107 protein-coding genes (1 of these 107 cut by a window edge) are annotated in these 113,020 nt (G+C 62.5%); 52 read left to right on the plus strand and 55 right to left on the minus strand.

Going from position 1 to position 113,020, the window contains the following annotated elements:
* Positions 1-72: 72 nt before the first annotated feature.
* Positions 73-849, minus strand: coding sequence for a transporter substrate-binding domain-containing protein (locus JFU57_RS15310; protein WP_201129914.1), 777 nt, complete (start codon positions 847-849; stop codon positions 73-75).
* A gap of 488 nt (positions 850-1,337) precedes the next feature.
* On the opposite strand from JFU57_RS15310, the gene JFU57_RS15315 reads away from it, so the two are divergent.
* The 5 genes from JFU57_RS15315 to JFU57_RS15335 all read left to right on the plus strand — a co-directional run bounded on the left by JFU57_RS15315 (position 1,338) and on the right by JFU57_RS15335 (position 6,085).
* Positions 1,338-2,717: a glutamine synthetase family protein gene (locus tag JFU57_RS15315; protein ID WP_421547798.1), complete on the plus strand. Its 1,380-nt coding sequence runs from the start codon at positions 1,338-1,340 to the stop codon at positions 2,715-2,717.
* 82 nt (positions 2,718-2,799) lie between these two features.
* The gene (locus tag JFU57_RS15320; protein ID WP_201129916.1) at positions 2,800-3,480 is read left to right on the plus strand and encodes a class I SAM-dependent methyltransferase; all 681 of its coding nucleotides are present in this window, start codon (positions 2,800-2,802) and stop codon (positions 3,478-3,480) included.
* A gap of 122 nt (positions 3,481-3,602) precedes the next feature.
* On the plus strand, positions 3,603-4,736 hold the full coding sequence (gene rnd / locus JFU57_RS15325) for a ribonuclease D (protein ID WP_078473214.1): 1,134 nt from the start codon (positions 3,603-3,605) through the stop codon (positions 4,734-4,736).
* Positions 4,733-5,026, plus strand: coding sequence for a YcgL domain-containing protein (locus JFU57_RS15330; RefSeq protein ID WP_078473215.1), 294 nt, complete (start codon positions 4,733-4,735; stop codon positions 5,024-5,026). The genes rnd and JFU57_RS15330 overlap by 4 nt, the downstream gene beginning before the upstream one ends.
* A gap of 126 nt (positions 5,027-5,152) precedes the next feature.
* Positions 5,153-6,085 (plus strand): D-2-hydroxyacid dehydrogenase, encoded by a 933-nt coding sequence (locus JFU57_RS15335; protein ID WP_201129917.1) that lies wholly within the window; start codon positions 5,153-5,155, stop codon positions 6,083-6,085.
* A 166-nt stretch (positions 6,086-6,251) separates the two neighbouring features.
* Here the strand turns inward: JFU57_RS15335 and JFU57_RS15340 are convergent, their stop codons facing one another.
* Entirely contained in the window at positions 6,252-6,845 is a 594-nt protein-coding gene (locus JFU57_RS15340; RefSeq protein WP_201129918.1) for a nitroreductase family protein, read from the minus strand.
* Between the two features lie 277 nt (positions 6,846-7,122).
* Here JFU57_RS15340 and JFU57_RS15345 point away from each other — a divergent pair, with 277 nt between their 5' ends.
* Together JFU57_RS15345 and JFU57_RS15350 are read left to right on the plus strand one after the other, a co-directional pair.
* Positions 7,123-7,572 (plus strand): YcgN family cysteine cluster protein, encoded by a 450-nt coding sequence (locus tag JFU57_RS15345; protein ID WP_020300507.1) that lies wholly within the window; start codon positions 7,123-7,125, stop codon positions 7,570-7,572.
* A gap of 54 nt (positions 7,573-7,626) precedes the next feature.
* The gene (locus JFU57_RS15350) at positions 7,627-8,865 is read left to right on the plus strand and encodes a hypothetical protein (protein ID WP_201129919.1); all 1,239 of its coding nucleotides are present in this window, start codon (positions 7,627-7,629) and stop codon (positions 8,863-8,865) included.
* 65 nt (positions 8,866-8,930) lie between these two features.
* Here JFU57_RS15350 and JFU57_RS15355 read toward each other — a convergent pair whose 3' ends face one another.
* The 4 genes from JFU57_RS15355 to JFU57_RS15370 form a co-directional block, all read right to left on the minus strand.
* Positions 8,931-9,308 carry a YgaP family membrane protein gene (locus JFU57_RS15355; protein WP_020300509.1) on the minus strand — a complete coding sequence of 126 codons (378 nt, stop codon included), beginning with the start codon at positions 9,306-9,308 and terminating at the stop codon, positions 8,931-8,933.
* An 81-nt stretch (positions 9,309-9,389) separates the two neighbouring features.
* Positions 9,390-9,857 (minus strand): RNA methyltransferase, encoded by a 468-nt coding sequence (locus JFU57_RS15360; RefSeq protein ID WP_007926908.1) that lies wholly within the window; start codon positions 9,855-9,857, stop codon positions 9,390-9,392.
* A gap of 133 nt (positions 9,858-9,990) precedes the next feature.
* Positions 9,991-10,353 (minus strand): YajD family HNH nuclease, encoded by a 363-nt coding sequence (locus tag JFU57_RS15365; protein ID WP_020300511.1) that lies wholly within the window; start codon positions 10,351-10,353, stop codon positions 9,991-9,993.
* Between the two features lie 51 nt (positions 10,354-10,404).
* Complete coding sequence (locus tag JFU57_RS15370) at positions 10,405-11,091, minus strand: spermidine synthase (protein WP_020300512.1); 687 nt, start codon at positions 11,089-11,091, stop codon at positions 10,405-10,407.
* Between the two features lie 76 nt (positions 11,092-11,167).
* Between JFU57_RS15370 and JFU57_RS15375 the strand changes: the two genes are divergently transcribed.
* A complete protein-coding gene (locus tag JFU57_RS15375) occupies positions 11,168-11,473 on the plus strand; it encodes a hypothetical protein (RefSeq protein ID WP_020300513.1) in 306 nt (101 codons plus the stop codon).
* Here the strand turns inward: JFU57_RS15375 and JFU57_RS15380 are convergent.
* Positions 11,470-11,943: a cyclic nucleotide-binding domain-containing protein gene (locus tag JFU57_RS15380; RefSeq protein WP_020300514.1), complete on the minus strand. Its 474-nt coding sequence runs from the start codon at positions 11,941-11,943 to the stop codon at positions 11,470-11,472. The two genes, JFU57_RS15375 and JFU57_RS15380, sit on opposite strands and share 4 nt — an antisense overlap.
* Positions 11,944-12,045: 102 nt before the next feature.
* A complete protein-coding gene (locus JFU57_RS15385; protein ID WP_078473218.1) occupies positions 12,046-14,100 on the minus strand; it encodes a S9 family peptidase in 2,055 nt (684 codons plus the stop codon).
* Between the two features lie 100 nt (positions 14,101-14,200).
* On the opposite strand from JFU57_RS15385, the gene JFU57_RS15390 reads away from it, so the two are divergent.
* From JFU57_RS15390 to JFU57_RS15400, 3 genes are read left to right on the plus strand one after another with little or no spacing between them, the layout of a single operon-like run.
* On the plus strand, positions 14,201-14,698 hold the full coding sequence (locus JFU57_RS15390; RefSeq protein ID WP_078473219.1) for an MFS transporter: 498 nt from the start codon (positions 14,201-14,203) through the stop codon (positions 14,696-14,698).
* A 32-nt stretch (positions 14,699-14,730) separates the two neighbouring features.
* Positions 14,731-15,507: a class II glutamine amidotransferase gene (locus tag JFU57_RS15395; protein ID WP_078473220.1), complete on the plus strand. Its 777-nt coding sequence runs from the start codon at positions 14,731-14,733 to the stop codon at positions 15,505-15,507.
* Between the two features lie 11 nt (positions 15,508-15,518).
* Entirely contained in the window at positions 15,519-16,061 is a 543-nt protein-coding gene (locus JFU57_RS15400) for a DUF2937 family protein (protein ID WP_078473221.1), read from the plus strand.
* 36 nt (positions 16,062-16,097) lie between these two features.
* On the opposite strand, the gene JFU57_RS15405 is transcribed toward JFU57_RS15400, so the two are convergent.
* A complete protein-coding gene (locus tag JFU57_RS15405; RefSeq protein WP_078473222.1) occupies positions 16,098-17,012 on the minus strand; it encodes a LysR family transcriptional regulator in 915 nt (304 codons plus the stop codon).
* A 286-nt stretch (positions 17,013-17,298) separates the two neighbouring features.
* On the opposite strand from JFU57_RS15405, the gene JFU57_RS15410 reads away from it, so the two are divergent.
* From JFU57_RS15410 to JFU57_RS15420, 3 genes are read left to right on the plus strand one after another with little or no spacing between them, the layout of a single operon-like run.
* Positions 17,299-18,051, plus strand: coding sequence for a 5-oxoprolinase subunit PxpA (locus JFU57_RS15410; RefSeq protein ID WP_201129920.1), 753 nt, complete (start codon positions 17,299-17,301; stop codon positions 18,049-18,051).
* Positions 18,048-18,752, plus strand: coding sequence for a 5-oxoprolinase subunit B family protein (locus JFU57_RS15415; protein ID WP_201129921.1), 705 nt, complete (start codon positions 18,048-18,050; stop codon positions 18,750-18,752). Before JFU57_RS15410 ends, JFU57_RS15415 begins: the two co-directional genes overlap by 4 nt.
* Positions 18,749-19,672, plus strand: a complete 924-nt coding sequence (locus JFU57_RS15420; RefSeq protein WP_078473225.1) for a 5-oxoprolinase subunit C family protein — start codon at positions 18,749-18,751, stop codon at positions 19,670-19,672. The genes JFU57_RS15415 and JFU57_RS15420 overlap by 4 nt, the downstream gene beginning before the upstream one ends.
* Before the next feature lie 156 nt (positions 19,673-19,828).
* On the opposite strand, the gene JFU57_RS15425 is transcribed toward JFU57_RS15420, so the two are convergent.
* From JFU57_RS15425 to JFU57_RS15435, 3 genes are all read right to left on the minus strand, one after another.
* Entirely contained in the window at positions 19,829-21,007 is a 1,179-nt protein-coding gene (locus JFU57_RS15425; protein WP_020300523.1) for a vWA domain-containing protein, read from the minus strand.
* 12 nt (positions 21,008-21,019) lie between these two features.
* The gene (locus JFU57_RS15430; protein WP_078473226.1) at positions 21,020-21,865 is read right to left on the minus strand and encodes an AAA family ATPase; all 846 of its coding nucleotides are present in this window, start codon (positions 21,863-21,865) and stop codon (positions 21,020-21,022) included.
* A 156-nt stretch (positions 21,866-22,021) separates the two neighbouring features.
* Positions 22,022-23,098: a DUF748 domain-containing protein gene (locus JFU57_RS15435; RefSeq protein WP_201129922.1), complete on the minus strand. Its 1,077-nt coding sequence runs from the start codon at positions 23,096-23,098 to the stop codon at positions 22,022-22,024.
* Positions 23,099-23,245: 147 nt separating this feature from the next.
* On the opposite strand from JFU57_RS15435, the gene JFU57_RS15440 reads away from it, so the two are divergent.
* A complete protein-coding gene (locus JFU57_RS15440) occupies positions 23,246-24,166 on the plus strand; it encodes a LysR family transcriptional regulator (protein ID WP_201129923.1) in 921 nt (306 codons plus the stop codon).
* Here JFU57_RS15440 and JFU57_RS15445 read toward each other — a convergent pair whose 3' ends face one another.
* Genes JFU57_RS15445 through JFU57_RS15455 form a run of 3 tightly spaced genes read right to left on the minus strand, consistent with a single transcriptional unit; the run spans position 24,167 to position 27,354 of the window.
* Positions 24,167-24,475, minus strand: a complete 309-nt coding sequence (locus tag JFU57_RS15445; protein ID WP_201129924.1) for a DUF485 domain-containing protein — start codon at positions 24,473-24,475, stop codon at positions 24,167-24,169.
* A 27-nt stretch (positions 24,476-24,502) separates the two neighbouring features.
* Positions 24,503-26,152, minus strand: a complete 1,650-nt coding sequence (locus JFU57_RS15450) for a sodium:solute symporter family transporter (protein ID WP_201129926.1) — start codon at positions 26,150-26,152, stop codon at positions 24,503-24,505.
* 44 nt (positions 26,153-26,196) lie between these two features.
* Entirely contained in the window at positions 26,197-27,354 is a 1,158-nt protein-coding gene (locus tag JFU57_RS15455) for a M20 aminoacylase family protein (protein ID WP_201129928.1), read from the minus strand.
* Positions 27,355-27,576: 222 nt separating this feature from the next.
* On the opposite strand from JFU57_RS15455, the gene cysK reads away from it, so the two are divergent.
* The 4 genes from cysK (at position 27,577) to JFU57_RS15475 (ending at position 31,496) form a co-directional block, all read left to right on the plus strand.
* A complete protein-coding gene (gene cysK, locus JFU57_RS15460; protein WP_020300530.1) occupies positions 27,577-28,551 on the plus strand; it encodes a cysteine synthase A in 975 nt (324 codons plus the stop codon).
* Positions 28,552-28,787: 236 nt separating this feature from the next.
* Positions 28,788-29,726 carry an aspartyl/asparaginyl beta-hydroxylase domain-containing protein gene (locus JFU57_RS15465; RefSeq protein WP_020300531.1) on the plus strand — a complete coding sequence of 313 codons (939 nt, stop codon included), beginning with the start codon at positions 28,788-28,790 and terminating at the stop codon, positions 29,724-29,726.
* A 346-nt stretch (positions 29,727-30,072) separates the two neighbouring features.
* Positions 30,073-30,936 carry a DMT family transporter gene (locus tag JFU57_RS15470; RefSeq protein WP_078473232.1) on the plus strand — a complete coding sequence of 288 codons (864 nt, stop codon included), beginning with the start codon at positions 30,073-30,075 and terminating at the stop codon, positions 30,934-30,936.
* A gap of 173 nt (positions 30,937-31,109) precedes the next feature.
* Positions 31,110-31,496 (plus strand): type 1 fimbrial protein, encoded by a 387-nt coding sequence (locus JFU57_RS15475; RefSeq protein ID WP_201129929.1) that lies wholly within the window; start codon positions 31,110-31,112, stop codon positions 31,494-31,496.
* A gap of 37 nt (positions 31,497-31,533) precedes the next feature.
* On the opposite strand, the gene JFU57_RS15480 is transcribed toward JFU57_RS15475, so the two are convergent.
* Entirely contained in the window at positions 31,534-32,478 is a 945-nt protein-coding gene (locus tag JFU57_RS15480) for a LysR family transcriptional regulator (RefSeq protein ID WP_078473234.1), read from the minus strand.
* 299 nt (positions 32,479-32,777) lie between these two features.
* Between JFU57_RS15480 and JFU57_RS15485 the strand changes: the two genes are divergently transcribed.
* Positions 32,778-34,103, plus strand: a complete 1,326-nt coding sequence (locus tag JFU57_RS15485; protein ID WP_201129930.1) for an MFS transporter — start codon at positions 32,778-32,780, stop codon at positions 34,101-34,103.
* A gap of 33 nt (positions 34,104-34,136) precedes the next feature.
* On the plus strand, positions 34,137-35,312 hold the full coding sequence (locus JFU57_RS15490) for an L-rhamnonate dehydratase (RefSeq protein ID WP_078473236.1): 1,176 nt from the start codon (positions 34,137-34,139) through the stop codon (positions 35,310-35,312).
* Positions 35,313-35,357: 45 nt separating this feature from the next.
* Here the strand turns inward: JFU57_RS15490 and JFU57_RS15495 are convergent, their stop codons facing one another.
* Together JFU57_RS15495 and JFU57_RS15500 are read right to left on the minus strand one after the other, a co-directional pair.
* The gene (locus JFU57_RS15495; RefSeq protein WP_078473237.1) at positions 35,358-36,251 is read right to left on the minus strand and encodes a DMT family transporter; all 894 of its coding nucleotides are present in this window, start codon (positions 36,249-36,251) and stop codon (positions 35,358-35,360) included.
* 72 nt (positions 36,252-36,323) lie between these two features.
* The gene (locus JFU57_RS15500; RefSeq protein ID WP_446739663.1) at positions 36,324-37,967 is read right to left on the minus strand and encodes a methyl-accepting chemotaxis protein; all 1,644 of its coding nucleotides are present in this window, start codon (positions 37,965-37,967) and stop codon (positions 36,324-36,326) included.
* Between the two features lie 395 nt (positions 37,968-38,362).
* Between JFU57_RS15500 and aceK the strand changes: the two genes are divergently transcribed.
* From aceK to JFU57_RS15520, 4 genes are all read left to right on the plus strand, one after another.
* Positions 38,363-40,081 carry a bifunctional isocitrate dehydrogenase kinase/phosphatase gene (gene aceK / locus JFU57_RS15505; protein ID WP_201129932.1) on the plus strand — a complete coding sequence of 573 codons (1,719 nt, stop codon included), beginning with the start codon at positions 38,363-38,365 and terminating at the stop codon, positions 40,079-40,081.
* Positions 40,082-40,167: 86 nt separating this feature from the next.
* On the plus strand, positions 40,168-44,064 hold the full coding sequence (hrpA, locus tag JFU57_RS15510) for an ATP-dependent RNA helicase HrpA (protein ID WP_078473240.1): 3,897 nt from the start codon (positions 40,168-40,170) through the stop codon (positions 44,062-44,064).
* 242 nt (positions 44,065-44,306) lie between these two features.
* Positions 44,307-45,428 carry a beta-ketoacyl-ACP synthase III gene (locus JFU57_RS15515; protein WP_201129933.1) on the plus strand — a complete coding sequence of 374 codons (1,122 nt, stop codon included), beginning with the start codon at positions 44,307-44,309 and terminating at the stop codon, positions 45,426-45,428.
* A gap of 423 nt (positions 45,429-45,851) precedes the next feature.
* Positions 45,852-47,195 carry an OprO/OprP family phosphate-selective porin gene (locus JFU57_RS15520; RefSeq protein ID WP_078473242.1) on the plus strand — a complete coding sequence of 448 codons (1,344 nt, stop codon included), beginning with the start codon at positions 45,852-45,854 and terminating at the stop codon, positions 47,193-47,195.
* Between the two features lie 86 nt (positions 47,196-47,281).
* Here JFU57_RS15520 and JFU57_RS15525 read toward each other — a convergent pair whose 3' ends face one another.
* Both JFU57_RS15525 and JFU57_RS15530 read right to left on the minus strand, forming a co-directional pair.
* Positions 47,282-47,704, minus strand: coding sequence for a DUF4440 domain-containing protein (locus JFU57_RS15525; RefSeq protein ID WP_201129935.1), 423 nt, complete (start codon positions 47,702-47,704; stop codon positions 47,282-47,284).
* Complete coding sequence (locus JFU57_RS15530; RefSeq protein ID WP_201129936.1) at positions 47,685-49,055, minus strand: MFS transporter; 1,371 nt, start codon at positions 49,053-49,055, stop codon at positions 47,685-47,687. Before JFU57_RS15530 ends, JFU57_RS15525 begins: the two co-directional genes overlap by 20 nt.
* A 102-nt stretch (positions 49,056-49,157) precedes the next feature.
* Between JFU57_RS15530 and JFU57_RS15535 the strand changes: the two genes are divergently transcribed.
* Both JFU57_RS15535 and JFU57_RS15540 read left to right on the plus strand, forming a co-directional pair.
* Positions 49,158-50,045 carry a LysR family transcriptional regulator gene (locus JFU57_RS15535; RefSeq protein ID WP_078473245.1) on the plus strand — a complete coding sequence of 296 codons (888 nt, stop codon included), beginning with the start codon at positions 49,158-49,160 and terminating at the stop codon, positions 50,043-50,045.
* An 85-nt stretch (positions 50,046-50,130) separates the two neighbouring features.
* A complete protein-coding gene (locus JFU57_RS15540; RefSeq protein ID WP_201129937.1) occupies positions 50,131-51,255 on the plus strand; it encodes a GNAT family N-acetyltransferase in 1,125 nt (374 codons plus the stop codon).
* 17 nt (positions 51,256-51,272) lie between these two features.
* Here the strand turns inward: JFU57_RS15540 and aqpZ are convergent, their stop codons facing one another.
* The 5 genes from aqpZ to JFU57_RS15565 all read right to left on the minus strand — a co-directional run bounded on the left by aqpZ (position 51,273) and on the right by JFU57_RS15565 (position 56,396).
* Positions 51,273-51,968: an aquaporin Z gene (gene aqpZ, locus JFU57_RS15545; protein WP_201129938.1), complete on the minus strand. Its 696-nt coding sequence runs from the start codon at positions 51,966-51,968 to the stop codon at positions 51,273-51,275.
* 183 nt (positions 51,969-52,151) lie between these two features.
* Positions 52,152-53,984, minus strand: coding sequence for an ABC transporter ATP-binding protein (locus JFU57_RS15550; protein WP_078473248.1), 1,833 nt, complete (start codon positions 53,982-53,984; stop codon positions 52,152-52,154).
* 88 nt (positions 53,985-54,072) lie between these two features.
* On the minus strand, positions 54,073-54,636 hold the full coding sequence (locus tag JFU57_RS15555) for a peptidylprolyl isomerase (RefSeq protein ID WP_201129939.1): 564 nt from the start codon (positions 54,634-54,636) through the stop codon (positions 54,073-54,075).
* A gap of 3 nt (positions 54,637-54,639) precedes the next feature.
* Positions 54,640-55,443, minus strand: a complete 804-nt coding sequence (locus JFU57_RS15560) for an alpha/beta fold hydrolase (protein ID WP_078473249.1) — start codon at positions 55,441-55,443, stop codon at positions 54,640-54,642.
* Between the two features lie 29 nt (positions 55,444-55,472).
* Positions 55,473-56,396 (minus strand): LysR family transcriptional regulator, encoded by a 924-nt coding sequence (locus tag JFU57_RS15565; protein ID WP_201129940.1) that lies wholly within the window; start codon positions 56,394-56,396, stop codon positions 55,473-55,475.
* A gap of 49 nt (positions 56,397-56,445) precedes the next feature.
* Here JFU57_RS15565 and JFU57_RS15570 point away from each other — a divergent pair, with 49 nt between their 5' ends.
* From JFU57_RS15570 to JFU57_RS15580, 3 genes are all read left to right on the plus strand, one after another.
* Positions 56,446-56,760 carry a 3-phosphoglycerate kinase gene (locus tag JFU57_RS15570; RefSeq protein WP_078473889.1) on the plus strand — a complete coding sequence of 105 codons (315 nt, stop codon included), beginning with the start codon at positions 56,446-56,448 and terminating at the stop codon, positions 56,758-56,760.
* Between the two features lie 159 nt (positions 56,761-56,919).
* A complete protein-coding gene (locus JFU57_RS15575; RefSeq protein ID WP_078473890.1) occupies positions 56,920-57,519 on the plus strand; it encodes an FMN-dependent NADH-azoreductase in 600 nt (199 codons plus the stop codon).
* A gap of 197 nt (positions 57,520-57,716) precedes the next feature.
* Positions 57,717-58,583 carry a carboxylate/amino acid/amine transporter gene (locus JFU57_RS15580; RefSeq protein WP_078473891.1) on the plus strand — a complete coding sequence of 289 codons (867 nt, stop codon included), beginning with the start codon at positions 57,717-57,719 and terminating at the stop codon, positions 58,581-58,583.
* A 146-nt stretch (positions 58,584-58,729) separates the two neighbouring features.
* Here JFU57_RS15580 and JFU57_RS15585 read toward each other — a convergent pair whose 3' ends face one another.
* Positions 58,730-60,028, minus strand: coding sequence for a mechanosensitive ion channel family protein (locus tag JFU57_RS15585; protein WP_078473892.1), 1,299 nt, complete (start codon positions 60,026-60,028; stop codon positions 58,730-58,732).
* 193 nt (positions 60,029-60,221) lie between these two features.
* Between JFU57_RS15585 and JFU57_RS15590 the strand changes: the two genes are divergently transcribed.
* Positions 60,222-61,568 (plus strand): DEAD/DEAH box helicase, encoded by a 1,347-nt coding sequence (locus JFU57_RS15590; protein ID WP_078473893.1) that lies wholly within the window; start codon positions 60,222-60,224, stop codon positions 61,566-61,568.
* Between the two features lie 60 nt (positions 61,569-61,628).
* On the opposite strand, the gene JFU57_RS15595 is transcribed toward JFU57_RS15590, so the two are convergent.
* Positions 61,629-61,904, minus strand: coding sequence for a hypothetical protein (locus JFU57_RS15595; RefSeq protein WP_201129941.1), 276 nt, complete (start codon positions 61,902-61,904; stop codon positions 61,629-61,631).
* A 183-nt stretch (positions 61,905-62,087) separates the two neighbouring features.
* Here JFU57_RS15595 and JFU57_RS15600 point away from each other — a divergent pair, with 183 nt between their 5' ends.
* From JFU57_RS15600 to JFU57_RS15635, 8 genes are all read left to right on the plus strand, one after another.
* Positions 62,088-62,516 carry a hypothetical protein gene (locus JFU57_RS15600; protein WP_201129942.1) on the plus strand — a complete coding sequence of 143 codons (429 nt, stop codon included), beginning with the start codon at positions 62,088-62,090 and terminating at the stop codon, positions 62,514-62,516.
* The gene (locus JFU57_RS15605; RefSeq protein WP_201129944.1) at positions 62,509-62,946 is read left to right on the plus strand and encodes a hypothetical protein; all 438 of its coding nucleotides are present in this window, start codon (positions 62,509-62,511) and stop codon (positions 62,944-62,946) included. The genes JFU57_RS15600 and JFU57_RS15605 overlap by 8 nt, the downstream gene beginning before the upstream one ends.
* Before the next feature lie 197 nt (positions 62,947-63,143).
* Positions 63,144-64,874 carry a ShlB/FhaC/HecB family hemolysin secretion/activation protein gene (locus JFU57_RS15610; RefSeq protein WP_201129946.1) on the plus strand — a complete coding sequence of 577 codons (1,731 nt, stop codon included), beginning with the start codon at positions 63,144-63,146 and terminating at the stop codon, positions 64,872-64,874.
* 27 nt (positions 64,875-64,901) lie between these two features.
* Entirely contained in the window at positions 64,902-73,460 is an 8,559-nt protein-coding gene (locus tag JFU57_RS15615; RefSeq protein ID WP_201129948.1) for a hemagglutinin repeat-containing protein, read from the plus strand.
* Positions 73,461-73,465: 5 nt separating this feature from the next.
* The gene (locus tag JFU57_RS15620; RefSeq protein WP_201129950.1) at positions 73,466-73,951 is read left to right on the plus strand and encodes a pentapeptide repeat-containing protein; all 486 of its coding nucleotides are present in this window, start codon (positions 73,466-73,468) and stop codon (positions 73,949-73,951) included.
* Positions 73,952-74,064: 113 nt separating this feature from the next.
* Positions 74,065-74,382, plus strand: coding sequence for a hypothetical protein (locus tag JFU57_RS15625; RefSeq protein WP_201129952.1), 318 nt, complete (start codon positions 74,065-74,067; stop codon positions 74,380-74,382).
* 56 nt (positions 74,383-74,438) lie between these two features.
* Complete coding sequence (locus JFU57_RS15630; RefSeq protein WP_201129954.1) at positions 74,439-74,612, plus strand: colicin D domain-containing protein; 174 nt, start codon at positions 74,439-74,441, stop codon at positions 74,610-74,612.
* 248 nt (positions 74,613-74,860) lie between these two features.
* The gene (locus JFU57_RS15635) at positions 74,861-75,463 is read left to right on the plus strand and encodes a hypothetical protein (protein WP_201129955.1); all 603 of its coding nucleotides are present in this window, start codon (positions 74,861-74,863) and stop codon (positions 75,461-75,463) included.
* 94 nt (positions 75,464-75,557) lie between these two features.
* Here the strand turns inward: JFU57_RS15635 and JFU57_RS15640 are convergent, their stop codons facing one another.
* Together JFU57_RS15640 and JFU57_RS15645 are read right to left on the minus strand one after the other, a co-directional pair.
* Complete coding sequence (locus tag JFU57_RS15640; protein ID WP_201129957.1) at positions 75,558-76,142, minus strand: DUF4291 domain-containing protein; 585 nt, start codon at positions 76,140-76,142, stop codon at positions 75,558-75,560.
* Between the two features lie 50 nt (positions 76,143-76,192).
* The gene (locus tag JFU57_RS15645) at positions 76,193-76,465 is read right to left on the minus strand and encodes a hypothetical protein (RefSeq protein ID WP_201129959.1); all 273 of its coding nucleotides are present in this window, start codon (positions 76,463-76,465) and stop codon (positions 76,193-76,195) included.
* Positions 76,466-77,151: 686 nt separating this feature from the next.
* Between JFU57_RS15645 and JFU57_RS15650 the strand changes: the two genes are divergently transcribed.
* From JFU57_RS15650 to JFU57_RS15660, 3 genes are read left to right on the plus strand one after another with little or no spacing between them, the layout of a single operon-like run.
* Positions 77,152-78,279 carry a merozoite surface protein 3b gene (locus tag JFU57_RS15650; RefSeq protein ID WP_201132126.1) on the plus strand — a complete coding sequence of 376 codons (1,128 nt, stop codon included), beginning with the start codon at positions 77,152-77,154 and terminating at the stop codon, positions 78,277-78,279.
* 1 nt (position 78,280) lies between these two features.
* A complete protein-coding gene (locus JFU57_RS15655; RefSeq protein ID WP_201129961.1) occupies positions 78,281-79,708 on the plus strand; it encodes a DUF6384 family protein in 1,428 nt (475 codons plus the stop codon).
* Positions 79,708-80,991 (plus strand): hypothetical protein, encoded by a 1,284-nt coding sequence (locus tag JFU57_RS15660; RefSeq protein WP_201129963.1) that lies wholly within the window; start codon positions 79,708-79,710, stop codon positions 80,989-80,991. The genes JFU57_RS15655 and JFU57_RS15660 overlap by 1 nt, the downstream gene beginning before the upstream one ends.
* Positions 80,992-81,290: 299 nt before the next feature.
* On the opposite strand, the gene JFU57_RS15665 is transcribed toward JFU57_RS15660, so the two are convergent.
* Complete coding sequence (locus JFU57_RS15665) at positions 81,291-82,238, minus strand: AraC family transcriptional regulator (protein WP_201129965.1); 948 nt, start codon at positions 82,236-82,238, stop codon at positions 81,291-81,293.
* 179 nt (positions 82,239-82,417) lie between these two features.
* On the opposite strand from JFU57_RS15665, the gene JFU57_RS15670 reads away from it, so the two are divergent.
* Positions 82,418-82,810, plus strand: a complete 393-nt coding sequence (locus tag JFU57_RS15670) for a transcriptional regulator (RefSeq protein ID WP_078473901.1) — start codon at positions 82,418-82,420, stop codon at positions 82,808-82,810.
* A gap of 37 nt (positions 82,811-82,847) precedes the next feature.
* Here JFU57_RS15670 and JFU57_RS15675 read toward each other — a convergent pair whose 3' ends face one another.
* From JFU57_RS15675 to JFU57_RS15685, 3 genes are all read right to left on the minus strand, one after another.
* On the minus strand, positions 82,848-83,717 hold the full coding sequence (locus tag JFU57_RS15675; protein WP_201129966.1) for a DUF6279 family lipoprotein: 870 nt from the start codon (positions 83,715-83,717) through the stop codon (positions 82,848-82,850).
* Positions 83,718-83,782: 65 nt separating this feature from the next.
* Complete coding sequence (locus JFU57_RS15680) at positions 83,783-84,502, minus strand: TorF family putative porin (RefSeq protein ID WP_078473903.1); 720 nt, start codon at positions 84,500-84,502, stop codon at positions 83,783-83,785.
* A gap of 195 nt (positions 84,503-84,697) precedes the next feature.
* The gene (locus JFU57_RS15685; protein WP_017337097.1) at positions 84,698-84,886 is read right to left on the minus strand and encodes a hypothetical protein; all 189 of its coding nucleotides are present in this window, start codon (positions 84,884-84,886) and stop codon (positions 84,698-84,700) included.
* A 348-nt stretch (positions 84,887-85,234) separates the two neighbouring features.
* Here JFU57_RS15685 and JFU57_RS15690 point away from each other — a divergent pair, with 348 nt between their 5' ends.
* From JFU57_RS15690 to JFU57_RS15700, 3 genes are all read left to right on the plus strand, one after another.
* Positions 85,235-86,071, plus strand: coding sequence for a CvfB family protein (locus JFU57_RS15690; RefSeq protein WP_201129967.1), 837 nt, complete (start codon positions 85,235-85,237; stop codon positions 86,069-86,071).
* 29 nt (positions 86,072-86,100) lie between these two features.
* Positions 86,101-86,514 carry a DUF2177 family protein gene (locus JFU57_RS15695; RefSeq protein ID WP_201129968.1) on the plus strand — a complete coding sequence of 138 codons (414 nt, stop codon included), beginning with the start codon at positions 86,101-86,103 and terminating at the stop codon, positions 86,512-86,514.
* 161 nt (positions 86,515-86,675) lie between these two features.
* Positions 86,676-87,599, plus strand: coding sequence for a DMT family transporter (locus JFU57_RS15700; RefSeq protein ID WP_078473905.1), 924 nt, complete (start codon positions 86,676-86,678; stop codon positions 87,597-87,599).
* Here JFU57_RS15700 and JFU57_RS15705 read toward each other — a convergent pair.
* Positions 87,553-88,764, minus strand: coding sequence for an MFS transporter (locus JFU57_RS15705; RefSeq protein ID WP_201129969.1), 1,212 nt, complete (start codon positions 88,762-88,764; stop codon positions 87,553-87,555). The two genes, JFU57_RS15700 and JFU57_RS15705, sit on opposite strands and share 47 nt — an antisense overlap.
* A gap of 103 nt (positions 88,765-88,867) precedes the next feature.
* Here JFU57_RS15705 and ptrR point away from each other — a divergent pair, with 103 nt between their 5' ends.
* Both ptrR and JFU57_RS33430 read left to right on the plus strand, forming a co-directional pair.
* On the plus strand, positions 88,868-89,773 hold the full coding sequence (gene ptrR / locus JFU57_RS15710; protein WP_201129970.1) for a putrescine utilization regulator PtrR: 906 nt from the start codon (positions 88,868-88,870) through the stop codon (positions 89,771-89,773).
* Between the two features lie 124 nt (positions 89,774-89,897).
* Positions 89,898-90,026, plus strand: a complete 129-nt coding sequence (locus JFU57_RS33430) for a PA1414 family protein (protein ID WP_274522656.1) — start codon at positions 89,898-89,900, stop codon at positions 90,024-90,026.
* Between the two features lie 108 nt (positions 90,027-90,134).
* Here the strand turns inward: JFU57_RS33430 and JFU57_RS15715 are convergent, their stop codons facing one another.
* From JFU57_RS15715 to speB, 5 genes are all read right to left on the minus strand, one after another.
* Positions 90,135-90,386 (minus strand): acyl carrier protein, encoded by a 252-nt coding sequence (locus JFU57_RS15715; RefSeq protein ID WP_201129971.1) that lies wholly within the window; start codon positions 90,384-90,386, stop codon positions 90,135-90,137.
* Between the two features lie 310 nt (positions 90,387-90,696).
* Positions 90,697-92,076 carry a sodium:solute symporter gene (locus JFU57_RS15720; RefSeq protein WP_201129972.1) on the minus strand — a complete coding sequence of 460 codons (1,380 nt, stop codon included), beginning with the start codon at positions 92,074-92,076 and terminating at the stop codon, positions 90,697-90,699.
* Between the two features lie 77 nt (positions 92,077-92,153).
* Positions 92,154-93,665 (minus strand): purine-cytosine permease family protein, encoded by a 1,512-nt coding sequence (locus JFU57_RS15725; RefSeq protein ID WP_201129974.1) that lies wholly within the window; start codon positions 93,663-93,665, stop codon positions 92,154-92,156.
* A 55-nt stretch (positions 93,666-93,720) separates the two neighbouring features.
* On the minus strand, positions 93,721-94,128 hold the full coding sequence (locus JFU57_RS15730; protein ID WP_078473911.1) for a YybH family protein: 408 nt from the start codon (positions 94,126-94,128) through the stop codon (positions 93,721-93,723).
* A gap of 9 nt (positions 94,129-94,137) precedes the next feature.
* The gene (gene speB / locus JFU57_RS15735; RefSeq protein ID WP_020297779.1) at positions 94,138-95,088 is read right to left on the minus strand and encodes an agmatinase; all 951 of its coding nucleotides are present in this window, start codon (positions 95,086-95,088) and stop codon (positions 94,138-94,140) included.
* A gap of 323 nt (positions 95,089-95,411) precedes the next feature.
* On the opposite strand from speB, the gene JFU57_RS15740 reads away from it, so the two are divergent.
* On the plus strand, positions 95,412-96,305 hold the full coding sequence (locus tag JFU57_RS15740) for a LysR family transcriptional regulator (RefSeq protein ID WP_078473912.1): 894 nt from the start codon (positions 95,412-95,414) through the stop codon (positions 96,303-96,305).
* Between the two features lie 10 nt (positions 96,306-96,315).
* Positions 96,316-96,912: a tRNA-uridine aminocarboxypropyltransferase gene (locus JFU57_RS15745; RefSeq protein WP_078473913.1), complete on the plus strand. Its 597-nt coding sequence runs from the start codon at positions 96,316-96,318 to the stop codon at positions 96,910-96,912.
* Between the two features lie 4 nt (positions 96,913-96,916).
* Here JFU57_RS15745 and JFU57_RS15750 read toward each other — a convergent pair whose 3' ends face one another.
* On the minus strand, positions 96,917-97,312 hold the full coding sequence (locus JFU57_RS15750; protein ID WP_201129976.1) for a YbaN family protein: 396 nt from the start codon (positions 97,310-97,312) through the stop codon (positions 96,917-96,919).
* Positions 97,313-97,464: 152 nt separating this feature from the next.
* Entirely contained in the window at positions 97,465-98,052 is a 588-nt protein-coding gene (locus JFU57_RS15755; protein ID WP_078473914.1) for a UPF0149 family protein, read from the minus strand.
* A gap of 275 nt (positions 98,053-98,327) precedes the next feature.
* Here JFU57_RS15755 and recQ point away from each other — a divergent pair, with 275 nt between their 5' ends.
* Entirely contained in the window at positions 98,328-100,454 is a 2,127-nt protein-coding gene (gene recQ / locus JFU57_RS15760) for a DNA helicase RecQ (RefSeq protein ID WP_020297784.1), read from the plus strand.
* 117 nt (positions 100,455-100,571) lie between these two features.
* Positions 100,572-101,006 carry a MarR family transcriptional regulator gene (locus JFU57_RS15765; RefSeq protein WP_201129978.1) on the plus strand — a complete coding sequence of 145 codons (435 nt, stop codon included), beginning with the start codon at positions 100,572-100,574 and terminating at the stop codon, positions 101,004-101,006.
* 105 nt (positions 101,007-101,111) lie between these two features.
* Here the strand turns inward: JFU57_RS15765 and gspM are convergent, their stop codons facing one another.
* From gspM to JFU57_RS15835, 14 genes are all read right to left on the minus strand, one after another.
* On the minus strand, positions 101,112-101,558 hold the full coding sequence (gene gspM, locus JFU57_RS15770) for a type II secretion system protein GspM (RefSeq protein ID WP_201129980.1): 447 nt from the start codon (positions 101,556-101,558) through the stop codon (positions 101,112-101,114).
* 2 nt (positions 101,559-101,560) lie between these two features.
* Entirely contained in the window at positions 101,561-102,640 is a 1,080-nt protein-coding gene (gspL, locus tag JFU57_RS15775) for a type II secretion system protein GspL (protein ID WP_201129981.1), read from the minus strand.
* A 6-nt stretch (positions 102,641-102,646) separates the two neighbouring features.
* The gene (gene gspK, locus JFU57_RS15780; RefSeq protein ID WP_342032568.1) at positions 102,647-103,525 is read right to left on the minus strand and encodes a type II secretion system minor pseudopilin GspK; all 879 of its coding nucleotides are present in this window, start codon (positions 103,523-103,525) and stop codon (positions 102,647-102,649) included.
* Entirely contained in the window at positions 103,518-104,117 is a 600-nt protein-coding gene (gene gspJ, locus JFU57_RS15785) for a type II secretion system minor pseudopilin GspJ (protein WP_201129982.1), read from the minus strand. The genes gspK and gspJ overlap by 8 nt, the downstream gene beginning before the upstream one ends.
* Positions 104,114-104,482, minus strand: a complete 369-nt coding sequence (gene gspI, locus JFU57_RS15790; protein WP_078473920.1) for a type II secretion system minor pseudopilin GspI — start codon at positions 104,480-104,482, stop codon at positions 104,114-104,116. Before gspI ends, gspJ begins: the two co-directional genes overlap by 4 nt.
* The gene (gspH, locus tag JFU57_RS15795; RefSeq protein ID WP_078473921.1) at positions 104,469-104,951 is read right to left on the minus strand and encodes a type II secretion system minor pseudopilin GspH; all 483 of its coding nucleotides are present in this window, start codon (positions 104,949-104,951) and stop codon (positions 104,469-104,471) included. Before gspH ends, gspI begins: the two co-directional genes overlap by 14 nt.
* A 1-nt stretch (position 104,952) precedes the next feature.
* Positions 104,953-105,387: a type II secretion system major pseudopilin GspG gene (gene gspG / locus JFU57_RS15800; protein WP_078473922.1), complete on the minus strand. Its 435-nt coding sequence runs from the start codon at positions 105,385-105,387 to the stop codon at positions 104,953-104,955.
* A 15-nt stretch (positions 105,388-105,402) separates the two neighbouring features.
* Positions 105,403-106,620 carry a type II secretion system inner membrane protein GspF gene (gene gspF / locus JFU57_RS15805; RefSeq protein WP_078473923.1) on the minus strand — a complete coding sequence of 406 codons (1,218 nt, stop codon included), beginning with the start codon at positions 106,618-106,620 and terminating at the stop codon, positions 105,403-105,405.
* Positions 106,621-106,622: 2 nt separating this feature from the next.
* On the minus strand, positions 106,623-108,095 hold the full coding sequence (gene gspE, locus JFU57_RS15810; RefSeq protein ID WP_201129983.1) for a type II secretion system ATPase GspE: 1,473 nt from the start codon (positions 108,093-108,095) through the stop codon (positions 106,623-106,625).
* The gene (gene gspD / locus JFU57_RS15815) at positions 108,092-109,999 is read right to left on the minus strand and encodes a type II secretion system secretin GspD (RefSeq protein ID WP_201129984.1); all 1,908 of its coding nucleotides are present in this window, start codon (positions 109,997-109,999) and stop codon (positions 108,092-108,094) included. Before gspD ends, gspE begins: the two co-directional genes overlap by 4 nt.
* Positions 109,996-110,514 (minus strand): type II secretion system protein N, encoded by a 519-nt coding sequence (locus tag JFU57_RS15820; RefSeq protein ID WP_201129985.1) that lies wholly within the window; start codon positions 110,512-110,514, stop codon positions 109,996-109,998. Before JFU57_RS15820 ends, gspD begins: the two co-directional genes overlap by 4 nt.
* Positions 110,511-111,026, minus strand: coding sequence for a cytochrome b (locus JFU57_RS15825; protein ID WP_201129986.1), 516 nt, complete (start codon positions 111,024-111,026; stop codon positions 110,511-110,513). Before JFU57_RS15825 ends, JFU57_RS15820 begins: the two co-directional genes overlap by 4 nt.
* Before the next feature lie 64 nt (positions 111,027-111,090).
* Positions 111,091-112,575, minus strand: a complete 1,485-nt coding sequence (gene gbpA, locus JFU57_RS15830; protein ID WP_201129987.1) for an N-acetylglucosamine-binding protein GbpA — start codon at positions 112,573-112,575, stop codon at positions 111,091-111,093.
* Positions 112,576-112,836: 261 nt separating this feature from the next.
* A protein-coding gene (locus JFU57_RS15835; RefSeq protein WP_207202200.1) for an ATP-binding protein crosses the window boundary here: on the minus strand, positions 112,837-113,020 show its 3' end. The gene runs 3,407 nt beyond the window's last position; 184 of the gene's 3,591 nt are visible here — the last part of the coding sequence; the start codon falls outside the window, past its right edge; the stop codon is at positions 112,837-112,839.

Here is a 113,020-nt window from a genome sequence, read left to right on the forward strand (position 1 = left end):
GAGCCCGCTGCACGAACCCAACGTCGAAATATGAACCCGGCAGGGGTTAAAGGTATGCGCTGTGTTTCCGGTTCAGGGCGCGGCCAACCATTGATTGACCACGCCGTCATAGAAACCGGTGGCCTTGCTCAGGTGCAGCCACTGGTCGACGTAGCTTTTCCAGGCCACATCGTCGCGGGGCAGGAGAAAGGCTTTCTCGCTGTATTGCAGGTAGCGCTCGGGGTTGACCGCACACAGGCCCGGCTTGAGCTTTTGCTGGAAGCGCGCCTCCGAGGCGTCGGTGATCATCACGTCGGCCTTGTTCGCCAGCAGTTGCTCGAAGATCGTCACGTTGTCCGGGAACAGGGTCAGCGCAGCCTTGGGCAAATGGGCGCGGGCGAAGATCTCGTTGGTGCCGCCCGGTGGCTCGATCAGGCGCACCGAAGGCTGGTTGATCTGTTCCACCGTCTGGTAGCGCGCGACGTCGGCGCAGCGTACCAGGGGGATCTTGCCGTCGACCCCGAGGGTGTCGCTGAAGAACGCCTTTTTCTGCCGCTCCAGGGACACCGAAATACCGCCGACCGCGATGTCGCACTTGTTGGCCAGGAAGTCCGGCATCAGGGTTTTCCAACTGGTTTTCACCCACTTCACCTCCACGCCCAGGCTTTTTCCCAGGGACTGGGCCATGGCGATGTCGATACCTTCGTAGCTGCCATCGTCGCGCAGGTAGGTGTAGGGCTTGTAGTCGCCGGTGGTGCAAACGTTCAGGTGGCCGCGTTCGATGACCTGGTCCAGGTGCGAGGCGCTGGGCTCGGCCAGGAGCGGGGTGCTGAAGGTGAGCAACGAGCAGAGTAAAAGACGTGCGTACATGCGGTCCGATCCTTGAGTGCTGCCGGGGAAGAAGAGGGCGCGGGCATTATTTGCATCAGCGCGCGGCGCGGGCAAGTCTCGATCCGCTCAGGGCCGGTGGCGGGTCCAATGTTTAGCCATTTTGCAACCAAGGTTCTTCAAGTGTGGATTTAACGGCTTATGGCGGCGTGTGAGTCTGCCCGGCATCTGTTGTCTGCGGTTTTTCCTATGGACGCTTGGCCCGCTGCGATCAAACCCGAGGTTGTGCCTGGTGCGCCTGCACCCTGCCGTCAGCCCCGTCCTCGCTGCACGCCCGCCACTGCGCCAAAACTCTGTGCTCTCCCTTCCGAACTGGCCTTCTGGGCGCTGTGGCATTGCCGCCATGCGCGCCCGCCGGATGCTCGTATTGCCTGTTGATCCCTCCCACGGATAGCCGTTTGCCCGCTGCGGCGAGCGCTGTCTGCACGACGCTGCCTGCGCGCGTCCGACACGCCAATACGAGAATGACCATGCCTGCCAACACTCCTTTTGCCCCCTTGCAAGAAGCCGAGGATTTTCTTCAGCAGCACCCGGATATCGAGATGTTCGAATTGTTCATCCTCGACAACAACGGCGTCCCGCGTGGCAAGTTGCTGCACCGCGACGAACTGTTGGCGGTGTACCAGAGCGGCCGGCCGCTGCCGAGCACCATCCTGGGCCTGACCATCAACGGCGACGACGTGGAAAACTCCGGCCTGGTCTGGGACGTGGGGGATATCGATTGCCGCGCCTACCCCCTGAGCGGCAGTTTGCAGCCCATGCCCTGGCGGCAGATTCCGACCGCCGCGGTGCAGGTCAGCATGCACCCGGAGCAAGGCTTGCCGGCCACCGTGGCCGACCCGCGGCAGTTGCTGGTCAAGGTCATCGATGGCCTCAAGGCCGACGGCTATTACCCGGTGATGGCGGCCGAACTGGAGTTCTACCTGCTGGATCAGCAACGTGACAGCAACGGCCGGCCGCAACCGGCACGGGATGCCGATGGCGGCCGGCCGCGAGCGACCCAGGTCTATGGCCTGCGCGAGCTGGAGCAGATCGAGCCGTTCCTCGCCGACCTCTACAGCGCCTGCAAGCTGCAGGGCATTCCGGCGCGCACGGCGATTTCCGAGTACGCGCCGGGGCAGGTGGAGATCACCCTCGAACACCGCGCCGATGCCTTGCAGGCGATGGACGAGGCAGTGCGCTACAAGCGCCTGGTCAAGGGCGTGGCCCACAAGCACGGGATGCGCGCGTGCTTCATGGCCAAACCGTTCGCCGACCTGGCCGGCACCGGGATGCACATGCACGTGAGCATTGCCGACCGGCACGGCAACAACCTGTTCGCCAGCGAGGCGGCTGATGGCACGCCGCTGCTGCGCCACGCGGTGGGCGGCATGCTCGACACCTTGCTCGACTCGCTGTTGCTGTTTTGCCCGAACGCCAACTCCTACCGGCGTTTCCAGAGCAACAGCTATGCGCCGCTGGCCGCCACCTGGGGCGTCGACAACCGCACCGTAAGCCTGCGGGTGCCGGGCGGGCCGGCGTTCTCCCGACACATCGAGCACCGTATCTGCGGCGCCGACGCCAACCCCTATCTGGCGGCCGCCGCCATCCTGGCGGGCATTCACCGCGGCATCCGCGAGCAGAGCGACCCCGGCGCGCCGGTCGAGGGCAACGGATATGCCCAGGCCACGCATTTGCTGCCCACCGACTGGCTGACCACTTTGCGCGCCCTCGAGGCTTCGGCCTGGGCCCGGGATGCCTTTGGCAGTGAGTTCCTCGGGGTCTACCTGGCAGTGAAACGCGAGGAGTATCGGCAGTTCATGGGCGAGGTCGGCGAGCAGGACTGGCGCTGGTATTTGAACGAGGCCTGAGGGCGGACGCGGCTTTCGACCTTTTTTTCACGAACGCCTGGTTAATCTGATACGACCCGCACCCACCAAGAGTTCGCGAGTCATGTCAGCGCAACCCCCATCGGCCATGGAACGTGAGTTCGCCCGGCGTTACGACCAGGAGCACGCGCGCGACTGCCTGCAACAGCATCCGCTGAAAACCGGGCGGCGCCTGGCGCTGTGGCGCAGCGAGCAGCTGGTGCGCCAGGCCCTGAAAATGGCCGGCGAACCGGGGTTGATCCTGGACGTGGCGTGCGGCGCGGGGCGTTTCTGGCCGGTGTTGGCCGAACATGGCAACCGGGTGATCCTGGCGGCGGACAACTCCCAGGACATGCTCGACCACGCCCAGACCCATCACCCGGCCAGCGTGCTCAAGCGGGTCAAGCCCTTCCAGAGTTCGGCGTTCAACATCGGCTTGTCGGCCAATGCGGTGGATTGCATCTGCTGCCTGCAGTTGTTCCAACACCTTGTCAGTGGCGAACACCGCCTGGCGCTGTTGCGCGAGTTGCACCGGGTCAGTCGCGATGCGGTGATCGTCGCGGCGCGGGTCGATAGCCGTTGCACCGCCCTGCAAAGGCTCCTCGAAAAGCCCCGCAGTCTGGTTCCGGACGGCGCGCCGCAGCTGGCCGGCAAGGTGCAGCTGGAGGCCGAGTTCCAGCAGGCCGGTTTTGAGGTGTTGAGCCACCATGACTTCATTCCCGGCTGCGCCGCGTCACGTATTTACGTGCTGCGCAAGCAGGGGTGAGCCGGTTATCTCAGACTATTCTTGGGCTCTGTAAGGCAATTTCGCACGTGCCTCGTCGAGTCAGTGCTCAGAAGTTGCCGGTGGCGATATATACTGCGCGCCATTCTTCAAGGGAGAGCCGTGTGGCCATCGATATTCACTGGATTCGCGACAACGATAGCCTCGGCCGCTTTTGCGCCGAGTGGCAGCAGCTGCCATTCGTCGCCCTCGACACCGAATTCATGCGGGTCGACACCTTCTACCCCATCGCCGGCCTGTTGCAGATTGGCGACGGCCAGCGCGCTTACCTGATCGACCCGTTGACCATCGACGACTGGCAGCCCCTCGCGGCGCTGCTGGAGAACACGGCCGTGGTCAAGGTGGTGCATGCCTGCAGCGAGGACCTCGAAGTCCTGCTGCGCCTGACTGGCAGCCTGCCGGCACCTTTGTTCGACACCCAACTGGCGGCGGCTTATCTAAACCTGGGCTTCTCCATGGGCTATTCGCGCCTGGTGCAGTCGGTCCTGGGGATTGAACTGCCCAAGGGCGAGACCCGTTCCGACTGGCTGCAACGCCCGCTGTCGGAAACTCAGATCAGCTACGCCGCGGAAGACGCGGTGCACCTGGCCGAAGTGTATGTACAACTGCAGCCCAAATTGTCGGCCGATAAATACAGCTGGGTGCTCGAAGACGGCGCCGAGCTGGTGGCCAATCTGCGCCGCGAAGTGGACCCGTACGAGGTGTACCGCGACGCCAAACTGGCCTGGAAACTGTCCCGGGCCCAACTCGCCGTGTTGCGCGAACTCTGCGCCTGGCGCGAGATCGAGGCCCGTGCCCGTGACCTGCCGCGCAACCGTATCGTACGCGAGCATTCGCTCTGGCCCCTGGCCAAGAGCCAGCCGGACAACCTCGGCGCCCTGGCGAAAATCGAAGACATGCACCCGCGTACCGTGCGTCAGGACGGTGAGTTCCTGCTGGACCTGATCAAGCGTGCCGGCAGTGTCGGGCCCGATCAATGGCCGCCGGCGGTGCCGGAGCCTTTGCCGATCGAAGCCTCGGCCCTGCTCAAGCAGATGCGCGCCCTAGGCCAGGCCGAAGGCGAACGCCTGGACATCGCGCCGGAACTGATGCTGCGCAAGAAAACCCTGGAAAGCCTGCTCAAGAGCGGCTACCCCAACGGTCCTTACCAATTGCCCGATTCGTTGCGTGGCTGGCGCCGCGAATTGATGGGCCAGGCCTTGCTCGACTGCCTGGCCGCCGCCGGAGAACAGCCTTGAAACGTATCTGCTCCATCTACCGCAGCCCGCGCAAGAACGAGATGTACCTGTATGTGCTCAAGAGCGATGCTCTGGAGCGCGTGCCGGAAAACCTGCTGCTGGCCTTTGGCAAGCCGTTTCACGCCTTCGACCTGGTGCTGAGCCCCGAGCGCAAGCTGTCGCGCGAGGATATCCACCAAGTGCTGGAGAACCTGGAGAAGCAGGGCTACCACCTGCAGATGCCGCCGGCCGAAGACGAATACATCGAGCATTTGCCCGAAGAGTTGCTGCGCCGTAATGACCCGATGTGATGGATGCCTGTAGATGCTCTGTCCAGGGCATCGAGAAATAATGGAATTGAATATCTGGCGGTGGCCGCGAGCGATGGAGCAAGACTCCGTCGGCGGTCACCCGCGCCTTTTTGATAGGTTTGAACCATGCGCGTTCTGATTGCCGAACACGATCACGCTATTTATGCCCGTTTGTTGAGCCAGGCCGTTCCCGAACTGCAAGTGCTGACCAGCGGTGACTCCGCCGAACTGGCGACCCTGGCCGCCGATTGCCCGATCTGGCTCGGCCAGCCGGACCTGCTGGCCACCCTGTTGCGCCAGGGCCATCAGCCGCAGTGGCTGCAATCGACCTGGGCCGGAATCACCCCGTTGCTCGCCGACGGCTTGCCGCGTCATTACCGCCTGACCCGGGCGGTGGGGATTTTTGGCCAGGTCATGGCCGAATACGTGCTCACTTACATGCTCGGTCACGAGCGTGAAGTGCTGGCGCGGCTGGTCAGCCAGGTTGAGCGCAAGTGGGATAACCGCATGGGCCAGAGCCTGGCCGGGCGCAAGGTGCTGATCGTCGGCACCGGCGATATCGGCCAGAGCGTGGCGCAGTTCCTGGTGCCGTTTGGCGTGGAGCTGTATGGCATCGCCAGTGAAGCCCGGGAGCAGGCGCCGTTCGTTGAAGTGGCGGCGCTCAAGGACCTGGGACGCCTGGTGGGTGAGGTCGATTACGTGATCAACCTGCTGCCCAATACCCCGGAAACCCACGATCTGTATGACGCAACGCTGTTCAAGCAGTTCAAGCCCAGCGGCCTGTTCATCAACGTCGGACGCGGCGTGGCGGTGGTCGATGCGGATCTGGTGGAGGCGCTCAAGGAGGGCCATCTGGCGGGGGCGGTGATTGATGTCTGCCGTCAGGAGCCCTTGCCGCAGCGCCATCCATTCTGGACGGCCTGGGGCCTGTTGCTGACGGGCCACAGCTCGGCGCCGACTTCACCGGAGATGATGGTGCGGTTGTTCGTCGATAATCTGCGGGCCTACCAGAGTGAACAGGCGCTGCGCGGTGAAGTGGACTTCAACCGCGGTTATTGACCCGTCCCGGCAGCGGCTACCGTAGCCGCTGCCGCTGCCGCAGGCTGCGCTGGCCCGTTCAAACAACACGCCATTGCCTGACACTCCACGGCATGCATGCCGGCCAGCGCAGCCTCGTGCCTCGGCAGCGGCTACATGACATGGCCAGAAGGATGTTGGCGTCGATTTACAGGGTGAACTCACCCTCGGCCGCCAGCTCGCGCAATGGGCGGCGCGGGCTTGGTTCTTCGCGGGCTTGCAGGTATTCGGCGAGGGCTGCCTTGTCGCCCAGCTTGCCCACGGCCACGGCGGCGTGCAGGTCATAGCCTTCGGGGATCTTCAGTTCCTTGCGGGTCAGTTCCTGGTCGAAACCGGCCATGCCGTGGGTGTGCCAGCCGCTGATGCTGGCTTGCAGCGCCAGGTGGCCCCAGGCCGAACCGGTGTCGAAGGTGTGCCACAGGGCCGGGGTTTCTTCGGTTGCGCCGGGCGCGGTGAAGGTGGTTTTCGAAATCACGATCACCAGGGCCGAGGCGTGTTGCGCCCAGCCACGGTTGAATTCATTGAGCAGGCCCAGGAAACGTTCCCAGTTCGGCGTGTCGCGACGGGCGTAGAGGAAGCGCCATGGCTGCGAGTTGTAGGCCGATGGCGCCCAGCGTGCGGCTTCGAAAAAGCTCAGCAGGGTTTCTTCGGGGATGGTTTCACCGGTGAAGGCGCGGGGCGACCAGCGATCGGTGAACTGAGGGTGGATGGCATATTCGGCGACGCGTGGGTTGGCGCTCATAAAACGACTCCTGACGGGCTGTGATAATCGAATGTGGGGTAAACCGGCTGGCGCAGTTGAGCTGGGCGATGAGGTTTTCCTGACCCTTTGCCATTCACCGGGTGCGACGCGTCGAGCGTTAATGGCACGCGGACATGGGCCGTTACGACCCGCAAAGCTACTGCGCGGCGTATCGCCTGACAAGTCTTGATCTACCGACAGTCGCCAGCGCTTGGCCCCAGGGCCCGCGGGCACTAGACTGGCGGCCTTTTCACTGCCTGATATTGATGCTTGAGCCATGGCCGCCAAAGTAGAACCCTTCTGGATACGCAAGACCCTCGACCAACTCGATCAGGAGGAGTGGGAGTCGTTGTGCGACGGCTGTGGCCTGTGCTGCCTGCAAAAGCTTGAGGACGAGGACGACAACAGCGTCTATTACACGCGTATCGCCTGCAAACTGCTGGACCTGAAAACCTGCCAGTGCACCGATTACCCCAACCGCCGCGACTCGGTGCCGGACTGCATCCAGCTCACCCCGGGCAAGGCCGACGAGTTCAAATGGTTGCCGCCGACCTGCGGTTATCGCCTGGTCAGCGAAGCCAAGGACCTGCCGCTGTGGCACCACCTGGTCTGCGGCGATCGCGATGCCGTGCACCATGAGCGTATTTCCCAGTCCGGGCGCATGCTCGCCGAAGGCAGCGTCGCCGAAGACGATTGGGAAGATCATCTGATTTTTCGCGCCGGCTGATGCCCGGCGTCCAGGCTGCGATCTGCGGCCTGCATGAGCCACGAAGGAGTGTGTATGGCTGTTGGGGCAAGGCTGTCGCTGGCCGCGCTGGCGTTGGTGTTGAGCGCGCCGGTATGGGCGGCGAAGAAAGTTGATCTGGATTACCACGTGCGTTTCCTGCCGCAGAGCGATCAGGCCGAAGTGCGCCTGACCCTGGCCGATGGGGCGGCGGTGCGCAGCCTGGATTTCGACCTGGGCCGCAGCGGTGATTACAGCGACTTCCAGGCCGACGGCCAATGGCAGGGCACGGCGCCCCAGGCCGGGGCCGAGCAACGCGGGGTCTGGCGCCCGGCCAGCGGCAAGGCCAGCCTGAGTTATCGGGTACGCATCAGCCACAGCCCGAAAAAGGGCAGTTTCGACAGCCGCATAACTGCCAAGTGGGCGCTGTTACGGGGTGAAAGCCTGGTGCCGGCGGCCAAGCTCGATCAGCAGGACGGCATCGAGCTGGTTTCGCGGCTGGAGTTTGAATTGCCCAGCGGCTGGAAAAGCGTCGAAACCGCCTGGCCACGCATCGGCAAGAACCGTTTTCGCATCGACAACCCCTCACGCCTGTTCGATCGCCCCAGCGGCTGGATGCTGGCTGGCAACCTTGGCAGCCGCCGCACACGCCTGGGGGAAACCGAGGTCACGGTCACCTCGCCCCTGAGCCAGGGCATGCGCCGCATGGATGTCCTGACCCTGCTGACCTTTGTCTGGCCCCAGGTGCAGGCGCTGTTTCCACGGCACCCGGACAAACTGCTGATTGTCGGCGCCGCCGACCCCATGTGGCGCGGCAGCCTGGCCGGGCGCGATTCGATCTACCTGCACAGCCATCTACCGCTGATCAGCGAAAGTGGCAACAGCCCGCTGTTGCGTGAGTTGGTGCAGGTGATTGCGCGGATCAACGACAGCGAGCGCAGCGACTGGATCAGCGAAGGCCTGGCCGAGTACTACTCGATCGAGCTGCTGCGCCGCGCCGGCGGCATCAGCGATGAGCGTTACCAGACGCTGGAGCGTGGATTGGTCAAGCGCAGCCACGCCGTCAGCAGTTTGCGAGGGGAACAGGTGAATGAGGCGACGGTGGCCAAGGCGGTGTTGCTGCTGCAGGAACTGGACCGCGAGATCCGCCTCAAGACCCGCAACAAGCGCTCCCTGGATGATGTGCTGGGCGCGTTGATGCGCCTGGAAAGCGTCAGCACCAAGGAGTTTGTGCAGATCAGTGAAAGCGTGCTGGGAGAGTCGTCGACGGTGCTGGATACCGACCTGTTGCACTGACCCCGCCAAGCCTGAGCCCGGCGCCCACGCAGCAAGCGTGGGGGGCCGGTGTCAGGTGTCAGGGCTTAAACCCCGGCTTTGGGGGACTTCAGCGATTCATTGCCGGTGACTGTCGCTGTACGGGTCGCCGCCTCGGCATTGGCCTTGAGGTTTTTCAGCTCTTCGCCTGCGCGTTCGATTTTCGCCCGCACGTTGTTCATGTCCTGACGGCTTTTCTCCAGCAGGCTTTTTGCCGAGCTGTGGCCGGTAATGCCACGAGCCAGGGCGACCCCGCCGATGGCCACCTGGATCAGGCCGAATACGCCGCCACGGCGCAGGCCCTTGCCCATCATCACCACGCCACCGGCCAGCGAGCCGATACGCTCCCAGCCCTGGACGTTCTGCTCAGGCAGGGTTTGAAACGGGGTGGAGTCGATGCGTTGAATTCGGTTGCTATCGCTCATGATCTGTCTCCAGAGGGGTAATGGATATAAAGCTGACTGCACAAGGGCGTCGCTTGTTCCATTCAATGTGCGGGCGGTGGCTCAGAATTTGGGGCCGGAGCGGGTGTTGTTGCCTTTGGCCAGACGGTCGTAAAGCACCACGTTGACGGTGGCGGCGAGGTTCATGCAACCGGTGGTCGGGATGTACACCACGTCCTCGCACCAGTCACGGATGTCCTTGTCCAGGGAGCCGTCCTCCGGGCCGAAAATGTACAGCGCGCGGTCCGGGTGGGTGTATTCGGGCAGTGAACGGGCGCCTTCCACCAACTCCACTGCCACCGGCACGCAGCCCAGGGGCAGGATCTTCTTCAGGTCGTCGATGCCGATCAGCGGGATGTCCTGATGCACTTTCTTGGTGTCAGTGACAAAGTCCCGGGCCCGTTCGTAGCGCTTGCCGGTGTAGAACACCGAGGCGACGCCATAGCAGCCGGCGGCGCGCATCACCGAACCGACGTTCTCCGGCGACTTGGGGTTATACAAACCAATGCAGCTGTACCTTTTGTTTGCCACGAGCGGGGAGCCTTCGAGAAAAAGCGCGATTATACGGGGATCGACGCGGGTCTGGGGGCGGGGGCAGCAAGCGCCCTCGTCATAAAAGAATCTGCAGGGCAGGCCGGGCATGGCGCCCGGCCGGACGGGCGGCTTACTCGTCTTTCTTCATCAACCCTGCCAGCGCAGCGAAGGGGTTGTGGGTGGCCTTGGCGATGGTCGGGGAACTCAGGGAACCGTCGCCGAAGTACTGCTGGTCGGTGTAGCGCGAGTGCTCGTTGTCGTGGCAGTACAGGCACAGCAGTTCCCAGTTGGAACCGTCCTGCGGGTTGTTGTCGTGGTTGTGGTCGCGGTGGTGCACGGTCAGTTCGCTCAGGCGCTTGCCGGCGAACTCGCGTGCGCAGCGCCCGCAGACGTGGGGGTACATCTTCAGGGCCTTGTCGCGGTAACCCATTTCCCGGTCGCGCTGGGCGTCGGCGAGGATGCGGTCCAGTTTGGAGGTGTTGGTCGAACTCATGGGTTCACCTTTAGTTAGGAAGACTAATGACGGTAATGGACGAAGTTTAGCTCAGCCCTTGAGCTTCTCGGCAATCCAGATGGTGTGCCGGGTGCCCTTGTTGCCATGGGCAAAGACTTGCACTTCCTCGGCCTTGAAGCCGGCCTTGCGCAGCTTGTCGGAAAACTGTTTGTCAGCACTGGCCGACCACACCGCCAGCACGCCCTTGGGCCGCAGGGCCTTGGCGCAGGCCGCGAGGCCGCCGGCGGAATAGAGCCAGCTGTTGGCTTTCTGAGTCAGGCCTTCGGGGCCGTTGTCGACGTCGAGCATGATGGCGTCGAAACCCTGGGGTTCGGCTTGCAGCACCTTGGCCACATCTTCCAGGCGGATCACGGTGCGGGGATCAAGCAGCGGGCGCCCGGATTTTTCCCCCAGGGGGCCGCGGTTCCATTCCACGACGCCCGGCACCAGCTCGGCCACCACCACTTCAGCGCTTTTGCCCAGATGCTTGAGGGCCGAGGCCAGGGTGAAGCCCATCCCCAGGCCGCCAATCAGTACCCGTGAGCCCGGGCGTCCGGCGACCTTGCGGCAGGGAATCTCCGCCAGGGCGTCTTCGGAGCCGTGCATGCGCGTGTTCATCAATTGGCCGCCGTCACCGCCCTGGATCTTGATCACGAAATCCTCGCCGTATTCGAACAGGCACAGGGCACCGCCGTTTTCAGGAATCGGGGTGGTGTCGAGCAGAACGAAACGTTTCATGAGGGTCTCATTAGAGGAAGGCAAATCGGCCCGGTTGGGAGTAGCCTGACGGCTGATAATTGCGATGGAGCCATTGATGAAGCGCACTATTCTAACGGTCATTGCCCGCGGCGCGCTCTTGCTAAGTGCGGCGCTGTCGATCAGCGGCCTGCAGGCCGAGGAGCTGCAAAGCGTCCCGGTAACCCCGACGCCGGCGATCGGCGCACCCGGCACGGCCACTCCGACCCCCTACCCGCAGGTCACCCCACCCAGCACGCCCAAGGCCGGGGCCCATGGCGGCGCGCCCTTGCTGCCGCCGATCGACATGCCCAAGCCGCCCAAGGACCAGACCCTGCCGGGCCTTGAACAGAGCGAGAACAAGAGCAAGACGCCAGGCGGCTAGAACTGTTGCGAGAGCAGTTGCCCGTCGGCCATGCGCAGGCGCCTGGACAGCGACACGGCGATGGCGCGAATGATCTTGGCGGCGATTTTCGGCGCATCGTTGAGCATCTTCTCCAAGGAGTCCTTGCCCAGGTTCAACAGCTGGCAATCGCTGGCGGCGACGCAACTGGCCGAGCGTCGCTCGCCGTCGAGCACCGCCATTTCACCGAACGCCCGGCCACTGCGCAGAGTGGCGATGGTCACGGGCTGGCCGTCGCTGGTGCGTTTTTGTACCGCCACCTGGCCGGAGTGGATGATGCACATGAAGCTGCCGGCATCGCCCTCGTGAAAGATTTCTTCACCCTGGGCGATGCTGCTGATGCTGAAGTAGCCGGCCGCCGCTACGAAGTCGGCGGGCAGGAGTTGATCGAACAGGCCGCAATCCATCAGCCAGTCGCGAATCTCGTTGTTCAGTAAGGTCGGTTCAGACATATCGTCACGGTCTTTTTCTTGTGTCTGTAGCGGGTCCGGGCGCGCTTGATCGCGCAAGGAGCCGGCGGTGCAATGTAAGACACAGCCGCCGGCGGGAGTTCCTCAGGCCAGGCCCAGAATCTTCAAAACAAATGCATATTCGAGTGCTACGTCACGCAATCCCTGGTAACGCCCGCTCATGCCGCCATGGCCGGCACCCAACTCGGTCTTGAGCAGCAGCAGGTTGTCGTCGGTTTTGCTGGCCCGCAGTTTGGCCACCCATTTCGCGGCTTCCCAGTACTGCACGCGGCTGTCGTTGTAGCCGGCGATCACCAGGGTCGCCGGGTAGGCCTGGGCCCGGACGTTTTCATAGGGCGCGTAGGCCTTGATCCGATCGAAGACCTCGGGCTCCTCGGGGTTGCCCCATTCGTCGTATTCGGTGACGGTCAGCGGCAGCTCGGGGTCGAGCATGGTGTTGAGGACATCGACGAACGGCACCTCGGCAATCGCCGCCTTGAACAGCTCGGGGCGTTGATTGAGCACCGCGCCGATCAGCAGGCCGCCGGCGCTGCCGCCGCTGATCACCAACTGCTCGGGGCTGGTCAGGCCTTGGGCGATCAGGTGTTCGGCGCAGGCGATAAAGTCGCTGAAGGTGTTCTGCTTGTGTTCCTGCTTGCCGGCGCGATACCAGGCCTCGCCCAGCTCGCCGCCGCCGCGCACGTGGGCGATGGCAAAGGCCACGCCGCGGTCGAGCAGGCTCAGGCGGGCGTGGGAGAACCAGGGGTCGAGGCTCTCGCCGTAGGCGCCGTAGCCATACAGGTACAGCGGCGTCGGCTGGCCCAGGGCTTCGCGCTTGATCACCAGGCTGATGGGCACCTGGGTGCCGTCCGCAGCGCTGGCCCACAGGCGCTGGCTGACATAGGCCTCGGGGTCGAACACGCCCAGTACCGGAGTCTCCTTGAGCACGCTCTGGGCACCGCTGGCCAGTATCAGCTGGCGCACCTGCGCCGGACGGTTCAGGGCTTCGTAGCGCAGGCGGATGCGATCGCTGACGAACTCCAGAGTGTTCTGCACATGCAGGCTGTAGGCCGCATCCGGCAGTTGCACGCGGTAGGCGGGCAGGCCGTCGGGGTGCACCTCGATGATCGGCAGGCCGCCTTCGCGCAGGCTCAGGGTCATGGCGCCAGCGTTCAGGCTCAGGCCATCGAGCATCACCGTGTCGCTGTGGGGGATGAGCAATTGCCAGTCGGCTTCTTCAGGTGCCTGGCCCTGGTCCGGGGCCTGGTACAGGGCGTAGTTGATGCCGTCGCGGTTGCTGCGGATAAACCAGGTCCACTGGCCGTCGAGCAGGCCGTGGTCGACATCGTATTCATGGTCTTCAACCCGTGGCGCCAGGCAGGCGAAGGCCTCTTGCGGCCGCGAGGCATCCAGGGCCCAGACTTCGCTGGTGGTCTTGCTGCCCAGGGACAGCAGCAACTGGCGCTCGGAGCTTGCGCGGTAGCAATGCAGGAAGAAGCGCCCGTCCGGCTCGTGGAACACCTCTTCGGCCGCAGTGCCGTCCAGGCGATAGCGGTACAGCTTGTGCGGGCGATGGGTGTCGTCCAGCTCGCCGAAAAACAGGGTCAGGCTGTCGTTGGCCCAGGTCATGCTGCCGTCGCAGTCTTCGAACGCCAGCTCGCTGAGCTTGCCGTTGGACAGCTCCTTGACGAACAGGGTGTAGACCTCTTCGCCGGTGGTATCGAGGCTGTAGGCCAGGCGCTGGTGGTCGGGGCTGATGCTGAAGGCGCCCAGGGAAAAGAACCCGCCGCCGGCCAGTTCGTTGGGGTCGAGCAGCAGCTGTTCGGCGCTTTCGTCGACGCTCAGGCTGTCGTCGGCCGGGCGCGGGCAGCGGTAGTGCCGTGCGTACTCGTCGCCGGCGGTGGTGCGTGTGTAATACAGGTAGGGGCCCCAAGGCGAGGGCAGGGACAAGTCGGTTTCGAGGATCCGGCCCTTGATCTCCTGGAACAGGGTCTCGCGCAGCGCGGCCTGGTCGGCCAATGCGCTTTCCTGGTAGCTGTTTTCAGCCTTGAGGTAGTCGAGCACCGCGTCGGTGTCGCGTTCCTGCAGCCAGGCGTACGGGTCAGAACCTTCGGCCTTGTGGGCGATCGGGGCGCTGGTGGCGTTGGCAGATAGGGGCATGAATGGCTCTCGGGGGATGACAAATGAGGGCTTGGCAGACGGCGTTGCAGCCTGACATGCGAAAAGCCGTTATCATAAGCGCCTCTTTGCCTGCCTTGCCATGGACACCATGACCGAGAACGACTATCTGATCGCCTGGGGCCTTTACGCCTTTGCCGCCTTGGGCTGCCTGCTGGTGTGCATGCGCATGACCCGCTGGATGTGGCGCTGGCTGCGCGAACCGCTGCGGGTGGTGGTGGCGGTGCTGCTGTTCTGCCCGACCATCATTGACCCAGTCAAGGAAAAGTACGCTCCGGCCGTGGCCATCACCGCCCTGGACCTGGCGTTCAAGGTGGGTAACAACGCCTGGCGCGCGGTTTCCGACCTGCTCATGTACGGCATGATCGCCTTTGGCCTGTACTTGGTCTTTGTGCTGATCCGCTGGCCGATCGAACGTGCATCCGCTGCACGCAAGGAACGCAACGAAGCCGCCAAGGCCGCTGCCCAGGCCGCCGAGCGTGATGATGATCAACCCTTTGGCGGCGCCGGCGACGATCGTTATGGTCGCCCTCCGGTTTCCGGCAGTCCCCAGCGGTCGCGCGTCGAACCGCGTTTGTAAGCCTGTACCGGCATTGAAGCGAGAGTCCGAGCATGTGTGAGTTATTGGGCATGAGCGCCAATGTCCCGACCGATATCGTGTTCAGCTTTACCGGGCTGATGCAGCGCGGCGGCCGTACCGGTCCGCACCGTGATGGTTGGGGCATCGCCTTCTACGAGGGGCGTGGCCTGCGCCTGTTCCAGGACCCGGCGGCCAGCAGCGAGTCGGAAGTGGCCAACCTGGTGCAACGCTATCCGATCAAGAGCGAAGTGGTGATCGGCCATATTCGCCAGGCCAACGTCGGCAAGGTCTGCCTGTCCAACACCCATCCGTTTGTCCGCGAGCTGTGGGGGCGCAACTGGTGTTTCGCCCATAACGGCCAGTTGGCCGACTTCCAGCCGGCGCCGAGTTTCTACCGCCCGGTGGGCGATACCGACAGCGAAGCGGCGTTCTGCGACCTGCTCAACCGCGTGCGCGCGGCGTTCCCCGAGCCGGTAGAGGTCGAGGAACTGCTGCCGTCGCTGGTGGCGGCCTGCGCCGAATACCGCAGCAAGGGCGTGTTCAACTGCCTGCTCAGCGACGGGGACTGGCTGTTCTGCTATTGCTCGACCAAGCTCGCGCAGATTACCCGGCGCGCGCCTTTCGGCCCGGCGCGCTTGAAGGATGTCGATGTGATCGTCGACTTCCAGGCCGAGACCACACCCAATGACGTGGTGACGGTGATCGCCACCGAACCCCTGACCGAAAACGAAACCTGGACCCGTTACGAACCGGGCCAATGGAGCCTGTGGCGGCGCGGCGAATGCGTCAGCCACGGCCAGACCGAATAAGGACATCCCCTATGTTGCTCAGTTATCTGCGGCTGGTGTTGTTTGCAGCGGGCCTGTTGATTGGCGTGCAAGTGCCGGGTTTTATCAGCGATTACGCCAAGCGCGTCGAAGCCCACCTGATCGAGGCGCAAACCGGCCTGCAAGGCTTCCAGGGCACCGCCCAGCAGTTCTTCAAGGGTGATCTGCAAGCCCTGGTGGCGCATTACCGCGCCAGTGACGACCCGGTGTTCCGCAGCGATGCCGACAGCCTGAGCGCGATGCTCAACCGCCAGTTGGCGCTGGACAAGCAGTTCCAGGCGATGCAGGGCCCGTGGTACATCCGCGTGCTGCAGGTGGCGCTGGCGGCAGATCCGGATATCCGCAAGGAAACCTGGAACGGCTACAGCTATCAGATCCTGCTGACCCCGGAGGCGATGATCTGGGGCATGAGCGGCGCCTTGCTGCTGTCGTTCGGCATCGAGTGCCTGTTCCGCCTGATCGACTGGGTGGTGCTTGGCGGAAAGCGCCTGCGCCAGAGCCGGCCGATCGAAGAGCGCGACTTGCGCGGCCTGTAAACCTGCGGAGCCGGGCGTCGCATCAGCGGCGCCGGCTCACTCGGCCAGGACCATATGGTCCGGGCCCACCTGCCGGGCGTAGCGCTGCACCACCTGCTGGCACAGTTCGACCACGCTTTCGGCCAGCTCCACCCCGATTCGCCACGACACCACTACCTGCAAGTTCGGCGGCCGCTGCTCGATCGGCAGCAGGGTCAGCTCGCCGCGCGCCAGTTCTTCGCTGACCAGCACCGGCGGCAACGCGCCGATACCGAAGCCATCACGCAGCAGGCGGGTGATCGCCGACACCGAGTTCACGCAGTTGAGCCGTGGCGTCAGCACACCATTGGCCTGCATCAGGCTCAGCACATCCTGGTGCGGCAGGGAGTTTTTCGAGTAGGTGATGATCCGTTCCCGGGCCAGTTCGGCGACGCTGGCGTACTCGCGGTTGTAGATCGAATGGCTGGCGACTATCCAGCCCACCGGGTGGCTGGCCAGCTCCAGGCTGCGGATGCTTTCCTGGCGCAGCAGGTCGGTTTGCAGGGCCAGGTCGAGAAAGCCTTTTTGCAGTTGATCGCAGAGGTTCAGCGAGGTATCGGCCACCAGCTCGATTTCGACCAGCGGATAACCGTCCATGATTTCCGCCACCAGGGGGCTGAGCCAGGTGTGGATCACGGTGTCCATGACCCCGATGCGGATCCGCCCGACCTTGCTCGACGGGGCCTCGATCGACTGCTTGAGCGACTGCATGGTGTCGAGCATCTGTTCGGCGTAGTCCAGCACCTTCAAGCCGTCGGGCGTCAGGCTCACCCCGCGCGAGTCGCGCAGGAACAGCTTGACCCCCAGTTCGCCCTCGAGCACGGCGATACGGCTGGAGATCGAAGCCTGGGTGGTGAACAGTTTGTCAGCGGTCAGGCGAAAGCTTTTCAGCCGTGCAACCCAGACAAAGGTTTCGAGAAACTTGAGGTTCATGCGATCAACTTTTTCTTATGCCATGAGGCGGTTTTTATTAGTTGGACGGGTAGGGCGCCTGCGTCGAAGAATGCGTCCAGCCCACGATAGGCGTCGTTGTGGCGCACAACAATACCAATAAAATCGACAGGGAGATTTGCCATGAGTGCTTCCGACACGCCCGTCGCCAGCCAATGCCGGCACCGCGCCATCGCGCCCCCGCAAGCCACGCCAGGCTGCTAACTGATAATCTGCGGAGCGCCGTACCCCGCAGTCAAAAGAATAAAACCCCACAGGAGCACCGACCGTGAGCCGCCTGTTATTGAATTGCGACATCGGCGAAAGCTTTGGCAACTGGACCCTGGGTCTGGACGCCGAGGTCATGCCGTTTATCGATTGCGCCAACATCGCCTGCGGCTTCCATGCCGGGGACCCGAGCATCATGCGCAAGACCGTGAGCCTGGCCCTGGCCCATGGCGTGCAGATCGGCGCCCACCCGGCGTACCAGGACCTGGCCGGTTTCGGCCGGCGCTCCATGGCCTACAGCCCGCAGGAAATCCGCGACCTGCTGCACTACCAGATCGGTGCTTTGGATGGCATCTGCCGGGCTCAGGGCAGCCGCGTGAGCTACGTCAAACCCCATGGCGCGATGTACAACGACATGATGGCCAACCAGGCCCAGCTGCGGGCAGTGATCGAGGCGGTAGCGGCCTACAACCCGGAGCTGCCGTTGATGCTCATGGCCACCCGTGACAACAGCGCGGCCCAGGCCCTGGGCGATGAATATGGCGTGACCCTGTGGTTCGAAGCCTTCGCCGACCGCGCCTACGACCACGCCGGGCATCTGGTGTCGCGGCAGTTGCCGGGGGCGGTGCACCATGAAGCGCAAACCATCATTCAGCAGGCATTGACCATCGCCCGGGGCGACGAGTTGCAGGCCAGCGATGGCAGTGCTTTGCTGTTGCGCGCCAATACCCTGTGCGTGCACGGCGACAACGCCAGTTCGGTGGCGGCAGTGCAGCGCATCCGCGAGGCCTTGAACCAGCAGAGCCCAGCATGAAGGCGCAGGTCGAAGTGGTGGCCATCGACTGCTTGATGGTGCGGTTGTTCGACGTGATCGCCGAACCCAATATGCCGTGGATGCTGGCTGCCAGCCAGCGTCTGCGGGCCAGTTTCGCCGGGCACCTGATCGATCTGGTGCCGTCCTACACCACCTTGATGGTGCATTACGACCTGCGCGCCTTGAGCCCATCCCAGGCCCGTGAGCTGATCGACACCGCGTTGACCGATCTGCAACCGGATGCCCAGGCGGGCGGGCAGTGCCATGTGCTGCCGGTGTGGTACGACCTGAGCGTCGGGCCGGAGCTGAGCCTGTTGGCCCGGCGCAGCGGCTTGTCGGTGGCCGAGGTGATTGCTCGGCACAGCGGGCGTGAGTACCAGGTGTTTGCCCTGGGTTTTGCCCCCGGATTTGCCTTTATGGGGCTGGTCGACGAAGTGCTGGCGGCGCCGCGCTTGAATACGCCACGCAAGCGCGTGGCCATGGGCAGCGTGGGCATTGCCGAACGCCAGACCGCGGCGTACCCGGTGGTATCCCCCGGTGGCTGGAACCTGATCGGCCGTACCCCAAGCAAGCTGTTCGACCGCGAGCGCGACGGCTACAGCCTGATGCAACCCGGCGACCGCGTGCGTTTCGAGGCCGTCGAACACGCCGAGTTCATTCGCCTCGGCGGGGATGATAGGCCCCTGGAGGTGTCGCCATGAGCCGCCTGACGATCGAAGCCAGCACCCCGTTGTGCCTGTTGCAGGACGCCGGGCGTTTTGGCGTGCGCCACCTGGGGGTGACCCAGGGCGGGGCGCTGGATTGGGTCTCGATGTCCTGGGCCAACTGGCTGCTGGGCAATGCCCTGGATGCACCGGTGATCGAGGTGACCCTGGGCGGCTTCAGCCTGCTGGCCGAGGACTACTGCGTTCTGGCGTTGGCCGGTGCGGATCTGACGGCCTGCATCGATGAGCGGCCGATCAGCCCGGGCCGCAGTTTTATTCTGCAAAAGGGCCAACGCCTGCACCTGACCCAGCCGGTGCTGGGGGCTCGGGCCTATCTGGCAGCGCCCGGGGGCTTTGATGCGCCGCAGGTGCTGGGCAGTTGCGCCAGTGTGGTCCGTGAGGAGCTGGGCGGGCTGGACGGGTTTGGCCGGCCATTGGCGGCAGGCGCGAGCCTGGGCTATTCGGGGAGCGCGACCCGGTTGCGGGAGCTGACTGCCGAGCAGCTGCCGGACCTGCAATCCGCAGCGCCGCTGCAGGTGATCCTGGGGGCGCAGATCGGCGAGTTCAGCGGGCAGAGCCTGTTTGATGCCTTCAATCATCCCTGGACCCTCGACAGCCGGGCCGACCGCATGGGCATGCGCCTGCTGGGGACGCCGTTGCAGTACCAGGGGCGGCCGATGATCTCAGAGGGGATTCCCCTGGGCGCGATCCAGGTGCCGCCGGACGGTCAGCCGATCGTCTTGCTCAATGACCGGCAGACCATCGGCGGCTACCCGCGCCTGGGGGCGTTGACACCGCTGGCCCTGGCGCGCCTGGCGCAATGCCTGCCCGGCCACGAAGTGCGCCTGGCCCCGGTGGTGCAGGAGACGGCGTATCGGCAGCAAGTGGCGTATTTGCGGAAACTTGAAGGGCAGTAACGTGCGGTTAGGCGCGATGCAGTTCTGCCCGACACTTCACGGCGTATAGAAGGGCCAGCGTTCGGACGCTGGCCCTCCAGAACGCAGACACCTACCTGACACCCCTCGGCGTCCTTCCTGGCCAGCGTCCGAAACGCGGCTACAGGCTCCTCGACTCTACTTGGAAAGAAACCGCATGCCTTCTTCCAGACCGCGCAGGGTCAGGGGGAACATCCGGTCTTCGATCAGGTCGCGCACGATGTTGGTCGAGGCGGTGTAACCCCAGGTGTCCTTGGGGTAAGGGTTGATCCAGATGAGTTTCTTGTACTTCTCCATGAAGCGCTGCATCCACACATAGCCGGCTTCTTCGTTCCAATGCTCGACGCTGCCGCCGGCCTGGGTGATTTCGTAGGGGGCCATGGCGGCGTCGCCGATAAAGATCACTTTGTAGTCGGCGCCGTATTTGTGCAGCAGGTCCATGGTCGAGGTGCGTTCCGAGCCGCGACGCAGGTTGTTCTTCCACACCGATTCATAAATGAAGTTGTGGAAATAGAAGTACTCCAGGTGCTTGAACTCGGTCTTGCAGGCCGAGAACAGCTCCTCGCAGATCTTCACGTGGGCGTCCATCGAGCCGCCGATGTCGAACAGCAGCAACAGCTTGATGGTGTTGCGCCGTTCCGGGCGCATCTGAATATTCAGCAGCCCGGCATCGCGGGCGGTGTGGTCGATGGTGCCATCGATGTCCAACTCGTCTGCCGCACCCTGGCGGGCAAACTTGCGCAGGCGGCGCAGGGCCACCTTGATGTTGCGCGTGCCCAGTTCCACCGAGTCATCGAGGTTCTTGTAGTCGCGCTGGTCCCAGACTTTCACCGCCTTGCCCTGGCGCTTGCCGGCATCGCCGACACGGATGCCTTCCGGGTTGAACCCGCCGGAGCCAAAGGGGCTGGTGCCGCCGGTGCCGATCCACTTGTTGCCGCCGGCGTGGCGTTCCTTCTGTTCTTCCAGGCGCTTCTTGAATTCTTCGATCAGCTTGTCGAGGCCACCCAGGGACTGGATCTGCGCCCGTTCTTCATCGCTCAGGGAGCGTTCGAACTCCTTGCGCAGCCAGTCTTCGGGGATCAGCGCCTGCAAGTGGTCGTCGAGCTTTTCCAGGCCATTGAAGTAGGCACCGAAGGCTCGGTCGAACTTGTCGTAGTGGCGCTCGTCCTTCACCAGGATCGCCCGGGCAAGGTAATAAAACTCGTCCATGTCGGCGAAGGTCACGCGCTGCTTGAGCGCGTTGATCAGGTCGAGCAGCTCGCGCACCGACACCGGGACCTTGGCGGCGCGCATTTCATTGAACAGGTTGAGCAACATGACAGCAGCCTCTTAGCGGGTGCCGCGACGGCTCATGAACGCCAGGCGCTCCAGCAACTGCACGTCCTGCTCGTTTTTTACCAGGGCGCCGGCCAGGGGCGGAATGGCTTTGGTCGGATCGCGCTCGCGCAGCACCGCTTCGCCGATGTTGTCGGCCATCAGCAGTTTCAGCCAGTCCACCAACTCCGAGGTCGAAGGTTTTTTCTTCAGGCCGGGGACTTTGCGCACGTCGAAAAACACGTCCAGGGCTTCACTGACCAGGTCTTTCTTGATGTCCGGGTAGTGCACGTCGACGATTTTCTGCAGGGTGGTGCGGTCGGGGAAGGCGATGTAGTGGAAGAAGCAGCGGCGCAGGAAGGCGTCCGGCAATTCCTTTTCGTTGTTGGAGGTAATGATGATGATCGGCCGCTGCTTGGCCTTGATGGTCTCGTCGATCTCGTAAACGTAGAACTCCATCTTGTCGAGTTCCTGCAACAGGTCGTTGGGGAACTCGATGTCGGCCTTGTCGATCTCGTCGATCAGCAGGATCACCCGCTCTTCGGATTCAAAGGCCTCCCACAGCTTGCCCTTCTTCAGGTAGTTGCGGATGTCATGGACCTTGTCCACCCCCAGTTGCGAGTCGCGCAGGCGGCTGACCGCGTCGTACTCATACAGGCCCTGGTGCGCCTTGGTGGTGGATTTGATGTGCCAGGTGATCAGGCGTGCGCCGAAGGACTCGGCCAGTTGTTCGGCGAGCATGGTCTTGCCGGTGCCCGGTTCGCCCTTGACCAGCAGCGGCCGCTCCAGGGTGATGGCGGCGTTGACCGCCAGCTTCAGGTCATCGGTGGCGACGTATGCACGGGTGCCTTCGAACTTCATCTGCAATTCCTCGAACGGTAACGCCGGGCTGCCACAGGCAGGCCGGAACAATAAACGGGATGGCCGACTATAGCGCGGCGCCCCGTCGACTGTGAACGCAGACGCCCCATTCAGTCTCTGAATGGGGCGTCACTTGCTGACTCGGTCAGCGCAGGCTCAGTCAGCTGACGGCTTGGGTTGCTCGTAGCGGGCGTTGAATGCCTGGACAAAACCATTGCGCAGGATCTGCAAAAACGCCTGGAACGCGCTGATGTCCTGCTGGTGCACGTTGCCGCTGAGCTCGACCCGGGTGGCGAACTGGTTTTTGCTCTGGTTCTTGAGCACGGTCTCGCTGGCGCCCACCAGGGCCTCCCAGACCGAGCGGAAAATGCTTTTGTTCTTGTTCTCCACATCCTGTTGCCAATTGAACACTTCGACGTCGCGCAGCAGCGGCTTGATATAGCCCTTGAGCTGGCCCTTGGTGGCTTCGGCCTCGATCACCACATCGCCGTGACCGGCATTGAAGTCGAACTTGCCGTAGGCCGAGGCGAAGTCGTTGAGGCGCTTGAGTTCGATGTCCTTGGCCCGCAGGCGGAACTCGAAGTCTTCGAAGTTGCTCAGGGGGTCGAAGGTGGCGCTGCTTTCCAGGGGCGCGTGGCCCAGCAGCAGGGCCTTGCCTTCGAAGCGGGCATCGCGCCGGCCTTTGACGTCGACCACGTTGGTCAGGTTGTACAGGCTGGCATTGACCTGGGTCGCGTTCATGTTGACCGGTGGCTTGGAGTTGAAATTGCGAAAGCTGATCTTGCCGTCGTCGATCCGCACTTCGTCGAGGGTGATCGGCAGCAGCTTGCTCAATTGCGCGCGCCAGTCGGTGCCCTGACCGGTCTGCGACGCCTGTTTGTTGGGGCCGCCGTCGACGAAGTTCAGCTCGGGATTGACGAACTGCACCTTGGCCACCACGGCATGGTCGTACCACAGCGAATGCCAGCTCACCGCCAGGTCGATCAACGGTGCATCGACGAACGGCACCGGCACTTTGCCGTCGACCTTGACGATCTTCAGCCCGTTGATCCGATACGCGCCGCGCCACAGCGCCAGGTCGACATCGGTGATCTGGCCCCGGTAGTCGCCCATGTCCGCCAGCTTGTCGTTCAGGTAGTCGCGTACCAGGTAGGGCAGGGCGATGTGCACGGCCACCAGCAGCACCACAACTGCGGCCAGGGTCCATAGCGGCCAACTGTAACGACGTTTCATGAGCGTGAGTCTCCATCTGTCATTAAAGGGATTGACTGCCACGGCTCGCAGTCGTTCGAAGCAACTGTCGAGGCATGGACGCCGAGCGGCTTTTGTACGATGGTCGGCAGCGCTGTCGGGCCTTGTCTTTCGCCAAAGAAGGTAATTATGGATACCAGGAAGCTGCGTCATGTTCTGGGGCTGGTGGAGCACCTGACCTTCAGTCGAGCCAGTATCGAGGTCAACCTCAGCCAGCCGGCGCTGTCGCGCAGCATTGCCTCGATCGAGGCCGAGCTTGGGGTGCAATTGTTCGATCGCGGCCCGGCGGGGGTCGAGCTGACGCCCTACGGCCGGGTGTTCACCGAGCGTGCACGCAAGGTGCTGGCCGAACTCAACGAACTGCGGCGCGACATCGAGTGGGTGCGGCGCGGCGAGTATGGCGAGATCGCCCTGGGCTTCGGGCCCACGGCAGCGGCGCTGCTGAAGGCGCCGTTGCTCGAGCATTTCGCGCGCAACGCCCCCCGGCTGCGGCTGACCGTCAAGGGCGGGACCTACGAGGAATTGTTGCGGCTGTTGCTGGAGGAGCGGATCGATATCTTCTTTGGCGATGTAGCGCTGCTTTCTTATCGCCATGACCTGCAGGTCGACCCCTTGCCGTGCTGGCGCAGCGGATTTTTCTGCCGTGCCGGGCACCCCTTGTTGCAGGGCGAGCCGGTGTCGCGGGCACAGTTGCTGGCGTATCCCCTGGGCAGCATCCAGTTATCGGCCTGGGCCATGGCGGATCTGGAAGCGTATTTCGAGTGTTCGATCGAGACCGCCCTGCACTTTCAAACCGATCTGCTGAGTGATCTGGAAGCCTTGGCCCTGGCCGGAAACAGCGTGGTGTTCGGCAGCCGGCCGGCGTTCTGGCAGGCGCTGGGCAGCGGCCGCTTGTGCGAAGTGCCGATGGACCCGCCCTTGCAACGCAGCGCGCGCTTCGGCTCGGTGAGCCTGGCGGGGCGCACCCTGGCGCCATCGGTGGAAAGCGCCAAGGCCGAGGCGCAGAAGATCTTTGCCGGCTATGCGGGGCAGTTGGCGCTGCCGGTTTGATCAGGCTTCGGCAGCGGCCGAGCGCTGCAACTCTTGGAGCAATGGGTCGATGTAGCGGTTGGCGTGCCAGGTGTAAAAGCCGGTGACCGCGACGCAGAACCCGTACAGGCCGACCCCGACCAGGATTCCGCTGGTCACGCGTGACTCGCTCGACAGTGGCAGGGTCAGCCAGTGCGGGACAAAAGCCACCAGCAGGATAAAGCCGAAGTAGGCGCCCAGGGTCAGCAGGCTCAGGCCCAGGCTGAACCGTGTGCGCAGTTTCTTCAGGCGACGCAGCAGGTGATCGGAGTGGCGGGCGGTGCTGGGCATGGCGGTTTCCTCGTTGTCAGTCAGGGCTCAGTGGGCCACGGCGGCATGGGCGTTGATGCCGGTCAGGGAGCGGTAGTGCTGGGCGTCGAAACGCGCACGCTCGGCTGCGCCCGAGGGGCTGTGATCGGTGACCGAGGCCACCCAGGCGGCGAGGAAGGCCAGGCTCATGGAGAACAGGGCGGGGTTGGAGTAGGGGAAAACCGGCGCCGCATGCCCCAGCACTCCGACCCAGATCGCTGGCCCGAGTATCAGCAGGCCCACGGAGCTGGCGAGCCCGCAGAGGCAGGCGGCGACCACCCCGCGCGTGGTCAGCCCGCGCCAGAAGATCGACAGGATCAGCATCGGGAAGTTGGTGCTGGCGGCAATCGCGAACACCAGCCCGGCGAGGAAGCTGATGTTCAGGTGCTGCACCCATTGCGACAGTAGCAGGGCGACGACAATCAGGGTGACGCTGGCGATCCGGGAGATCTTCAGCTCGCGCTCGGGGTTGCTGGTGGGCTGGCGGAACAGGTGGGTGTAGATATCGTGGCCGACCGCCGAGGCGCCGGAGATGGTCAGCCCGGCCACCACCGCGAGGATGGTGGCAAAGGCCACGGCCGACATCAGGCCGAGGAACAACTGGCCGCCAAAGAAGCTGCCCAGGTGCATGGCCGCCATGTTGTTGCCGCCGATCAGGTCCTGGCTGCCGGCTTCGAGAAACGCCGGGTTGCCGAGGACGAAGATCGCCGCCCCGGCGCCGATCACCAGCAGCAGGGTATAGAAGTAGGCAATGATGCAGGTGGCGTAGAACGCCGATTGGCGGGCGGCGGCGCCATCCTTGACGGTGAAGAAGCGGATCAGGATATGGGGCAGCCCGACCATGCCGAAAATCAGCGACACGCCGAGGGAAATGGCGTCCACCGGGTCGGCGATCAGCTTGCTCGGGGCCAGCACCGACAGGCCCTGGGGATGGGCCTGGATCACCCGATCGAGCAACTGGTTGGCGCTGAATCCCACGCTGCGCAAGACCATGAAACACAGGAAGCTGCCGATCGCCAGGATCAGCAGCGCCTTGATGATCTGCACCCAGGTGGTGGCCAGCATGCCGCCGATCAGCACGTACAGCAGCACCAGAACCCCGACCATGGCCACCGACGCCAGGTACGGCGTGCCGAACAGCAGTTGGATCAACTTGCCGGCGCCGACCATCTGCACCACCAGGTAGAACAGCACGATGACCAGGGAGTTGGCGGCGGTCAGCAGATGCACCGGGCGCTTTTGCAGGCGGAACGAGACCACGTCCGACAGCGTGTAATGCCCCAGGTTGCGCAAGGGCTCGGCCACCAGAAACAGCAGGATCGGCCAGCCGACCAGGGTCCCGACCCCGTAGATCAGGCTGTCGTAGCCATACATCGCCTGCATCGCCACCGCGCCAAGAAAGGTCGAGGCTGACATGTAGTCGCCGGCCAGGGCCAGGCCGTTCTGCCAGGGCTTGATGCCGCCGCCGGCGTTGTAGAAGTCTCCGGTGCCGCGGCTGCGGCGACCGGCCCAGCGGGTGACGCCCAGGGTCAGGCTCACCAGCAGCAGGAAGGGCACCAGGGTGTGCCAGTTGGCGGCATAACTGGTGCCGGAAGCCGCATGGGCGGTGGGCGCCAGTAACAGCAGGGGCAGGCAGGCGAACAGGGTTCTGGGCTTCATGGCGGCTTCCGGGCTGGCGTGTTGTTGTTGTTGTTGTTGTTGTGTCAGGCAGCCAGGCGCAGGCGTACCAGTTGCTCGAACATGGCAACGCCAATGCCGGCCACTTCGTCGTTGAAGTCATAGTGCGGGTGATGGCACATGGGGCCGTCCTGCCCCAGCAGGAAATGGCAGCCGGGACGGGCCTGGAGAAACACCGACACATCGTCCCCGGCCATGATCGGCGCCACGTTTTCAATCAGGTTTTCCGGCCCCACCACCTGCTGCGCCGCCTGCACCACATAGCGGGTCGGCTGCGGGCTATTGACCACCGGCGGGGTGCTGTTGGCCAGGCTCATGTCGATCTGGCAGCCATGGGCCAGGGCCAGCCCCTGGCAGACCTGCTCCATGCGTTCGACCACCTGTTGCCGAACGGCTGTGGACAAGGTGCGAACGGTGCCGTCGAGCACGGCGAATGCGGGGATCACATTGTTGGTTTCCCCGGCCTGGAAGCGGCAGACACTGATCACTGCGTTTTCCAGCGGGTCGATGGTGCGGCTGACGATCCCTTGCAGGGCGCCGACCAGGGCCGCGCCGATCACGATCGGGTCGACACTCAAATGCGGCATGCCGCCATGGCTGCCAACCCCGGTGATACGGATCGAAAAAAAGTCGACCGACGCCAGCTGGGCACCGACCCGCACGCCAATGGTGCCGGCCGCCAGGGTCGGGTGATTGTGCAGGGAATACACCTCGTCGAAGGGAAAACGCTGCAACAAACCGTCTTCGAGCATGGCCAGGCTGCCCTGGATGATTTCTTCGGCGGGCTGGAATATCAGCACCACCTGGCCACGAAACTGGCGTTGCCGGGCCAGCAGGCAGGCGGTGCCCAGCAGGATGCTGGTATGCCCGTCGTGGCCGCAGCCATGGAACACTCCGTGATGCTGCGAGCGATAGGCGGGCTGGCCCTCCTCGATGATGGGCAGGGCGTCCATGTCGGCGCGAAAGGCGATGCTCGGGCCGGGGCCGAGGGCGCCGTGAATCACCCCCACGACCCCGGTCTGGCCGATGCCGGTATGGGTTTCGATGCCCCAGGAGCGCAGCAGGGTGGCGACGAAGTGGGCGGTCTGGTGTTCGTTGAAGGCGATTTCCGGCTGGCTGTGGATCTGCTGGCGCCAGGCGCGCATGTCGTCGGCCAGGGACTGGATTTCAGGGGCAATAGCCATCTGCATGATTCCTTTGACGGGGCGGGTAGGGGAGCTGGCCAACTCTTGGGCGGCATCATGGCCCAGACCCGATTGGCCCGACCAATGCGAACTTCAGTCCCGGCTATGCGTCTCTTGCATAGCCCCGGCCAGGGTTTTGCGCGGCCTGTGGCTACGACTGGACGCTCATGGGCCCGAGGCATACCCTTGAGCACTTCTTCAATGCTGCATAAGGACCCAGCCATGAGCCGCATTTTTGCTGACAACGCCCATTCCATCGGTAATACGCCCTTGGTGCAGATCAACCGCATCGCGCCCCGTGGCGTGACCATTCTGGCCAAGATCGAAGGGCGCAACCCGGGCTACTCGGTGAAGTGCCGGATCGGCGCGAACATGATCTGGGACGCCGAAAGCTCGGGCAAACTCAAGCCGGGCATGACCATTGTCGAGCCGACGTCGGGCAACACCGGTATCGGCCTGGCGTTTGTCGCGGCGGCGCGGGGCTACAAGTTGATGCTGACCATGCCGGCCTCCATGAGCGTCGAGCGGCGCAAGGTGCTCAAGGCCCTGGGCGCCGAACTGGTGCTGACCGAGCCGGCCAAGGGCATGAAAGGCGCAATCGACAAGGCGGCGGAGATTCTGGCCAGCGACCCGGCCAAGTACTTCATGCCCCAGCAGTTCGATAACCCGGCCAACCCGGCAATCCACGAAAAAACCACCGGCCCGGAAATCTGGAACGACACCGACGGCGCAGTGGATGTGCTGGTGGCCGGCGTGGGCACGGGCGGCACCATCAGCGGGGTGTCCCGTTACATCAAGAAGACCCAGGGCAAGCCGATCATCTCGGTGGCGGTGGAGCCGGCGGGTTCGCCGGTGATTACCCAGAAGCTCGCCGGTGAAGAAATCAAGCCCAGCCCCCACAAAATCCAGGGCATCGGTGCCGGTTTCGTGCCGGGCAACCTGGATTTGTCGATGGTCGACCGGGTCGAGTTGGTGACTGACGAAGAGTCCAAGGCCATGGCCCTGCGCCTGATGCAGGAAGAGGGGATCTTGTGCGGCATTTCCTGCGGTGCGGCGATGGCGGTGGCGGTACGCATGGCTGAAACCCCGGAAATGCAGGGTAAGACCATCGTCGTGATCCTGCCGGACTCGGGCGAGCGCTACCTGTCGAGCATGCTATTCAGCGACCTGTTTACCGACCAGGAAAACCAGCAGTAACTCCGGCCTTCCCGGGTGCGGCACCTGACGCGAACCGGCCAGCCGCCTTGCCAATGTGCTGATCCACATCAGCCGGGGTTTGGCGGCCTTATGCTAATTAACGCTTTGTTGCGCGACCGTTAACGCTGATTGTTCGGTTGCGCGGGTTTTTCCAAGGCCCAGGAGTGTTTATCATGGCCGGCTGCCAGGTCGGGTGAACGCAACCCCGCAAGTGCCTATTTTCAAGGAGTTGTTGCATGAGCTTTTCCTTCGCTGCCAAGTTCGGGGTGCTGCTGGTGTTTATCGGCAGCACCCTCTACGTGCATTTGCGCGGCAAGGCGCGTCTGCCGGTATTGCGCCAGTTCGTCAACCATTCGGCGCTGTTCGCCCCTTACAACGCCTTGATGTATCTGTTTTCCGGCGTGCCTTCCAAGCCATACCTGGACCGCAGCAAGTTCCCGGAACTGGACGTGCTCAAGGACAACTGGCAGGTGATCCGCGACGAAGCCATGCACCTGTTCGACGAGGGTTATATTCGCGCCGCCGAAAAGAACAACGACGCCGGCTTCGGTTCGTTCTTCAAGAAGGGCTGGAAGCGTTTCTACCTCAAGTGGTACGACAAACCCCTGCCCTCGGCCGAAGCGCTGTGCCCGAAGACCGTGGAGCTGGTCAGCCGCATTCCCAACGTCAAGGGCGCGATGTTCGCGCTGTTGCCAGGCGGCAGCCACCTCAACCCGCACCGTGACCCGTTTGCCGGCTCCCTGCGTTATCACCTGGGCCTGTCCACGCCGAACTCCGACGCCTGCCGGATTTTCGTCGACGGCCAGGAATATGCCTGGCGCGATGGCGAAGACGTGATGTTCGATGAAACCTACGTGCACTGGGTGAAGAACGAGACCGAGCAGACGCGGGTGATCCTGTTCTGCGACATCGAGCGTCCGCTGAGCAACCGCCTGATGACCCGCGTCAACCGTTGGGTCAGTGGCCTGCTGGGGCGCGCCACCGCGCCGCAGAACCTCGACGACGAACGCGTCGGCGGGATCAACCAGGCCTATGCCTGGAGCAAGAACTTCAGCGACCGCTTCAGTGGCGTGGTCAAGCAATGGAAGCGCCGCAATCCCAAGCTGTATCGGATCATGCGTCCGGTGCTGGCGGTGGTGGTGCTGGCAGCCCTGGGTTACTGGTTGTTTGGATAAAGCGTTGCAAAGGTTATCGAGCGCTGGTTATAGTCGGCGCTCGGTGCATCAGACGATTCACCTTCCCTCTTAAGAAAGATCTGCACATGCCCCTTTCCCCGATCAATGCGGTAGTCGATTCAGCGGTCAACGCTGGCGTCGTGCCGTGCGGGAATCAGCAGCCTGCGCAGATCAGTCACTACCCCCCACCTGTCAGTAGCACGCCGGTGTACGCCGTCGTATCACCGCCGGGCGTTGTTGTCCGGGGCTGATCAGCAGTCACTGCTGTGCCCTGTACCCGCCAGAAAAAACTACTGAATTTCAGCCTCGGCTGAGTTGGCTTTTTGCCTGATTACAGGTGGTCACCATGTTTGTCATTTCGAAAAAGTCCGCGCTTGCGGCGGCCTCCACGAGCCTGTTCGTCCTGCTCTGGAGCAGTGGCGCGATCTTCTCCAAATGGGGGCTGGCCCACGCCTCGCCCTTTGCCTTCCTGCTGCTGCGTTTCGCCATCGCCCTGTGCGGGCTGGTGCTGTTGATTCCACTGCTCAAACTCAGGCTGCCCCGTGGGCGGCAGTCGATGCTGTACGCGGCGGCCACCGGGCTGGTGCTGTTGGGGGCCTATCAGATCTTTTACCTGCTGGCGCTGGACTTGAAGGTCACCCCCGGGGTCATGGCGACCATCATGGGGGTGCAACCGATCCTCACCGTGGTGCTGATGGAGCGTCAGCGCTCCTGGAGCCGGATGTTCGGCCTGGCGCTGGGCCTGGCCGGCCTGATCATGGTGGTGTACCAGGGCATCGGCCTGGCGGGGATGTCCCTGGCCGGGATGCTGTTCGGCCTGCTGGCGCTGGCGAGCATGACCCTGGGTTCGATCATGCAGAAGCGCATCACCGACAACCCCCTCGGCACCCTGCCGGTGCAGTACCTGGCCGGCTTGCTGTTGTGCGGGGTGTTCGTGCCGTTTCAACCTTTCCACTTCGAGCAGTCGACGGGCTTTTTCGTGCCGGTGCTGTGGATGGGCCTGGTGGTTTCGGTGCTGGCGACCCTGTTGCTGTATCGCCTGATCGCCCGCGGCAACCTGGTCAATGTCACCAGTCTGTTTTACCTGGTGCCGGCGGTAACGGCGGTCATGGATTACCTGATCTTCGGCAATCGCCTGGCCAGCCTGAGCATCCTCGGCATGCTGCTGATCATTGTCGGGCTGGTGTTCGTCTTCCGTAAAAACACCTGATACCCAGTCGATGACGCTCCTTGCCTGCAACGGGCAAGGTTGCGTCGCGGGTTCGCCCGGTGTCGGAAAGCATTATCGATTTCATCGTTCTGATGAAATTAAATAAGACAATCCTTAAAGTTAAAGAGCCCGCCTAAGCTGACGACATAGTGGCTACACACGGAGGGCGCAGCATGAACGTAAACCACCTATCAGCAGCAGTCGGGTTGTTTTTTGGGGTCATTGGCCCGACCTTCGCTGCAACGCCCTTGTCTCAAGGGGTCATCCACTTCTACGGCAGTATCGTTGAATCTCCTTGCTCGCCTGATACCCATTCAGCCCATCAGGACAGCGGTGCAACCCTCAGCCTGAGCAGGTGCCCGCAGGCCGCACGCGCAGGTTCGCTCAGCGTGCAGCCCGTCGCCACGGTGGCGGCGCTGTCGCCCTCGGCGGTCAAGGTCAAATTGGTCGCCGACAGCGGCCGGTCCGAGCGCTACTACAACCAGCAATACGCCCTGGTCGATGGCGCAGGGAAGGCAGTCAACAGCGGCGCCTACATCATCACCCTGACGTCGCCTTGAACCCTGCCGATGATGAGCCGGAGGTTTTCGCCAAGCCCTAGGGCCGCGCTCCGGCTTGTTCGACCCGCACCGAGTGCATGAACGCCTGCATGGCCGATGACTGGATGCGATGGCGCCGGGTAATCAGGCCAAAGGGCGGCAGGCGCGTTTCGAAGCTGATCGGCAGTACCGCCAGCAGATCGCGCCCCGGGTAGTCCTCGACCACCGAGACCGGGGTCACGCCAATCATGTCGGTCTGCTGCACCAGTGACAGCAGGGTCATGATCGAGGTGGTCTCGACGATGCTGCTGGGGATGTCGACCCGGGCATTGTGAAACACCTGATTGATGATCGCGCGCATGGGGCTGGGGTGCTGTTGCAGGACCCAGGTTTCGTTCTGCAGCTCGGCCCAGCTCAGTCGGGTACTGTGTGCCAGCGGATTCTGCGCACCGGCGATCACGCACAATTCCTCCTCGCCCAGGCTGTCGAACAGCAGCTCTTCGGCCCTTGCACCGGCGGGGATCCGGCCGAGCACGATGTCCAGTTGATCCTGCAACAAGGCCTGCACCAGCACGTCGCTGGTGTCGACCTGAATGCTCATGGACAAGCGTGGGTGGCTCTTTTTCAAGGTGGCGATGGTTCGCGTCAGCAAGCCCGACGCCAGCGCCGGAATGGCGCCGACGGCGACCCGTCCGAGGTTGCCGGACTCCAGGGCCACCAGTTCTTCGCGCATGCCGCTGACTTCGGCGAAAACCATCTGCGCGTAATAAATCACTGTTTCGCCAAACGGCGTCGGGCGCATGCCTCGGGGCAGGCGCTCGAACAGCTCGACCCCCAGCAGGTCTTCGGCTTCGTGAAGCATCTTGGTCGCCGCCGGCTGGGTCATGCCGATATTGTCGGCCGCCCGGCGCAACGAGCCGAATTCCTGCAGCGCCAGCATCAGCCGCAATTGGCGCAGGCGCAGGCGACTGTGGATCACATTGGCATCAGGAATTCGGGTCATGGGGCCGGGCTCGCAAAAGGGACAGCGGCAAGCCTGCCAACAAATGCCAGGCGCTACCAGCGACCATGATCAGGTTCGGGGTTTTTCCCGATAACCCTAAGTGGGCAGGAAGCGCCTTCTGCTATCACCTGAGGCTATCGGTGGATATGCATAAGTGATTAGCCGCTGTGTCGGGCGCTGGCTAAAGTCGCGCCATCGCTCAAGACGCACCGGCCACCGAGGCGTTTCTTCGGGCGACTCAACAACTACAAAAAGCCAGCCCTGGCGCTTGCCCTGGGCCTGTCTCAAGGAACACTCAAATGACCCGTCCAGATCCTGCCCTGGCGTTGTCCAGCGCCATCTCCAAAAGCCGGCTGCGTTTGCTGCCGTTCCTGATCCTGATGTACATCCTGGCGTTTATCGATCGCTCCAATGTCGGCTTCGCCAAAGCCGCGCTGCAGGCCGATACCGGTCTGGGCGACGCGGCGTTCGCCTTCGGCGCGAGCATCTTTTTCGTCGGTTACGCGTTCTTCGAGGTGCCGAGCAATTACATGCTGCACCGCCTGGGCGCCAAGGTCTGGCTGTGCCGGATCATGGTCACCTGGGGCCTGGTGTCGGCGGCGATGATGTTTGCCCACAACGCCGAAACCTTTTACGTGCTGCGCTTCATGCTGGGGGTGGCCGAAGCCGGTTTCTTCCCGGGGATCATCCTTTACCTCACCTATTGGTTCCCCGCGCAAAGCCGTGGCCAGGCCCTGGGCCTGTTCTATTTCGGCCTGCCGCTGGCGCTGGTGTTGGGCAGCCCGCTGTCGGGCTGGTTGCTGGAGTTCCATGGCGTGTTCGGCCTGACCAACTGGCAATGGCTGTTTGTGGTCGAAGGCCTGATGGCTTCGGTGGTTGGCATCGCCGCCTACTTTTACCTGGTCAACCGTCCGGCCGATGCCCGCTGGTTGAGCCCTGAGCAGAAGCAGGCGCTGCAAGACGCCCTGGCCGAAGAGGACGCCCAGAAACAACACAGCAGCCCCCACGGTTTCCTCAGCGCCTTGCGCAACCCTCGGGTGCTGCAATTCTGCCTGGCCTATTTCACCATCCAGATGAGTGTCTACGGTGTGGTGTTCTACCTGCCGACCCGTATCGCCGGGCTGCTCGATGGCCATGTCGGGCTCAGTGTCGGCCTGATTACCGCAATCCCCTGGGTCTGCGCCCTGGTTGTCACGCGCCTGGTCACCCGCTATGCCGACCGCAGCGGCCAGCACCGGCGCATGGCGGTGTGCATGCTGACCATGGCCGCACTGGGCATCGCGGCCTCGGCCCTGGGCAACAGCATGGTGCCGGTGGTGCTGGCGTTCTGTTTTGCCGCCGCCGGATTCGTCGCGGTGCAGCCGTTGTTCTGGACCATCCCCACCGGTTACCTGAGCGGTGCCGCCGCCGCTGGCGGGATCGCCCTGATCAACTCCATCGGCAACCTGGGCGGTTTTGTCGCTCCCAACCTGAAAACCGTGATGGAAAGCCAGTTTGCCGACCCGCGCGCGGGCATGTTTGCCCTGGCCCTGGTGGGCATCCTCGGCGCCATCCTGCTGGCTCGACTGCGCACCGGCACTACCCCGAACTCTCCCCAACAGCTCAAACCAGCCCAGGTTGGCTGAACTCTACCCAAGCGTTAGCAAGGAACTGTATCCATGAAAATCAAAGCGATCCGTACCCGCGTTTTCGAGTGGAAAGGCAAGGTCGTCCCACCCCAGGCGCACTTCTGCACCAACGCCAGCGATATCCTGTTCGAGCGTGGCGATGCCATGGGCTCGTTCCGTTTCCACGGCTGGCTGGTGGTTGAAGTCGAGACCGACACCGGCCTCGTCGGTATCGGCAACTGCGCCCTGGCACCGCGGGTGGCCAAGGAAATCATCGACACCTACCTGGCACCCATCGCAATCGGCGAAGACCCGTTCGACAACGAATACATCTGGCAGAAGATGTACCGCCAGAGTCACGCCTGGGGTCGCAAGGGCATCGGCATGGCGGCGATCTCGGCCATCGATATCGCCATCTGGGACATCATGGGCAAGGCGGTGAACAAGCCGGTGTTCAAGCTGCTGGGCGGGCGCACCAAGGAAAAGATCTGGACCTACGCCTCCAAACTGTACGCCAACGACAACCTCGACCTGTTCCTCGAAGAGGCCCAGGGCTATCTGAACCAGGGCTTCACCGCGCTGAAAATGCGCTTCGGCTACGGCCCCAAGGACGGCCCGGCCGGCATGCGTCGCAACATCGAGCAAGTGCGCGCCCTGCGTGAGCTGGCCGGACCGGACATCGACATCATGCTGGAGTGCTACATGGGCTGGACCCTGGAATACGCGCGCCGCATGTTGCCCAAACTGGCCGAGTTCGAGCCGCGCTGGCTGGAAGAGCCAGTGATCGCCGATGACATCGAGGGTTATATCGAGCTGAAGAAGATGGGCATCATGCCGATCTCCGGCGGTGAGCACGAGTTCACCTCCTATGGCTTCAAGGACCTGCTGGAGCGGCGTGCGGTGGACGTGATCCAGTACGACACCAACCGGGTCGGCGGCATTACCGCGGCACGCAAGATCAACGCCCTGGCCGAAGCCTGGTCGGTGCCGGTGATCCCCCATGCCGGGCAGATGCACAACTACCACCTGACGATGTCCACCACCGCTTCGCCAATGGCCGAGTTCTTCCCGGTGTTCGACGTCGAAGTCGGCAATGAGCTGTTCTATTACGTGTTCAAGGGTGAGCCGCAGCCGGTCAACGGTTACATCCAGCTCGACGATCACAAGCCGGGCCTGGGCCTGGAAATCTCCGACGACTACCTCGGTGATTTCAACATCATCGAGTAGGCCGCCCGCTCGTGGACACCTGTCGCCGCGCCCAGGGCGGCAGGTTCAGGGCTTTCTCAGCACCGTGGGCTGCAACACCAGCCACAACGCCGCGCCAATCAGCGCCCCTCCATAGAGGTGGGCCATGGACAGCGGTTCATCCAGCAGCAACGCCCCCCACAACACCCCGAACAGCGGAATCATGAAGGTCACGGTCATCGACTTGACCGGCCCCACCGAACTCAGCAGGCGGAAGTAAAGAATGTAGGCCAGCGCCGTGCACACCAGGCCCAGGCCCAGCAGCGACAGCCACACGCTCCAGCCGCCCCAGCTGGCGGGCGGTTGGGTAAAGGTGCTGTAGGCGAACAACGGCAGCAGCAACAAGGTGGCACCGAGCATGCTGCCCAGGGCGGCAAGGCGGCTGTCGAGGCCACCGGCCTGGTCCAGCCAGCGCCGTGCCAGAAAGCCGGCAAAACCGTAGCAGGTGGTGGCCAGCAGGCAGGACAGTGCGCCCAGCAACAGCTGCAGGTCAAAGGCCATGGGCCCGGCGCGGGTCAGGATGCCGACCCCGAACAGTCCCAGGCAGACCCCGGCGATCTTCGCCAGGCTGAGTTTTTCATGGAAGAACAGGCCACCGATCAACACGCCCATCAACGGCGTGGTGGCGTTGAAAATGGCCGAGTAACCGGCCGGCAGCACCTGGGCAGCCACTGAATACATGGTGGCGGGGATGCCCGAGTTGATCATCCCGAGCAGCAGGACGATTTTGAACTTGCCGCGAAAATCCCAGCTGATGCGCATCAGCGTCAGGATTACCAGCAACCCGCCGGCGGCGATCGAGACCCGAAAAAACGCGGTGGGCACCGTGCCCAGCACGGGCGCGATGATTCGCATAAACAGGAAGCTCGCGCCCCAGATGGCAGCTAATGACAGCAGGCGCAGGATATCGACAGGGCTCACGGCAAACTTCTCACCTAATGGGGGCGAGAGTGTGCCGAGAGGCCCCTGGCCTTGCAAACCCTAATCGGTCTTTTACAGCACGAAACGCGTCACCAGGCCGTTGAGGTCGATGGCCAGGCGCGACAGCTCCTGGCTGGTGGCGGAGGTCTGGGTGGCGCCGGCGGCGGTCTGGGTCGAGAGGTCGCGGATATTCACCAGGCTGCGGTCGACGTCGCGGGCCACCAGGGCCTGCTGCTCGGCGGCGCTGGCGATCACCAGGTTGCGCTGGCTGATCTGAGAGATCGCGCTGGTGATTTTCTCCAGGGCACTGCCCGCGCTATTGGCCCGTTGCAGGGTGTGCCCGGCCTGCTCGGCGCTGCTTTGCAGGGCGCCGACCGTGGCGTCGGTGCCTTGCTGGATGCGGGTGATCATCTGTTCGATTTCTTCGGTGGAGTCCTGGGTGCGCTGGGCCAGCGAGCGTACCTCGTCGGCCACGACCGCAAAGCCGCGCCCGGCTTCCCCGGCCCGCGCCGCTTCGATGGCGGCGTTGAGTGCCAGCAGGTTGGTCTGTCCGGCGATGCCGCGAATCACCTCCAGCACCTTGCTGATGTCCTGGGCTTGCAACGCCAGGCCCTGGGCCTGGGCCGAGGCACCGAGCACTTCGTCCACCAGTTGCTGGATCGAACTGATGGTTTCACTGACCTGGTAATGGCCGTGCTTGCTGTCCTCGTCCGAGGCTTGCGAGGCCTCGGCGCTGGACACCGCGTTGCCGGCCACTTCATCCACTGCCGCGCTCATTTCGGTGACGGCGGTGGCGGCCTGTTCGATTTCATCGTTCTGCAGTTGCAGGCCCCGGGTGCTCTGCTCCATCACCGAACTCATTTCTTCGGCGGCGGAAGCCAGTTGCTGCGACGATTCGCTGATGCCGTGCAGGGTCGAGCGCAGGTTGGCCTGCATTCCGGCCAGGGCGGTGAGCAATTGCGCGGGTTCATCGGTGCCGTCGCTGCCGATGGGTTGGCTCAAGTCGCCGGCGGCGATGGTCTGCGCCACCGCCAGGGCCTGGGCCAGCGGGGTGGTGATGCTGCGGGTCAGCATCCACGCCAGTAGCAGGGTGCCAACCAGGGCGATGCCAATGATCAGGCTGACAATCCACAGCGAACGGTCGTACATCGCGGCGGCGTTGTCGGCGGCCAGGTCGGCGCCCTCCTGGTTGAAGGTGATCAAGTCCTCCAGGCCCTGGTCGAGCACTGTGCCCTGGGGCGCCAGTTCGCTATTGAGGCGTTTATAAGCCTGCTCGGACTGGCCGGCGTCGATCTCGGCGATGATCTGGTCGAGGATCTGCAGGTAGCGACCGACCAGGGTCTTGAGTGCATTGAGCTTGGCCTGCTCCTGGTCGTTGCTGAGCAGGGCCTGGTGGTCGACGAGGCGTTTTTGCAGTTCCTGGCGCTCGCTGGCGATGATGCCTTTGCTTTTGTCGTGGCTGGCCGCCTGGTCGTTGGCGATCAGGCGCACCGCTTCAAGGCGGATAGCGGCGATATTGGCCGCGCTGTCGTGGATGTTTTCGATGCTTGGCATCCACGACTCCTCGATGACTTTTGCGCTTTCGCGCAGGGCGGCCATCTGGCCCAGGCAAAACATCCCGACCACGATCAACAGGCTGGCCAGCACCCCGAAACTCAAACTGGCGCGCAGGCCGATGCGGATGTTCCTGATAGACATAACGTGCTCCTTGGTCATTGAAAAAACAGTGTTCCCTTGTCGGTTCGGATCTTGTTGTTAGAGGTTCAAGGCGCGCTGTATATCAAAGTGCCATCATTCTGGTAAGGCCGTCGCAGAGCGCTCCAGGCGGCAAAAAGGGCAAGGCTGGAAGTCGGTGAAAAGTGCGCTCGAATAATTTGACGTCACTTTTTTGCCGCGCAGGGCAGGTGGCAGGCGGGCTGTAGATGAATCGATTAATCACGAAAGGGGTGACTGATCGGTGCTTTTATTGACCGAACGGTCGATTAAAAAAACTTCGGCGCAGGTTGCCGATCACCGACCGATGCCGGCCTCGGCGCGCAAAAATTGCGCTTCTCTGCACCGGCTTCACTGGCTAAGCTCAGGCTTCGAAAATTCCCGCAGAGGTCTCCTTTATGCCGCAGTCATGGCCCGCCGCCGATATCGCTCGAATGATCCTTGAGGGCTTCGACGATTACCGCGAGCATTTTCGCCAGATCACCGACGGCGCCCGTGCCCGCTTCGAGCGTGCGCAATGGCAGGAGGCACAGACGGCCTCGGCGGCACGGATCAACCTGTACGAGGAGAAGGTCGCCGAAACCGTCGCCCGGCTGCACGCGGCCTTCGCGGACAAGGCCTTGCTCGACGTCAGCCAGTGGCCCCTGGTCAAAAGCGCCTACATCAGCCTGATTGACCTGCGCTTTGACGATGAGCTGTCCGAGACCTGGTACAACTCGACCTTCTGCGGGCTGTTCAGCCATGACCTGATCAGCGACGGCTGCATGTTCATCCACACCACCCGGCCCACCCTGCGCCGGGCCCGGGCCGCGCAAACCCGTATCTACAAGCCCGATGGCGAGCTGTCGGCGATGCTCGAGCAGATCTTTGTCGACTACAGCTTCAGCGAGCCCTACGCCGACCTGGCGGGGGACCTCAATCGCCTGCAAGCGCAACTGCGCGAAAACCTGCCGGACTGGGTGTGCAAGGACCCTCAGCTTGCGGTCGAGCTGTTTTCATCGGTGCTGTACCGCAATAAAGGCGCGTACCTGGTGGGCCGCATCTACACCCAGGATGAGCAGTGGCCGCTGGTGATTCCACTGCTGCACCGCGAAGGGCGGGGGATTCAGATCGACGCGCTGATCACCGACGAAGCCGATGTGTCGATCATCTTTTCCTTCACCCGTTCCTACTTCATGGTCGACGTGCCGGTGCCGGCAGAGTTCATCGGCTTTCTCAAGCGCATCCTGCCGGGCAAGCACATCGCCGAGCTCTACACTTCGATCGGCTTCTACAAGCACGGCAAGTCGGAGTTCTACCGGGCGCTGATCAACCACCTGGCCAACACCGACGACCAATTCATCATGGCCCCCGGCGTGCGCGGCATGGTCATGAGCGTGTTCACCCTGCCGGGTTTCAACACGGTGTTCAAAATCATCAAGGACCGTTTTTCGCCGTCGAAGAACGTCGACCGCGCCACGGTGATCGAGAAGTACCGGCTGGTGAAAAGCGTCGACCGCGTGGGGCGCATGGCCGACACGCAGGAGTTCGCCGATTTCCGCTTCCCCCTGAGCAAGTTCGACCCGGCGTGCCTCGCCGAACTGCTGGAAGTGGCAGCGTCGACGGTGGCGGTGGAGGGCGATACGGTGCTGATTCGCCACTGCTGGACCGAGCGGCGCATGACCCCGCTCAACCTCTACCTGGAAAACGCCAACGAAGCCCAGGTGCACGAGGCCCTGGAAGATTACGGGCTGGCGATCAAGCAACTGGCGGCGGCCAATATCTTCCCCGGCGACATGCTGCTGAAAAACTTTGGCGTGACCCGCCATGGCCGGGTGGTGTTCTACGACTACGACGAGATCTGCTTTCTCACCGAAGCCAACTTCCGCCACATCCCGGCCCCGCGCACCCCGGAAGACGAGATGGCCTCCGAGCCCTGGTACTCCATCGGCCCGCTGGACGTGTTCCCCGAGGAGTTCCCGCCGTTCCTGTTCGCCGACTTCGCGCAGCGCAAGCTGTTCGATCAGTTGCACGGCGAGCTGTACAACGCCGATTACTGGAAAGGCCTGCAAGAGGCGATTCGTGCCGGAAAAATCATCGATGTCTTTCCTTACCGGCGCAAAGGCGCGGAGGAATAGAGTCAGCGACACGCTGCAAGCGGCAAGCTAAAAGTGGGCCGTTGCGTTAATCTTGCCGCTTTTCGCTTGAAGCTAGCCGCTGCTCTATGACTATTGACCACCTGCTGAAAAACCTCGACCACGCCATGCTCGCCGACCGCCAACGGCTGCGGCGGCAATTGCTCGAGCTGCGCAAGAAGCCCGACGAGGCCAAGCTCGCGCAGTGGGTCGAGCGCATGCAGGCGTCTTGCGCCCAGGTCACGGCGCGGCGCGCCAGCCTGCCGGTGATTCGCTATGACGACAGCCTGCCGATTGCCGCCAAGCGCGATGAAATCAAGGCGGCGCTGCTCAAGCACCAGGTGTTGATCATCGCCGGCGAAACCGGCTCGGGCAAAACCACCCAGTTGCCGAAAATCTGCCTGGAAATCGGCCGCGGCCAGCACGGCATGATCGGCCACACCCAGCCGCGGCGGATCGCGGCGCGCAGTGTTGCCAGCCGGGTCGCCGAAGAACTGGCCACGCCCCTGGGGTCGCTGGTGGGTTATCAGGTGCGGTTCGAGGACCAGAGTGATTCCAACACCCTGATCAAACTGATGACCGACGGCATCCTGCTCGCGGAAACCCAGAACGACCGCTACCTGGAACGCTACGACACGATCATCGTCGACGAAGCCCACGAACGCAGCCTGAACATCGACTTCCTGCTGGGCTACCTGAAGACCCTGCTGCCGCGTCGTCCCGACCTGAAAGTCATCATCACCTCGGCCACCATCGACCTGGAGCGCTTCTCCGAGCATTTCGACAAGGCGCCGATTGTCGAGGTGTCCGGGCGCACCTTCCCGGTGGACACCTGGTACCGCCCCCTGACCCTGGAGCAGGACGAAGAGGGCAACCGGGTCGAAGACGACCTGACGGTGGATCAGGCAATTCTCGCCACCCTGGATGAAATTGCCGCCTATGAGCGCAGCGAGCGCCGCAGCCCCGGGGATGTGCTGGTGTTCCTGCCCGGCGAACGGGAGATCCGCGACGCCGCCGAAATGCTGCGCAAGGCCCAGCTCAAGCACACTGAAATCCTGCCCTTGTATGCGCGGCTGTCGCCGGCCGAGCAGCAGCGGATTTTCCAGTCGCACCCGGGGCGGCGTGTGGTGCTGGCGACCAACGTTGCCGAGACCTCGCTGACGGTGCCCGGCATCCGCTATGTGATCGACAGCGGCACCGCACGCATCAGCCGCTACAGCTATCGGGCCAAGGTCCAGCGCCTGCCGATCGAAGCCATTTCCCAGGCCAGCGCCAACCAGCGTAAAGGCCGTTGCGGTCGAGTCGAGCCGGGTATCTGCATCCGCTTGTACAGCGAAGAAGACTTTATCGGGCGTCCGGAATTTACCGACCCGGAGATCCTGCGCACCAACCTCGCGGCGGTGATCCTGCAGATGCTGCACCTGCGCCTGGGGGAAATTACCGACTTCCCGTTTATCGAGCCGCCGGATGGCAAGGCCATCAGCGATGGTTTCAACCTGCTGCAAGAACTCTCGGCCGTCGACCGCAACAGCCAGCTGACGCCGTTGGGCCGGCAACTGGCGCGCTTGCCGGTGGACCCGCGCATGGGCCGCATGCTGCTGGAAGCGGCCAAGCTCGGCAGCTTGCAGGAAGTGCTGATCGTTGCCAGCGCCATGTCGATCCAGGACCCGCGCGAGCGGCCGCCGGAGCGTCAGCAAGCGGCCGACCAGGCCCATGCGCAATGGAAGGACGTGGACTCGGACTTCGCCGGGCTGGTCAATCTGTGGCGCGGTTTCGAAGAGCAGCGCCAGGCCCTGACCGCCAGCCCGCTGCGCAACTGGTGCCGCAAGAACTTCCTCAACTACTTGCGCCTGCGCGAGTGGCGCGACTCCCATCGGCAACTGAGCCTGATCTGTCGCGACCTGCAACTGAGCCTCAATAAAGAGCCGGCCGATTACCCGAAACTGCACAAGGCAGTATTGGTCGGCCTGCTGAGCCAGATCGGCCAGAAGACCGAGGACGGCGATTACCTCGGCGCCCGTCAGCGCCGGTTCTGGATTCACCCGTCGTCGGGCCTGGGCAAGAAGCGTCCGCAATGGCTGATGACCGCCGAACTGGTGGAAACCACCAAGCTGTACGCGCGCATGGTGGCCAAGATCGACCCCGACTGGATCGAGCCCCTGGCCGGGCACCTGATCAAGAAAAACCACTTCGAACCCCATTGGGAGAAGAAGCGCGGCCAGGTGGTGGCCTACGAGCAAATCACCCTGTTCGGGCTGATTGTGGTGGGCCGGCGCCCGGTGCATTACGGCCCGGTGGACCCGGTGGTGTCGCGCGAGCTGTTTATCCGTGAAGGCCTGGTGCGGGGTGAAATCCAGTCCCGGGCCAAGTGCCTGGCGGCCAACACCCGCCTGTTGGAGCAGCTCGACGAACTGGAAGCCAAGGCCCGGCGCCGCGACATCCTGGCCGACGAAGAAACCCTGTTTGCCTTCTACGATGCGCGGCTGCCGGCGGAAATCCACCAGACCGCGACCTTCGACAGCTGGTACCGGGTCAACAGCCAGAAAGACCCGCAGTTGCTGATCATGCGCGAAGAGGACGTGCTGGCCCGCGAGGCCAGTGAAGTCACCGCCTTGCAGTACCCGGACACCTTGCACATCGGTGACCTGGAACTGGCCCTGAGTTACCACTTCGAACCCAATCACCCGCGTGATGGGGTGACCCTGCGCGTGCCGGCGCCGCTGTTGCCGGCACTGCCGGTGGAGCGTCTGGAGTGGCTGGTGCCGGGGCTGATCGAGGCCAAGTGCATTGCCCTGGTGCGCAACCTGCCCAAGGCCTTGCGCAAGAACTTCGTGCCGGTGCCGGACTTTATCAAGGCCGCCCTGCAGCGCATCGACTTTGGCCAGGGCTCGCTGCCCCAGGCCCTGGGTCGTGAATTGCTGCGCATGACCGGCGCCCGGGTCAGCGACGAAGCCTGGGCCGAGGCCGCGCAACAGGTGGAAAACCACCTGAAGATGAACCTGGAAATCGTCGACGGCCAGGGTCAGTTCCTGGGCGAAGGGCGCGACCTGGCTGAGCTCACGGCGCGTTTTGCCCAGGCCAGCCAAGCGGCCCTGGCCGTACCGCAGACCGCGAAAAGCCAGCAGCCGGTAGAGGCCAAGGTCTTTGCGGCAGTGGCAGAAAAGACCCAGCAGAAGATCGCCGGGCTGTCGATGACGGTGTACCCGGCGCTGGTGGAGGAGGGCGGCACCGTCAAGGAGGGGCGCTTCTCCACGGCCGCCGAGGCCGAGTTCCAGCACCGACGGGCCCTACAGCGCCTGCTGTTGCAGCAACTGGCCGAACCGGCGAAGTTCCTGCGCGGCAAATTGCCCGGGCTTACCGAATTGGGCTTGCTGTACCGCGAACTGGGGCGTGTCGAGTCGTTGGTGGAAGACATTCTGCTGGCCAGCCTCGACAGCTGCGTACTTGAAGGCGAGGCCAGCCTGCCGCGTGACGGCGCTGGCCTCGCGTCCCTGGCCGAGCGCAAGCGCGGCGGCTGGACCGAGCATGCCGAGCGTCTGGCCAGGCTGACCCTGGAGATTCTCAAGCTGTGGCACGGCCTGCAAAAACGCTTCAAGGGCAAGATCGACCTGGCCCAGGCGGTGGCGCTCAATGACATCAAGCAGCAGCTGGGCAACCTGGTGTACCCGGGGTTCGTCCGCGAAACCCCGAGCCAGTGGCTCAAGGAGTTGCCGCGCTACCTCAAGGCCATCGAGCTGCGCTTCGAGAAGCTCGGCAGCCAGGTGCAGAAGGATCGGGTGTGGAGTGGCGAGTTGAGCGGCCTGTGGGCGCAATACCAGGCCCGGGCCGGCAAGCACGCCCAGGAAGGCAAGCGTGACCCGCAATTGGAGCTCTACCGCTGGTGGCTGGAGGAGTACCGGGTATCGCTGTTTGCCCAGCAGTTGGGGACCAAGGTGCCGATCTCCGACAAGCGCCTGAGCAAGCAATGGAGCCAGGTCGAGGCCTGACTGGGGGAGGGCGCCTGCTTGCCGCAAGTGCCCCGTCGATCTCGCAGTTGCGGCGAAATGCCATTGGATATGGCAAACTCCGCCGTCATAAATGCCGGCCCCGGGTTCAGGCGTCACCGCCAGCCCGGGCGGATCGGAATAAAGCGATGCCAGGCTCTGCCCCGTCGATTGCGGGATGGACCCTTTACGGTTTGGTACGTCGGTGCCAATACCTTCTGCCTGAACAGAATAGAGGAACGACCGTGCATAACGTCGTCATCAGCGGCACCGGCCTGTACACCCCGGCCAACAGCATCTCCAACGAAGAGCTGGTGCAGTCTTTCAACACCTACGTGCACCAATTCAATACCGACAACGCCGCCGCCATCGAGCGCGGCGAGGTCCAGGCGCTGACCGAGTCCAGCGCCGCCTTCATCGAAAAAGCCTCCGGCATCAAAAGCCGCTTTGTCATGGACAAGGACGGCATCCTCGACCCGCAACGCATGGCCCCGCGCCTGCCCGAGCGCAGCAATGACGAATGGTCGGTGCTGTGCCAGATGGCTATCGGCGCTGCCGAACAGGCCCTGCAGCGCGCCGGCAAGACCGCCGCCGACATCGACGGGGTGATCGTTGCCTGCTCCAACCTGCAACGGGCCTACCCGGCCATCGCCATCGAAGTCCAGGAAGCGCTGGGTATCCAGGGTTTCGGTTTTGACATGAACGTGGCGTGTTCGTCGGCGACCTTCGGCATTCAGGCCGCCAGCAACAGCGTACAGCTGGGCCAGGCGCGGGCGATTCTGATGGTCAATCCGGAAGTCTGCACCGGGCACCTTAACTTCCGTGACCGCGACAGCCACTTCATCTTCGGCGACGCCGCCACCGCGGTGATTATCGAACGTGCGGACCTTGCGACCTCGCCGTACCAGTTCGACATCGTCAGCACCAAGCTGCTGACCAAGTTCTCCAACAACATCCGCAACAACTTCGGCTTCCTCAACCGCGCGGCGGAAGAGGGCATCGGTGCCCCGGACAAACTGTTCGTGCAGGAAGGCCGCAAGGTGTTCCGCGATGTGTGCCCGATGGTCGCCGAGCTGATCGGTGTGCACCTGGAAGAGAACCAGCTCAACGTCAGCGACGTGAAGCGTTTCTGGCTGCACCAGGCCAACCTCAGCATGAACCACCTGATCGTGAAAAAACTCCTTGGCCGCGAAGCCTCGGTGGTAGAAGCCCCAGTGATTCTCGACACCTACGCCAACACCAGTTCGGCCGGTTCGGTGATTGCGTTCCACACCTACCAGGACGACCTGCCGAGCGGCTCGCTGGCAGTGCTCAGCTCCTTTGGCGCCGGCTACTCGATCGGTAGCGTGCTGCTGCGCAAACGCTGATCCCACGCTAATGGGTGGGGTGAGACATGGCGCTCGCCCCATCCGCGCAGCCATCCCCCTGTAGCCGCTGCCGATAGGCTTGGGCCGCGCTGGGACGCTGGCCCTAAGCCCCACCGCGATTCTCCCGAATGTACTCCGGCGCCCATGCCGGCCAGCGCAGCCTGGCGGCAGCGGCTACCGCTATTCCCTCTGTACGCCCCCCCGCGAGCCTATCGGCACTGCTTACGTCCGAGCCGGCGCAACGCGTCTGATACAGGCTTTTTGCCTTATTTCAATTCGAAGTAAAAAAGTTCCCCTGTCATAAAATCTTTATCTATCAGCAACTCCCCTGAAATAACCGGTCGCCAAGATTCCCTCCCAACACGAGCGGGCCTGAACCGCGTGTTTTCAACGCAACAGACCACCAATTAGGGGAACTCTTCGATGATCCGTAAGCACTTCGCCGGTTTTGCTGCCAGCGCCCTGGCCATGGCAGTAACCGCCCAGGCTTTCGCTGGCACCGTCACCACTGATGGCGCCGATATCGTAGTCAAAACCAAAGGCGGCCTTGAGGTCGCGACCACCGACAAAGAGTTCAGCTTCAAGCTGGGCGGTCGCTTGCAGGCCGACTACAGCCAGTTCGACGGTGTCTACACCAAGAACGGTGACACCGCGGACGCCGCCTACTTCCGTCGCGCGTTCCTCGAACTGTCCGGCGTGCTGTACACCGACTGGGCCTACACCATCAACTACGACTTCTCCCACAACACGGGTGATTCGGATAACGGCTACTTCGACGAAGCGTCGCTGGCCTACAACGGCTTCAAGCCGGTGTCGATCAAGGTCGGTCGTTTCGACCCCGACTTCGGCCTGGAAAAAGCCACCAGCTCGAAGTGGGTTACCGCTCCCGAACGTAACATCGCCTACGACATGGTCGACTGGGCCAACAGCCACCAGAACGGCCTGGGCCTGCAGGCTTCCGGCGTCTTCGCCGAGTCGTTCTACGCGTCTGCTGGCGTGTTCAGCAAAGACACCGACGACACCGACGGCAACAGCATCAAGCAGGTCAACGGCCGCTTCGTATTCGCCCCGATGCACGACGCGGGCAACGTGCTGCACTTCGGTGTGAACGTCGCGTCCCGTGACGTTTCCGACACCGCGTTCGACTCTCGCTACCGCACCCGCATGGGCATGCGTGGCGTTGAAACCCTGGGCGGCAACGATGCCGGCACCAACGGCAACCGTCCGGTACTGGGTGGCGCTTCGGCATCGCCTGCCGGTTCCTACGACCGTGATACTGCCCTGGGCCTGGAAGCCGCGTTCGCCATGGGCCCGGCCTCGATCCAGGGTGAGTACGTCACTCGCAAGACCAAGGCCGATGCCAGCAACGTTGAAGACCTCAAGGGTCACGGCTTCTATGTACAGGGTGCCTACACCCTGACCGGCGAATCCCGTGGCTATAAAGTCGGCAAGTTCGATGCGATCAAGCCGGCGAACAAGGCCTTCGGTGCCTGGGAACTGTTCTACCGCTACGACAGCCTGACCGTGGAAGACGACAACGTGACCACCGCCAGCCTGACCCGTGATGTCGGCGACGCTTCGGTCAAGGTCCACAACCTGGGTGTGAACTGGTACGCCAACGAAGCGGTGAAAATCTCCGCCACGTACCTCAAGGCCAAGACCGATAAGGTCACCAACGCTACCGCGGCTGCCGGCGCCATCCCTGCTGCCCGCACTGGCGACGACAGCGGTGACGGTTTCGTCCTGCGCGCGCAGTACGTGTTCTAAGGTGCTGTAAAACCGATACAGAGCTCTTCCTCATCCGTTAAAGCTCCTCTCGTTTTAACCCCGCCCCGGCGGGGTTTTTTTTGGCCTCAGAACGGCGTTTCAGGCAACGGCGGGCAAGAGGTTTCGTGCAGGTACAGCCATTGGGCCGAGCCTTGGTCCAGGCCGATGATGGCCAGGGACAGGCGCGAGGTGAGGCTGTTTCCCAGGCGATGGGTTTCGCGGTAGCGGATCGCCGCGACCTGGGGTTGCTGCCAGACACACTGCCACTCGCTGAGGTGGATCTGCAGGCCGGCACGGGCACCCACGGCGCCACGGAACATCTGTTCGACCTGGGCCCGACCCACCGAGGCGCCCGTGGTGGTGACCATGCTGAAGTCTTCGGCAAATACCGGCATCAGTTGCTCGATGGCGGCCAGGCCTTGGCCATGATGGTCGGTGAATACCTGGTGGATCAGGTCATGCACCTGACGAATGCTGTGGATGGCCTGTTCAGCGCTGGAGGTGTGCATAAGTGTCCTGTTTGGCGGGTTGGAGGCGATGCAGATAAAGAAGAGGCAGCAGGCCGAGCAGGGCGGCGATGGCCCAGCTCAGGTGGTAGGCCGAGTGGGTCGGCAGGGTGCGCAGCAGCAGGTTGCAGATCATCAGCAACAGCGCGGCGCCGAGGCTGAAGGACATCTGCCGGTTGATGTTCCAGATCACGCTGCCCTTGTGTGTCAGGGCGCCGTCGAAATCCAGCAACGCCGTGGTTTGTGCGGTGTTGGCGCCGATGCCGCCGCCCACCCCCATCAGCCCATAGGCCGCGATGATCAGCGGCAGGTCGGCCGCTGTATCGACCCCGCACAGCAGGCCGATGCCGGCGCTGTGCAGCAGCAGGGCCAGGCCGAACAGGCGCCTGGCGCCCATGCGCTGGTAGACCCGGCCGCAGACCAGCATGGCGATGAAGGCGCCGCCGGCGTAGAGCACCATAAAGCTTCCGGTCAGGCCGGCACTGAAATGCAGGGTGTCTTGCAGGAAGAACATACTCAGCAGGTTGACCCCGGTGAACAGGCCGGGGATCGCGTAATAAATGCCGATCGAGCCGCTGAGGCGGACGCTGCGCAGCAGCCTCAGGTCGACGATGGGGTGAGTGCTGCGCCGGCAATGCCGTATGTACAGCAGGCTGAAACCGATCCCGGCCAACAGGTACGACGCCGCAGCCAGGGGCGGGTAATCGGTGCCGTACAGCGACAACCCCAGGAGCAGCGTGGCCAGCGCCGCGCTGACCAGCAGCAGGCCGCGCAGGTCCGGCCGGGGCCCGGGCGGGGCGCGGCGCTCGCGGATCCAGCACCAGGCCAGGCCGGCGGCCAGCAGGGAAAACGGCAGGTTGCTGGAGAACACCCAGCGCCACGAACTGTGGTCGACGATCAGCCCGCCAAGGGGCGGTGACAAGGCGGGGGCGATCAGCGCCACGGCCATGATCAGGGTCGAGATCTTTGCCCGTTGCTCGCCCTGGAACAGGTTGAACGTCAGGGCCTGCCCGACCGGAATCAGCAGGCCGCCACCGATCCCCTGGAGCAGGCGCCAGAACAGCAGCTCGGGAAAACTGCCGGCCAGGGCACAGAGCCCGGCCGTGATGCTGAACAGCAGCATCGACAGGGTGAGGATCTCGCGGCTGCCATAGCGCCCGGCCAGCCAGGTACTGATGGGCATGATCAGGGTCAGGCCGAGGATGTAGGCGTTGGCGACCCAGGCCACGGCCGTACCGGACACCTGCAGGTCGGTCGCGATGCTGGGCAGCGCCACGGCCGACATGAAGATATTGACGCAGTCGATAAAGAACCCGAGCAGGAATACCAGCGCCACTTGGTAGCGATAAGTCATGTCATCTCCCTTTTGCCGGGGAGCTTAGGGGCGATAGGCCGACCGGGTCCATGCCCCTATACTTGAAACATTGTTTGATGAGGCTTGACAGTGAATAACCCTTTGCACGCCCACCTGAACCGGGTGCAGACCTTTCTCGCGGTGGTGGATTTCGCCTCCTATACCAAGGCCGCCCATTACCTGGGCATGAGCAAAGCCATGGCCAGCCTGCATGTGAAGGCCCTGGAGCAGGCACTGGGCAGCACCTTGCTGATCCGCAGCACGCGCCGTGTTTCCCTGACTGAAACCGGCCAGGACTTCTATCAGGAGTTCAAGGGCATCGTCGCCAGTATCGACAATGCATTTGACAATGTTCTGAACGGTCACGGCCGTGTCGCGGGCACGTTGCGCTTCAGTTCCACCGGCGAATACGCCGAGAAATTTGTCTTGCCGCTGTTACCCCTGTTTGCCGCGCGCCATCCCGAGGTGCGCCTGAGTTACCACTTCAACTCATCCTTGAATGACCTGGTGGCGGAAAAACTCGACCTGGTGATTCGCCTGGGCAACCTCGGCGACTCGGCGTTCAAGAGCCGCAAGCTTGACGAATACGAGATTGTGCTGGTGGCCAGTCCGGCATTCGCCCAGGGGGTTGCGGTGCACGTTCCCCAGGACTTGAGCCGGCTGCCGTGGATCACCCATAACACGCTGCAGGGGCCGCCCAGCTGGACCTTCAGCCACCCGGTGCGGGGCGATGTCGAGGTCACGCTCAACAGCCAGCATGAGTCCAACGCGTCGACGGCGATTCGCGCGCTGACCCTGGCCGGCCTCGGGGTGGCGGTGCTGCCGGCCTGGATGGTGGACGACGATCTGGCCCAGGGGCGCCTGGTGCGCTTGCTGCCCGAGTACGGCCTGCCGAGGCAGTCGGTGCAGGTGGTGTTTCCCAACAGCGCGCACCTGCCGGCGAAATCCCGGGCTTTTATCGATTTTCTGGCGCTGCACCTGGGCCGTTGAGCCTGCCCCGGCGGTTTTTATTTCGGCGCGCCGGACGATGGGGGATACTCGGCCGGTGCTTGGGCCATCAATACCGGGGAACGCAATGCCGCTTCAATCCTTGAACAGTCTCTCTGCCGTCGACCCGCAACAGTGGGATGCCCTGGTGGCCGATGCGCAGCCGTTTTTACGGCATGCCTTTCTCAGCGCCCTGGAAGACAGCCGCAGTCTCGGCCCGCGCTCCGGCTGGCAGCCCGAGCACCTGTTGCACGTGGAAGACGGGCGTTTGCTGGCGGCGTTGCCCAGTTATCGCAAATGGCATTCCTATGGCGAGTACGTGTTCGATCACGGCTGGGCCGAGGCTTGCGAGCGTGCCGGGATCGACTACTACCCCAAGCTCCTGACCGCCGTGCCCTTCAGCCCGGTCAGTGGCCCGCGGGTGCTGGCGGCCAGCCAGGAGGACGCCTTCGAACTGCTTAAAAGCCTGCCCGGCTACCTGGAGATCGAGCAGCTTTCCAGCGCCCATATCAATTTCACCGACCCCTTTGCCGACGCCGCCCTGGCCGGGCAGGCGGGTTGGCTGCAGCGCCTGGGGTGCCAGTTTCATTGGCAGAATCGCGGGTACCGGGACTTCCAGGATTTCCTCGACACCCTGGCGTCGCGCAAGCGCAAACAGATGCGCAAGGAGCGCGAGCAGGTGGCGGGGCAGGGCATCGAGTTCCAGTGGCTGGGCGGGCATGAGCTGGATGAGGCGCAGTGGGATTTTGTCTACGCCTGCTACGCCAATACTTACGCCGTGCGGCGCCAGACGCCCTACCTGACCCGGGCCTTCTTCAGCTTGCTCGCCGAGCGCATGCCCGAGGCCATTCGCGTGGTCCTGGCCAAGCAGGGCCCGCGGCCGGTGGCCATGGCCTTCAGTCTGGTGGGTGGCGACAGTTTCTATGGACGCTACTGGGGCTGCCTGGCGGAGTTCGATCGGCTGCATTTCGAAACCTGTTTCTACCAGGGCATGGATTACGCCATCGCCCACGGTCTGCAACGCTTCGACGCCGGGGCCCAGGGCGAGCACAAACTGATTCGCGGTTTCGAGCCGGTGATTACCCATTCCTGGCACTACTTGCGCCATCCTGGGCTGAATGCGGCGGTGAAGGATTTCCTGCAGCAGGAACGGCTCGGCATCCTGGCCTATGCCGAGGAAGCGAGGGCCGCCTTGCCTTATCGGCAAGCCTGACCCTCGCGGTCAGCGCGCTAGCGGTCTTCCCGGCCCAGCCAGCGATAAAGCCCGCCACCGATCACCGCACCCAAGATCGGCGCGACCCAGAACATCCACAGCTGCTGGATCGCCCAGCCGCCGACAATCAGCGCCGGGCCGGTACTGCGCGCCGGGTTGACCGAGGTGTTGGTGACCGGGATCGAGATCAGGTGGATCAGGGTCAGCGCGAGGCCGATGGCGATCGGCGCAAAGCCTGCCGGGACCCGTTTATCGGTGGCGCCGAGGATGATCACCACAAACATCAGGGTCATCACCACCTCGCAGACAAAGCCCGCTGCCATCGAGTAACCGCCCGGCGAGTGCGCGCCGTAGCCGTTGGACGCCAGGCCGCTGGACAGCTCGAAGCCGGGTTTGCCGCTGGCGATGTAGTAGATCAGGGCCGCCGCGACAATCCCGCCTATCACTTGCGCCACCACATAGGCTGGCAGCTCCCTGGCCGGAAACCTGCCACCCACCACCAGCCCCACCGACACGGCAGGGTTGAGGTGACAACCGGAGATATGGCCGATGGCGAACGCCATCGTCAGAACAGTGAGGCCAAACGCCAGGGCCACACCCAATACACCGATCCCCAGGGGGGAAGACGCGGCCAGCACTGCGCTGCCACACCCACCCAGAACCAGCCAGAACGTACCCAGCAACTCAGTGACTGAACGCTTGAACAGAGACATGAGGTGAATCCTTGATAGGACGACCTATCGATTCGATAACGCCATGATGCGTCCCTGCAGATGAACTACAGGTTCTGCGCCAGAACCTAGGGTGAGTACAGCAGGATTCTGGCCGAATTCCAGCGCCCATAAAAAAGCCAGAGCCCTCTACACACAAGGGCTCTGGCTGGTTTTGCAAGGCTGTTAGTCGATGCCGACAAAACCCCCGGTCTGGTGCTGCCACAGGCGTGCGTACAAACCGCCATGGGCCAGTAATTGGGCATGGCTGCCGCTTTCGGCGATGCGGCCTTTTTCCAGGACCACCAGGCGGTCCATGCGGGCGATGGTCGAGAGCCGGTGGGCGATGGCGATTACGGTCTTGCCCTGCATCAGGGTTTCCAGGCTCTCCTGGATCGCCGCTTCGACTTCCGAATCCAGGGCCGAGGTGGCCTCGTCCATGATCAGGATCGGCGCGTCCTTGAGCAGCACCCGGGCAATGGCGATGCGCTGGCGCTGGCCACCGGACAACTTGACCCCGCGCTCGCCGACATGGGCGTCAAAACCGCTGCGGCCTTCGGAGTCCACCAGTTGCGGAATGAACTCGTCGGCCCGGGCCTTGCGCACGGCCTCCCACAGTTCCTCGTCGGTGGCGTCGGGCTTGCCGTACAGCAGGTTGTCGCGGATCGAGCGGTGCAGCAGCGAAGTGTCCTGGGTGATCATGCCGATGTGTTCGCGCAGGCTCTCCTGGGTGACTTCGGCGATGTCCTGGCCATCGATCAGGATGCGCCCGCCCTGCAGGTCATAGAGCCGCAGCAGCAGGTTGACCAGGGTCGACTTGCCCGCCCCGGACGGGCCGATCAGGCCGATCTTCTCGCCAGGCCGGATCACCAGTTCGAGACCACCGATGACCCCCGATTGCTTGCCGTAGTGAAAGTCCACCTGCTCGAAGCGCACTTCGCCCTGGGTCACGGCCAGGCGTGGCGCCTGTTCGCGGTCGGTGACACTCAGGGGCTGGGCGATGGTCTGCAAGCCGTCCTGGACCATGCCGATGTTTTCGAAGATGCCGTTGACCACCCACATGATCCAGCCCGACATGTTGACGATGCGGATCACCAGGCCGGTGGCCAGGGCAATGGCGCCGACCGAAATCAGCGACTGGGTCCAGAGCCACAGGGCCAGGCCCGTGGTGCCGACGATCAGCAGGCCGTTCATGCTGGTGATGACCACGTCCATGCTGGTGATGACGCGGCTGGCCAGCTGGGTTTTTTCGGTCTGCTCGGCAATCGCTTCGCGGGCGTAGTTCTGTTCGAACTGGGTGTGGGCGAACAGCTTGAGGGTGGTGATGTTGGTGTAGCCGTCGACGATGCGCCCCATCAGTTTGGAGCGTGCATCGGAGGACACCACCGAGCGGTCCTTGACCCGAGGCACGAAGTAGCGCAGCGCACCGATGTAGCAGGCGATCCACGCCAGCAGGGGGATCATCAGGCGCCAGTCGGCCTCGGCGAACAGCACCAGGGCGCTGACCGCATAGATCAGCACGTGCCACAGGGCGTCTACGGCTTGCACCGCCGAGTCGCGCAGGGAGTTGCCGGTCTGCATGATGCGCTGGGCGATGCGCCCGGCAAAATCGTTCTGGAAGAAATTCAGGCTCTGCTTGAGCACGTAACTGTGGTTCTGCCAGCGGATCATGCTGGTCATGCCGGGGCTGATGGTCTGGTGCACCAGCAGGTCATGCAGGCCGACGAACAGCGGCCGCAACAGGAGCGCGACCACGGCCATCCAGATCAGCTCGGTGCCGTGGATCTTGAAGAAGTCCACATTGGGCGTCCCCTGGGCCAGATCGATCAGGCGGCTCAGGTAGCTGAACAGCGAGACCTCGATCAGGGCCACGAACAGGCCCACCACCAGCAGGGCGGCGAAGCTCGGCCAGACTTGCTTGATGTAGTACAGGTAGAACGCCAGGACCCGGTTTGGCGGTGCAGCCGTGGGGGCGTCGCGGAAGATGTCGATCAGTTGTTCGAAACGGCGATAGAACATTGGGTTTGGTGCCCGCAGGGCGGGCTCTCCTGGTCAAGATATGAGCGGCCGCACGGCACGGTACGACCGCTCCTGACGCCTTGCCTCTTTAGTCGATGCGCTTGGCCGACTTGATCAGCACAGGGTCGATCGGCACATTCTGCATGCCTTGTTTGGTGGTGGTCTGGGAGTTGACGATCTGGTCGACCACGTCCATGCCATTCACCACTTTGGCGAATACCGCGTAGCCGGCATCGCGGCCCGGGTCGAGGAAGGCGTTGTCGGCCACGTTGATAAAGAACTGGCTGGTGGCCGAGTTCGGGTTCGAGGTGCGGGCCATCGACAGGGTGCCACGCACGTTGTGCAGGCAGTTGCTGGCTTCGTTCTTGATCGGGTCGCGGGTGTCTTTCTGATTCATCTGTGCAGTGAACCCACCGCCCTGGACCATGAACCCCGGGATCACCCGGTGAAAGATGGTGTTGCTGTAGAAGCCGCTGTCGACGTATTCAAGAAAGTTCTTGCTGGAGATCGGTGCCTTGACCGGGTCCAGTTCGATTTCGATCTTGCCGAAGCTGGTGTCCAGCACGACGTGGGGAGCCTTGGCCGGTTGTGCGGCCATCAGGTTGGCGGCGAACAGAACGGAGCCGGCGACGAGGGCGATTTTTTTCAGCATGGGTCAGTGATCCTGGGTGGTGGTGTCGACTGTGGTTAAAAACTCGAGCAGGGTTTGATTGAAGCGGTGTGGCTGGTCCAGCGGGGTGGCGTGGCGTGAATCGTCGATCACCACCAGTCGTGCGTGGGGCAGCAATTTCACGTAGGCCTCTTTCTGCGCCACCGGGGTGTAGTCGTGGTCGGCGCTGACGATCAGGGTTGGACAGGGAATGCGGGAAAGTCGTTCCTTTACCCCCCAGCCAACAATGGCGTCGAAGCTGGCGAGATAAGCACGTTTGTCGTTTTTTGCCCAGCGTTCGGCCATCTTTTGCCGCAGCTCGGCCTGCTCCGGCTTGGGGAACAGGTTGCGGCCCAGGGCCTGGCCGATGGTCGCCAGGCCCAGTACTCGGGCCAGGCTCCAGCGCTTGAACCATTGCCAGTAATCGGCGCGACTGCGCAGCTTGACCTCAGGCCCGCTGTTGACGATGCACAGGCTCCTGAGCAGTTGTGGGTGATCGACTGCCAGTTGGAAGCCGATCATGCCGCCCATGGAAAGCCCGACCAGGTGCGCGGGCGCAAGGTTCAGGTGCTCGATCAGGGCGACCAGGTCGGCACTGAACCCGGCAATGCTGTAGCGCTCGTGGGGTTTGTCGGAGCGCCCGTGGCCACGCACATCGGGCACGATCACCCGGTAACGGGCCGCGAGATCGGCGATCTGCATCTCCCAGTCCAGGGTGCTGGAGCCCAGGCCATGCATCAGGATCAGCGGTGTGCCCTGGCCGTATTCCTCAAAGTGCAGGGTGCATCCTTCATGTTCGAAATAGGCCACGGCACAACTCCTGTTCGGGCGGGTGGGGGTCAGGCTTGTTTGGGGGCGGCGAAGGGCGCATCCAGCGGCGCTGTGTCAAAGGTGCGCAGCAGCTCCACCAGAATCTGAGTGGCCGGGCCCAGGGGCTTGTCCTTGTTCGAGTACAGGTAAAAGGTCGGGTGCCGGCTGCCGCCTTGTTCCATCGGCAGCACCTTGAGTACGCCTTCGCGGATTTCCCGTTCGATCAGGTGCCGGGGCAGCCAGGCAAAACCCAGGCCGCTGCCGACGAAGGTGGCGGCGGTGGCCAGGCTGCCCACGGTCCAGCGCTGTTCGGCGCCGAGCCAGCCGACATCCCGGGGTTGCTGGCGGCCGGAGTCGCGGATCACCACTTGCAGCTGGCTTTCCAGGTCCTGGAAATTCAGCTCGCGTTGCAGGCGATGCAGGGGGTGTTCCGGGTGCGCCACGGCGACGAATTCCACCGAGCTCATTTCCGTGCCCAGGTAGCCGGGGATGCTGAAGCTGCTGATGGCCAGGTCGGCGACGCCTTCGAGCAGCACCTCCTCGACCCCGGACAACACTTCCTCGCGCAGTCGTACCCGGCAACCGCGGCTCTGGGGCATAAAGGCGGTCAGGGCCCGCACCAGGCGCGCATTGGGATAGGCGGCGTCGACCACCAGCCGCACTTCGGCCTCCCAGCCTTGCTCCATGTGATGGGCCAGGTCTTCCAGCTGGCTGGCCTGCTTCACCAGTTGCCGCGAACGCCGCAGCAAGACGCCGCCGGCTTCGGTCAAGACCGCCTTGCGGCCGTCGATGCGCAACAGTGGCACGCCCAGTTGATCCTGCATGCGGGCCACGGTGTAACTGACGGAGGATTGCGAGCGATGCAGCGCCTCGGCAGCCTGGGCAAAGCCGCCATGGTCGACCACGGCCTGCAGGGTTCGCCATTGATCGAGGGTAACGCGGGGCGCTTTCATGAGGGGCTCCTCTTGTCCTAAGCTGGCGCTCCACATTGGAGACTGCCGAATGAAAAAATTCTGTTGTGCGCTGTTGGCCCTGCTGCCACTCAGCGCCTTTGCCTACCCGATCGATGTCGAGAAACAGCTCAATGGCCTGAGCGTCGACTACACCGCCTTCGACACCGACCAGGACATTGGCTCCATCCAGTTGAACAACTTCGGCAAGACCGATGTGCTGTGTTCGGTGGTGTTTCGCAACGGCCCCGAAGCACCGCGCACGCGCAAGGTGGAAGTCGCCGCGGGGCAGAGCAAAAACGTCACCGCCAAGTTCAACCGCAAAATTATCAAACTGCGGCTGGACCTGAACTGTTCCGCCAAGTGATCCCGGTGTGCCCGGCCTGTAGGGCTTATGCCGGGTATGCTGCGCTTATAAACGAATTTGTTGATTGGTTATAGCAGTTATTTGCGCTTTTTCATCGATATCACTCTGTTTAGTCTCTCCTCCATCGACTTACGCACCCCCCGATGGAGGCTTCAGCCCATGTCCCGCGTCCTGATCATCGAAAGCAGCGCCCGCCAGCAAGATTCCGTGTCTCGCCAACTGACCCAGACCTTTATCAGCCAGTGGCAAGCCGCCCACCCAGGCGACGAAGTCACCGTGCGTGACCTGGCGCGCCAGCCGGTGCCGCACCTGGACGCCGACCTGCTGGGCGGCTGGATGAAGCCTGCGGAACAGCGCAACGCCGGCGAACACGCTTCCCTGGAGCGCTCCAACCAATTGACCGACGAACTGCTGGCTGCCGATGTACTGGTACTGGCTGCGCCGATGTACAACTTCGCCATCCCCAGCACTCTGAAGGCCTGGCTCGACCATGTGCTGCGTGCCGGCGTGACCTTCAAATACACCGCCACCGGCCCCCAGGGCCTGCTGACCGGCAAGCGTGCCTACGTGCTGACCGCCCGCGGCGGGATCTACGCCGGCAGCCCGGCCGACCATCAGGAACCCTACTTGCGCCAGGTGCTGGGGTTCATCGGCATCCACGATGTCGAGTTCATCCATGCCGAGGGCATGAACCTGGGCGGCGACTTCCAGGAGAAGGGCCTGAACCAGGCCAACGCCAAGCTGGCCCAGGTCGCCTGATCCGTTAATCGTCAGATAATCGCGCAGTGCTTAAGTAACGCCTGCGCTCCCCCTTCAAGCGGTTCGCGCATCGAACCTCCCTTTGCACTTGTTGCTCCTGAGTGCTCCTGCCCGATCGAACGCATGGCGAGATCGGGTTTTTTTTGCCTGCGAATCGGCAAACCGCTATCGTCGCCGCCATTCCAGACGAGGCGACCATGGGCTATCTACTTTTTGTCACGCTGATCCAGGCGTTTTCCTTCAGCTTGATCGGCGAGTACCTGGCCGGTCATGTCGACAGCTATTTCGCGGTGCTGGTGCGGGTGGTGCTGGCGGGGCTGGTGTTCATTCCCCTGACTCGCTGGCGCCAGGTCGAGCCCAAGTTTATGCGCGGCATGCTGGTGATCGGTGCCTTGCAGTTCGGCGTGACCTACGTCTGCCTGTACCTGAGCTTTCGTGTGCTGACGGTGCCGGAGGTGTTGCTGTTTACCATTCTCACGCCGTTGCACGTGACCCTGATCGAAGACGCCTTGAACCGACGTTTCAACCCCTGGGGCCTGCTGGCGGCACTGGTGGCGGTGGCGGGTGCGGCGGTGATCCGCTACGACCGCATCAGCCCGGATTTCTTCTTCGGCTTCCTGTTGCTGCAACTGGCCAACTTCACCTATGCCGCCGGGCAGGTGCTGTACAAGCACCTGGTGGCGCGTCACCCCACGGATCTGCCGCATTACCGGCGTTTTGGCTATTTCTACCTGGGGGCGCTGGCGGTAGCGTTGCCGGCGTTTCTGTTGTTCGGCAAATCCAACTTCCTGCCCGAAGCGCCGCTGCAATGGGCCGTGCTGCTGTTTCTCGGTCTGGTATCCACGGCGCTGGGCCTGTACTGGTGGAACAAGGGCGCATGCCTGGTGAACGGTGCGACCCTGGCAGTGATGAACAACCTGCACGTGCCGGTGGGGTTGCTGATCAACCTGTTGATCTGGAACCAGCATGAAGAACTGGGGCGGTTGTTTTTCGGGGCTTTGGTGATCCTGGCGGCGGTATGGATCAGCCGACGTGGCAACACCTCACAGCCTCGATCCACCTGAAACCCAGCGGCGGTTCAACGGGCGGCTACGGACCTGTAGCCGCTGCCGAAGGCTGCGCTGGCCGGCTCCGAACCCATCAATCCACCTGACACCCCACGGCGGTCTCCCGGGCCAGCGCAGCCTGGCGGCAGCGGCTAAGGGGTACATCAGATTGCGCGTTTTTCCGCTTCGGGAATTGCGCTGGCCCCCAGCACCGCGGGCAGCAGGCCGGCGCGCAGGTCGTTGCCGCTGGGTTGCTGGTACAGGCTCAGGCCGAATTCCGGCATCACCGCCAGCAGGTAATCGAAGATATCGCCCTGGATCCGCTCGTAATCGGCCCAGGCCGTGGTGCGGGTGAAGCAGTAGATTTCCAGGGGGATGCCCTGGGCGGTGGTCTGCATCTGCCGGACCATGCAGGTCATGTTCGGCTGGATCTCGGCGTGGCTCTTCAGGTACGCCAGGGCGTAGGCGCGAAAGGTGCCGATGTTGGTCATGCGCCGACGATTGGCCGACATGGCGGCGACGTTGCCCTGGGCTTCATTCCAGCTTTTGAGCTCGGCCTGCTTGCGGCTGATGTAGTCGGTCAGCAGGCGGACCTTGCTCAGCCGCTGCTCTTCATCGTCATGCAGGAAGCGCACGCCGCTGGCGTCGATAAACAGGCTGCGCTTGATCCGCCGCCCACCTGATTGCTGCATGCCGCGCCAGTTCTTGAACGACTCGGACATCAGGCGCCAGGTCGGGATCGAGACAATGGTCTTGTCGAAGTTCTGCACCTTGACCGTGTGCAGGGTGATGTCCACCACGTCGCCATCGGCGCCGACCTGGGGCATTTCGATCCAGTCGCCGACCCGCAGCATGTCGTTGCTGGTCAACTGCACGCTGGCCACGAACGACAGCAGGGTGTCCTTGTAGACCAGCAGGATCACCGCCGACATCGCCCCCAGGCCAGACAGCAGCAACAGCGGCGATCGGTCGATCAGGGTGGCGACAATGATGATCGCGCCAAACACATACAGCACCATCTTCGCCAACTGCACATAGCCCTTGATCGAGCGGGTGCGGGCGTGTTCGGTGCGGGCGTAGATGTCCAGCAGGGCATTGAGCAGGGCGCTCAGGGCCAGGACCTGGAACAAAATGGTGAAGGCCATCGCCACGTTGCCCAGGAACACCAGACTGGCCTTGCTCAGTTCCGGCACCAGGTGCAGGCCGAACTGCACCACCAGCGACGGAGTCATCTGTGCCAAACGGTGAAACACCTTGTTGTGGCGCAGGTCGTTGATCCAGTGCAGGGCCGGTTGGCGCCCCAGCAGTTTGGTGACGTGCAGCACCACATAGCGCGCCACTCGTCCGAGAACCAGGGCTACCGCCAGCAGCAGGGCCAGGGCCAGGCCGGAAAGCAGGAACGGGTGCTGATCAAGGGCGCCCCAGAGGTCTTGGGTGTTGAGCCAGAGCTGTTTGAAATCCATAAGCTAAAACGATTCTTCTGTAAGACAAGTTCGGTCGATTAGAGCATTTAAGCCGTAAAAAGTGACGGTTGCCGACAAACCCGCTGACAAAAAACCATCGGTTTAGCGCCGTTCGCGCAAAGAAACTCGGCCTCGGCGCTCGAAACCGGTAACCTATGCAGCTGTTTTTTTGCATATCTTCGAGGTAGCACCCGTGTTTTCCCAATTCGCCCTGCACGAACGCCTGCTCAAAGCCGTGGCCGAGCTTAAATTTGTCGAGCCTACGCCTGTGCAAGCAGCGGCTATCCCGCTCGCGCTCCAAGGGCGTGACCTGCGGGTGACAGCTCAAACCGGCAGCGGCAAGACTGCGGCTTTTGTCTTGCCGATCCTCAATCGCCTGATCGGCCCGGCCAAGGTCCGCGTCAGCATCAAGACCCTGATCCTGCTGCCGACCCGCGAACTGGCCCAGCAGACCCTGAAGGAAGTCGAGCGTTTCTCGCAGTTCACCTTCATCAAGTCCGGCCTGATCACCGGCGGTGAAGACTTCAAGGTCCAGGCCGCCATGCTGCGCAAGGTGCCGGACATCCTGATCGGCACCCCGGGCCGCATGATCGAGCAACTCAACGCCGGCAACCTCGATTTGAAAGAAGTCGAAGTACTGGTACTCGACGAAGCCGACCGCATGCTCGACATGGGGTTTGCCGAAGACGTGCAGCGCCTGGTGGAAGAGTGCACCAACCGCCAGCAAACCATGCTGTTCTCGGCCACCACCGGCGGTTCGGGCCTGCGCGAAATGATCGCCAAGGTCCTGAACAACCCGGAGCACCTGCAGCTCAACGCCGTCAGCCAGCTAAACGCTACCACCCGTCAGCAAATCATTACCGCTGACCACAACCAGCACAAAGAACAGATCGTCAACTGGCTGTTGGCCAACGAGACCTACCAGAAGGCCATCGTGTTCACCAACACCCGGGCCATGGCCGACCGCATTTACGGCCGCCTGGTGGCGCAGGACTACAAAGCGTTCGTCCTGCACGGCGAGAAAGACCAGAAGGACCGCAAGCTGGCCATCGACCGCCTGAAGCAGGGCGGGGTCAAGATCCTGGTGGCCACCGACGTAGCCGCACGCGGCCTCGATGTGGACGGCCTGGACCTGGTGATCAACTTCGACATGCCACGCAGCGGCGACGAATACGTGCACCGTATCGGTCGTACCGGCCGCGCCGGCAATGATGGCCTGGCCATCTCGCTGATCTGCCACGGCGACTGGAACTTGATGTCGAGCGTCGAGCGCTACCTCAAGCAGAGCTTCGAGCGCCGCACCATCAAGGAAGTCAAAGGCACCTACGGCGGACCGAAAAAGGTCAAGGCTTCGGGCAAGGCCGTGGGCGTGAAGAAGAAAAAGGTCGACGCCAAGGGCGACAAGAAGAAGACCGGGGCCAAGGCTCCAACCAAGCGCAAGATCGCCAATCGGCCAAAAACCGATGCCCTGTCGCTGGTCAGCAAGGACGGCATGGCGCCGCTCAAGCGCCGCAAGCCGGAAGCTCCAGCCGCTGAATAAGCGCCTGGCGTGACCCTGAAAAAAGCCCGGACCTGTTCCGGGCTTTTTGCATCCGGACTATCAGCTGTCGGCTTTCTTGCCGGCGGTGTCGAGTTCCTTGAGGCGCTGATCGATCAACTGGCACTTGTCGGGCAGGTCCTTGCTCGCGGTTTCCAGGTTCATCTTTTGCAACTCATCATTGATTTCCTTGGCCTTGGTTGGGTTCTGCTGGGTGAGTTTCGTCACTTCCTGGGCCAGCTGTTCGCGCTTGGCGGTGGCCTCTTCGAGGGTGCAGGCCCAGGCGGGCAGGGCGCAGAGCAGGGTGCTGGCGATGACAAGGTTACGCATGGTTTTCATGGCAGTGGCCTCGGGGTCCGATAAGGCAGTTACCCGGTTGAGGCCGAGGGGCGGATAAAAGTTCAGAGTTTCAGGCGCTGCGCAGCGCCAGGAAATGACTTTGTTTCCGCTGGCCGGCTGTTATCGTGAGCGCCCCGAAGCCCCGTGCGGCCGGGAAAGCAGTTATCAGCAATGAGATGAGCAATGGATGCCCAATTGAACCAGCAGTGCGCCACCCTGCGTGCCATGAGCTCCGCCGAGGCCGCGCAGTGGCTGCTGCGCGAATACCCCGCTGCCAGCCCTGCAAGCGCAGTCGCCCTGCAACTGATCCCCCATCGTTCCTGGCAGCGCAGCGAGCAACGGTTGCTGGCCGAGCACTACCTGACGTTGTCCTTCGCCAGCGCCCGGCCTTATCAGGCGTTTTGTTCGATCATGCCCACCCGAGTGCTGGCCGACTGGGTCGCCCAGCGCCTTCCCCAATCCCCACGCGACCGCAGCCTGTTGGCGTACCTGTTATTGCCGACCCTGAAGCAGAACATCCGTACCGAGCGCGACGCCGAGGCCATGGAACGCCTGGCCCAGGCTCTGCGCGACAAGGCAGAATCCGACCCGGAGCACACCGCAGATGAGTAACTACTTTGACCAGGAACTGCTGCAGGACCTGCGCCAGCCGCTCGCCAGCGGCCAACTGCGGATCGAACCGCAAGTCGATGCTTACTTTGACCTGATGAAGGGCTGGTTCGAGATCCGCAACCTGCGCCCACACTGGCCGAGCCTGCCGTTCGCGGTGACCGAGGTGGCGCTGGATCGCCAGCAGCAGACCCAGGCCTTCAGCGACTTCTTTGCCCGGATGGCCCAGCAATTTCGCCTCGCCGGAGACGCCGTGTACGTCGGTGACAGCGCCACCAGCCTTGCAGTAGTGGGCGATGTCTTGGCCTTGCTCGAGGTGCCGGAGTGTCTGTTTTCCATTCCCCAGCACCACTACCTGCTGGCCGCGGATCATGGGTGGTTCATGTGTTTCAGCTTCGAGGGGGATATGGGGTTTGGGTTTGTGCCGGCATAAAAGACAACGTATGGATTAAGAAATGTCTCATTGGCTCGTCTACTACATGGGTTTTAGAATCGGCGCGCTTCGAACCCACGGCCATGCATGCGCCGCTGGTCGGGGGTCATTCAACGGTTAATTGACGCCAGAATGGTGGCCACTTAACATCGCCGCGTTTTCTGCATGGACTGCAGTGCCTTATCAAAGGATTGAACATGTACCTACCCTCCCTCGGGAATCGCTTGCGCGCTGCGTTTGTGTGCCTGCTCTGGTTTTCTGCTATGCCCGATGCGACCTTGGCCGCGACCAATCCGGGCGATCAGGAACTGATCCGCGACCGCCAGAACCGCTTGCTGGAAGAGCAGCAACGGCGCCTTGAAGAACTCAAGGATCTGCCCGGTAAAACCCTTGCCCCCACGACGCCGGCCGCCCCTGCGGACAGCCGCTGCTTCCTGGTCAAGACCATCGAGCTCAATGGCGCCGAAGCGCTTTCCGGTACCGAGCGCGAGCGCCTGCTCAAGCCCTATATCGGCCAATGCCTGGGCGTGGCCCGGCTCAACGAGCTGCTCAAGGTCATCACCGACCATTACATTGCTCGGGGGCTGGTCACCAGTCGCGCCTACCTGCCGCAGCAGGACCTCGCCACAGGTCAGTTGCGGGTGCAGGTCGTCGAAGGAAAACTCGAAGGCCTGAAGGGCGCCGACGGCAGTCGGCTGTCCGAGCGTGAGCTGGCCATGGCCTTCCCCGGCAAGCCCGGTGACCTGCTCAACCTGCGGGAGGTCGAGCAACTGGTCGACCAGCTCAATCGCCTGGCATCCAACCAGGCACAGATGGAGCTGACCCCAGGGACCCAGGTCGGCGGCAGCACGGTGCTGGTCAAAAACACCCCGCAAAAGCCCTGGCGCGCGGGTCTTTCCCGCAGCAACGACGGGCAGAAAAGCACCGGCGAGCAACAGTGGGGCAGCTCGTTCGAGTGGGACAGCCCCCTTGGGCTGGCCGACCAGTTTGTGTTGCGTGGCGGCCATGACGCGATCAGCGATCACCGCAAGACCTCACGCAGCGCGATGCTCTATTACAACCTGCCCTTTGGCTGGTGGAACCTCAGCTACAGCTACAGCCAGAGCGAGTACCGCTCCCTGGTGCAGGGCGAGGGCATGAACTTCAAACAGACCGGCGACAGCCAGACCCATCAACTGCGTCTCGAACGCGTGATCCACCGCGACTCGGTCAGCAAGACTTCGCTCAACGGCGGCCTGAGCTACTTGCGCAGCAACAATTACTTCGAAGACAGCAAGCTGGATGTCAGCAGTAATCGCCTGAGCGAAGCCCAGTTCGGTATCAACCATGGGCGGCGGGTTGGCAGCGCGTTCCTCAACCTCGACCTGGGCCTGCAGAACGGCATCGGCGCCTTCGACGCCCAGGCCAATGACCAGCGCCGCGACCGCTACGGCAACCTCACGCCCAACGCGCGTTATCGCAAATACACGGCCACCGCCAGTTACCTGCAACCGTTCAAATTGTGGGATGAGTCGCTGGTGTTCAGCAGCCTGATCACTGGCCAACGCAGTGAGGACGTACTGTTCAGCCCGCAGCGCATGAGCCTGGGCAGCCAGTCCTCGATCCGGGGCTACAAGGACCAGAGTCTCAATGGCGACAGCGGCTACTACTGGCGCAACGACCTGCGCTGGAGCCGCCCGGTGACCTGGGGTTGGCTGCGACCGGCGTTCGCCGAGTACGGCACGGGACTGGGCTATGACCTCGGCGCCATCCGCCATGACCGCTACAACGTTGAACAGCACGGACGGGTCTCCAGTAACTCCTTGGAGTTTTTCGCCCGCGGCCAGCACCTGGCCGCCAGCGTGACCTTCGCCCACTCCCTCGAGCGGCCAGATGCCCTGAGCGAGCGCGAAGCACCGATCTACTTCCGTATGGATTTCTTCCTTTAACGCCGCTCTTTATCCGAGATACACGACATGGACGTTCGTCAATTCGCCTTCCTGGCCCGTCAGCCTTCGGCTGCCCTGCAACCTCGTGAATCGTTCTGGGGCCTGCCCAAACGTGGGCTGGCCTTGGTCCTGGCCAATGCGATGTTCTGGCAGCCGCTGCTGGCGCAGGCGGACGGCATCGTGGTCAACGGCAGCGCCACCAGCGTCGGCCAGGCAGCCAACGGCGTGCCCATCGTCAACATCGCCACGCCCAATGGCAGCGGCCTGTCCCACAACAAATTCAGCGATTACAACGTCGGTCAGCAGGGCGTCATCCTCAACAACGCCACCAGCAATCTGCAAAGCACCCAACTGGGCGGCTACATCATCGGCAACAGCAACCTCAACGGGCGCGCGGCCAACGTCATTCTCAATGAGGTCAACGGCGGCAGCCCTAGCCAGCTCAAGGGCTACACCGAAGTCGCGGGGCAGGGCGCCCACGTCATCGTCGCCAACCCCCACGGCATCAGCTGTGACGGCTGCGGCTTTATCAATACGCCCAAGGTCACCCTCAGCACCGGTAGGCCGGTCCTGGAAAACGGCCGCTTGACCCGTTACGACGTGGACGGCGGCGCGATTGCCATCGAAGGTCGCGGCCTTAACGCAAGCAACGTCAACCAGTTCGAACTCATCACCCGCAGCGCCAAGATCAACGCTGAACTACACGCCCAGCACCTGGCGATCATCAGCGGTCGCAACGAGGTCGATGCGGGCACCCTGGTCGCCACTGCCAAGGCGACAGACGCCAGCCCGGCGCCGCAGTTGGCCATCGACTCCTCGGCCCTGGGCGGCATGTACGCCGGCACCATCAAGCTGGTGGGCACCGAGGCCGGGGTTGGGGTCAAGCTCGCCGGGGACATGGTCGCCAGCGCGGGTGATCTGCAACTCGATGCCAGCGGCAAGCTGACCCTGGCCCGTACCGAGGCCACCCAGGGCGACGTCAAGCTCAAGGCCCAGGACATCGCGCTGAACGACAGCGTTTATGCCGGGCGGGATGCCAAGGTCGTGGCCGCAGGCACGCTTGAGCTCGATAAAAGCCTGACGGCTGCCGGTAACTTGCATGTCGAAGGCCAGCAGATCGTCAACCGTGGCAGCCTGAATGCCGGGCTCAAGCATGACGGCAGCGTCAACCGCGCCAGTCACCTGCAAGCCCAGGGCGGCACCCTGAGCAACCAGGGCAACATCAGCGCCCAGGGCACCCTGGCCACCGACCTCAAGCAACTGGATAACCGCAACGCCGAACTGGTTGCCGCCGGCACCGCGACCCTCAAGGCCGGCACCCTGGACAACCGTGGCGGCAAGGTCATCGGCCAGCAGGCGTTGAGCCTGGAGGGTGAGCGCCTGGACAACCGCGACGGCACGCTCGCCAGCAATCAAGCGCTGAAGGTGACGCTCAGCGATACCCTGGATAACCGTGATCGAGGCCTGATCCTGAGCCAGGCCGGTGGCTTGACCCTCGACGCCAGGAACCTCGACAACCGGGGTGGCACCCTGCAGGCCAACAGCGGTGAACTCAAGGCCACGGCAACCGAGGTACTGGACAACGGCGGCGGCAAGATTCTCACTGGCGCCGGGGTCCTGACCCTGGCTGCCGAAGACCTGCGCAACCAGCAGGGCCGGCTTAACGCCCTGGGCGGCACACTCACGGCCAGCGCCAGCAGCTTCGACAACACCCAGGGCGATGTCCGCGCCGAGAGCCTGGAACTCACCAGCAGTACCCGCCTTAACAATGACCGCGGGCACCTGGTGGCGACCCATGGCGACCTGGCGCTCAAGCGCGGCGAGATCAGCAACGACAACGGCGAAATCAGCGCCCAACAGCAACTGACAGTGGATGCCGACAGCCTGCGCAACCAAAAGGGCAGCCTTGGTGGCGAGCACATCGACCTCACGCTCAACGGCACGCTGGATAACAACCGCGGCCTGATCGAAGCCCGACAGACCCTGGCCCTCGATACCGGCTCCGTGAGTAACCGCAACGGCCAACTGCGCGCCCTGGGTACGCCGGGTAAAAGCCAATTCAAGATCGGTGGCCAGTTCAATAACGACCAAGGCCTGGTGGAAATCGGCAACGACCGCTTCGCGCTATCCAGTCTGGGCTTGAGCAATCAGCAGGGCAGCGTGCGCCACCTCGGCGCGCAAGGTTTCGACCTGTCGCTGGCCGACACCGGCAACGCTGGCGGCAGCTTTATCACCAACAGCCAGCTCAATCTGGACCTCGCCGACTGGACCAACACCAGCCTGATCCAGGCGCAAAAAATCGGCCTCAAGGTCGGTACCTTCACCCAGACTGCCAGCGGCAAACTGGTCTCCGTCGAAGGCGTCGAGGGCAGTGGCCAGCATTGGATCAACGACGGCAGCCTTGAGACAGAAGGCGACCTCAAGCTGATCCTCAGTGGCAGCTACCGCGGCAGTGGGGCGCTCAAGAGCCAGGGCCGGATGACCTTCGCCGCCGCCAGCGCCGAACTGGGGCAGGGTGCGCAAGTGCGCAGCGGTGGCAAGGCGGACTTCACCCTCGGCAGCCACTTGCTCAACCAGGGCAGCCTCACCGCCAGCGGTGATGTGCTGCTGCAAGTCACCAGTCTGACCAACCTGGGCACCCTGGGTGCCGGCAAAACCCTGCGTATTGAAACCCCGACCCTGGTCAACCAGGGCGGGCTGATATTCAGCGGCAAAGACATGGCCCTTCAGGCCGGCAGTGTGACCAACAACAAGGGCGACATCTACAGCCTGGGTCGGCTCGACATTGGTGATGAAAACGGCCGTGCAACTCGCCTGGTCGAAAACATCTCCGGCACCATTGAAAGCGCCCACGGCATGCAACTGCTGGCGACCCACCTGATCAACCGCAAGGAAAAGCTGAGCTTTATCCCGGCGCTGACCTCCGGCCAGATCACCCTCAATTCCACCGACAACTGCAAGGGCAAGCATTGCGAGGCCTATTACAGCCTCACTGAAATCTACGGCACCAAAGTCACCGAAGACTCGGCGCGGGCCAACCTGGTGGCCGGTGGCGAACTGCAGTTCAAGGGCGATCGTTTCGACAACCAGTTCAGCAGCGTCTCGGCCGGTGGCCCCATCACCCTGGACACCCAGGTCCTGAACAACCTAGGCGCCGGCGGCGGGGAAGAACGCTACTACTCCTACGGCATCTACACCAAGAACGAAGACGCCTACTACACCTTCGTCAACAACATCGGGCGCTTCAACGCCTACAACAACCCGGCCTCCCCCAGCTACAACCCCGATGCACTGCCCTTCGCTGCCATCGCCCTGGGCGGCCTCAGCGGCTTCAGCAAGGTCCTGACCTCGGGGCTGGTCGAAGGCTCGACCGCGATTATCGAAAGCGCCGGCCTGGTCACGGTGACCGGCAGCCAGAAACTGGAAAACGGCTTTATCCGCCCTGGCGAATCCTTCACCGCAGGGGCCAGCCGTGTCGGTGCGACCGATGTCGACAGCTCGGCCCAGGCCCAGGCGCAGTTCAACGCGCAACTGGCACCGGATCTGGCGCAGAAAGCCGTCAACCCGCTGACCCTGCCCGGCTTCAGCCTGCCGGAAGGGCCCCAGGGTCTGTTCCAGATCAGCAGCAACCCGCAGCACAAATACCTGGTCGAAACCAACCCGGCGTTCGCCAGCCTCAATGGTTTTATCAACTCCGACTACCTCCTCAGCCGCGTCGGCTTCAACAGCGACCAGACCCAGCGCCGCCTCGGTGATGGCCTCTACGAACAACGACTGATTCGCGAAGCGGTGGCGGCGCGCACCGGGCAACGGTTCATTGCCGGGCTGGACAGCGACGAGGCGATGTTCCGCTACCTGATGGACAACGCCATCGCCAGCAAGACCGCACTCAACCTGGCGCCGGGCATCGCCCTGAGCTCCGCCCAAGTGGCCGCCCTGACCCACGACATCGTGTGGATGGAAGAGCAGGAAGTGCGCGGCGAAAAAGTCCTGGTGCCCGTGCTGTATCTGGCCCAGGCCAACAACCGCCTAGCGCCGACTGGGGCCTTGATCCAGGGCCGCGACCTGAACCTGATCTCCGGCGGCACCCTGGCCAACCAGGGCACCCTGCGCGCCAGCGCCAACCTGCAAGCCAGCGCGCAAAACATCAGCAACAGCGGGCTGATGCAAGCCAACGAACGCCTGTCACTCCTGGCCACCGACAGCATCCGCAACGCCCAGGGCGGGATCCTCAAAGGCCAGGACGTGAGCCTGGTTGCAGTCCAGGGCGACATACTCAACGAACGCTCCAAAGCCGGCCAGGACAGCCGCTACGGCAACACCACCCAGCACCGCGAATTCCTCGACAACGCCGCCCGCATTGAAGCCGGCAACACCCTGGCCCTGACCGCTGGCAACGACATCCGCAACAGCGGCAGCGTGCTGCAAGCCGGCGGCAACGCCAGCCTCAAGGCCGGTCGCGACCTGGACCTCGTCGCCGCCGAGCAAGTCAACAGCAGCCAAGGCCGCGGTAAAAAATCCAGCTGGAGCCAGAGCCAGACCACCCAGTTTGGGAGTGAGGTAACGGTGGGTGGGAAGCTGGCGGCGGTGGCGGGGCGCGACCTCAATGTGGTCGCCAGCAGCGTTGGCGCGCAGCAGGACCTGGCATTGAGTGCGGGGCGCAACGTCTCCATCGAATCGGCGGCGAATGAAAGCCACACCGACTTCAAAAGCAAGAAAGTCAAAAGCAGCAACGACCAGATACGTCAGCAATCGTCCACGGTTCTGGCGGGCGGTGACCTTTCGATAAAGGCCGGCGAGGATCTGACGCTGGTCGCCAGCCATGTGAAAGCAGGGCAGAACGTTGCACTGGATGCAGTCGGCGATATCAACGTGCTGTCCGCCAAGGATGAAAGCGCCTCGTTCTATTCGAAAAAGAGCAAAGGCTCTTTCGGTCGCAGCAAGAGCAAACAGAACGAAAGTTATGACAGCACCAACATCGCTTCGGTGGTGGAGGCCGGTAAAAACCTGACCCTCAACAGCAGCCAAAAAGCCGATGGCGGCATGACCATCAACGGCGGTCGAGATGTCACGGTGATTGGCAGCCAGCTCAAGGCCGGGGATGACCTGATGATCGGTGCCACCGGGGACGTGGCTATCCTGTCCGGCGTTGAGGAGCACGGTTCATACAGCAAGAAAACCAAATCCGGTTTCCTCGGACTGTCCAAAAGTGGCAAGAGCCAGCTCAAGACCACGGCGACCCAGGTTGGCAGCCAGTTGGACGCCGGCAACGACGTCGTGGTGGCCGCCGGTAACGACATCCGCCTGCGGGCCAGCGAAGCCAGTGCCGGGAATGACGTTGAATTGCGTGCCGGGTTGGTCGACAAAAACGGCGATATCAATCTGGTCTCGGCCAGCGACACGGCGTATAGCCGCAGTGAGCAGTACAAGAAAAAAGTCGGGCTGTCTTCCTCTGGCGGGTTCATCTCCATCGCCTCGGCCAAGGAGTCGGGGCGTCAGGCGCAAAGCAGCACCAGCGTTGGCAGTCATGTAGCGGCTGATCGCGATGCGACCTTGCAGGCCGAGCGCGATATCAATGTGGTGGGCAGCGGTATCAGCGCCGGGCGCAACGTCAGCCTGGATGCCGGGCGTGACGTCAACGTGGTCGCCGCACAAAACTCTACGGCCGAACAGGATTGGTCGAAGCTCAAGCAGGTCGGCCTGGGCGTGTCCAGTGACGACAACGGCGTCAGCTTCTTTGCCGGCGCCGATAGCAGCAAGGAAAAGAACCGCGTCGAACACCAGACGGCCGCCGCCAGCCAGATCAGTGCCGGCCAGGACCTGACAGTCAACGCCAAGCGCGACATCAATCAGGTCGGTTCCGACCTGTTGGCTGACAACGACATCAACCTGAATGCCGGTCGCGACATCAAAATCGACGCCGCGCGGGAAACCCTGCTGACCGAGCGACAGCGCGAAACCGAGCGCAACGGTCTGGGCGTGACCATCAATCACAACTACGGCAAAACCAAAGACGCCGTGGATGGGGCCGGAGACGGTGAGAACGGCGTCAGCAAAGGCTCCAGTACCCTCAAGGGGATTGATGCTGTTGGCCAGTTCCTGGCCGGCCCGACAGCGGACGTCAAATTCGGCAACAGCAAGCAGAGCAACACCCAGCAAGTCATCGAGCAGAGCAACCGCTCCTCGACCCTCAACGCCGGCAACGACCTCAACCTGAACGCCAACAACGATGTACTGGTCAAGGGCAGCCAGCTGGATGCCGGACGCGACATCAACGTCAAAGGTCGGGATGTGACCTTTGACGTGGCCAAGGGCGGTGTCAGTGAAGAAACCCGCAACACCGAGAGTTGGGGCGGCATTCATGGGGGCACCAGCGGCGGTATCAAGATTGGTGTCGGTGGCAGCTACGGCACCTCCAGCGGCGAGAGCACCCAGGGTTCATCCACCGCCACGCAGCTGGGGGCGGGGCGCGATATCAACCTCAAGGCCAGCAACGATCTGAACCTGATCGGCACCCAGGCCAGGGCTGAGCGCGACATTGAACTGAATGCCGGCAACGAGCTGAATATCCGCTCGGCGCATAACGACAGCAGCAGCGAAAACAATCGCCACAGCGGCGGCGGTGAGGCGGGTTTCACCTTTGGGTCCGAGGGCGTTGGTGTCTACGTCAGCGTCAGCCTGGGCAAAGGTAACCTTGAGCGTGAAGGCGAACGCCAGCAGGAAGCTTACCTCTATGCCGGCGACCGCCTGGGCTTCTCCAGCGGCAAAGACACCAACATCGCCGGGGCCAACCTGCGCGCTGATGAAGTCGTCGGCCGCGTCGGCGGCGACCTCAATGTCTCCTCGGTGGCCGATACCGGCAAGGTCAAGGGCAAAGAGTTCGACATCAACGTCACCGCTACCTTCGGCCCCGGGGCCGGGATCAGCGGCTCGGTTGGCTACGGCCAGACCACCGGCAAGACCGATTGGGTCGAAGAACAAACCAGCATCACCGGCAAGAACAAAGTCGATATCCGCACCGAAAACCACACCCAACTCGACGGTGCCCTGATTGCCGCCGACAACGGCAACCTCAAACTCGACACCGGCACCCTGGGCTTCAGCGACATCGCCGGGCAGGACAAGGAACACGGTTACTACCTGAACGTAGGCGGCACCTACAACGCCGGTGGCAACAACAAAGGCAGCACCGTCCAGGACGGCAGCCAGGTGGGCAAGGGCGAGGAAGGCAAAACCGGCTGGAGCGTCGAAGGCTGGAACTACGAGAAAGAACGCGAGCAGATCGTCCGCGCCACCGTCGGCGCCGGCGAAATCGTGGTGCGCAAAGACGCCGAGACCGGGACTGATTCAACGGCCGGGCTGAATCGGGATGTGAGCAAAGCGTATGAGATCACCAAGGATAAGGAAGAGCGGACGGAGTTGTATGCCACGGGGTCCTCGGTTGGTGCGGTATTAAGCCCAGAGAAAACTTACGATCAGTGGAAGAAGAGTGTTGAGCTGTATGGGGAGAACAGTGGAGAAACGCTTGAAAAGCTAAATGAGCTTTTGGGCACTATGGTTTTTCTGATGTCGTCAGGAGGCGATGTTAACTCTGCGGCCAAATATGCGAATGATGTATTAGTAATACGGGAAAATGCTCGCAAGTTGGTTAGTAAGGATGAGAACAAACGAGCAGAGGCTATCGAGTATCAGCTGAAAAATAAGTTTGGTGACTTGAGTTCCGACAGGGAAAAACTGCTCGTTGCGCGCATGAAAGAAATTGCTCGTGAGAGCCCGGAGAAGTCAGTTGAACTAGCGACATTGCTCGGTAACTTGAGCGGCACTCCTGCGGGCTCGAACAATTATGTACAGGGGGCCGCAGCTGCGGGGTTGATGACCGCATTGACAACAGCTTTGATCTATCACGCTTCGACACCTGAAAATCAGGAGCGCATGCGCGGCGTTGCCAACGCGATGATCGAAAATGCTAGCAAAAATGTACGTGCAACAAAGCAGGAGGCGGAAAGGCAACTGAGGATTTCGATGGAGCTCTGGGAGTTGGTAACGCTAACAGCATTCCCAATTCACCTGCTTGATGATGAAAACCGCAAACTGGTCAACCCGATTGTTGATGCATCAGGACGTAACCCTGCAAGTGGCGGCTATGCTGAAGGCGGTGGGGTTGTCACCACACCTCATACTGGCGGGACTCAGCTGGATGGAGTACAGACGGGTGGAGCGTATGTGACTCCGGAGCACAAGTTGAATCCGGGGGTGATGTATAGTGAGCGTCCTATCTCGAAAGGAAGTGATGTAACACTTGAGGTAATTGAATGGGCCCTCAAAGGAGAATCAATAAAAAGTGCTCAAGATAATATATCGCTACCAATGATTCAGAATTATGTCGATTTGCTTTTGAAGGGGCAGATCGCGCCGGCTATCAAGATGGATGGGGATGTGATCGTTGATGGGAATCATCGGTATATTGCAGCTAAGATTCTTGGGCGAGAAGTCAAGGTGGATCCGGGAGTGCTAACCTCTTATAAGGAGAGCAAGGTGAAGCCTATGGCTGACTTGAAAATAACTCCAAATGAGTATAGGTGGTGAGTAGGATGATTATTATAAATTTTGAAGTGGGTGAACCTGCTGAGCTTCCATATGATAGTTTGGTTGGCGTGGATTTGAGTGGAAGGGAGTTTCATCGTGCTATATTTTATGGGTTGAATATGAGTGGCGCTAAATTTGTTAGGGCTAATCTTCGGAATGCTATATTTGATAATGCAAATCTTGAAGGTGCAAACTTAAGTAGGTCGAATTTGATGAATGCTACTATGGTTGGCGCCAATGTGTCATTTTCTAACGTGACCGAGTGTTTTGCGGTAGGCGCTGACTTTACGGGAGCTAATCTTTCAGGCTCTGATTTTAGCGGTGCTGATCTTATGTACGCCAAATTTTGTAATGCTAACTTGAGTGGCGCTAATTTGGAGGTGAAGTCACTGGAGTTTGCTGATTTTTCGAATGCGATATTTGACAGTGAAACAGTTTGGCCCTATGGGTTTGATGTGAAGAAAGTAGGAGGTCTAAAAGCTGAAGGCTGATCGAGTAATATTTAGGTTTTTGGTTTAAAACGAAAAAAGCTGCTTGTGAGTAAGTCTCTACTTGGTGAGGCTGTACGGAGCATTGTCCCCACAAATCCAAACTGGAGTCAGAAATGAGTGATCAGCCTGTGCTGGAAGATTGGAACTTTCAAGTGCTAATGCTTGTTCAGGCGTTGGTAGGGGCGGTCTCTGCCAACTTTAGAATGGTCGCATTGCTGTGGTGTGGCGATGAGTGGGTATTGAGGTTCTATCTTGAAGAGAACCTTGAGGATGACGTCGAGGAGATTGAAGATATTGTTTGTCAATATACGGTATATCAAAATTCTAGCTTGAGATGCCGTTCTGAATTGATTGTGGGTAGCGAAAGACTTCCGGTGTTATCTGAGCTTGGGCGGGTCGTGTACCGTCGCAGAGAGGCCATCGGCAGTTAGTTGCGGCAAAAGGAACTGGTGGTGCGGGGGAACTAATTGGGGTTACGCAGAAGTAGTTGGATAAAAAATTCAAGCATGCCTCAGATTTTGGTGTAGTGACGACAAAGAAAAACTCCCAAACGCTTGCTCAGTATGAAGCAGCAATCAAAACTCATATGGCATCGCCCTTTACTGTTAAGCAAGGCACATATGGATTTGTAAAAGATTCGAAAGTGTTCTTTAATTCTTGATGCGTTGCATCCGGCTACTGTGAAGTGTATTGAAAGTCAATTGGGCGTTGAGGTCGGTCAGTTCACTGCTCTTTGCAAAAATAAGGTTGGTGCTTGTGCGGAGGTTTCAGGTGCAGATCAGTTGGTTAGACGAGGAGTTAATCCAGCAGGAATAAAATTTACGGACGCCGTAAGGCCCAATAACCTGAACGATGGTCTAATTAAAGCTTGTGAGAACTGTAGTGCTACTTGGCCTAGTGGGGGGGAGGATGAGTGAATTGAATAAAGATTGGCGTCCAGGATTTGGAATTATCTATACATGGTTTGCAATGGATAAGAACGGAAAAATTGCTGTTATGGTAAATAATTGCTTTGGGGATTTGCCGAGGGTATTGCTTGAGCTCGAATCAGTTGAGCTTTTACTCGATAAATTAACAGAGTTTGTGTGGGAGGAGTCTCCTGTTTATACAAGCTATCCCGAGAGTAAGGAGGGTGGATTTGGTGTGGATTATTATTCGTCGTGGCGTAATAGTGATCGGCTTTCTAAAGAGTTAATATTTGAAAAGCTTAATTCTGATTTGGTTGGCTTGGGAGCGTATGCAGAGGCTAATCTCTCCGCAAATAAAGGCCTTTTTGTATATCATGCGGTTGAGGGGGCTAAACCCGGTCAAGATTATCCTGTTGGGTATGTTGGAGTAACTAGTATGGGAGACTACTATAGGTATTTGGTTCCTGGCGATTATGCCTCAATAGAGGATTTTCCAAGTGAGTTGCGTAAGGGGATAGTAGTTTCGAAGGTGGTAGATTTTTTGAGTGATCGTATATTGTATAGTGATAGGGTTGACGAGTATTTTTTTAGTGTTTATAAGTGAATAATAAGAGCTTGGTTGGTTGTTGGTGTGATGGTGCTGTGCTTTATTAGTGGGTGTTTGATTTGCATTTTTGGTAAGGTTGGGAGGTTTTTCTTTAAGTGAGATATATGTACTCTCGCTCCACCGGCATCATCTCCCTTGCCTTTACCAAATCCCCCTCCTGAACCAGTTTGCAGATCGAATGGGCTAAGGGTGTGACGTCAGTAATACGCTGTATCCACTGATGCACATACAACTGCACCGCTTCTTTACTCAATCCAATTTGAATCGCTCGGTGTTCCTGTGGCTGCAAGTGCAGATCCCGCTCCGGGTCCCATTGAATGCGTACCGGTGAATTGTTTTTCAGTGTGAGCCATTGTTCTTGGCTTACGGACTTATCGGCATGGCTTAAACAACCATTGGCCAGTGCCCGTTCGAAGCCTTCCCGGCTGATGTCGATGGCGAGGATGCGTTTTTGCCCGGCGTCTTTAAACCCCCAGCCGGCGCGGTACATCATCCACAGGAAGGACGGTTTTACCCAGGTCATGCGTTCCATTTTGAACGGTGGGGAGACGAATGTGCCGTGGGCCAGGGCGGAGTCGGCGATGGTGTCGCAATAGGCTTGGTAGACGCGAATGGTGTGGGCGTCGTAGACCGCTCTGATTTGGCGGTGAGGTATGTTCGATGGTGTTACGGGCATATGTTCCTTGATGGCATTAAGCGGGCGACTCTCAGGTCGCCCGTTTTGTTTTAGAGCGTGAGTTGTTCTTGCAGGCGTCGCGTCGTCACGTCCAGTAAATCACAGCCGTCGCGCAGCAGGATGGTACAGGCCAGGGTCAGTTCCTGGAGCACGACCGGCGCTTGGTCTGGTTTCTCGGGGCCTGCAAAATTTTCCAGCAGTTGGGTGGCGGCACGAATGCGGTAGGCGGCTGCGTCGTGCAGCACGTCGATGGGCGCATGGGTGTCGATCAGCAGGGAAGGCAGAGTGCTGTCGTGTCCGGTAATGGGCATGTATCGGTTCATGAGTAAATCTCTGGTGGTGGGCTTTTATGCTGTTCCCATCGTCGCCAAACAACGGGTGGCAGCTGTACGCAGGTTGGCGAGCCGGCACCAGATAAGCCGGCAGACCCGAAGGTCTCCCACGCACAGCCGCCATAGAGCGATTGTGCGGGTGCAAAAGTACCTGCAAGCAGCGGCTTTTGCATCAGTTCTGGTGTTAGGTCGCCAAACCCAGCCGTCGTTATCGACGGCTTGCCGACTATAGCCAATCCGTTGATTGCCTTTAAAGGGCTGGCCGGGTTGGGGTTTCTGATGTTGTTGTAAGGCCTTTCCTATTTTATCGAGGACCCCGCTCAGCCAACTTAACCGCTGACGACCTCGGGTTGCTTTCAAATCACTGCCTGTATTCGGCGTAGGTGAATTCTCAGCCAGCAGAAGGTGGTGTTATTCTCGCGCACGTTTGCCAGTTGCTCTTGAGCAACACTCTATGCGCTAAAAGGAGCGCATTTCAGGCGGACGCAGAGCTTGAAAGCACCTCGAAAAACGTCCTGTCGATGTTTTCCTGGCTTGATGTAAATACCATGCACTTTACGGCCTCCGACCCCCGCGTCGGAATCTGTTCCGGGGCCCAACCCCCTTCGCCTATTCACCTATCAAAGGATGATGGAGCCGTTGCTCAATGGCTCCACAACGGGAATACGCCCATGCTCATTAATTACCTCGAACGCTCCATGTCGGCCTTGCGCTCCATCGGCATCACTTTCCCCCAGCAGGAGATGCCAGTGCTGGCGCTGTTGGACAAGGTGGCGGTGTATGACGTTGACCGCGTGACCAATATCGCCGCCACCTTGCAGCAGTCCACCGCGTTTAACGCTGCGGTGCGCGACAAGTTGCAGGGCATGGACATCAGCACCCGCTATGCGGATATCGCCACCAGTTTCGATTCGATTCGCAACGATGCGCAGCGGATGATGGAGTGGATGGCCGACGGCAAGTTGCAGTTCTCCGAGCGCATTCAGTTGGCGTGGTTGAACATGCGTCGCGGCTCGATCCCGGATCGTTTTGAGAGCATCCGCGAGAATTACCTCGCCGTGGCCAAGTCGGCGAATGAGCAGATCCAGCTGGAAACGCTGATCCTCGAGGCCTATCAGGACTATCGCTTGGCGATGAAGTCGGCCGAGGTGGATGCCTGTGAAGTCCAGAAGATCGCCCAGACGCAAATGGATGCCCGACGCCAGGCCTTGGCGGACGCCAGCGCTGCACTTGAGGTGGTGGGGGCGGCCGCGCCGGACCAGGCCAAGCTGGAGTTGGAGCGGGATGTGGCGCTGCGTGATTTGCAGGATGAGGACAAACGCTTCCAGATCATTACCGACATCGCCGATCAACTGAAGGCCGCCTATGGTGCGGCGGAGTTGGTATTCGCACGCCTGAATCAGTATCACGCGGTCAAGGAGCGGCTGTATCAGCGGGCAGTCAGTTTCTTCGCCACCAACGAGATTGTCCTGACAGGGTTGGCGGCGGGTTTCACTTCCTCCGGCGGCCTGGCAGAAACCACCCAGACTCTGAATGCCATGACCGACGGTATCAATACCAGTCTTGAAGTGCAGGCCCGTGTTGGAGGCGATCAGCTAAATGCGGCGCTCAAGGCCGGTTACGGTTCGAGCCTCAAGGCCAGTTCGGTCAAGGCGCTGGCGGATGCGGTGCTGGAGTTCCAGGCCAGTAGCCTGAGCCTGATTCAGGAGCTGCGTAAGGAGTCGGCGTCGGCCGCTGCGGAAATTGAGTCGGTCACTGAGGACAGCAAGCGCCGCTTCACCGCGCTCCTGCAGAAGGGGATGTGAGGTGAGCGAGGTTTCTCTTACCGAACAGATGGGCGCCATGGCGCTGATTGATGAGCTGCGCCACAGCCAGACGGAGATCCAGAAACACCTGAATCTGCCCTTGCATCGCAAGGCGGTGGCCGAGCGGATTCGTGAGTTCTACAAAGCCAAGGGTATCGAAGTCGAGGATGGGCTAGTGGAGCAGGGGGTGCGTAACTACTTTGCTACACGTCTGGTTTATGAAGCACCGAAGCTGCGTTGGTGGGAGCAGCGTGTAGCGGATACTTACCTGCGTCGCCGCTTTTGGCAGAAATGGGTACTGATATGGACGCCCATTGTTTTGTATTCGCTGTATGCCTGGACCCACGTGTTTATCGACCTCAAGGAACAAGGCCGCTATACCCAGGCTGATTTGGTCAGCCTGCAGAGTGAGGCGCACACCCGCACGCAGCAGGTGTTCTTGGTGCAAGAACAGTTGGGCAAGCTGGAGCCCGAAGTTCAGGCGGGGCAGGTCGCGGCGGCGACGCGTTTAATGTATACGGCCAAGAATGGGTTGGCGAAAGCCCGTGAGCAGGCGTCGATCAAGTTGCCGCAGTTTGCCCTGCCTCAAGAACAGCGCAGTTTCAGCGATGGGGTCATGGTCTCCAATGCCAGGGACAACTTGAAAGCAAGCGTCACATCGCTAAAGGACGTGCAGGCTCAACTGGACAAGATCAAGAACCTGTTGGTCGCGGCGCAAAAACTCAAGCGTTTGACTGCCAGTCGCGAGTTTCTTATTGCCAGCAAGGCCGTCCCCGAGGTTGCAGCGGCAGCCAATGAGGCCCAATGGGCGTTGGATGATGCTGACACCAAGGGTGTGACGGCGGCTATTGCCAAGGTGGACCGGGCGGTAAGACTGACCGATCGGCAAAGTTTGAACCCCAATTACCTCGCCTCCCTTGAGGCGGCCCGGGCAAGTGTGCAGCAGATGGGGCTGAGCCAGGGGGATGCGGCGCAATTCCAGCCGTTGTTGAACACGGTGGACCAAGCGATCAAGGCCCTGGATGTCTCCGGCACCACCAGTGGGCTCAAGGAGATAGAGCAGTTACTGGCGTTTGCCAAGACCCCTTTGAAGCTGGATGTGGTGAGCCGTGTGGGCGAAAAATCAATGGTCGAGCGTAACTACGACCCGACCGGGGGCAAGAGTTGGTACCTGTTGACCGAGGCGACCGACGCTGCCGGCAATGTGGTACCGGTGCCGATTACCAGTATCGAGACCGGGGAGAAGCGTTACGCCAGAATATTCGGTGTTCGGGTCAATCAGGCCACCTATCAGGAGGTCAAGAATGACAAGTTGGCCGATGGTCATGTGGATAATCGGCGTCTGGGCAGCAAGGATGCCAATTCCTTGAGCTTCAAGTTCGTCAAAGGGCGTACAACCGCCAAACCTGCTTACATTTTGGAGTGGTGATGAGCGCGAACAGCATGATGGCGACCCTCAGTGAAAACTCCCGACGCTATGAATATGAACTGCGCAAGCTGCAGCAAGAGCTGTCCAAGGCCCATGAGCGCGAGTTGCGACTGGAACAGGAAATCACTGATGCGTTGGCGCAGATCGCCGGTTATCAACTCAAGAACGTTGGCCAGCAGTCTGTTGAAGTCAAGCGTTTGCTGAAGCAGCGCAATGAGGGCGAGGCACAGTTGCGCGAGCGCCTGACCGCAGCTGAGGCCAGTGTGGAACACCATCTGCGAGCGGCTATGGAGGTTTCGGGTGGGCTTCAGGCTCAGGTCGCGGGCATCGATCGGCAGTTAGCGGATGACCCAGGCTATCAGCGTCAGGTACTCGCATTGCGTGAGGCGGAGATGGCTCGGGTTGCAGCGTCTGAGTCCTATGAGGAGCTGCGTGATGAATGCCGGAGCAAGCTTCAGAGCTTCCAGGTCGACCGGTTATATCTGTACTTGAAGTCGCGCAAGTTCGGGACCGCGGGCTACCCACGCTGGACCCCTTGGCGGCAGGCTGACCGCTGGGTCGCCAAACTGTGCAACTTTACTGAAAACTGGCGCACCGAGCAGACGCTGCTGGCGCTTCATGAAGCCAATCAAAGTGCTGCCAGCCGCTTGGAGAAAGAAGAGGCTGCCCAACAGGCCAAGCTGACGCAGCTGTATCAAGCGGCGTCCACAGGCGGTGAATTTGCCGAGCTTCAGCAGCGCTTGCAGACTGCGCTGCAGGCGGTGGAGGTGGCTAAAGGCCAAGCCAATGAAGTGCATGCCAGTCTGGATGCCTACAGCGCGAAGCGGGACGAGTATCTGGCGCAGGCTTCAGTACTGTTGGCCGAGCAACTGGCCGAGATGAGTGACCAGAAGCTTGCACGCCTGGCGGCGCAAACCCCCGGTTCCGAGGATGATAAGCAGGTGGTGGAAGTACGTGATCTGCGCGCCGAACTTGAAGCGTTGCAGAAGCAGGTACCGTTTCTGCAGGGTAAGTGCGAAGAGGCTCAGGGCGAATATGAGCGAGCCAAACAGCTTGAACGAAGTCTGTTGGCCAGCGAGGCGGGTCGAGCCAGCCAGAGCGTTTCCAGCAGTGGCAACGTCAACTCGCTGATGGTTGGTTTCATGAAGGGCGCGCTATCGGTGGCGCAGGCTCCGAGTCGAGACAGTAGTAGTCGCAGTTCCGGATCTTCCAACTCAAACAGTTCATTCAGTAGTTCCCGTCCTCGCGATGGGGGTGGGTTTTCTACCAGCGACAGTCTCTAGGTCAATCAGGCCTGTTGGAGGGAAAGTAGAGTAGGGCGAGTACCAATTCATGCTGGTCAGTTAAAGAAAACGCTGTTTTCTCATGCAGAGGAAACGGCGTTTTTTGCCTCTGGTCTGAGGGGGGATATTTGCTGGTAGAGCTGTGCTGATTCGAAGCTTTTGGGGGTGTGCTCAATACCTTGTGTGACGCTAGCTTGATGACTGCTATGAGGTTCTACCCGGGATAATCGCGGCTCAGGTTTTGCCACCGCTGTGCGGTCGAGCGGGAGCACGCTGCCTCGCCACGGGGAGTCCTTTGGTTAAAGCACCTTCACCGGAATACAGATCTCACATTCCAACTCACCGGTTTGCGCGTCGTAGGGGGCATCGACCGGGTAGCGTTCGAAGGCCGGCCGGGCGTCGAGTTGCAGGCCGCTGCGCGGGAGCCAGTCGCGGCAGAGTTCGAGCCAGGCATCGGCGATGTCCGGGCCTTTGCCTGCGTAGGGCGCGACGGCGTAGAGGCCGCCGGGCAGGAGGCTGAGGGTAGCGGGAGCGGCGCTGATGAAGTCGGCGGGGACTTCGATGCAGGCGTCGTAGCGGCATTGGTGGGCCGGGGTGATGCTCGGGTCGTCGTGGCCGATGCCATAGCGCACGCGGTTGAACAGCTGGTTGTCGATCATCCAGCGCGCTGCGGTCTCGCGCCAGAACAGGCCGATCCCGGTGCCGTAGGGGCCGGTGTAGCGCAGGCAGGCCACGCGCACCGGTGGCAGGTGTTTGAGGGTGACGTTCATCAGCGGCTCCTTGAGGTGAATGAAGGCGTCAGGGTCGTCGAACCCCGGGATATGGGTCTGATCGGGGTTGGGTAACTCGCGCAGGCGGCGCTCACGCACGTCGCTGAGGCGACGGTGCCAGCGTTTGGGTTCGCTGCTGCGCCAGCTGCTTGGGGTGACTGAGTAATGTTGCTTGAAGGCCCGGGAAAACGCCTCGCCCGAACTGAAGCCAGCCGTCAACGCGACCTCAAGGATGCTTGCCTGAGGTTCGCTGGCCAGTTGATAGGCGGCGTGGGCCAGGCGCCTGCGGCGCAGGTAATCGCCCAGGGGTTCCCCGACCCAGGCGTTGAACAGGCGATGAAAGTGCCGGGGGGTGAAATGCGCGATTTGCGCCAGGTCCGCCAGCTCCAGGGGCTGGTCCAGGTGATGGTCGATATGCTCCAGCACCCGGTTCATGCGCAGGGTGTATTGGTGCAGGCTGAGGTCGGCGGGGGTCATCTTTGCAGCTTAGCCGGGGCTTGGCGGTATGCGGGCTAGCCGTTGCCGCGTTCGACCCGGTGCCCAGCGGTTTCCGATCAAGGGTCGGATCAGGCGCAGGAAATCCTGAACGGCTGAAAACCACACCGGTCACAACCTATGAAAGGCATTTCACTCTTATGTGTGGAGGTTGAATCAGGATGACGACTTATAACTGGGATTTGATTGAACGGCTGTTGCACGAAGTGCAGAACAGCGCCGGCCATAGCTTTACCCCGCGGCCCTACGCCGAGCAGCATGCGGCGGCGAAGGAAGCCGAAGGCGAGTCGACGGGCAATCTGGATGAGCTGAAGGTCACGGCCACCGAGTACGAAAAGCTGCTGTTGGATCGGGGCTTTATCGAGTCGCGGCCGGAGGACGAGGGCGGCAACGGTGAGAACTTCATTCTGACGCCGCGGGGCTCCAGCCTGTTGTGCATGATCGACAGCAGTATCCCCGGCAACGATCACCCGCGTCAGGTACTGGACGAACAGGCCGATGCCCTGGATCCGGCGACCTTCGACGAAGTGGCGAGCAAGGCCCAGATTGCCTGAGCCTTGAGCCCCGCGTCGCCAGTTGCCAGTGAAAGCTTCAGCTCTGGCGCGCGGCTTTTAGGCACTTGAGGGCTTCGAAGTCGCTGCGTACGCCATCGATCTTCTTCAGCAGGCGTTGGCGTTGCTCCACCGTGCTTTGGGCCATCAGGTCCACCAAAAGGCTGCGCGCCGCCTGTTCAGTGGCGGCGTAGGCCTGGCGATATTCCGGCGTCCATAAGCTCTCCCGATTGACCAGCAGTTGCTCGATGCGTTGCGGGAAATCACTGGCATGGCGCTGCTCCACGGCGGCGCTGAACTGCGTCTGCCAATGGGCGCGGTTGGCGATCCATTGTTGATTCTGATCGCCGAGGTCGGCTGACCACTGTTCGACCCGCTGCTGCTGTTGCGGGCTGAGCGGGCCCAGCCAGGCGTTGAGGCGTTTAGTCATGCGCTCGCTGCGTTGCTTGATCTGTTCCTGCAAGGTCGGCTTGAGGTACTGCGCCTGACGCTCGCGCTGATCCTTGGCGAAGGCGTTGTTCATGTCCTTGACCTGTTGATCGTCCAGGCCCTGCAGCAATTGGATGGCCGATGGGGTGATCTCGCGGGCGGTCTGGGCGATGGCCTGCTTGGCTTCCTGGGTTCGCACTTGCAGGGCCGCGTCGTCGACCTGGTTGCTTTCAACCATTTGCTGCAGGCGGTCGAGCCAGTCGAGGTAGCCCGGCAGTTGGGTGCTGCAATGCCAGTTCAGGTGTTCCTTGAGGCGTTGGTTGAACCAGCCCTTTTGCTCGCTGTTCATGTCCAAGTAGTCGTTGAGCGTCCAGGGGATGATCACGTCGAGGTTGCGATAGGCCAGGCCAACGCGGTTACAGGCGCTGGAGGCGAAGCACAGCACTAACAGCAATGTGAAATGGATTAACCGGCGCGACATGGGCGAGTCCTTGCGAATGCGGGTTTGTGTATCTGAACCCGAAAGGCGCCCCGCAGTTCAGCCTTTTAATAGAAGGAGCGTTCGGCCTTGAACGTCAGCAGGCCGTCGCATTCGGCGTTTTGCCCAGAATAGGCCGAGCAGTCGCCGCCGTTGAGGTTGGAGTCGCTGTAGATCAGGTTGAGGTCGATCCCCATCCACGGCCGTGAGAGCTTCACCGACCAGTCATTGAAGCTGTTGACGTAGCCACCGCTGGTGATCGACACCGGGTTGCCCAGCTGGTGGTTGGTGTATTTGACGCTGACGCCGATGCCGAATGGCGCATTCCCGCCGAGGTCGGCGAACAGGGTGCTGTTGCGTTTGTCCGGGTCGTTGCTGAAGGCCGCGCCAAAGCGGCTGCCGAGCAGGGTCAGGCCGCCGAAAAATTCATGGCTGTCCAGGGTTTCGAGCTTGGGGTAGCTGTAATGGATCATCCCCAGCTCATAGCCCAGGGTCTGGTCGAAGGGCTGCTTGTAGCCGAGGTAGGAGTCCACTTCCAGTTTGCTCGATGGGCTCAGCCCCACGCTGGGTGACCATTGCCCGGCGTACCAGCCGCTGTCATGGCTCAGGTCCAGGCCGCCGTGGAATGAGCCGGAGCTGGTCGGCTTGACCAGCCCCTGGGCCATGCTGCGCGTCGGGGTGGTGCCCAGCTTGAGGTCGAAGTCGCCCAATTCACGCTGGAAAACCTGTGCATGACTGACGGGGCTGGCCAGCAGTGCGCTGATCAGCAGGAAAGAGGGTTTGAGCATGCTGCACTCCATGGGTAGCGAGGAGCAGAAACCAAGAGCCCTTGGCAAAGGCCCGTTCTAGACGTGTGCAAGCATACCGGCGAAACCTCGGGGTTGAGGGCCGTTCGTCGATTTATGCAAGGAGAGGAGGTTCAGGCTCTAGTCCTAGCGCTTTGAGGTTCAAAGCGCTTAGGGACCAGGATGTGCTGCGGGGTATTACTTTTTGCCGAGGGTAATCTGCTTCGACGGGCCGAAAGTCTGGCCGCTGACGCCTTTGGCAATTTGCTGGATCTCGCCGCCAGACTTGAGGAATGCAGCGATCTGGTTGTTGATCGATTCGCTGGTTTCAACGGCTGGAGCTGGCTTTGCTTTGCTGTTGGATGCTTTTACACGCATGGCGGCCATTAACCTGTAGAAAATTAACTTGGCCACGCATAATACATGAAATGCTTGACAATTGCTTGGTAAATATCCTTCGGAATACTTGGGTGATAAAGAGTTGAGCATCGGACAGTGCTCGCTGTATTTACCTAAGCTGCTGTTTTAACTAAAACTTTGGCTTGATTATGGCGTTTTTTAGCGGTCAGGTTGGGGAGTTCGGGACGGCCTCTGCCTGACGAGCGGAGGCCTATGGCTGCGGAAATCGAGAAAAATCAATGTCTTCAAGGAAATTTCGCCCACCGCCCGCCTGCGCATCAAACCAACCGGGTAAAACCCCTGTAGAATGCCGCCCACGCAATGAGGGTATTGGAAATGGCTTTAGTCGGGCGCTACAACAGTTTGCAAGTGGTTAAACACACTAACTTTGGTTTGTATCTGGACGGTGGGGCGGACGGCGAGATATTGCTGCCTAATCGTTATATTCCCAAAGATATTCCCAGTGAAGACGAAGACTGGCTCAATGTTTTTGTTTATCTGGACAGTGCAGACAAACTCATTGCAACTACTGAAAAACCGAAAGTTCAAGTCGGTGAGTTCGCCAGTCTTAAAGTCGTTGAAGTTAACAGCATCGGTGTATTCCTCGATTGGGGTTTGCCCAAGGATCTGTTGCTGCCGTACTCCGAAGAAAAGCGCCAGATGACCGCCGGCGAGTACTGCGTGGTGCACGTCTATCTCGACAAGCACACCCGCCGTATCACCGCCACCGCGCGCCTTGATCGCTACCTGGACAAGACCCCGGCCAACTACCAGCCGGGTCAGGAAGTCGACTTGCTGGTGGCCGAAGCCACCGACATGGGCTTCAAGGCGATCATCAACAACAAGCACTGGGGGCTGATCCACAAGAACGAAGTGTTCAAGTTCCTGCGCCCGGGCAAAGAAGAAAAAGGCTTTATCAAAGAAGTTCGTGGTGACGGCAAGATCAGCCTGAGCCTGCAACCGGTGGGCGAAGAAGCTTCCACCAGCCTGAACTCGAAGATCCTCGCCAAGTTGCGTGAAAACAACGGCACCTTGCCGGTCAGCGACAAGAGCGACCCGACCGTGATTAGCGGTTTGTTCGGTGTCAGCAAAGGCAACTTCAAGAAGGCCATCGGCGCGCTTTATAAGCAGGGTCAGATCGTGATCCATGCCGACCGCATTGAACTAAGCTGAGCGGGACCCCACTGAACAGGCCATTCGACATGCGACTCCGGCTGATTGCCTATTTCGGCACATTGCTCGCGTTTCTGCTGCTCGACGGCCTTTGGCTGGGCCTGTTGATGGGGCCGACCTACAAGGCGCTGCTGGGTTCGCTGATGCTCGACCAGCCGCTGCTGGCCCCCGCAGCGCTGTTTTATCTGCTGTATGTCCTGGGTTGCCTGGTGTTTGCGGTACAGCCGGCGCTGGCTCGGGGCAGTTGGCTGCACAGTACGCGGCTCGGTGCTTTGCTCGGGCTGGTGGCCTACGGCACCTATGACCTGAGCAACTGGTCGACCCTGCACGGCTGGTCGGCGCAGTTGGCCTTGTTGGACATGGCCTGGGGCACCTTCGCCAGCGCTGTCGCCTGCAGTATCGGCTATGCCTGTGCGCGGCGCTTTGGCGGTCCTCGCGCTTAGCCGGTCTTGCCTTGTGCCGCCACGGATGTGGATGGCCGGCGATGTCCTGGCAATGCCTTTTCGTACACCCACCTGATTCTGTTTCGCCACGCAGCCATCGCGAGGCTTTTTCGTTTTTGTCGAGTAACTGCCATGTCGTTGATTAACGTTGAGTGTTTGCGGTGAGCACCGAGCGGCGTAGCGCCGATGGCTTTGCCCTGCAAGTGATGCTGGGGCTGTGCCTGATCTGGGGCGTGCAGCAGGTGATGATCAAGTGGGCGGCGGCGGATATTGCACCGGTGATGCAGGCTGCGGCGCGCTCCGGGATTTCCGCGCTGCTGGTGGCCTTGTTGATGTGCTGGAAGGGCGGCTGGTCGCAGATCGGCAGCACCTGGCGTGGCGGCTTGCTGGCCGGCAGCCTGTTCGGCCTGGAGTTTCTGTTTATCGCCGAAGGCCTGCAGCTGACCAGCGCCGCCCATATGTCGGTGTTTCTGTACACCGCGCCGATTTTTACCGCGCTGGGGGTGAACTGGCTGTTGCCCAGTGAGCGCCTGCGGCCCCTGCAGTGGCTGGGGATTCTGCTGGCGTTTATCGGCATCAGCATTGCCTTTGCCGGCGGCATATCCCTGGAGAACCTGGACCGGCGCATGTTGCTGGGCGACACCTTGGGCCTGCTGGCCGGCATGGCCTGGGGCGCGACCACTGTGGTCGTGCGTGCCTCGCGGCTGTCCGAGGCGCCGGCGACCCTGACCCTGTTCTATCAATTGATCGTCGGCTTTGTCGGCCTGCTGCTGATTGCTGCGCTGAGCGGGCAGATCAGCCATGTCAGCCTGACCCCGGTGGCGGTCGCCAGTGTGTTGTTCCAGGGGCTGGTGGTGTCGTTTTTCAGCTACCTGACCTGGTTCTGGCTGCTGCGGCGTTATCTGGCGGCCAACCTGGCGGTGTTCTCCTTCATGACCCCGCTGTTCGGCGTGACCTTTGGCGTGGTGCTGCTCGGTGAGCCCCTGAGCTTCAACTTCGTGATGGGCGCGGTGCTGGTGCTGTTGGGCATTACGTTCGTCAGCGCCGAACAGTGGTTGCGCCGACGTATTCGCCGCTTTCTGTAAGGGTTGCGCAGGGTGTCGGGCTCTTGCCGGCAAGCCGCTGGCGGCTTAACAGCAACGCCCCCGCCAGCAGCAGGCCCCCGCCGGCGATGATCAGCGCCGGGTGCAGGTCGCCGCTGTAATGGCTGCTCAGGGCCGCGAGCAGCGGACCGCTCAACTGGCCAATGGCGAAGCAGGCGGTCAACAGCCCGGCGTTGCGCTGGGTGGCATGGGGCGCGATCTCCCGTGAGCGCTGCATCACCAATTGCATGCAGGCCAGGAACGAAGTCCCGCACAGGATCACCCCCAGTACCAGCCCGGTGCCATCGCCCAGCAGGCAGGCGAAGACCCCGGCAGCTTGCATCCACAGCGTTGCCATCAGCCAATAGCGGGTTGCCCCGGGGCTGGCGCGGCGCAGGCTGACCAGCAATACCCCGAGCGCCGCCGTCAGGCCGAAACAGGGCCAGAACAGGTCTGCCTGCCACTGGCCTTGGAAATGCGCGCTGGCCATCTGCGAAAGAAAGGTCGCCGGGATGATGTAGCCCAGGCCATACAGACCGTAGATCAGCCCCAGGCGGGGGATTTCCCGGCCCTCGGCAGTAGCAGGCGCGGGCGCGGTGAGCGGCATGGATTCGGGCTGCGGGAGGATCGGCAGGATCACCAGCAGCATCAGCAAACCGACCGCGGCATACACCAGCCAGAGCATGGCCGAACTTTGCCCGAGCAGGTTCGAGCCCAGCGCCAGCAACCCGGTCAGAAAGATACCCAGGCCCGGCCCGGCAAATACCAGGGCGCCGAGCCGTGGTCGACCGGCTGCCTGGGCCAGGGGCTGGCTCAGGGCGGTGATCATCACCAGCACCCAGGCGCTGGCTACCCCGGTGCCGAAGCGCAGCAGCAAGTGTGCCCAGAAGCCTTGGGCCCAGAACGAGGCCAGGGTCAGCAGCACGCACAACCACAGGCCGCCGAGCAGGCGCTGGCGAACCTGGCGAGGGCGTCGGGCAAACATTGCATCCAGGGCGCCCAACAGGTAGCCCAGGTAATTGGCGGCGGCGATCAGGCCGGCGGCGGTCAGGTCAATCTGGCCTTCGCTGAGCAGATGGGGCAACTGCGGGGTGAGGGCAAAACGGCCAATGCCCATGGCCATCATCAAGGCGATAAAGCTGGCGAGCAGGCGAATCAGCGGGGACATGGTCAGGGTTCCATCAGTGGAGCAGTGACCGTCAGGCTAGGATCGATTGACTTTCTTTAAAAATGAATAATATTAAGCAACTTGTTCACTTTTGGAGAGTGTCGTGGAATTCAGCCAGCTCCGCATCTTCCAGGCTGTGGCCGAGGAGGGTTCCATTACCCGCGCGGCCGAGCGTCTGCATCGGGTGCCGTCCAACCTCTCTACCCGGCTCAAGCAGTTGGAGGAGCAATTGGGCGTCGAGCTGTTTCTGCGGGAGCGGCAGCGGCTGTTGCTCTCGCCGGCGGGCAAGGTGCTGCTCGATTACAGCCTGCGCTTGTTCGCCCTGCACGATGAGGCCCAGGCCGCGCTGCAAGGAGGGCAGCCTGCGGGCGTCTTCGTGCTGGGCACCATGCACAGCTCGGCAGCCATCCAGTTGCCGCCGCTGCTGGCGCGTTATCACCGCACCTATCCGATGGTGAACCTGCAGGTGCAGTCGGCCCCCAGCGGTGAGTTGCTGGAGGGCCTGCTGACCGGGCGCCTGGATGCGGCCCTGGTCGACGGTCCGCTGCAGTTGGCGGGGCTGGACGGTGTACCCCTGTGCGATGAAACCCTGGTGCTGATCAGTGAAGCGGGCCACCCACCGGTGCGCAGCGCCCGCGACGTCGAGGGCCGAGCGGTATTTACCTTTCGTCGGGGCTGCTCCTATCGCATGCGCCTGGAGTCCTGGTTTGCCCATGACCACGCGACCATGGGCCGGGCCATGGAGATCGAGTCCTACCAGGGCATGCTCGCCTGTGTGATTGCCGGTTCAGGGGTGGCGATGATGACGCAGTCGATGCTGGCCAGCCTGCCGGGGCGGGAGAGTGTCGCGGTCCATGCCCTGGCCGAGCCGTTCGCCAGTGCCACCACCTGGTTGATGTGGCGCAAGGGCATGCTCGGCGCCAACCTCACGGCCTGGATCGAACTGCAGGAAGCCGCCAAGGCCGAAGCGGCGGTGGATGGCTGCTCTTTAAGAAAAGTCCACGGATGATTCAGATTAATCCGGTAACAGATCATTGCGATCTAGGGCGAGCAATGCGTAGGACTTAGGACTATTATCAGTGCGAAGCGGCCAAAGAATCCCGTCGCTCGGCATGACCCTTAAGGGGGGCGCTATGAAAGACAAACTGCAAAACTGGCTTCACGACCTTGGCGTCGCATTGGGCCTGATCGAGCCACCGTTGCAGCCGGTGCCGATTCGTACGGACGACGACCAACGACGTCGGCAGCAAAAACGCCGCTGATCGGGTCGATGTGGAGCAAGCGCAAGGCTTGCTCCTCTACTTTTCAACCCGCGCCGAGGATGTGGCTACGTCCCCATAGGCGCACTCCCAGTGTTCTCACCTTGATGTTCAATGCCTGGAAATCTTCAGCAAAAACTGACTGAGGTCATTGGCCGTGCTCGCGGCCTTGAGCAGTTGATCTTCCTCGTGGGTAAACGCTGTCAGTCCGAACTCATCTTCCAGATGGAAAATCAATTCCTCCAGATCCTGCTTGTCCAGGCCCAGCGTTTGCAGGTCGAGATGGTCGTCGAACGGCTGGTTGCGCTCCAGCAGGCGGCGGATGTAGTCGTGCACGACTTGGCGCACATGGGCGCGTTTCATGACCGGGGCTCCGGCAGACAATCCAATGGGGCGCTTGCGCAGCAGGGGGGATGGCATGGGGGGATGGTGCCGAGTGGCAAGTCAAAGGCGTTCATGAGCACCTCGGGTCTTATTGTTATTTACCCTTGGCCGCGACCGGCGGAGCTGGTGCGGTGCTAGTCGCAGTACAGCACAGGTTGCTCGGGCTTGCCGCGAGCCTGGGTGTGCCCTTGACGGGTAGGCGTACGGCGCTTTTCCCCAGGCAAAAAAACGGGTGCAGCCTCCGACGCTGCACCCGCTGAAGAAACTCCCAAAAATGTACGAATTCAGCTTAAACCGCGTTGGCCAGGGGAGCCGGGCGGCGGGACAGCAGGCTGACCACCACGAAGCTGATCAGGCCGACAGCCAGGCTGTAGTAGATCGGTGTGTTGGCGTCCAGGCCGTCCTTGATCATGAACGCCAGAGCCGTGGCGAAACCCAGGCCCATGCTGGCGATGGCGCCGGAGGTGGTTGCGCGCTTCCAGAAAATCGCTCCGATCAGCGGAATCAGCATGCCGCCCACCAACAGGTTGTAGGCCAGGGTCAGGGCGCTGATCACGTCGTTGACCACCAGGGCGATGCCCAGCACCACGATCCCGGTGAGGAAGGTGAACAGGCGGTTGATGCCCAGGCTCGACTGTTTGCCGCCACGCAGTTTCGGCAGCAGGTCTTCGGTCAGTGTGGTGGAGGCGGCGAGCAGGCCGGCGCTGGCGGTGGACATCATGGCGGCCAGTGCGGCAGCGATCACCAGGCCACGGATACCGTCCGGCAGCGAGGCTTTGACGATGGCGGCAAAGGCGTTGTTGACGTTGTCCAGGTCCGGCAGCAGCACGTGGGCGGCCATGCCGATCAGGGCGCAGGCCAGGCCGTAGATGATGCAGTAGACGCCGGCGACGGTGCCTGCATACTGGGCCACTTTATCGGTCTTGGCGGTGAACACCCGTTGCCAGATGTCCTGGCCGATCAGGATGCCGAAGAAGTAGATCATGAAGTAGGTGATGATCGTGTCCCAGCCGATGGTGGTGAAGCTGAAGCTCGAGGCCGGCAGCTTGCTCACCAGTTCGTCCCAGCCGCCGACGCGGTACAGGCAGATCGGCAACAGGATAAACATCAGGCCCACGGTCTTGATCACGAACTGCACGATGTCGGTCAGGGTCAGCGACCACATGCCGCCGATCGCCGAATACACCACCACCACGCCACCGCCAAGCAGGACCGAGATCCAGAACGGCAGGCCGAACAGCACTTGCAGCACGGTGCCGATGGCCAGGATCGAGGTCACGCCGATCATCAGCGCGTACGCCAGCATGATCACCGCGCTGGCCTGGCGGGCCATGGGGTTGTAGCGCTTTTCCAGGACCTGGGTCACGGTGAAGATCCGCAGCTTGAGCAGCGGTTTGGCCAGGAACAGGTTCAGCGCAATGATGCCCAGGCCCAGTGCGGCGCACAGCCAGAACCCGGAGATGCCATGCACATAACCCAGGCGCACGGTGCCAACGGTCGAGGCGCCACCCAGCACGGTCGCGGCCATGGTGCCCATGTACAGCGTCGGGCCCAGGTTGCGGCCGGCCACCAGGTAGTCCTCGTGGGTCTTGGCCTTGCGCATGCCGTAGTAGCCGAGCACCAGCATTGCGGCAGCGTAGATAAGTACGACAAATAGATCTAAAGCCATGATGGCGTTTCTCCGATTATCTTTTTTATGGTGAAACTATTAGGTCAGGCAAGCGCCGGCCAGCCGGCGCCTTGAACTCAGACGGTTTGGCCGAGGGCCGGTTTGGTGAGCGAATCCATGCCCTTGCTGCGTGGGTCGCCTGGACCGAACACCGCTGCCGGTTCCGGGAACAGGCCGAGTAGCACCAGGTACACCAGGGAGGCCAGGCCGAGGGTGACCGGCAGGCTGATGTCGATGCCGCCGGCCAGTTCGCCAAGCACCCCGACGAACTGCCCCGGCAGGTTGACGAAGCACAGGCCCACCAGCGCGCTGGGGATCCAGGCGCCGAGGCCGCGCCAGTTCCAGCCGTGCTGGAACCAGTAGCGGCCGCCTTGTTCGCCACGGGTGAAAACTTGCAGGTCATCCGGGCAGTAGAAGCCGCGCCGCACCAGCAGTCCGATGATCATGATCACCATCCATGGCGTGGTGCAGGTGATGATCAGCACGGCGAAGGTCGACACGCTCTGTACCAGATTCGCCGCAAAGCGCCCGATAAAGATGAAGGCAATCGACAGCACGCCGATCAGCAGGGTCGCCTTGACCCGCGACAGCAGGCGCGGGAACACGCTGGACATGTCCAGCCCGGTGCCATACAGCGACGTGGTGCCGGTGGACATGCCGCCGATCACCGCAATCAGGCACACCGGCAGGAAAAACCAGCTCGGCGAGACCGCCAGCAGCCCGCCGACGTAGTTGTTGGCGGCGATGTAGTTCGGCGCCTTGATCGCAACGATGGTCGCGGTGGCCAGGCCGAACAGGAAAGGGATCAGGGTTGCCAGTTGCGCCGCGATCACGGCCAGCATGATGCGTGCTTTCGGGGTTTCCCGCGGGATATAGCGCGACCAGTCGCCAAGGAAGGCGCCGAAGGAGATCGGGTTGCTCATGGCCACCAGCGCGGCGCCGATAAAGGCCGCCCAGAACCCGGCCTGGCCCATGGCGACGGTTCCGGCGAACTGGCTGTCGAAGGTCGGCGCGAAGGCGAAGATCCCCAGCAGGAACAACAGGCTCGCGGCCCACACCGCAATACGGTTGACCCAGAGCATGAAGCGGAAGCCGTAGATGCACACCGTCAGCACCAGGATCGCAAACAGGCCGTAGGCCAGGCCCAGGCTCAGGTCGGTTTCCGGCAGGCCGATCAGGCGCTTGGCGCCACCGATCAGCGCATCCCCCGAGCTCCAGACCGAGAGCGAGAAGAAGGCGATGGCGGTCAGCAATGACAGGAACGAGCCGACGATCCGCCCGTGCACGCCAAAGTGCGCGCCGGAGGAGACGGCGTTGTTGGTGCCGTTGAGCGGGCCGAACAGGCCCATGGGCGCCAGGATCAGCGCCCCGAGCACCACGCCGAGGACGATGGCCCAGACTCCGGCCTGGAACGACAGGCCGAACAACACCGGGAAGCTGCCGAGCACGGCGGTGGCAAAGGTATTGGCGCCGCCGAAGATCAGACGAAACAGGTCGCCGGGGCCGGCGCTGCGTTCGTGATCGGGGATCTGTTCGACCCCGTTGGTTTCAATGCTGCTAAGGCTGTGTTCTTTGTTGTTGTTATTCATGATCTGCTCCGATCATCGAGGCGCGCCCATCGTGTGCGGGCGTCACCTGTATTGGCTAAGGGGGTGGCAGCCCTTCCGGCATGGCGGATAAATGTTCGTGGCAGGCCAGCCAATGGCCTTGTTGTTGTCGGCGAAACACGATGGTTTCGCGCTCCTGGCTGAAGTGTTGCTCCCCTTGCATGCGCAGCTCGGTGGCCACGTCATGAATAAACAGCGCCACGTCGCCTTGCAGGCTGACGAAGGCATTGCTCGAGGTGCACGCGAGCACCTCGAAGCCATCCTCGGCGCGCCATTGGTCCCACAACACCTGATAGGCATCGCGGGACAACAGCGGCTGGGGAAGGGTGTAGAACACAAAACTGGCATCGCGGCTGAACGCCGCGAAGTAGGCTTCGCGGTCGTTGCGGGCGAAGGCCGCGACCAATGCGGCAGCGGCGTTGAGGACGTTCTCCTGATCGCTCATGGCCGGGACTCAGCGGTGGGCCACGCCAGGCAGTACGCAGAGCATCTCGTACAGCAGGTTGGCGCCCAGCAGCGAGGTATTGCCGGTGGTGTCGTAGGGTGGAGAGACTTCTACCAGGTCGCAGCCGATCAGGTCCAGGCCCTGGCAGCCACGGACGATTTCGATGGCCTGGATGGTGGTCAGGCCGCCAATTTCCGGGGTGCCGGTGCCAGGGGCCCAGGCCGGGTCGATGCCGTCGATGTCAAAGCTCAGGTACACCGGGCCGCCGCCGACTTTTTCGCGGACTTCGGCCATCAGCGGGGCCAGGGATTTGTGCCAGCACTCTTCGGCCTGGACCACGCGGAACCCTTGTTTGCGGCTCCAGTTGAAGTCTTCAGCGGTGTAGCCCTGGGCACGCAGGCCGATCTGTACCACGCGGTCGCAGTCCAGCAGGCCTTCTTCCACTGCACGGCGGAAGGTGGTGCCGTGGGCGATTTTCTCGCCGAACATGTGGTCGTTCACATCCGCGTGGGCGTCGATGTGCACCAGGCCGACCTTGCCGTGCTTCTTATGGATCGCGCGCAAAATCGGCAGGGTGATGGTGTGGTCGCCACCCAGGGTCAGGGGAATCACGTTGTGTTCGAGGATGCCGTCGTAGGCTTCTTCGATGATGCGAACCGCGTCCAGCAGGTTGAAGGTGTTGATCGCCACGTCGCCGATGTCGGCAACCGACAGCGAGTCGAAGGGGGCGGCGCCGGTGGCCATGTTGTACGGGCGAATCATCACCGATTCAGCGCGGATTTCTCGCGGGCCGAAGCGGGTGCCGGCGCGCAGCGAGGTGCCGATATCCAGCGGGATGCCGATGAACGCGGCATCGAGGCCGGCGGCGGTGGGCAAATGGGGAAGACGCATCATGGTGGCGATGCCGCCGAAGCGCGGCATTTCGTTGCCGCCCAGTGGTTGGTGAAGGATCTTGTCCACGGGATTGGCCTCATCGTTGTTTTATTTTTGGGCTGGGCGGCGCAGAAGGCTCTGCCCGCACAACCGAGTGAGGCCGATTCTGCGAAATGCGCTGCGGGGAAAGAATCGCTGTGAACAAATACTTAGTTCAGATTTTTCTGAACTAATGCCGAGCTTGGCGCTAGACTCTCGCCCAGCCGCCACGCCCCCTGTGGCGAGGATGCTCGCTCCCGCTCGGTGATGCAGCCGGCGTAATCCGGGTGTGTGCTGGGTCGGTTCAAGCCGGCGGCAGGTATTTTTCTCAGCCATGGATGGTGTTTTTTCGCTGGTTATCGGAGCCCGTCATGGCCAACGCTTTACCTGATCTGAAACTATTGCGCATCTTTGTCAGCGTGGTGCGGCATCAGGGGTTCGCCAATGCCCAGCACGAACTCAATCTGTCGACCTCGGCTATCAGCACCTACATGAGCCAGCTGGAAGCGGCGCTGGGGCTGGTGCTGTGCCATCGCGGGCGCGGCGGTTTCAGTCTCACCAGCAAGGGCGAGCTGTTCCATCAGGAAACCCTGCGCCTGCTCGGCGAACTCGAAGGCTTCGAGCAATACGCCGCGGCGCTCAAGGGCGAGTTGCGCGGTACCCTGAACCTGGGGGTGATCGACTCCACCGTCAGCGACAAGGCCCTGCCTTTCGCCGAAGCCATTGGCGCCTACAGCCAGGAGCACCCGGCGGTGCATTTGCACTTGTCGGTCATGAGCCCTTACGAGTTGCAGCTGGGGGTGCAGGACAACCGCCTGGACCTGGCCATCGGCGCGTTCTCCACGCGCATGAGCGGCCTGGTGTACATGCCGTTGTACCGCGAGCAGCACTGGCTGTATTGCAGCAATCGGCATCCACTGTTTACCGAGCGGCGGATTCCCGAACAACTGATCACCCAGCAGCGCATGGTGGGCCGGGGCTATTGGAGCCAGGCAGAGCTGGCCCGGCATGGTTTCAAGCACAGCGCGGCGACTGTGGAGAGTATGGAGGCGCAGTTGATTCTGGTGCTGTCCGGTGCCTACATCGGCTACCTGCCGGAGCACTACGCCCAGGCCTGGGCCGACAAGGGCGACCTGAGGGTGTTGCTGCCGGCGACCTTTGGCTACCAGGCGCCGTTCTCGATGATCATGCGCCGTGGGCGCAGCCGCGAGCCTCTGATCCAGACCTTCCGCGACCTGCTCAAGGCGCAGCTCAACCAGGCTTGAGGAGGCCGCTATGTCACGAAGTCAATGCCCGCGCTGCCTGCGCCCCGAAAGCCATTGCCTGTGCGCGTTGATACCGCAGCTGGACAGCCGCACCCGGGTGCTGCTGCTGCAGCATCCCAGTGAGGTCAACCATGCGTTGAACACCGCCCGCCTGGCGGCCCTGGGCCTGACCAATGCCGAGCTGATCGTCGGCGAAGTGTTCGCGGACTTGCCGCAGTTGCTGAATCGCCCTGGCTATCAGGCCAGGTTGCTGTTCCCGGCTGATGACGCACAGACGTTGCAGGCCTATGGCCCAGCGGCGCAGCCGTTGTTGCTGGTGGTGCCCGACGGCACCTGGCGCAAGGCGCGCAAGCTGCTGCACCTCAACCCGCTGCTGGCAGCGTTGCCGCGAGTCAGCCTGGGGCAGGGCGGGGTGTCGCGCTATCGCCTGCGCAAGGCGCCCGGGCCAGGAGCGTTATCGACCTTGGAGGCCATCGTCCAGGCCTTGCAAACCCTGGAAGCGCCGGCCTCGTTCGAACCTTTGCTCAAACCGTTCGAAGCCTTGATCGAGGGGCAGATTGCGGCCATGGGCGAGGACACCTATCAGCGCAACCATGGTGGCCACTGATAGCTCAGGGTTTGTTCAGGGTTTTTTGCCGCAGGATGTAAATCGTCACCAGCACCGCGCTGGTCAGCATGAAACCACGGGCCCAGGGCAGCGGCACCAGGTAGCAGGACAGGCCGATGCTCAGCCACATCAGGCCGATCGCATAGACCTTGCCCTTGAGCGGAATGCCGTTGCCATCGAGGTAGTCGCGAATCCACGGACCGAGCCGTGGATGTTCCACCAGCCAGTGGTAGAAGCGCGGCGAACTGCGGGCAAAGCAGGCGGCAGCCAGCAGCAGGAAGGGAGTGGTAGGCAGCACCGGCAGGAAAATTCCGATCACCCCTAGCACCACGCTCAACCAGCCAATGGCCAGCAGAGCGTAGCGCAGAAGCAGCGGGCGATTGCCTATGGGCGGGGTCATAGGCGACGACTCAGAACCTGTTCACGATGTGCTGTGCTTGGGGATACCGCGTTGAAAATGGCCTCGGAATGCTCATTTAGGTCCCTAAACTCCGCTTCCTCAGCCATTTCTGCCATGCCTGACCCTTCGCTCGCGAGATCGTGGGCAGCTGCTTAGTGGTGGCGTGGCTTGAGGATCGCCGGCTTTTCGTCCGGGGCGTTGCACAGCAGGTACAGCGCGGTCAGGGCTTCCGGGATTTGTACGATCATGTCGTCCATCAGGTTGGCATCGCTGGCGATGTCGGAGAATTCAGGCTGTTCGTCGAACAGGCCGGAACCGACCATGATCGGCAGGAGCATTTCGCTGACTTCTTCCTCGGCGGTTTCGAACCAGGCCGCTTCACGCAGGAACACCCCTTCCATGAAGCCGATGCACCAGCCGCGCAGGTCGGAGTCGTCCGGGTCTTCGCCCAGGTCGAGTTCGCACGGCAGCTCGAACTCTTCGTCGGACGCCAGTTGGCGGGCGATGTGGGCCTTGAGGGCAATCAGGGTGGATTCGATCACTTCGCGTTCGGTGTCGTCGCTGTAGTGCGGCTCCTCGGCGAACAGGGCGTCGATCCACTCGCGATCGGGAACGCTCTCGGAACAGATCGACAACGCAGTCAGGTAGCCGTGAGCGGCCACGTAGTCCAGCGCCTCGTCGTGCAGCTCATCGGCGTCGAGGAAGACTTGCAGGCGGGTTAGTTGCTCGGCGAAGGACATTGAGGGGCTACCTTGGGGAATAAACGATGCTGAATTCTAGGCCTTCTTGAGCGCCCAGGCCAGCCGCAGCGCAGATTTGAACGCTTCCAAAGGTTACCGGTGGCTGATTGTCGGCACCCTTTGTCGGGGAGGGCTCGGGTATACTCGCGCGTTTTGTGATGCCCTGCAGGCGTTGCGGCGGTTGCGGAAAAGTCCGCTAACGGATTTGTCCGTGAAGCCCGGCGTGTTTTCAGTCAGCCTGCGCTCAGGGATTTCAGCGATTTTTGGAGTTTTTCATGCTCGAACAGGCTCAACGCGTCCTCAAGGACATCTTCGGCTACGACAGTTTCCGTGGTCGCCAAGGTGCGATCATTGAGCGCGTGGCCAGTGGCGGCGATGCCCTGGTGCTGATGCCCACCGGCGGCGGCAAGTCCCTGTGTTTCCAGGTTCCGGCGCTGCTGCGCGAAGGCCTGGCGGTGGTGGTATCGCCGCTGATCGCGCTGATGGACGACCAGGTCGCCACCCTTGAAGAACTCGGCGTCGCCGCCGCCGCGCTGAACTCCACCCTCAGCGCCGAGCAGCAGCGCGACCTGGCGGCGCGCATCCGTCGCGGCGAGGTGAAAATGCTCTACTTGGCCCCAGAGCGCCTGGTGCAGCCACGCATGCTGTCGTTCCTGCAGGGGCTGGATATCGCCCTGTTCGCCATCGACGAAGCGCACTGTGTCTCGCAATGGGGTCACGACTTCCGCCCGGAATACCTGCAACTGGGGCAGTTGGCGGAAATGTTCCCCGATGTGCCGCGCATTGCCCTGACCGCCACCGCCGACAAGCGCACCCGCGAAGAAATCGTCACCCGCCTGCATTTGCAGGAGGCCGAGCGTTTCCTGTCGAGCTTTGACCGGCCGAACATTTTCTACCGCATCGTGCCCAAGGAGCAGCCGCGCAAGCAGTTGCTGGCGTTCCTCAACGAGCGGCGCAGTGATGCGGGCATCGTTTATTGCCTGTCGCGCAAGAAGGTCGATGAAGTCGCCGCGTTTCTCTGCGAGCAGGGCTTCCCGGCGCTGCCGTACCACGCTGGGCTGCCCAGCGATCTGCGGGCTCACAACCAGAAGCGCTTCCTCAATGAGGAAGGCCTGATCATGGTGGCGACCATTGCCTTCGGCATGGGCATCGACAAATCCAACGTGCGGTTCGTCGCCCACATGGATTTGCCCAAGTCCCTCGAGGCCTATTACCAGGAAACCGGGCGCGCCGGCCGTGATGGCCTGCCAGCCGATGCCTGGATGGTCTACGGCCTGCAGGACGTGGTGATGCTCAAGCAGATGCTGCAGAACTCCGAAGGTGACGAGCGCCACAAGCGTCTGGAACAGCACAAGCTCGACGCGATGCTGGCGCTGTGCGAAGAAACCCGCTGCCGTCGGCAGACCCTGCTGGCCTACTTCGATGAGGACATGCCACAACCCTGCGGGCATTGCGACAACTGTGTCGACGGCGTGCAAACCTGGGATGCCACCGAGCCGGCCCGACAGGCCTTGTCGGCGATCTATCGCACCGGCCAGCGTTATGGCGTCGGCCACCTGGTGGACGTGTTGCTGGGCAAGGATAACGAGAAGGTGCGCAGCTTCGGTCATCAGCACCTGTCGGTGTTCGGTGTCGGCAAGGCCCGTAGCGAGGGCGAATGGCGTTCGCTGTTTCGCCAGTTGGTGGCGCGCGGCCTGGCCGATATTGATCTTGAAGGGTATGGCGGCCTGCGCCTGAGCGACAGCTGCCGGCCGCTGCTCAAGGGCGAAGTGACCCTGGAATTGCGCCGCGAGCTCAAGCCGCAGACCACCACCAAGACCAGCACCAGCCAGGCCAGCCAACTGGTGCGTGGCGAAGAGCGCGAACAGTGGGAAGCCCTGCGTGCCCTGCGGCGCAAACTGGCGGAAGAGCACGGTGTGCCGCCGTACGTCATCTTCCCCGATTCGACCTTGCTCGAAATGCTGCGCAGCCAACCCACGTCCCTGGCGGAAATGGCCAAGGTCAGCGGCGTCGGCGCGCGCAAGCTCGAGCGTTACGGCGAGGCCTTCCTCGAAGTGCTGGGGGGCGAGGTCGAGGCGCCGAAAGTGGTGGCCGATATTCGCCACGAGCTGATTACCCTGGCGCGTGCCGGCATGACCCCGGTGCAGATCGCCGGGCAGCTGCAATGTTCGGAAAAGAACGTCTACACCCTGCTGGCCGAGGCTGTCGGCAAGCAGGAGTTGTCGCTGGAACAGGCGTTGGATCTGCCGGAAGACCTGCTGGGTGAGATTCAGGATGCCTTCCTGGACGGCGAGGGTGAGCTGCCGCCGGTGGCCGAAATTGCCGAGTTGTTCGCCGGACGGGTGCCTGAAGGCGTTCTGTACTGCGTGAGGGCGGCGCTGCAATCGGAATTCGAAATGTGAGTCGCTGCGTCAACGAAGTAACGATTCAGTACATGTCGGGCCTTGCCTCCGGGCAAGGCGCATGCTTAGCTGACTAATTATTAGTTTTCACTACTTCAGTCTAATCATGAGTTTTTTATGCCGTTAACCGATCAACACCGTTTTGGCATGCAGTTGGCGCAGATGTCCCGTGGCTGGCGTGCTGAACTGGACCGGCGTCTGGCCGGGCTGGGCCTGTCCCAGGCGCGCTGGCTGGTATTGCTGCACCTGGCCCGCTTCGAAGAAGCCCCGACCCAGCGCGAACTGGCCCAGAGTGTGGGCGTTGAGGGCCCGACCCTGGCCCGTTTGCTCGACAGCCTGGAAACCCAGGGGCTGGTGCAGCGCCAGTCGGTGCTGGAAGATCGCCGGGCGAAAAAGATCGTGCTGTGCGCCCCGGCCCGCCCACTGATCGAGCAGATCGAAACCATCGCCAATGCCCTGCGCCAAGAGCTGTTTGTGGGTGTTGAAGAAGAGGACCTGCGGGTCTGCATGCGCGTCCATGGCCACATCCTGGCCAACCTGGAAAAGTCCTGACCCCGGGCCTTTCCTTCCGTCCCTGATTTCAGTCGCCCCCGTGGACCTCCCGCTCTTGCGGGGTCCACGGGTGTTGGCGTGTGCCTGCATTCGGGGGACTTCGGTCTATTTGACCTCCAGCACCAGCCGCGCCCGGACCTGGGCCTGCGGATTGACTTCAAGGTTCGCCGAACTCACCTCCACTCCTTGCTCGCCCAGGTGCTGCAGCCAGGGCAAGAGGTCGGCCAATGCGCCATCGAGGCTGAGGTTGACCCGGCCCTGCTGCTCGTTATCCAGACGCTCCAGGTTCAGCTTGGCCTCGGCGCTGGTGCGCGCCAGCAAACCCGGCAAGGCGTCTGCATCGATCGCCACTCCCGGCTGGCTGCCGCCGCTGGCCGGCAGGCGTTGCAAGTCGGCGGCCAGTTGCAGCTCGTCCCGGTAGTGACGTTCGGCGTTCTGCAAGGCCAGGCGCTGTGGCTGCCACAGCAACGTCCAGATCAATACCGCGCCGAGGAACAGGGCCAACAGCGCCAGGGCTCGGCGTTCACGTGGGGGCAAATTGCGAAAGGGCATGTTCATTCCTTGATCTGCAAGCGGGCGCTGACCACTTGGCCGTCGCGGGCGGTGGAATCGGCCTGCACTGCAAGGCCGGCCCGGGTCAGCCCCTCGCGCAGGCGCTCGAGGTCGGCGAAGGCCGGGGTGATCACGCGCAAGGTCCAGCCTTCGCCCTGTAGATAGTCGAGCCGGTCGACCCGGGCCAGGGCGCCGCCGCTGTTGCCCCAGTGTCGGGCCAGAGTGTCCAGGCGCCGCGCCATGTCCTGTTGCGGCGCCTGGTCTTGTTGCAGTCGAGCCTGGACCTGGCGCTTGAGGTCGATGACCCGCGGCTCGTCAGGCACCCGCAGCTGCCAGGTGTCGAGGTTGGCCAGATGCAATTCGGCACTGCGCTGCTCAAGCACCAGCCGGTGGCCGATATCCTGTGCCAGGCTGGCGCCACAGCCCAGCACCAACAGCATGGTCAGGGCTCGCCAGGGCAGGCGGTGCTGGCTGCCGAGGGCAAATTCGCCCTGGCGCAGGTCGATGGCCTGTTGCGCGCCCTCGGCCAGCAGTGGCCAGGGCGAGTCTGTGCAGCGTTGCAGGTCCTCTGGCAACAATGCGGCCAGGGTTTGCAGTTCCTCTTCGACCAGGGCCGAGGGATGCTCCGCCGCGCCGCCCAGCAGCCAGCGATCGGCGCAGTACACGGCCCGTGGCTGCTCGCCCGGGATACAGTCGGCATCGATATGAATTCGCTTCGGCACCAGGCCTTTGTCGGCCAGTCGCGCCAACAGCGACTGCAGCCAGTCGCGGCGCAGCACCCATAGCCGGCAATGACGCCGCTGGCGCAACGGCCCCTGGGCCAGGTGCAGTGAGTCAAGGTCATCCAGCAGTTTTTCTTCCAGTGCCGAATGGATCGCCTGGCGCAGCCAGCGGCCGCTGCGGGGCGGGACGTCGATGCGGTGATGGCTGGCGGCTTCGGCGGGCAACAGCAGGAGCAGCGGCTGGCCAGCCAGAGCCTGAGCCGCCTGATCCAGGTCGCCCTGGACCACGGGGCCATAGCCGCGCCACCAGGTCAGGGGCGCGTCATCGGCCAGGGAAGAAAGATGGAGCAAGGCGTGCACGGGGGGTTACTCCGAAAGGGGACGGTCGGGGGCGACCAGTTGGCGACGCAGCACCTGGACCTGGGCGTCGCTGGCGGTGTGCAGGTCGCTCACCAGGCGCAGGCGGCGTTCGCCCAGGGCTACATCGAGGGTCGCGCGAAAGTTGTGACTGCTGACGGCCAGCCCCGCGCCATTGACCTGGCGGCCTTGCAACTGCGGCTGATCAAGAAACGCCTGCACGCTCTTGTAGCCGTTCGCTGGACGTTGTTGCACCAGGCTGCGGGCGATGCCGCTGTCCAGGCTTTCGAGGGTGGCCAGCAGTTCGGCGCTGGCGGTATTGATGTTCAACGGCGCCTTGCCGGTGGTCGCGACCCAGGGTTGCAGGCGCTGCCAGCCCGCCGCGTCCAGCGCCGGCAGGCGCCGCAACTCGCTGCTGTCGGCAAAGGGCTGGAGCTTGTGGTCGTAGCCCAAGGGCGCGGGCAGGTTTGCCGGGTCATGGGGCGTCAGGCCGAGCTGGACCAGCAGGCGCTGGTAACGGGCACGATTCAGGTCGTCGTCGCGATTGCGCAGGCGATCGAGGTTGAAGCGCGCGCCCAGGTCTTCGAGGCGGATGCGGATGCGCCCGTCCTCGATCTCGAATTCGCCGACGCTCTTGGCCCAGTGCTGGCCCAAGTGCACCCGGAGCTTGCCGTCTTCAGTGCCCAGGTCGCGACGCAATTGCTCGCGGGCCCAGGCCTCGCCGCTCAGGGCCAACTGCCAGAGTTGCTGTTGTTGCAACTGGTTGGCGCTGCTGGCCACGCTCAGGCGCTGGCGGGCGAGCATGTCGCTGATGATCAGGGTCACCAGGGCGGTGATCAGCAATACGCTGATCAGCGCCACGCCCCGTTGCCGGCGCGGGCTATGCACCGGCGTTGCCCTGGAAGCCCGGAAGCAGGATGACCCGGCGCATATCCGGGTAGCCGGGGGCGTCGAGTTCGATCTCTATCGCCTGCGGCAGGCTCAGCGGCAGGCCCAGGGCCGGCCAGGCCGAGTGCGCGGCACCGCTGGCATCGATGTAGCGCAGATGCTTGAGCTGCACGCCGTCGAGCAGGCGCTGCTGGCGCACCTCCCCGGGCCGTGGTGCTTGCCCGGTAGGGCTGTGGTAGTCGCGCAGCCACTGGCCATTTTCCCAGCGATGGCTGACTTGCAGCACATCGCTGCGGGCCTGGTCCAGCGGGTTGCTCCAGCCACCCCGAACCAGGCGCAGGTTGTCGGCGCGACCGATCAGCGCCTGGCGGCGGCTGAGGTCATCGTCGAGCGGATGGACGATGGCTTGCGTCAGGTCGCGCTCGAAGATCCCCAGGGCCCGTTGCAGGCTGCGCAATTGCCGTTCGTGCTGCTCGATGCGCCGCTCACTGTGCAGCACCCGCTCCAGCAATTGGTAACAGGCCAGGCCCAGCAGGCTGAAGAGGGCCATCGCGATCAGGACTTCGAGCAGGGTAAAGCCGCGCTGATTCATGGCCGTGCCTCGATAAACCCGCTGAGCAGGGCCCGGCGCACGGGCTTGGAGCCGACCACCGACACTTCCAGGCTGACCTTGCGCAAGCTCGGGTCCGGCGCGCTGGCCACCCGGCTGTCGAGCAGCCATTGGCGGCCGCCGAAGTCCAGCCGATCCTGCTCCTGGCCGGTGGCGAGCGAGCGCATGCCGGCGCGCAGCTCATTCATCCGGTTGTCCGCCAGCCAATGGGCCAGGCTGCGTTCGGCAAGCCCGGCACTGTTGCCGGCGATGTGCTGGGCAGCGCTGTAGAGGGCCACCGACAGGGTGGCGAAAATGCTCAGGGCGACCATCACTTCCAGCAAGGTAAAACCTTCACAGCGTTTCAATGCGCACCTCTTCCAGGCCGTCGCTGTGCAGCGAGAGCACCGGGGTCAGGCGCTGTTCCAGGCGCAGGGTGAAAGGCGAGATTTCATCGTTGGACAGCACCAGCAACTGCGGCACTGTTCCGCTGGGCGCAGAGGCGGGATCGAGCAGCTCGACCTCTACTTGCAGTTGCAGGCGGAGGTCGGCCGGCAGCTGTTGCTCGCGGTACTGCAAGGCGGGCTGCCAGCGGCCGTCGTTGGCACGCAGCAGCACCGAGTAGCGGTCTTCGTCCAGGCGCAGCCCGTAGTCGCGGTGGTTGAGCAGGGCATCGGCGCGCAGCAGCCCGATCAGGCTGCGCAGGCGCTCGGCTTCGCGCCGTGCCTGCTGGCCGCTGTCGACCTGGGCCAGCCCGGTAAGGCCGGCCAGCAGGCCGACGATCAAGATCACCACCAGCACCTCGAGCAGGGTGAAGCCCCGGGCTGCGCGTTGCACGTCAGAGGTCCCAGTTGCCGATGTCGGCGTTCAGGCCTTCGCCACCGGCACGGCCGTCGGCACCGAAGGAGAACAGGTCATAGGCATTCGCCCGGCTGCCCGGGGCCAGGTACTGGTAGGGGTTGCCCCAGGGGTCGACCGGCAGGCGCTTGAGGTAGCCGTCGGCATTCCAGTTGCGCGCTGGCGGGGTGCCCGAGGGTTTGCTGACCAGCGCTTCGAGGCCTTGCTGGGTGCTGGGGTAGTTGTGGTTGTCGAGCTTGTAGATGTCCAGGGCCATGGCGATGGCCTTGATGTCGCTCTGCGCCGCGGTGGCCTTGGCCTGGTCCGGGCGGCTCATGATCTGCGGCACCACCAGGGCGGCGAGGACCCCGAGGATCACCACCACCACCATGATTTCGATCAGGGTAAAACCCCGTTGCTTGTGTCGCTTGTGCATGCGCGTTCCTGTGTATCAGGTGATGAGTTGGTTGAGGCTGAGGATCGGCATCAGGATCGCCAGCACGATCAGCAGCACGCTGGCGCCCATGAACACCAGCATCACCGGCTCGAACAGGCCCACCAGCATGGCAATGCGGTTGGCCAGCTGCGCTTCCTGCTGGTGCGCGGCGCGGTCGAGCATGGCGTCCAGCTCGCCGGAGCGTTCGCCGCTGGCGATCATGTACAGCATCATCGGCGGGAAATGGCCGCTGTGTTCCAGGGCCCGAGTCAGGCCGCTACCTTCGCGCACGGCTTGGGCGACGTCTTTCAGACAGGTACGAATCTGCTGGTTGGCCACCACCTCGGCGGCGATCTCCAGGGCGTCCACCAGGGGCACGCCGCTGCGTCCGAGAATCGCCAGGGTGCTGACAAAACGCGTGCAGTTGCTGGCGCGGATCACCCGGCCGATCAATGGCAGGCGCAGTTGCACCTGGTGCCAGCGCAGGCGCGCTGCCGGTTTTTGCAGGGCCAGGCGCGCCAAGCCAAGCCCGCCGGCCAGCACCAGCAACATCAACAGGCCGTAGTCGCGCAGCACGCCGCTGGCAGCGATCAGGCCCCGGGTCAGCACCGGCAGCTGCTGGCCGCTGTCGATAAACACCTTGACCACGTCCGGCACCACGAACCCCAGGAGGAAACCGACGATGCTGAAGGCCGCCACCATCAGGATGCTCGGGTACAGCATGGCCAGCTGGATCTGCTGCTGCGCGGCCTGACGCGCCTCGGTGTAGTCGGCCAGTTGCAACAGCACCTGGCCCAGGTGCCCGGCGCGCTCGCCGGCGGCCACCGTGGCTCGGTACAGCGCCGGGAACGCCCGGGGGAATTCGCCCATGGCGCGGGCCAGGCTGTGGCCTTCGAGGACCCGCGCGCGAATCGCCAGGACCATGCTCTGCTGGGCGCTTTTTTCGCACTGGGCGGCCACGGCGGCCAGCACTTCTTCCAGTGGCAGGGAGGCTTGCACCAGGGTTGCGAACTGGCGCGTCAGCAAGGCCAGTTGCGCCGGGCTCAGGCTGCGCCGGGAGGCTGCCGTCGAGCCCGGGCCGCGTTCCTGGTTGCCGCGCGCCGGCTTGATCTGCAGCGGGATCAGGTTGCGTTCGCGCAGCAACTGGCGAGCCTGGCGCAGGCTCTCGGCCTCCTGCACGCCGCGGGTTTTGCGCCCGGCATTGCACATGGCGAGGTATTCGAAGGCCGCCATGGTCAATCCTCTTGGGTCACGCGCAGCAGTTCTTCAAGGCTGGTGCTGCCTTGCAGCACCTTGTCGCGGCCATCGGCGAACAGGCTTGGGCCATGGGCGCGGGCGTGGCGGCTGAGTTCGGCTTCGCCGGCGCCCTGGTGCACCAGTTGGCGCAGCTCTTCGTCGAACAGCACCAGTTCGTAGATGCCCTGGCGTCCGCGATAACCGCTGTGCTGGCAGGCCGCGCAGCCGGGGGCGTGATACAGCAGGGGCGGGGCCAGGGGATCGAGTTCGAGCCGGGCGCAGGCGCTGGCATCGGCCGGCGCGGCGACTTTGCATTCGACGCACAGCACCCGCACCAGGCGCTGGGCCAGCACCCCGAGCAGGGAAGTGCAGAGCAGGAACGGCTCGACGCCCATGTCCACCAGGCGCGTCACCGCGCCCACCGCGCTGTTGGTGTGCAGGGTCGACAGCACCAGGTGCCCGGTGAGGGAGGCCTGTACGGCGATTTCCGCGGTCTCGCGGTCGCGGATTTCGCCGACCATCACCACGTCCGGGTCCTGGCGCAAAATCGCCCGCAGGCCACGGGCGAAGGTCATGTCGACCTTGGTGTTGACCTGGGTCTGGCCGATGCCCGGCAGGTGGTACTCCACCGGGTCTTCGATGGTCAGGATATTGCGCGACAAGGTGTTGAGGCTGGCCAGGCCGGCGTACAGCGTGGTGGTCTTGCCCGAGCCGGTGGGCCCGGTCACCAGCAGGATGCCGTGGGGCCGCGACAGTGCGCCTTCCAGGCGTCGGCGGCTGGCATCGGCCATGCCCAGGCGCCCGAGCTCGAGGCGCCCGGCCTGTTTATCCAGCAAGCGCATCACCACCCGTTCGCCATAGGCCGAGGGCAGGGTCGAGACCCGCACATCGACTTCATGGCCACCGATCCGCAGGGCGATCCGGCCGTCCTGGGGGATGCGTTTTTCGGCGATGTCCAGGCGCGCCATGACCTTGATCCGCGACACCAGCAGCCCCGCCAGTTCGCGCCGTGGGCGCAGAACTTCACGCAGCAGGCCATCGACCCGCAGGCGCACCGACAGGTGTTGCTCGAAGGTTTCCAGGTGGATGTCCGAGGCCTTGGCCTTGACCGCCTCGCCGAGGATGGCGTTGATCAGGCGGATGATCGGCGCATCGTCTTCCTGCTCCAGCAGGTCGGTGGTTTGCGGCAGGTGTTCGGCCAGGCTGGCGAGGTCGTCCTGGTCGGCGATCTGGTCGCCCAGGCCCTCGGCCATTTGCATCGCATCGTCCTGGCCATCGCGGTAGTGCTCGGCCAGGCGCAGGGCGAAGGCCTCGGCGCCGAGTACCTGGCTGCGCGGCGGTGCGCCGTGACGGCGGCGTACTTCGGCCAGCACCGACAGCGGGGTGTCGCTGCGGCACAGCAGTTGGCCGGCCTCCAGCAGCACGCCGTGGCGCCGGGCAAAACTGAAGGGCAGGCGTGGGGCCTGGGTCATCGTTGCGGCTCGCTGCGCATGTCGATCACGGTGCCTTGCGGGGCGGCCTCGAACATCTGCCGTGGGTCATTGGGCAGGCGCAGGCTGTTGGTGCTGCCGTCCAGCGCCCGCAGTTGGCGCAGGTTCTCGTACTTGCGCTGGCCGAGGTGGGTGTTGTCATTGCTGGTGCGCAGCAGGGTCGGACGCAGGAACACCATCAGGTTGGTCTTTTCAGTGACCTCGCGGCTGCTGCTGAACAGCCGGCCAATCAGCGGGATGCTGCCCAGTACCGGAACCTTGCTGACCTGGGTCTTGACGTTGTCCTTGATCAGGCCGCCGAGCACGATGATCTGCCCATCGTCGGCGAGGATGGTGCTTTTCACCGAGCGCTTGTTGGTGATCACGTCACTGGTGCTGATGCCGGCGGGGGCGGCGGCCAGCTCGGAGCTTTCCTGCTCGACTTGCAGGCGCAGGGTGTTGCCTTCGTTGATATGGGGCGTGACCTTGAGGGTGATGCCCACGTCCTTGCGCTCCACGGTGGTGAAAGGGTTACTCGCGCCAGCGCTGTCGGTGGTGTAGGAACCGGTCTGGAATGGCACGTTCTGCCCCACCAGGATCTCCGCGGCTTCGTTGTCCAGGGTCAGCAGGCTGGGGGTGGACAGCAGGTTGTTGTTGGAGTCGCTGGACAGCGCGGTGACCAGGGCGCCGAAGTTGCGGCTGCCCAGGCCAATGATCGCGCCGTCGGGCAGGGTCGGGCGCTTGTCGCCTTCGAGGTTGCCCAGCAGGCTGCCGATGGCCAGGCCGCTGGCGGGGAAGTTGGTGCCGCCGGTGACGTTGCCGGCACGTGCGGCCCACTGCACGCCGAGGGCCTCGCTGATGTCGCCGCTGACTTCGACGATGGCCGCTTCCACCAGGACTTGAGCGCGCGGGCGGTCGAGCTCGGCGATGACTTTGTCGAGCATGTTCAGTTGCGCCGGCTCCGCCATCAGCACCAGGGCGTTCTGACTCTGGTCGGCGCTGACCAGGATCGATTTGCCCTGGGTGGCGCCGTCCTTGCCGCCACGGCCGCCTTCGATGCGCTTGCCGACGTCATTGAGCAGCTCGGCCAGTTTCGTCGCATCGCTGTGGCGCAGGCGCACCACGCGGGTGCCATCGTCAGCGTTGCCGGCGACGTCCAGGGTCTTGGCCAGGCGTTCCATCTGCTGGCGAGCGGGCAACGGGCCGATCAGGATCAGGCGGTTGCTGCGGGCGTCGCCAATGGCCTTGGCGGTGTTATTGCCGCTGTTGTTCTGCGCCACGCTTTCGCTCAGGACCTTGGCCACGTCGACTGCCCAGGCGTGTTTCAGGTTGAGGGTGGTCACCGCCTTGTGCCCGGCGGCGTCGAGGTCACGCACTACCTGGCGGATGCGCTCGACGTTGTTGGCGCTGTCGGTGATGACCAGGGCATTGGAGCTGGCCGAGGGCGCCAGATACGCGTCTGGCGCCACCAGCGGCCGGACCACGGTCGCCACTTCACTGGCGGTGGCGTTGTACAGCGGCAGCACCTGGGTGATGAACATATCGCCGACCGCGATTTTGCTGCCGACGGCCTTGGTCTTGGCTTCGCTGACCGGCACGATCAACACCCGGTCGCCCTGGTCGAGGGCGGCAAACCCCTGGCTGCGCAGCACGGTGAGGAACAGCGAGTAGATGCCCTCGCGGTCCATGGCCGAGGCCGACTGTACCGTGACCTTGCCGCTCATGCGCGGGTCCAGGACCATGGTCTTGCCGGTGATTTCGCCGACTTCGCTGACCAGGTCCTGCAGCTCGGCGTCCTTCATGTTCAAGGTCCACTGGCGCTTGGCCTCGGCGGCGGCCAGAGTCGGCAAGGGTGAAAGCAGGGTGCCGAGCATCAGCACGGCACCGGTGATCTGGGACAGTTTCATGGTTGTATCTCTGCAAGGGGGGGTAAAGCGGGCTCTGCTGTGGGGGTCAGCAGGCGCGCGGAATGACTGGGGAAAGCAAGGGTTTGCAGGCGACCGCCCTGGAGCACCACGACGTGGTCCGGGCTGATCGCGCTGAGGCTGGCGCCGCCGGGCAGGCGGTCGCCGATGCTGTAGAACGCGGCGCCACCAGGGGCGCGGATCAGCGCCCGCGAATCTTCGCTGTGCGGTGCGGCAAGGCTGGCCAGCAGCGTCAGCGGCACGGCGTAGGCGCTGGCCTGGGTCTCGGGCGGGACGGCGCCGAACAGGCTGGCGATGCCGTTCGGGTCCAGCGCTGGCAGCGGCTGGGCGGTCGGTGCCGGGGCCGCGTCGCCGGCGGTCTGCGCGGGCAACTGCTGGATGAAGTCCCAACTGCCCAGGGCAAGCCAGGCACACAATGCACAGGCGCTGGCGGGCAGCAGGCCTTGGCTCAGTGGCAGCCGGGCCAGCAGGGCATGCACCGCGTTGAGGCTGATCAAGGCAGCATCCGCTGCAGCACGCCGTGGCCACGCCACTGGTGCAGCACCACTGCGCCGACATGCCCCAGTACCAACAGGGCCAGGACCACGCAGCAAGCGCGGTGCACCTGGTTGAAAAACTCCAGCAGCAGCGGTTCTTCAAGGGGCTGGGGCAAGGTCAGCAGACCAAAGAAATCGATGGGCCGGTTCATCATCAAGACGCCGGTCACCAGCACCAAGGCGGTGGCGATGTACAGCGCCAGGTGGCCGAGTTTGGCCAGCACCTGGCTGGCGGCGCCGATCATGGACGGCTCCGGTGGCGCCGGGTGGGCCACGGAAAAAAACAGACGCAGCGCAAACAGCGGTATCAGCAACGCAGTCAGCGAGACGTTGATAAAGGTGATGCCGCTCTCGATCGCGTGCGGCATCTCCAGCAACGCGACGGCAAAGCCACTGACCGAGGCCCAGATAATGATCAGGGCCGAGCACCAGTGCAGCAGCCGACGCGGCTGGGAATAGTTATGAGCGGACATGGGGGTATTCCTGAACGAAAAGAGCGTGACGCCAGGCGTCACGCTCGTGTTGCAGCCTTATGAATTACTTGACCAGGTCCCAGGCTTGACCCCATGCCCAGCCCTTGCCAGGTGCGTAGGCATTGCCGGACGAGTTCTTGCACCAGCCGGAGAATGGATGCGGTTTGCACTGGTAAATCTTGCCGTCAGAGGCCAGTACTTTGGTGCCGGCTTTGTAGTCGTTCTCGCCATCCGGGAATACGAAGTCATAGCCCCCACCGACCGCTGGGTCCTTGAGTTTGAAGCTGTGGGTCTGCTGCAGCAGCTCGCCTTTGTCGGCCTTGGCCACGACCACCAGGTCGTAGTCACCGGCAGTGACGTCCTTCAGTGCCATGGTGAAATGCGCAGTGTTTTCCCCGGCAGGGGCCTGCTGGTAAGCGATGTTCTCGCCCTTGGCATTGAACACGGAAGCGTCAATGGTGTACTTGCCACCTTGAGCGATAGCGTTGAAGTGCAGGTCGGCGGCGCCGTTATTCAAGGTGTAGTCAGCAGCCAGGCCGGTCAGGTTCAGGGTGCCTGGCAGAGCCGGTTGATCTTTATCGATCATGACCTTTGTCACGTCGCTCTTGGCAGTGATGTAGATGCCGTTGGCGTCGTAGCTAGGCACGACTTTATCGCCGGCACCAATCTTGCCCATCTGGTAGCCGGCGTTGGCTTTGTTGGCTTTTTCGGCCAGCAGGAATGGCCAGGTTTTGGCCTGAGCCTGTTCGACGGTGTTGATTTCCAGCACGGTCTGACGGCTGGTCTGTTCACCAGCAGCGGTGAACACGCGGGTCATGACTTTGTCGCCAATTTGCAGCTGTTCAGGCTGCACGGAGCCGATCTGGCTCCATTGGGAAACAGGAGCGCCGTCGTTATCGATATTGACGTCGACCACCTGGTAGAAGGTAGCGGGGGTGTCACCGACACGCCAGGTAGCGAGGATGACGTGATAGCCCGAGCGGTCAGCCGGAATGTTGACTTGGTGCTTGGTCGGCTCGGAGAGGGACGGAATCTTGTGGTGGCCTTCTTCGTGCAGCAGCGGGGTCAGCTCGAAGGAATCGCGGGTCAGTGGCTCGTTCGGGTTCCAGTTTTTCTTGGTGATGTAGAACTGGCGATAGGCGGCCGGGTGCGCAGCGGTGTACTTCCAGCGGAACTCGTTCATGCCCGGCTTGATGGTGGTCTTGGCCCAGCGATCGGCTTTCTGCTCATTCAATAGATCGAAGGATTGCAGGCCGCCGCTAGGGATTTTACCGTCAGCTGGGCCGCATTTGCTGAAGTCTTCAGCGCAGTACCTGCCGGTGTGGTGATACTGAGCACCTTCTGCGTACTCCATACTCTGTGGTTCAAATTCGGCGGCGCCGCATCCGTCGTGGAGTTTGCCGCCGTTTGCATTGCACATGAATGCGCGGGATTTCGGGCTTTCAATGTAGCCGTGGGCGAAGGCTTGCTGCGAAGCCAGGGTGGCCAGGCCAATGGCCATGGCCAGGGGTAGTTTGCGCAGGGCGCTTGCACGTTTGCTATGAATCATGGTGAATCCTTGATGGCTTTCTAATTGGTTATAGAGCCGTCAAGGGCGGGTACGTATGGGGTGCTGAGCCCGCCTTTGAAGGCCTGGGCAGGATGCCCGCGGGGGTGAGAGGCGCCCATGGGACGAGTACGAGAGTCGGGTGCGGGGGACTTTTACGGGAGCCATCCAATGGGGCGGCAGCCCCGAGGGTGCGCGCCGGAGCATGACGTGAATGGCCAGGTCGAACAGGCCCGCGTCGAGGCGGGCGCAATGGGCGAGCCCCTACCCTCGGGGCGGTCGGTCCGGATGCCGATGCCGGATATCGTCCAACAGGCCGAGCAGCACCGCCACTAACTGCGCCTGGGCAGGATCCAGGTCGACGCCCTGGCTGGCAGCCTGGCGCACCCCTTCGCACGCACGCAGCAGCCCGGGCGCATCGATGGTGCAGGCCAGGCCCTCAAGGCGG

This window comes from Pseudomonas sp. TH07, assembly GCF_016651285.1.
Taxonomy (GTDB): domain Bacteria; phylum Pseudomonadota; class Gammaproteobacteria; order Pseudomonadales; family Pseudomonadaceae; genus Aquipseudomonas.

Excerpts from the sequence above, each read along its gene's own strand:
- JFU57_RS15310 (WP_201129914.1), bottom strand. The coding sequence starts at position 849 with ATGTACGCACGTCTTTTACTCTGCTCGTTGCTCACCTTCAGCACCCCG.
- JFU57_RS15315 (WP_421547798.1), top strand. The coding sequence starts at position 1,338 with ATGCCTGCCAACACTCCTTTTGCCCCCTTGCAAGAAGCCGAGGATTTT.
- JFU57_RS15320 (WP_201129916.1), top strand. The coding sequence starts at position 2,800 with ATGTCAGCGCAACCCCCATCGGCCATGGAACGTGAGTTCGCCCGGCGT.
- JFU57_RS15335 (WP_201129917.1), top strand. The coding sequence starts at position 5,153 with ATGCGCGTTCTGATTGCCGAACACGATCACGCTATTTATGCCCGTTTG.
- JFU57_RS15340 (WP_201129918.1), bottom strand. The coding sequence starts at position 6,845 with ATGAGCGCCAACCCACGCGTCGCCGAATATGCCATCCACCCTCAGTTC.
- JFU57_RS15345 (WP_020300507.1), top strand. The coding sequence starts at position 7,123 with ATGGCCGCCAAAGTAGAACCCTTCTGGATACGCAAGACCCTCGACCAA.
- JFU57_RS15350 (WP_201129919.1), top strand. The coding sequence starts at position 7,627 with ATGGCTGTTGGGGCAAGGCTGTCGCTGGCCGCGCTGGCGTTGGTGTTG.
- JFU57_RS15355 (WP_020300509.1), bottom strand. The coding sequence starts at position 9,308 with ATGAGCGATAGCAACCGAATTCAACGCATCGACTCCACCCCGTTTCAA.
- JFU57_RS15365 (WP_020300511.1), bottom strand. The coding sequence starts at position 10,353 with ATGAGTTCGACCAACACCTCCAAACTGGACCGCATCCTCGCCGACGCC.
- JFU57_RS15370 (WP_020300512.1), bottom strand. The coding sequence starts at position 11,091 with ATGAAACGTTTCGTTCTGCTCGACACCACCCCGATTCCTGAAAACGGC.
- JFU57_RS15375 (WP_020300513.1), top strand. The coding sequence starts at position 11,168 with ATGAAGCGCACTATTCTAACGGTCATTGCCCGCGGCGCGCTCTTGCTA.
- JFU57_RS15380 (WP_020300514.1), bottom strand. The coding sequence starts at position 11,943 with ATGTCTGAACCGACCTTACTGAACAACGAGATTCGCGACTGGCTGATG.
- JFU57_RS15385 (WP_078473218.1), bottom strand. The coding sequence starts at position 14,100 with ATGCCCCTATCTGCCAACGCCACCAGCGCCCCGATCGCCCACAAGGCC.
- JFU57_RS15390 (WP_078473219.1), top strand. The coding sequence starts at position 14,201 with ATGGACACCATGACCGAGAACGACTATCTGATCGCCTGGGGCCTTTAC.
- JFU57_RS15395 (WP_078473220.1), top strand. The coding sequence starts at position 14,731 with ATGTGTGAGTTATTGGGCATGAGCGCCAATGTCCCGACCGATATCGTG.
- JFU57_RS15400 (WP_078473221.1), top strand. The coding sequence starts at position 15,519 with ATGTTGCTCAGTTATCTGCGGCTGGTGTTGTTTGCAGCGGGCCTGTTG.
- JFU57_RS15405 (WP_078473222.1), bottom strand. The coding sequence starts at position 17,012 with ATGAACCTCAAGTTTCTCGAAACCTTTGTCTGGGTTGCACGGCTGAAA.
- JFU57_RS15415 (WP_201129921.1), top strand. The coding sequence starts at position 18,048 with ATGAAGGCGCAGGTCGAAGTGGTGGCCATCGACTGCTTGATGGTGCGG.
- JFU57_RS15420 (WP_078473225.1), top strand. The coding sequence starts at position 18,749 with ATGAGCCGCCTGACGATCGAAGCCAGCACCCCGTTGTGCCTGTTGCAG.
- JFU57_RS15425 (WP_020300523.1), bottom strand. The coding sequence starts at position 21,007 with ATGTTGCTCAACCTGTTCAATGAAATGCGCGCCGCCAAGGTCCCGGTG.
- JFU57_RS15430 (WP_078473226.1), bottom strand. The coding sequence starts at position 21,865 with ATGAAGTTCGAAGGCACCCGTGCATACGTCGCCACCGATGACCTGAAG.
- JFU57_RS15435 (WP_201129922.1), bottom strand. The coding sequence starts at position 23,098 with ATGAAACGTCGTTACAGTTGGCCGCTATGGACCCTGGCCGCAGTTGTG.
- JFU57_RS15440 (WP_201129923.1), top strand. The coding sequence starts at position 23,246 with ATGGATACCAGGAAGCTGCGTCATGTTCTGGGGCTGGTGGAGCACCTG.
- JFU57_RS15445 (WP_201129924.1), bottom strand. The coding sequence starts at position 24,475 with ATGCCCAGCACCGCCCGCCACTCCGATCACCTGCTGCGTCGCCTGAAG.
- JFU57_RS15450 (WP_201129926.1), bottom strand. The coding sequence starts at position 26,152 with ATGAAGCCCAGAACCCTGTTCGCCTGCCTGCCCCTGCTGTTACTGGCG.
- JFU57_RS15455 (WP_201129928.1), bottom strand. The coding sequence starts at position 27,354 with ATGGCTATTGCCCCTGAAATCCAGTCCCTGGCCGACGACATGCGCGCC.
- cysK (WP_020300530.1), top strand. The coding sequence starts at position 27,577 with ATGAGCCGCATTTTTGCTGACAACGCCCATTCCATCGGTAATACGCCC.
- JFU57_RS15465 (WP_020300531.1), top strand. The coding sequence starts at position 28,788 with ATGAGCTTTTCCTTCGCTGCCAAGTTCGGGGTGCTGCTGGTGTTTATC.
- JFU57_RS15470 (WP_078473232.1), top strand. The coding sequence starts at position 30,073 with ATGTTTGTCATTTCGAAAAAGTCCGCGCTTGCGGCGGCCTCCACGAGC.
- JFU57_RS15475 (WP_201129929.1), top strand. The coding sequence starts at position 31,110 with ATGAACGTAAACCACCTATCAGCAGCAGTCGGGTTGTTTTTTGGGGTC.
- JFU57_RS15480 (WP_078473234.1), bottom strand. The coding sequence starts at position 32,478 with ATGACCCGAATTCCTGATGCCAATGTGATCCACAGTCGCCTGCGCCTG.
- JFU57_RS15485 (WP_201129930.1), top strand. The coding sequence starts at position 32,778 with ATGACCCGTCCAGATCCTGCCCTGGCGTTGTCCAGCGCCATCTCCAAA.
- JFU57_RS15490 (WP_078473236.1), top strand. The coding sequence starts at position 34,137 with ATGAAAATCAAAGCGATCCGTACCCGCGTTTTCGAGTGGAAAGGCAAG.
- JFU57_RS15500 (WP_446739663.1), bottom strand. The coding sequence starts at position 37,967 with ATGACCAAGGAGCACGTTATGTCTATCAGGAACATCCGCATCGGCCTG.
- aceK (WP_201129932.1), top strand. The coding sequence starts at position 38,363 with ATGCCGCAGTCATGGCCCGCCGCCGATATCGCTCGAATGATCCTTGAG.
- hrpA (WP_078473240.1), top strand. The coding sequence starts at position 40,168 with ATGACTATTGACCACCTGCTGAAAAACCTCGACCACGCCATGCTCGCC.
- JFU57_RS15520 (WP_078473242.1), top strand. The coding sequence starts at position 45,852 with ATGATCCGTAAGCACTTCGCCGGTTTTGCTGCCAGCGCCCTGGCCATG.
- JFU57_RS15525 (WP_201129935.1), bottom strand. The coding sequence starts at position 47,704 with ATGCACACCTCCAGCGCTGAACAGGCCATCCACAGCATTCGTCAGGTG.
- JFU57_RS15530 (WP_201129936.1), bottom strand. The coding sequence starts at position 49,055 with ATGACTTATCGCTACCAAGTGGCGCTGGTATTCCTGCTCGGGTTCTTT.
- JFU57_RS15540 (WP_201129937.1), top strand. The coding sequence starts at position 50,131 with ATGCCGCTTCAATCCTTGAACAGTCTCTCTGCCGTCGACCCGCAACAG.
- aqpZ (WP_201129938.1), bottom strand. The coding sequence starts at position 51,968 with ATGTCTCTGTTCAAGCGTTCAGTCACTGAGTTGCTGGGTACGTTCTGG.
- JFU57_RS15550 (WP_078473248.1), bottom strand. The coding sequence starts at position 53,984 with ATGTTCTATCGCCGTTTCGAACAACTGATCGACATCTTCCGCGACGCC.
- JFU57_RS15555 (WP_201129939.1), bottom strand. The coding sequence starts at position 54,636 with ATGCTGAAAAAAATCGCCCTCGTCGCCGGCTCCGTTCTGTTCGCCGCC.
- JFU57_RS15565 (WP_201129940.1), bottom strand. The coding sequence starts at position 56,396 with ATGAAAGCGCCCCGCGTTACCCTCGATCAATGGCGAACCCTGCAGGCC.
- JFU57_RS15570 (WP_078473889.1), top strand. The coding sequence starts at position 56,446 with ATGAAAAAATTCTGTTGTGCGCTGTTGGCCCTGCTGCCACTCAGCGCC.
- JFU57_RS15575 (WP_078473890.1), top strand. The coding sequence starts at position 56,920 with ATGTCCCGCGTCCTGATCATCGAAAGCAGCGCCCGCCAGCAAGATTCC.
- JFU57_RS15580 (WP_078473891.1), top strand. The coding sequence starts at position 57,717 with ATGGGCTATCTACTTTTTGTCACGCTGATCCAGGCGTTTTCCTTCAGC.
- JFU57_RS15585 (WP_078473892.1), bottom strand. The coding sequence starts at position 60,028 with ATGGATTTCAAACAGCTCTGGCTCAACACCCAAGACCTCTGGGGCGCC.
- JFU57_RS15595 (WP_201129941.1), bottom strand. The coding sequence starts at position 61,904 with ATGAAAACCATGCGTAACCTTGTCATCGCCAGCACCCTGCTCTGCGCC.
- JFU57_RS15600 (WP_201129942.1), top strand. The coding sequence starts at position 62,088 with ATGGATGCCCAATTGAACCAGCAGTGCGCCACCCTGCGTGCCATGAGC.
- JFU57_RS15605 (WP_201129944.1), top strand. The coding sequence starts at position 62,509 with ATGAGTAACTACTTTGACCAGGAACTGCTGCAGGACCTGCGCCAGCCG.
- JFU57_RS15610 (WP_201129946.1), top strand. The coding sequence starts at position 63,144 with ATGTACCTACCCTCCCTCGGGAATCGCTTGCGCGCTGCGTTTGTGTGC.
- JFU57_RS15615 (WP_201129948.1), top strand. The coding sequence starts at position 64,902 with ATGGACGTTCGTCAATTCGCCTTCCTGGCCCGTCAGCCTTCGGCTGCC.
- JFU57_RS15620 (WP_201129950.1), top strand. The coding sequence starts at position 73,466 with ATGATTATTATAAATTTTGAAGTGGGTGAACCTGCTGAGCTTCCATAT.
- JFU57_RS15625 (WP_201129952.1), top strand. The coding sequence starts at position 74,065 with ATGAGTGATCAGCCTGTGCTGGAAGATTGGAACTTTCAAGTGCTAATG.
- JFU57_RS15635 (WP_201129955.1), top strand. The coding sequence starts at position 74,861 with ATGAGTGAATTGAATAAAGATTGGCGTCCAGGATTTGGAATTATCTAT.
- JFU57_RS15640 (WP_201129957.1), bottom strand. The coding sequence starts at position 76,142 with ATGCCCGTAACACCATCGAACATACCTCACCGCCAAATCAGAGCGGTC.
- JFU57_RS15645 (WP_201129959.1), bottom strand. The coding sequence starts at position 76,465 with ATGAACCGATACATGCCCATTACCGGACACGACAGCACTCTGCCTTCC.
- JFU57_RS15660 (WP_201129963.1), top strand. The coding sequence starts at position 79,708 with ATGAGCGCGAACAGCATGATGGCGACCCTCAGTGAAAACTCCCGACGC.
- JFU57_RS15665 (WP_201129965.1), bottom strand. The coding sequence starts at position 82,238 with ATGACCCCCGCCGACCTCAGCCTGCACCAATACACCCTGCGCATGAAC.
- JFU57_RS15670 (WP_078473901.1), top strand. The coding sequence starts at position 82,418 with ATGACGACTTATAACTGGGATTTGATTGAACGGCTGTTGCACGAAGTG.
- JFU57_RS15675 (WP_201129966.1), bottom strand. The coding sequence starts at position 83,717 with ATGTCGCGCCGGTTAATCCATTTCACATTGCTGTTAGTGCTGTGCTTC.
- JFU57_RS15680 (WP_078473903.1), bottom strand. The coding sequence starts at position 84,502 with ATGCTCAAACCCTCTTTCCTGCTGATCAGCGCACTGCTGGCCAGCCCC.
- JFU57_RS15685 (WP_017337097.1), bottom strand. The coding sequence starts at position 84,886 with ATGGCCGCCATGCGTGTAAAAGCATCCAACAGCAAAGCAAAGCCAGCT.
- JFU57_RS15690 (WP_201129967.1), top strand. The coding sequence starts at position 85,235 with ATGGCTTTAGTCGGGCGCTACAACAGTTTGCAAGTGGTTAAACACACT.
- JFU57_RS15695 (WP_201129968.1), top strand. The coding sequence starts at position 86,101 with ATGCGACTCCGGCTGATTGCCTATTTCGGCACATTGCTCGCGTTTCTG.
- JFU57_RS15705 (WP_201129969.1), bottom strand. The coding sequence starts at position 88,764 with ATGTCCCCGCTGATTCGCCTGCTCGCCAGCTTTATCGCCTTGATGATG.
- JFU57_RS33430 (WP_274522656.1), top strand. The coding sequence starts at position 89,898 with ATGAAAGACAAACTGCAAAACTGGCTTCACGACCTTGGCGTCGCATTG.
- JFU57_RS15715 (WP_201129971.1), bottom strand. The coding sequence starts at position 90,386 with ATGAAACGCGCCCATGTGCGCCAAGTCGTGCACGACTACATCCGCCGC.
- JFU57_RS15720 (WP_201129972.1), bottom strand. The coding sequence starts at position 92,076 with ATGGCTTTAGATCTATTTGTCGTACTTATCTACGCTGCCGCAATGCTG.
- JFU57_RS15725 (WP_201129974.1), bottom strand. The coding sequence starts at position 93,665 with ATGAATAACAACAACAAAGAACACAGCCTTAGCAGCATTGAAACCAAC.
- JFU57_RS15730 (WP_078473911.1), bottom strand. The coding sequence starts at position 94,128 with ATGAGCGATCAGGAGAACGTCCTCAACGCCGCTGCCGCATTGGTCGCG.
- JFU57_RS15740 (WP_078473912.1), top strand. The coding sequence starts at position 95,412 with ATGGCCAACGCTTTACCTGATCTGAAACTATTGCGCATCTTTGTCAGC.
- JFU57_RS15745 (WP_078473913.1), top strand. The coding sequence starts at position 96,316 with ATGTCACGAAGTCAATGCCCGCGCTGCCTGCGCCCCGAAAGCCATTGC.
- JFU57_RS15750 (WP_201129976.1), bottom strand. The coding sequence starts at position 97,312 with ATGACCCCGCCCATAGGCAATCGCCCGCTGCTTCTGCGCTACGCTCTG.
- JFU57_RS15755 (WP_078473914.1), bottom strand. The coding sequence starts at position 98,052 with ATGTCCTTCGCCGAGCAACTAACCCGCCTGCAAGTCTTCCTCGACGCC.
- recQ (WP_020297784.1), top strand. The coding sequence starts at position 98,328 with ATGCTCGAACAGGCTCAACGCGTCCTCAAGGACATCTTCGGCTACGAC.
- JFU57_RS15765 (WP_201129978.1), top strand. The coding sequence starts at position 100,572 with ATGCCGTTAACCGATCAACACCGTTTTGGCATGCAGTTGGCGCAGATG.
- gspM (WP_201129980.1), bottom strand. The coding sequence starts at position 101,558 with ATGCCCTTTCGCAATTTGCCCCCACGTGAACGCCGAGCCCTGGCGCTG.
- gspJ (WP_201129982.1), bottom strand. The coding sequence starts at position 104,117 with ATGAATCAGCGCGGCTTTACCCTGCTCGAAGTCCTGATCGCGATGGCC.
- gspG (WP_078473922.1), bottom strand. The coding sequence starts at position 105,387 with ATGCACAAGCGACACAAGCAACGGGGTTTTACCCTGATCGAAATCATG.
- gspF (WP_078473923.1), bottom strand. The coding sequence starts at position 106,620 with ATGGCGGCCTTCGAATACCTCGCCATGTGCAATGCCGGGCGCAAAACC.
- gspE (WP_201129983.1), bottom strand. The coding sequence starts at position 108,095 with ATGACCCAGGCCCCACGCCTGCCCTTCAGTTTTGCCCGGCGCCACGGC.
- gspD (WP_201129984.1), bottom strand. The coding sequence starts at position 109,999 with ATGAAACTGTCCCAGATCACCGGTGCCGTGCTGATGCTCGGCACCCTG.
- JFU57_RS15825 (WP_201129986.1), bottom strand. The coding sequence starts at position 111,026 with ATGTCCGCTCATAACTATTCCCAGCCGCGTCGGCTGCTGCACTGGTGC.
- gbpA (WP_201129987.1), bottom strand. The coding sequence starts at position 112,575 with ATGATTCATAGCAAACGTGCAAGCGCCCTGCGCAAACTACCCCTGGCC.